The sequence below is a fragment of the Corynebacterium sp. 239_CJEI genome, assembly GCF_001055995.1.
Taxonomy (GTDB): Bacteria; Actinomycetota; Actinomycetes; order Mycobacteriales; family Mycobacteriaceae; genus Corynebacterium; species Corynebacterium jeikeium_D.
In genome coordinates, this window is sequence record NZ_JVOW01000033.1 from 1 (window position 1) to 90,375 (window position 90,375).

The 90,375-nt window shown below is 58.5% G+C and carries 82 protein-coding genes, 1 pseudogene and 1 riboswitch; of the genes and pseudogenes, 47 read left to right on the top strand and 36 right to left on the bottom strand.

Going from position 1 to position 90,375, the window contains the following annotated elements; genetic code table 11:
* Nucleotides 1-152 precede the first annotated feature (152 nt).
* Nucleotides 153-1,337: an IS256-like element IS3503 family transposase gene (locus ADB08_RS09180; RefSeq protein WP_015382061.1), complete on the top strand. Its 1,185-nt coding sequence runs from the start codon at nucleotides 153-155 to the stop codon at nucleotides 1,335-1,337.
* A 171-nt stretch (nucleotides 1,338-1,508) separates the two neighbouring features.
* Here the strand turns inward: ADB08_RS09180 and rpsT are convergent, their stop codons facing one another.
* Nucleotides 1,509-1,775: a 30S ribosomal protein S20 gene (rpsT, locus tag ADB08_RS09185; protein WP_016422323.1), complete on the bottom strand. Its 267-nt coding sequence runs from the start codon at nucleotides 1,773-1,775 to the stop codon at nucleotides 1,509-1,511.
* 255 nt (nucleotides 1,776-2,030) lie between these two features.
* On the bottom strand, nucleotides 2,031-2,645 hold the full coding sequence (locus ADB08_RS09190) for a type II toxin-antitoxin system PemK/MazF family toxin (protein WP_049172622.1): 615 nt from the start codon (nucleotides 2,643-2,645) through the stop codon (nucleotides 2,031-2,033).
* A gap of 162 nt (nucleotides 2,646-2,807) precedes the next feature.
* On the opposite strand from ADB08_RS09190, the gene lepA reads away from it, so the two are divergent.
* From lepA to ADB08_RS09210, 4 genes are all read left to right on the top strand, one after another.
* The gene (gene lepA / locus ADB08_RS09195) at nucleotides 2,808-4,655 is read left to right on the top strand and encodes a translation elongation factor 4 (protein WP_049172624.1); all 1,848 of its coding nucleotides are present in this window, start codon (nucleotides 2,808-2,810) and stop codon (nucleotides 4,653-4,655) included.
* Between the two features lie 12 nt (nucleotides 4,656-4,667).
* Nucleotides 4,668-5,684 carry an ankyrin repeat domain-containing protein gene (locus ADB08_RS09200; protein ID WP_049172626.1) on the top strand — a complete coding sequence of 339 codons (1,017 nt, stop codon included), beginning with the start codon at nucleotides 4,668-4,670 and terminating at the stop codon, nucleotides 5,682-5,684.
* Between the two features lie 76 nt (nucleotides 5,685-5,760).
* Nucleotides 5,761-7,344, top strand: a complete 1,584-nt coding sequence (locus ADB08_RS09205) for a cation:proton antiporter family protein (RefSeq protein WP_049172629.1) — start codon at nucleotides 5,761-5,763, stop codon at nucleotides 7,342-7,344.
* 77 nt (nucleotides 7,345-7,421) lie between these two features.
* Complete coding sequence (locus ADB08_RS09210; protein ID WP_049172631.1) at nucleotides 7,422-7,994, top strand: histidine phosphatase family protein; 573 nt, start codon at nucleotides 7,422-7,424, stop codon at nucleotides 7,992-7,994.
* Nucleotides 7,995-8,273: 279 nt separating this feature from the next.
* Here ADB08_RS09210 and ADB08_RS09215 read toward each other — a convergent pair whose 3' ends face one another.
* A complete protein-coding gene (locus ADB08_RS09215; RefSeq protein WP_049172633.1) occupies nucleotides 8,274-9,359 on the bottom strand; it encodes a lipoate--protein ligase family protein in 1,086 nt (361 codons plus the stop codon).
* Between the two features lie 32 nt (nucleotides 9,360-9,391).
* On the opposite strand from ADB08_RS09215, the gene ADB08_RS09220 reads away from it, so the two are divergent.
* Nucleotides 9,392-10,012 carry a cation transporter gene (locus ADB08_RS09220; RefSeq protein ID WP_049172738.1) on the top strand — a complete coding sequence of 207 codons (621 nt, stop codon included), beginning with the start codon at nucleotides 9,392-9,394 and terminating at the stop codon, nucleotides 10,010-10,012.
* Between the two features lie 58 nt (nucleotides 10,013-10,070).
* Here ADB08_RS09220 and nagB read toward each other — a convergent pair whose 3' ends face one another.
* The 4 genes from nagB to ADB08_RS09240 form a co-directional block, all read right to left on the bottom strand.
* Complete coding sequence (gene nagB, locus ADB08_RS09225; protein ID WP_049172635.1) at nucleotides 10,071-10,856, bottom strand: glucosamine-6-phosphate deaminase; 786 nt, start codon at nucleotides 10,854-10,856, stop codon at nucleotides 10,071-10,073.
* Between the two features lie 161 nt (nucleotides 10,857-11,017).
* The gene (locus ADB08_RS09230; protein ID WP_049172637.1) at nucleotides 11,018-11,329 is read right to left on the bottom strand and encodes a hypothetical protein; all 312 of its coding nucleotides are present in this window, start codon (nucleotides 11,327-11,329) and stop codon (nucleotides 11,018-11,020) included.
* Nucleotides 11,330-11,394: 65 nt separating this feature from the next.
* Nucleotides 11,395-12,183: a MerR family transcriptional regulator gene (locus ADB08_RS09235; protein WP_049172640.1), complete on the bottom strand. Its 789-nt coding sequence runs from the start codon at nucleotides 12,181-12,183 to the stop codon at nucleotides 11,395-11,397.
* Between the two features lie 115 nt (nucleotides 12,184-12,298).
* A complete protein-coding gene (locus ADB08_RS09240; RefSeq protein WP_049172642.1) occupies nucleotides 12,299-14,038 on the bottom strand; it encodes an ABC-ATPase domain-containing protein in 1,740 nt (579 codons plus the stop codon).
* A gap of 142 nt (nucleotides 14,039-14,180) precedes the next feature.
* On the opposite strand from ADB08_RS09240, the gene ADB08_RS09245 reads away from it, so the two are divergent.
* Nucleotides 14,181-15,500, top strand: a complete 1,320-nt coding sequence (locus ADB08_RS09245) for an MFS transporter (RefSeq protein ID WP_224784251.1) — start codon at nucleotides 14,181-14,183, stop codon at nucleotides 15,498-15,500.
* 4 nt (nucleotides 15,501-15,504) lie between these two features.
* Here the strand turns inward: ADB08_RS09245 and ADB08_RS09250 are convergent, their stop codons facing one another.
* Nucleotides 15,505-16,539 (bottom strand): NADP-dependent oxidoreductase, encoded by a 1,035-nt coding sequence (locus ADB08_RS09250; RefSeq protein ID WP_187400067.1) that lies wholly within the window; start codon nucleotides 16,537-16,539, stop codon nucleotides 15,505-15,507.
* 59 nt (nucleotides 16,540-16,598) lie between these two features.
* Nucleotides 16,599-17,195 carry an HD domain-containing protein gene (locus ADB08_RS09255; RefSeq protein ID WP_049172644.1) on the bottom strand — a complete coding sequence of 199 codons (597 nt, stop codon included), beginning with the start codon at nucleotides 17,193-17,195 and terminating at the stop codon, nucleotides 16,599-16,601.
* Nucleotides 17,196-17,252: 57 nt separating this feature from the next.
* Here ADB08_RS09255 and ADB08_RS09260 point away from each other — a divergent pair, with 57 nt between their 5' ends.
* The 3 genes from ADB08_RS09260 to ADB08_RS09270 all read left to right on the top strand — a co-directional run bounded on the left by ADB08_RS09260 (nucleotide 17,253) and on the right by ADB08_RS09270 (nucleotide 20,407).
* Nucleotides 17,253-18,347, top strand: coding sequence for a trimeric intracellular cation channel family protein (locus ADB08_RS09260; protein ID WP_016422340.1), 1,095 nt, complete (start codon nucleotides 17,253-17,255; stop codon nucleotides 18,345-18,347).
* Between the two features lie 15 nt (nucleotides 18,348-18,362).
* Nucleotides 18,363-19,658 carry an alpha/beta fold hydrolase gene (locus ADB08_RS09265; RefSeq protein ID WP_049172646.1) on the top strand — a complete coding sequence of 432 codons (1,296 nt, stop codon included), beginning with the start codon at nucleotides 18,363-18,365 and terminating at the stop codon, nucleotides 19,656-19,658.
* A gap of 104 nt (nucleotides 19,659-19,762) precedes the next feature.
* Complete coding sequence (locus ADB08_RS09270; protein ID WP_049172649.1) at nucleotides 19,763-20,407, top strand: class I SAM-dependent methyltransferase; 645 nt, start codon at nucleotides 19,763-19,765, stop codon at nucleotides 20,405-20,407.
* Between the two features lie 7 nt (nucleotides 20,408-20,414).
* Here the strand turns inward: ADB08_RS09270 and ADB08_RS09275 are convergent, their stop codons facing one another.
* From ADB08_RS09275 to arsC, 8 genes are all read right to left on the bottom strand, one after another.
* Nucleotides 20,415-22,241 carry an amino acid ABC transporter ATP-binding/permease protein gene (locus tag ADB08_RS09275; RefSeq protein WP_049172651.1) on the bottom strand — a complete coding sequence of 609 codons (1,827 nt, stop codon included), beginning with the start codon at nucleotides 22,239-22,241 and terminating at the stop codon, nucleotides 20,415-20,417.
* Between the two features lies 1 nt (nucleotide 22,242).
* Complete coding sequence (locus ADB08_RS09280) at nucleotides 22,243-23,961, bottom strand: ABC transporter ATP-binding protein (protein ID WP_239660054.1); 1,719 nt, start codon at nucleotides 23,959-23,961, stop codon at nucleotides 22,243-22,245.
* A gap of 117 nt (nucleotides 23,962-24,078) precedes the next feature.
* A complete protein-coding gene (locus ADB08_RS09285) occupies nucleotides 24,079-25,104 on the bottom strand; it encodes an ABC transporter substrate-binding protein (protein WP_049172654.1) in 1,026 nt (341 codons plus the stop codon).
* A 69-nt stretch (nucleotides 25,105-25,173) separates the two neighbouring features.
* A complete protein-coding gene (locus ADB08_RS09290; RefSeq protein WP_049172655.1) occupies nucleotides 25,174-26,034 on the bottom strand; it encodes an ABC transporter ATP-binding protein in 861 nt (286 codons plus the stop codon).
* Complete coding sequence (locus tag ADB08_RS09295; protein ID WP_231367182.1) at nucleotides 26,031-27,020, bottom strand: FecCD family ABC transporter permease; 990 nt, start codon at nucleotides 27,018-27,020, stop codon at nucleotides 26,031-26,033. Before ADB08_RS09295 ends, ADB08_RS09290 begins: the two co-directional genes overlap by 4 nt.
* 250 nt (nucleotides 27,021-27,270) lie before the next feature.
* On the bottom strand, nucleotides 27,271-27,438 hold the full coding sequence (locus tag ADB08_RS11415) for an antitoxin (RefSeq protein WP_016422348.1): 168 nt from the start codon (nucleotides 27,436-27,438) through the stop codon (nucleotides 27,271-27,273).
* A 153-nt stretch (nucleotides 27,439-27,591) separates the two neighbouring features.
* Nucleotides 27,592-28,989, bottom strand: coding sequence for an MFS transporter (locus ADB08_RS09300; protein ID WP_049172657.1), 1,398 nt, complete (start codon nucleotides 28,987-28,989; stop codon nucleotides 27,592-27,594).
* A 197-nt stretch (nucleotides 28,990-29,186) separates the two neighbouring features.
* Entirely contained in the window at nucleotides 29,187-29,531 is a 345-nt protein-coding gene (gene arsC, locus ADB08_RS09305) for an arsenate reductase (glutaredoxin) (protein WP_049172659.1), read from the bottom strand.
* A 275-nt stretch (nucleotides 29,532-29,806) separates the two neighbouring features.
* On the opposite strand from arsC, the gene ADB08_RS09310 reads away from it, so the two are divergent.
* From ADB08_RS09310 to ADB08_RS09340, 7 genes are read left to right on the top strand one after another with little or no spacing between them, the layout of a single operon-like run.
* Nucleotides 29,807-30,937, top strand: coding sequence for a metal ABC transporter substrate-binding protein (locus tag ADB08_RS09310; RefSeq protein ID WP_049172662.1), 1,131 nt, complete (start codon nucleotides 29,807-29,809; stop codon nucleotides 30,935-30,937).
* Between the two features lie 23 nt (nucleotides 30,938-30,960).
* A complete protein-coding gene (locus tag ADB08_RS09315; RefSeq protein ID WP_049172744.1) occupies nucleotides 30,961-31,629 on the top strand; it encodes a metal ABC transporter ATP-binding protein in 669 nt (222 codons plus the stop codon).
* Nucleotides 31,619-32,449 carry a metal ABC transporter permease gene (locus ADB08_RS09320; protein WP_049172664.1) on the top strand — a complete coding sequence of 277 codons (831 nt, stop codon included), beginning with the start codon at nucleotides 31,619-31,621 and terminating at the stop codon, nucleotides 32,447-32,449. Before ADB08_RS09315 ends, ADB08_RS09320 begins: the two co-directional genes overlap by 11 nt.
* Nucleotides 32,442-33,260: a metal ABC transporter permease gene (locus tag ADB08_RS09325; RefSeq protein WP_049172667.1), complete on the top strand. Its 819-nt coding sequence runs from the start codon at nucleotides 32,442-32,444 to the stop codon at nucleotides 33,258-33,260. Before ADB08_RS09320 ends, ADB08_RS09325 begins: the two co-directional genes overlap by 8 nt.
* Before the next feature lie 3 nt (nucleotides 33,261-33,263).
* Nucleotides 33,264-33,956 (top strand): metal-dependent transcriptional regulator, encoded by a 693-nt coding sequence (locus ADB08_RS09330; RefSeq protein WP_049172669.1) that lies wholly within the window; start codon nucleotides 33,264-33,266, stop codon nucleotides 33,954-33,956.
* Nucleotides 33,957-34,015: 59 nt separating this feature from the next.
* Entirely contained in the window at nucleotides 34,016-34,366 is a 351-nt protein-coding gene (locus tag ADB08_RS09335; protein WP_152682217.1) for a hypothetical protein, read from the top strand.
* Nucleotides 34,363-34,884, top strand: a complete 522-nt coding sequence (locus tag ADB08_RS09340) for a hypothetical protein (RefSeq protein ID WP_049172672.1) — start codon at nucleotides 34,363-34,365, stop codon at nucleotides 34,882-34,884. Before ADB08_RS09335 ends, ADB08_RS09340 begins: the two co-directional genes overlap by 4 nt.
* Before the next feature lie 13 nt (nucleotides 34,885-34,897).
* Here the strand turns inward: ADB08_RS09340 and ADB08_RS09345 are convergent, their stop codons facing one another.
* On the bottom strand, nucleotides 34,898-35,863 hold the full coding sequence (locus ADB08_RS09345; RefSeq protein ID WP_239660055.1) for a quinone oxidoreductase family protein: 966 nt from the start codon (nucleotides 35,861-35,863) through the stop codon (nucleotides 34,898-34,900).
* Between the two features lie 30 nt (nucleotides 35,864-35,893).
* Nucleotides 35,894-36,580 carry a GntR family transcriptional regulator gene (locus tag ADB08_RS09350; RefSeq protein WP_049172746.1) on the bottom strand — a complete coding sequence of 229 codons (687 nt, stop codon included), beginning with the start codon at nucleotides 36,578-36,580 and terminating at the stop codon, nucleotides 35,894-35,896.
* A 148-nt stretch (nucleotides 36,581-36,728) separates the two neighbouring features.
* Here ADB08_RS09350 and ADB08_RS09355 point away from each other — a divergent pair, with 148 nt between their 5' ends.
* The 5 genes from ADB08_RS09355 (at nucleotide 36,729) to ADB08_RS09375 (ending at nucleotide 40,989) form a co-directional block, all read left to right on the top strand.
* Complete coding sequence (locus ADB08_RS09355; protein ID WP_049172676.1) at nucleotides 36,729-37,940, top strand: NRAMP family divalent metal transporter; 1,212 nt, start codon at nucleotides 36,729-36,731, stop codon at nucleotides 37,938-37,940.
* A 92-nt stretch (nucleotides 37,941-38,032) separates the two neighbouring features.
* Nucleotides 38,033-38,806, top strand: a complete 774-nt coding sequence (locus ADB08_RS09360) for a LamB/YcsF family protein (protein WP_049172677.1) — start codon at nucleotides 38,033-38,035, stop codon at nucleotides 38,804-38,806.
* Nucleotides 38,807-38,877: 71 nt separating this feature from the next.
* Nucleotides 38,878-39,531 (top strand): 5-oxoprolinase subunit B family protein, encoded by a 654-nt coding sequence (locus ADB08_RS09365; RefSeq protein WP_049172678.1) that lies wholly within the window; start codon nucleotides 38,878-38,880, stop codon nucleotides 39,529-39,531.
* A gap of 18 nt (nucleotides 39,532-39,549) precedes the next feature.
* On the top strand, nucleotides 39,550-40,434 hold the full coding sequence (locus ADB08_RS09370) for a biotin-dependent carboxyltransferase family protein (protein ID WP_049172680.1): 885 nt from the start codon (nucleotides 39,550-39,552) through the stop codon (nucleotides 40,432-40,434).
* Nucleotides 40,435-40,521: 87 nt separating this feature from the next.
* Nucleotides 40,522-40,989 carry a GNAT family N-acetyltransferase gene (locus ADB08_RS09375; protein WP_049172747.1) on the top strand — a complete coding sequence of 156 codons (468 nt, stop codon included), beginning with the start codon at nucleotides 40,522-40,524 and terminating at the stop codon, nucleotides 40,987-40,989.
* A 49-nt stretch (nucleotides 40,990-41,038) separates the two neighbouring features.
* On the opposite strand, the gene ADB08_RS11525 is transcribed toward ADB08_RS09375, so the two are convergent.
* Nucleotides 41,039-42,514: an NAD(P)(+) transhydrogenase (Re/Si-specific) subunit beta gene (locus ADB08_RS11525; protein WP_049172682.1), complete on the bottom strand. Its 1,476-nt coding sequence runs from the start codon at nucleotides 42,512-42,514 to the stop codon at nucleotides 41,039-41,041.
* Between the two features lie 6 nt (nucleotides 42,515-42,520).
* Nucleotides 42,521-44,110: a Re/Si-specific NAD(P)(+) transhydrogenase subunit alpha gene (locus tag ADB08_RS11530; protein ID WP_049172684.1), complete on the bottom strand. Its 1,590-nt coding sequence runs from the start codon at nucleotides 44,108-44,110 to the stop codon at nucleotides 42,521-42,523.
* 387 nt (nucleotides 44,111-44,497) lie between these two features.
* On the opposite strand from ADB08_RS11530, the gene ADB08_RS09390 reads away from it, so the two are divergent.
* Entirely contained in the window at nucleotides 44,498-45,700 is a 1,203-nt protein-coding gene (locus ADB08_RS09390) for an alpha/beta hydrolase (protein ID WP_049172686.1), read from the top strand.
* Nucleotides 45,701-45,706: 6 nt separating this feature from the next.
* On the opposite strand, the gene ADB08_RS09395 is transcribed toward ADB08_RS09390, so the two are convergent.
* The 4 genes from ADB08_RS09395 to ADB08_RS09410 form a co-directional block, all read right to left on the bottom strand.
* Entirely contained in the window at nucleotides 45,707-46,252 is a 546-nt protein-coding gene (locus ADB08_RS09395) for a TetR/AcrR family transcriptional regulator (RefSeq protein WP_049172688.1), read from the bottom strand.
* Nucleotides 46,239-47,735 (bottom strand): MFS transporter, encoded by a 1,497-nt coding sequence (locus tag ADB08_RS09400; protein WP_049172690.1) that lies wholly within the window; start codon nucleotides 47,733-47,735, stop codon nucleotides 46,239-46,241. The genes ADB08_RS09395 and ADB08_RS09400 overlap by 14 nt, the downstream gene beginning before the upstream one ends.
* Nucleotides 47,736-47,959: 224 nt before the next feature.
* Nucleotides 47,960-49,807, bottom strand: coding sequence for a hypothetical protein (locus tag ADB08_RS09405; protein ID WP_049172692.1), 1,848 nt, complete (start codon nucleotides 49,805-49,807; stop codon nucleotides 47,960-47,962).
* A complete protein-coding gene (locus ADB08_RS09410) occupies nucleotides 49,804-50,457 on the bottom strand; it encodes a hypothetical protein (protein ID WP_049172695.1) in 654 nt (217 codons plus the stop codon). The genes ADB08_RS09405 and ADB08_RS09410 overlap by 4 nt, the downstream gene beginning before the upstream one ends.
* A gap of 260 nt (nucleotides 50,458-50,717) precedes the next feature.
* Nucleotides 50,718-50,839: riboswitch (TPP riboswitch) on the top strand.
* Between ADB08_RS09410 and thiC the strand changes: the two genes are divergently transcribed.
* From thiC to ADB08_RS09425, 3 genes are all read left to right on the top strand, one after another.
* On the top strand, nucleotides 50,838-52,544 hold the full coding sequence (thiC, locus tag ADB08_RS09415; protein ID WP_049172697.1) for a phosphomethylpyrimidine synthase ThiC: 1,707 nt from the start codon (nucleotides 50,838-50,840) through the stop codon (nucleotides 52,542-52,544). Its footprint overlaps the riboswitch before it by 2 nt.
* A 181-nt stretch (nucleotides 52,545-52,725) precedes the next feature.
* Nucleotides 52,726-53,919 (top strand): HtaA protein, encoded by a 1,194-nt coding sequence (locus ADB08_RS09420; protein ID WP_239660056.1) that lies wholly within the window; start codon nucleotides 52,726-52,728, stop codon nucleotides 53,917-53,919.
* Between the two features lie 313 nt (nucleotides 53,920-54,232).
* Nucleotides 54,233-55,576 carry a glycosyltransferase family 87 protein gene (locus tag ADB08_RS09425; RefSeq protein ID WP_224784043.1) on the top strand — a complete coding sequence of 448 codons (1,344 nt, stop codon included), beginning with the start codon at nucleotides 54,233-54,235 and terminating at the stop codon, nucleotides 55,574-55,576.
* Between the two features lie 2 nt (nucleotides 55,577-55,578).
* Here the strand turns inward: ADB08_RS09425 and ADB08_RS09430 are convergent, their stop codons facing one another.
* Nucleotides 55,579-55,776: a hypothetical protein gene (locus tag ADB08_RS09430; protein ID WP_048732933.1), complete on the bottom strand. Its 198-nt coding sequence runs from the start codon at nucleotides 55,774-55,776 to the stop codon at nucleotides 55,579-55,581.
* Between the two features lie 264 nt (nucleotides 55,777-56,040).
* On the opposite strand from ADB08_RS09430, the gene ADB08_RS09435 reads away from it, so the two are divergent.
* From ADB08_RS09435 to ADB08_RS09445, 3 genes are all read left to right on the top strand, one after another.
* A complete protein-coding gene (locus ADB08_RS09435; protein ID WP_049172704.1) occupies nucleotides 56,041-57,423 on the top strand; it encodes a M18 family aminopeptidase in 1,383 nt (460 codons plus the stop codon).
* Between the two features lie 135 nt (nucleotides 57,424-57,558).
* Nucleotides 57,559-58,971, top strand: coding sequence for a M20 metallopeptidase family protein (locus tag ADB08_RS09440; protein WP_048732929.1), 1,413 nt, complete (start codon nucleotides 57,559-57,561; stop codon nucleotides 58,969-58,971).
* A gap of 4 nt (nucleotides 58,972-58,975) precedes the next feature.
* On the top strand, nucleotides 58,976-60,316 hold the full coding sequence (locus tag ADB08_RS09445; RefSeq protein WP_049172705.1) for an alpha-amylase family protein: 1,341 nt from the start codon (nucleotides 58,976-58,978) through the stop codon (nucleotides 60,314-60,316).
* A gap of 155 nt (nucleotides 60,317-60,471) precedes the next feature.
* Here ADB08_RS09445 and ADB08_RS09450 read toward each other — a convergent pair whose 3' ends face one another.
* Together ADB08_RS09450 and ADB08_RS09455 are read right to left on the bottom strand one after the other, a co-directional pair.
* Nucleotides 60,472-60,669: a hypothetical protein gene (locus ADB08_RS09450; protein WP_049172707.1), complete on the bottom strand. Its 198-nt coding sequence runs from the start codon at nucleotides 60,667-60,669 to the stop codon at nucleotides 60,472-60,474.
* Between the two features lie 89 nt (nucleotides 60,670-60,758).
* The gene (locus ADB08_RS09455) at nucleotides 60,759-62,810 is read right to left on the bottom strand and encodes a hypothetical protein (RefSeq protein WP_049172709.1); all 2,052 of its coding nucleotides are present in this window, start codon (nucleotides 62,808-62,810) and stop codon (nucleotides 60,759-60,761) included.
* A 157-nt stretch (nucleotides 62,811-62,967) separates the two neighbouring features.
* On the opposite strand from ADB08_RS09455, the gene ADB08_RS09460 reads away from it, so the two are divergent.
* The 6 genes from ADB08_RS09460 to ADB08_RS09485 all read left to right on the top strand — a co-directional run bounded on the left by ADB08_RS09460 (nucleotide 62,968) and on the right by ADB08_RS09485 (nucleotide 68,688).
* A complete protein-coding gene (locus ADB08_RS09460; RefSeq protein ID WP_048732921.1) occupies nucleotides 62,968-63,576 on the top strand; it encodes an ECF transporter S component in 609 nt (202 codons plus the stop codon).
* 8 nt (nucleotides 63,577-63,584) lie between these two features.
* Nucleotides 63,585-65,201, top strand: coding sequence for an ABC transporter ATP-binding protein (locus tag ADB08_RS09465; RefSeq protein ID WP_049172711.1), 1,617 nt, complete (start codon nucleotides 63,585-63,587; stop codon nucleotides 65,199-65,201).
* A gap of 44 nt (nucleotides 65,202-65,245) precedes the next feature.
* Nucleotides 65,246-66,016 (top strand): energy-coupling factor transporter transmembrane component T family protein, encoded by a 771-nt coding sequence (locus ADB08_RS09470; protein ID WP_049172749.1) that lies wholly within the window; start codon nucleotides 65,246-65,248, stop codon nucleotides 66,014-66,016.
* A 19-nt stretch (nucleotides 66,017-66,035) separates the two neighbouring features.
* Nucleotides 66,036-66,551: a hypothetical protein gene (locus tag ADB08_RS09475; RefSeq protein WP_016422381.1), complete on the top strand. Its 516-nt coding sequence runs from the start codon at nucleotides 66,036-66,038 to the stop codon at nucleotides 66,549-66,551.
* On the top strand, nucleotides 66,551-67,396 hold the full coding sequence (locus ADB08_RS09480) for a YdcF family protein (RefSeq protein WP_049172713.1): 846 nt from the start codon (nucleotides 66,551-66,553) through the stop codon (nucleotides 67,394-67,396). The genes ADB08_RS09475 and ADB08_RS09480 overlap by 1 nt, the downstream gene beginning before the upstream one ends.
* A 107-nt stretch (nucleotides 67,397-67,503) precedes the next feature.
* Nucleotides 67,504-68,688: an acyl-CoA dehydrogenase family protein gene (locus ADB08_RS09485; protein ID WP_016422383.1), complete on the top strand. Its 1,185-nt coding sequence runs from the start codon at nucleotides 67,504-67,506 to the stop codon at nucleotides 68,686-68,688.
* Nucleotides 68,689-69,093: 405 nt separating this feature from the next.
* Here ADB08_RS09485 and ADB08_RS09490 read toward each other — a convergent pair.
* The 5 genes and pseudogenes from ADB08_RS09490 to ADB08_RS09510 all read right to left on the bottom strand — a co-directional run bounded on the left by ADB08_RS09490 (nucleotide 69,094) and on the right by ADB08_RS09510 (nucleotide 73,087).
* Nucleotides 69,094-70,325 (bottom strand): annotated as a pseudogene (locus tag ADB08_RS09490) (amidohydrolase).
* Between the two features lie 82 nt (nucleotides 70,326-70,407).
* The gene (locus ADB08_RS09495) at nucleotides 70,408-70,905 is read right to left on the bottom strand and encodes a hypothetical protein (protein ID WP_049172715.1); all 498 of its coding nucleotides are present in this window, start codon (nucleotides 70,903-70,905) and stop codon (nucleotides 70,408-70,410) included.
* A gap of 107 nt (nucleotides 70,906-71,012) precedes the next feature.
* Nucleotides 71,013-71,624 carry a suppressor of fused domain protein gene (locus ADB08_RS09500; protein ID WP_049172717.1) on the bottom strand — a complete coding sequence of 204 codons (612 nt, stop codon included), beginning with the start codon at nucleotides 71,622-71,624 and terminating at the stop codon, nucleotides 71,013-71,015.
* A gap of 29 nt (nucleotides 71,625-71,653) precedes the next feature.
* Entirely contained in the window at nucleotides 71,654-72,298 is a 645-nt protein-coding gene (locus ADB08_RS09505) for a DUF402 domain-containing protein (RefSeq protein WP_049172719.1), read from the bottom strand.
* A 96-nt stretch (nucleotides 72,299-72,394) separates the two neighbouring features.
* Nucleotides 72,395-73,087 carry a hypothetical protein gene (locus ADB08_RS09510; RefSeq protein WP_016422388.1) on the bottom strand — a complete coding sequence of 231 codons (693 nt, stop codon included), beginning with the start codon at nucleotides 73,085-73,087 and terminating at the stop codon, nucleotides 72,395-72,397.
* A gap of 635 nt (nucleotides 73,088-73,722) precedes the next feature.
* Here ADB08_RS09510 and typA point away from each other — a divergent pair.
* The 7 genes from typA (at nucleotide 73,723) to ADB08_RS09545 (ending at nucleotide 82,116) form a co-directional block, all read left to right on the top strand.
* Nucleotides 73,723-75,636 carry a translational GTPase TypA gene (gene typA, locus ADB08_RS09515; RefSeq protein WP_016422389.1) on the top strand — a complete coding sequence of 638 codons (1,914 nt, stop codon included), beginning with the start codon at nucleotides 73,723-73,725 and terminating at the stop codon, nucleotides 75,634-75,636.
* An 82-nt stretch (nucleotides 75,637-75,718) separates the two neighbouring features.
* Nucleotides 75,719-77,869, top strand: a complete 2,151-nt coding sequence (locus ADB08_RS09520; RefSeq protein ID WP_049172722.1) for an ABC transporter family substrate-binding protein — start codon at nucleotides 75,719-75,721, stop codon at nucleotides 77,867-77,869.
* 8 nt (nucleotides 77,870-77,877) lie between these two features.
* Nucleotides 77,878-78,831 (top strand): N-acetyl-1-D-myo-inositol-2-amino-2-deoxy-alpha-D-glucopyranoside deacetylase, encoded by a 954-nt coding sequence (mshB, locus tag ADB08_RS09525; protein WP_049172724.1) that lies wholly within the window; start codon nucleotides 77,878-77,880, stop codon nucleotides 78,829-78,831.
* Entirely contained in the window at nucleotides 78,824-79,345 is a 522-nt protein-coding gene (locus ADB08_RS09530; protein ID WP_049172726.1) for a hypothetical protein, read from the top strand. The genes mshB and ADB08_RS09530 overlap by 8 nt, the downstream gene beginning before the upstream one ends.
* A gap of 232 nt (nucleotides 79,346-79,577) precedes the next feature.
* Complete coding sequence (gene fdxA / locus ADB08_RS09535) at nucleotides 79,578-79,901, top strand: ferredoxin (RefSeq protein WP_005509435.1); 324 nt, start codon at nucleotides 79,578-79,580, stop codon at nucleotides 79,899-79,901.
* A gap of 54 nt (nucleotides 79,902-79,955) precedes the next feature.
* Nucleotides 79,956-81,083, top strand: coding sequence for a succinyldiaminopimelate transaminase (gene dapC / locus ADB08_RS09540; RefSeq protein WP_049172728.1), 1,128 nt, complete (start codon nucleotides 79,956-79,958; stop codon nucleotides 81,081-81,083).
* A gap of 88 nt (nucleotides 81,084-81,171) precedes the next feature.
* A complete protein-coding gene (locus ADB08_RS09545) occupies nucleotides 81,172-82,116 on the top strand; it encodes a pseudouridine synthase (protein WP_049172730.1) in 945 nt (314 codons plus the stop codon).
* On the opposite strand, the gene dapD is transcribed toward ADB08_RS09545, so the two are convergent.
* From dapD to ADB08_RS09560, 3 genes are all read right to left on the bottom strand, one after another.
* Complete coding sequence (gene dapD, locus ADB08_RS09550; protein ID WP_016422395.1) at nucleotides 82,109-83,080, bottom strand: 2,3,4,5-tetrahydropyridine-2,6-dicarboxylate N-succinyltransferase; 972 nt, start codon at nucleotides 83,078-83,080, stop codon at nucleotides 82,109-82,111. The genes ADB08_RS09545 and dapD overlap by 8 nt on opposite strands.
* Nucleotides 83,081-83,196: 116 nt before the next feature.
* Complete coding sequence (locus ADB08_RS09555) at nucleotides 83,197-84,600, bottom strand: amino acid permease (protein ID WP_172620259.1); 1,404 nt, start codon at nucleotides 84,598-84,600, stop codon at nucleotides 83,197-83,199.
* A gap of 124 nt (nucleotides 84,601-84,724) precedes the next feature.
* Nucleotides 84,725-85,717, bottom strand: a complete 993-nt coding sequence (locus tag ADB08_RS09560; RefSeq protein WP_016422397.1) for a hypothetical protein — start codon at nucleotides 85,715-85,717, stop codon at nucleotides 84,725-84,727.
* A gap of 83 nt (nucleotides 85,718-85,800) precedes the next feature.
* Between ADB08_RS09560 and ADB08_RS09565 the strand changes: the two genes are divergently transcribed.
* The 5 genes from ADB08_RS09565 to ADB08_RS11225 all read left to right on the top strand — a co-directional run bounded on the left by ADB08_RS09565 (nucleotide 85,801) and on the right by ADB08_RS11225 (nucleotide 89,979).
* The gene (locus tag ADB08_RS09565) at nucleotides 85,801-86,691 is read left to right on the top strand and encodes a hypothetical protein (protein ID WP_239660057.1); all 891 of its coding nucleotides are present in this window, start codon (nucleotides 85,801-85,803) and stop codon (nucleotides 86,689-86,691) included.
* Nucleotides 86,692-86,696: 5 nt separating this feature from the next.
* The gene (gene dapE / locus ADB08_RS09570; protein WP_049172735.1) at nucleotides 86,697-87,833 is read left to right on the top strand and encodes a succinyl-diaminopimelate desuccinylase; all 1,137 of its coding nucleotides are present in this window, start codon (nucleotides 86,697-86,699) and stop codon (nucleotides 87,831-87,833) included.
* Nucleotides 87,834-87,902: 69 nt separating this feature from the next.
* Nucleotides 87,903-88,730 (top strand): TIGR00730 family Rossman fold protein, encoded by an 828-nt coding sequence (locus ADB08_RS09575; protein WP_049172737.1) that lies wholly within the window; start codon nucleotides 87,903-87,905, stop codon nucleotides 88,728-88,730.
* Between the two features lie 45 nt (nucleotides 88,731-88,775).
* Nucleotides 88,776-89,588, top strand: coding sequence for a dihydropteroate synthase (gene folP, locus ADB08_RS09580; RefSeq protein WP_048732864.1), 813 nt, complete (start codon nucleotides 88,776-88,778; stop codon nucleotides 89,586-89,588).
* A gap of 223 nt (nucleotides 89,589-89,811) precedes the next feature.
* A complete protein-coding gene (locus ADB08_RS11225; protein WP_005509573.1) occupies nucleotides 89,812-89,979 on the top strand; it encodes a DUF3117 domain-containing protein in 168 nt (55 codons plus the stop codon).
* Nucleotides 89,980-90,375 lie beyond the last annotated feature (396 nt).

Consider the following 90,375-nt stretch of genomic DNA (forward strand, 5'->3'; position numbering starts at 1 on the left):
GGGTTAAGTAAAGAAAAGTGTGTCCGCATGCCACCATAACCCCAGACCACACACCACAAATCACCAAAGAATAGCTCCCCGAAAGCTATTACCCACACCATCCCACACCTCCGGCCACATTTGTGCTAACCGCACACCGGTTGGATTAAAGGATGACCACCAACCGCCCCAGCTGCCCACTATGCGGCAACAACACAAAGAAAAACGGCACCACCAGCAAATCAACCACCCGTTGGCGCTGCACCCACTGCGGACACTCCTTTACCCGCAACACCCAAACCCACAACAAAAACACCGCCACCATGGCTTTGTTCATCCAATGGGCCACCGGCACCCAATCTCTAACCACCTTCGCCGCACACCATGGCGTAACCAGGCAAACCATGCACCACCGATTCCGATGGTGCTGGTGGATCATCCCCACACCCACCATCGACTCATTCCGCATCCATGACCAAATCTTCCTCGACGCGACCTATCTAAAGTCCGGATGCCTCCTGATCGCAGCCAGTAAAACCCACGTCATCAACTGGACCTGGGCCAGACACGAAACCACCGCCGCCTACACCGAACTCCTACGCCCCATTGCCGCACCACTAATCGCAGTCACAGACGGCGGACAAGGTGCCCAATCAGCCATCCACCACTGCTGGCCAACAACACGCATCCAACGCTGCCTCGTCCACGCCCAACGAACAGTCCGCCGCCACACCACCAGCAACCCCCGCACCGATGCCGGCAAAACCCTCTACCGCCTAGCCCTGAAACTCACTCGCATCACCGACCTTGACCAAGCATCCACATGGGTCGCCCACCTGCACGAATTCGACCACACCTACCGGGAATGGATGAACGAGAAAACCACCATCAAAGACCCCGTTACCGGCGCCTACACCAAGGTCTACACCCACCAACGCGTCCGAGCGGCCTATCAATCATTGCTATCTCTGCACCGCAGAGACCTGCTGTTTACCTACCTGCAACCCCCACCAACAACCATCGACCCCGACAACCTTGCAGCAACAACAAACAGCCTCGAAGGTGGCATCAACGCCCCCATAAAAGAACTAGCCCGCAGACACCGCGGACTATCACTACCGCATCAACGCACAGTGATGGATTGGTGGCTGTATCTACATACAGAAGTCCCTGACGATCCGGTCAAGATCGCCAGGGACCAACGATGGGGTCAAGACGCACTTTCCACAGCAACAGACCTGATCACCCACAACACCACAGCCACTACCAATGACATCGGTGCACCAGCAGAATACGACACCGCCATCGACACCAGCTACCAACACAACCTCGGCATCCAAAAAGGCTGGATCAAATAACCGCAACACGCCCGGAAAAGACACACTTTTCTTTACTTAACCCGTAACTCGCATTGGGGTTAAATAATAAAAACCGCCTCCCGCCACATCCGAAATGAAATCGGAAAATAGCAGAAAGCGGTTAATTTCACGGCACAAGCGCCACAAGAACGGCACAGCGCCAAAAGGGAATTAGCCCTCCAGCTTGTTGAAAGCCTTAGCCATACCGGACTTCTTGTTAGCCGCAGTATTGCGGTGGAAGACGCCCTTGGTGACAGCCTTGTCCAGCTTGCGGGAAGCAACGCGCAGCTGAGCCTCAGCAGCAGCCTTGTCGCCAGCCTCAACAGCAGCCTGGAACTTGCGGATCTCAGTGCGGACTGCGGAGCGGATAGCCTGGTTACGCAGGCGAGCCTTCTCGTTGGTCTTGTTGCGCTTAATCTGGGACTTGATGTTTGCCATCGTGAATACCTCTTGTATCCGTAGTAGTTGGAATTGTTACCGCCCGCCACCAAGAAAAGTCCTGATCACAGTGCAAATTTCGGGTCGAACCTCTGCTGGTCAAACTAATTAACCAGCGAGTTAAAACCGCCCACTGCGCTTATACGACGATGAAAACGCGAACCCAAGGTCCTGCCCGCGCTCGCCGCAAAGGAACGCAACGGTAAACAACTTGCAGAATTCTAGCAAACAGCGCTGCCTAATACCAGCCGCTGCCTAATTCCAGCCGTAATCTCCGCGAAGTCGGGCGGCGATGAGCTCAAAGCGCCTACGGGGCATCATCGCACCTGCGCGGCGAATACCCGATTCTGGGATGAGCAAGATACGGTCCATGCGAACCCACGATGGCTTGGGGTCTTCATTCCAGAACCCGCTGCCGATAAACAGCCACTCCGGGTGCTCACTGTGCTCGCTGCGGGTGGAAATCAGCATGCCCAATAGGTACTGGTCATGGCGCCCAACCACGACCACAGCGCGCTCGCGCAGGGCAGCATTTTCACCTTCGAGCTGCAGCGGAATCCATACCACTTCGCCGGGGTCGGCCTGACCATCCATGTCGGGGCTGTAGACGATTGTGCGGGCCAACTCCGAGGTTGGGCGCGCGATGGTCACCGAATCTCGCAGTCGAAGTAGGGCCTCCTTGGACTCGTCGGAAAGCGAGGTGTCCTGGGCGAGGCCTAGCTGCATGTTGAGCTTAGACAGCGCCTCGTCGAGTGTGTCGGGGCCGCGGAACCACTCGGTACCGGCGAAAAGGCGCGCGCTGATGCGATTACGCAGGCGGCGCGGCCAGCTTTCGCGTTCATTTTGATCGGTGGACGAAGTGGAGCTCATAGAAACTAAGTCTAGAGGTTTAGTGCGGAGGGAATCGATAGGTAAGATTGTGCGTGATTGTATTTAAGCCCGGCTGGTCGGTTTTCGAGGCCGGCGCATATGGGTCGGCCAACGCCGCGCCCCAATGCCCATAACGTCTTTATTTTTCGGAGTAGACCCAACGTGACCAAGAATTTTGCGGAGCAGACTTTTACGGACCCCTCACGGATTCGAAATTTCTGCATTATTGCGCACATTGACCACGGTAAGTCCACCCTGGCGGACCGAATTCTGCAGCTCTCGGGCGTTGTTGAAGCACGCGATATGCGCGATCAGTACCTCGACAACATGGATATTGAGCGCGAGCGCGGCATCACCATTAAGGCTCAGAACGTGCGCCTGCCGTGGGTTCCGCGCACCGGCGAGCACGCGGGCGAAGAGATTGTCCTGCATCTGATTGATACGCCTGGTCACGTCGACTTCACCTACGAAGTCTCGCGTGCGCTAGAGGCGTGTGAAGGCGCGATTCTGCTTGTCGACGCTGCTCAGGGCATCGAAGCGCAGACGCTGGCCAACCTGTACCTGGCCATGGAAAACGACCTGGAGATCATTCCGGTTCTGAACAAGATTGACCTGCCGGCCGCGGATCCGGATAAGTACGCGGAGGAAATCGCGCACATCATCGGCTGTGAGCCGGAGGATGTCATGCGTGTGTCGGGCAAGACCGGTGAGGGCGTTGCGGAAATGCTCGACCGAGTCTGTGAGCTCGTCCCGGCACCGGTCGGCGATCCGGAGGCACCTGCTCGTGCGCTGATTTTTGACTCGGTCTACGACACCTACCGTGGTGTGGTCACGTACATCCGTGTTGTTGATGGGCAGCTCAAGCCGCGTGAAGTCATTCAGATGATGTCCACCGGAACTAAGCACGAGCTGTTGGAAATCGGCATCGTCTCGCCGCAGCCGAAGAAGTGTAAGGGCCTCGGCGTCGGCGAGGTCGGTTACCTCATCACCGGTGTGAAGGACGTCCGTCAGTCCAAGGTCGGTGACACCGTCACGCTGAACGCCACGCCGGCGGAGGAGCCGCTGGAAGGCTACGAAGAGCCGAAGCCGATGGTCTACTCCGGTCTGTTCCCAATCTCTCAGCAGGACTATCCTGACCTGCGTGATGCGTTGGAAAAGCTCCAGCTTAACGACGCTTCGTTGACATTTGAACCTGAGACTTCGGTGGCCCTCGGATTCGGTTTCCGCGGGGGCTTCCTGGGCTTGCTGCACATGGAGATCACCCGCGCCCGACTGGAGCGCGAGTTCGACCTGGACCTGATTTCGACGGCTCCAAACGTTGTCTACCGCGTTGTCACTGAGGACGGCACCGAGGTCACGGTTCACAATCCGAGTGACTGGCCTGAGGGTAAGCTCCGCGAGATTTACGAGCCGATGGTCAAGTGCACCATCGTCGTGCCAAGCGAGTTCGTTGGTCCTACCATGGAACTGTGCCAGCAGAAGCGCGGTGAGATGGGTGGCATGGACTACCTGTCGGAGGACCGCGTGGAGTTGCGCTACAAGATGCCACTGGGTGAGATCATCTTCGACTTCTTCGACATGCTGAAGTCCCGCACCAGGGGTTATGCTTCGCTGAACTACGAAGACGCCGGTGAGCAGATTGCGGATCTGGTCAAGGTGGACATCCTCTTGCAGGGCGAGGCCGTCGATGCGTTCTCCGCTATCGTCCACCGCGACAACGCGCAGTGGTACGGCAACAAGATGACCAAGAAGCTGCGCGAGCTGATTCCTCGCCAGCAGTTCGAGGTCCCAGTTCAGGCTGCAATCGGTTCGAAGATTATCGCCCGCGAGAACATCCGTGCACTGCGCAAGGACGTCCTTGCTAAGTGCTACGGCGGTGACATCTCCCGTAAGCGCAAGTTGCTGGAGAAGCAGAAGGCCGGTAAGAAGCGCATGAAGAACATCGGTTCGGTCTCGGTGCCGCAGGAGGCATTCGTGGCTGCGCTGTCCACTGACGAGGGCGGTAAGTAAAAGGGAAACTGCATGCCACGGAAGCGGAAGAAACTGGTCGAAGATTTCGAAGAGCTGCTTGAAGCCGGTGACATGGATGCGCTGAAGGCCGTCTATGACACTTGCGCTCTCAACGCGGTTTTCGGATACAGCAAGGACACTGCACTAGCGCTCCGTGGCACCCCGCCAGAGCTCATGCGCTGGCTGATCGAACAGGGTCTCGACGTCAACACCGAGAACCGGTTCGGTAAGACCGCGCTGGCAGAGCATGCCAACCGGGGCGACATCGACAGGATGAAGATTCTGCTCGAATGCGGTGCGGACACTGAAGCCGGTAAGTATCCTCCGCTTTTTATGGCAGCGAAGAGCCATCAGCCCAAGGCGATTGCGTTGCTGTTGGAAAATGGCGCTGACCTCCATAGAGAGAACCGCCTCGGCCACGGTCGTACAGCATTCAAAGAGGCAATCGCTACCGCCGATACCGATGCAGTCCGGCGAGTCCTAGAGAGTATCGAGGTTCTCCTGGACGCCGGTTCGGTCATCGACGACGAAGTCCGCGAAGAGTTCACTAAGTTTGGCCGCCGCTACAACCGCATGTCAGACAAGGCGCGCGACGAGTACCAGCCGGTCATGGATCGTCTCTACGAACGCATCGGTGCGGAACGTCCGGACGTGATTACGCCTCACGACGGCCACAGCGACATCATTGTCCCCGAAGACAAGTCGACCAATGGCCAGTTTAAATACCTCTGGAATTACCTTGTACCTGGTGGCGGTACAGCCGCGACTGTGCAGGGCGAAGTTATTCGCATCGTCGGTCGGCTCGGGTACGAGGCCCTGGAGATGGGCTACGTCAACTGGGACGAAGACTTTGTCCAGATGACCGACTTCTGGTTGGAGACGGTTGGGGCTGCCGAGGAAGCGATGACCGTCGTGAAGCAGCGCAAAGCCGGGGAGGCGGACATTGATGCGTTGACTGAAGCGGCAGTCGCGTGGGTTGCAGACCACCCGCAGCCGATTACGTTGGGCGAGGTCCCGTATCGGCGCTAGCCCCCAATTGGGTGACTAAAAAACTGTTAATGGCAAGCCCTACATAAATCGGCGGTGCCAGCCGTATCTTTGATGGGTGGAATCTGTCTACCTAACAGCAATACTGTTTTCGATTATCGGCGGACTCGGTGCTTCGTTGCTTCGGCTGCCGCCGCTGATTGGTTTCCTTGGGGCCGGTTTTGCCGTTCATGCAATGGGGCTTGAGGAAATCCCGTTTATTGATTCGCTGGCCGAGCTTGGTGTTACCACCTTGCTGTTCACTATTGGTCTGAAGCTGAATCCGAAGGATATCGTGGCGCCGCGAGTGGTCTTTTCGGGGCTGGGGCACGCGCTTTTGAACACGGTAGTTTTTGCCGTGCTGTTCGGTGTCGCGAGTTTCCTGCCGCTGCGTGAGCTCACGGGGCTGTCGGTGACCTCACTGATTTACATCGGCATCGCAACCTCGTTTTCCTCGACAGTGTTTGTGATGAGCCACCTGGAGGAGCAGAACCGAGGCGCTTCGGCTATCGGCCGCATCGCGATCGGTGTGCTGATTCTGCAGGACATCATTGCGGTCGGTGTGCTGGTGGTTTCGTCGGGTAAGACCCCGGAGCTGTGGGCGCTGGCGCTGCCGCTGTTGTTCTTTATTCGCCCACTGGCGGCGCGTCTTCCCAACCGCATGTTCCGCACTGAGCTGCTGGTTCTCACCGGTATTGGTATTGCCGTGGCCTCGTACTCGGCCTTCGAGCTGGCAGGGCTGTCCGGCTCGCTGGGGTCCCTGGTCGCCGGTATTCTGCTGTCCTCGCACCCAATTTCTGACCGTCTGTCGGAAGCTCTGATTAGTATCCGCGAGCTGCTGCTGGTCGCGTTCTTTATCCAAATTGGCCTCGGTGGTCTGCCAAGTGCTGGCGGCTACGTTATCGCCGCGATTATGGTCCTGTTCCTGGTGTTCAAGGTCACTATCTTCATCGGGATCCTCAAGCGCACCGGACTGTCCCTGCGCACTAGCGCGTTGGCGGGCCTGACGCTGAGTAACTACTCGGAGTTCGGTCTCATTGTCATGGCTGCGGCGACGCAACAGGACATTCTGCCCGATGAGTGGACCTCGATCATGGCGGTCGCCGTGGCGGGTAGCTTCATTGCCAGCTCGCTGATGGTCCCGCATGAGGACAAGCTGGTCAGCTTCCTGCAGAAGTTCGTCCCAGAAACCCCAGAGGACCGCCTGGTCCCAGAAGAGGCAACGGTCATTATTGATAACGCTGATGCCCTCATCATGGGTATGGGGCGCGTCGGCGTCGGTGTCTACGGCAGGTTGGTTAATGAGTACGGCATGAACGTCTTCGGCGTTGACTTCGATGAGGATCGCATCGAAGAGCTGCGTGAGCAGGGCTACCAGGTTATCTCGGGTGATGTGACAGACCCAGAGCTGTGGCACCACATCGAGTTGGAGAAGAAACCAGCGCTGTACGTGTTGGCGCTGTCTGAGCACGCTGAGACCTACGCGATGATTCAGAACATCCGTAAGCAGGACACCGAAGCCGTGGTTGCTACCACCACTAAGGTGCAGAGGTTTAAGGATCAGCTTCTCAACGTTGGTGCCGACATGGCCGTCTACCTTTATGACGGTGCTGGCGAGGAGCTTGCCGACCGCGCAGTGGAAACACTTAAGCAGCGTTCGTAGCCGGATCCGTGACCCCGTGATGGGCTAGCAGGGCTGCCGCGGCTAACCGCACTTTCAGATAAGCCTAAGCTGGAACTATGACTGATTTATATCTCGTGCGGCACGGCGAAACTGAGTGGTCGCGCACTGGACAGCACACATCGGTAACTGATCTTCCTCTGACTGACAACGGTCGGGAAGAAGCCGAGGCCCTGAACGGCTGGCTGGATCCGAAGGACTTTGGGCTAGTGCTGGCATCACCCCGCCAGCGTGCCCAAGAGACCGCTCGATTGGCAGGATTCCACGACTTCGAAGTCGAAGAGGATCTCGCGGAATGGTTCTACGGCGACTACGAGGGGATTACCTCGAAGGAAGTGCAGAAGACTGTTCCCGACTGGCAGATTTGGACTCACGGTGTGCCCAATGGCGAAACCGCGGAAGAAGTCCGCAAGCGCGTTGAACGTGTAGTCAAAAGGGTTCGTGAATCGGGTGAAGACAAGGCGATTCTATTCGCCCACGGTCACTCGCTGCGTGCGCTCACTACGGCCTGGTTGGAACTGCCCATTGAACTTGGCCAGTCCTTCCCATTGAATACTGCGTCCCTGTCAGTGCTTGGTCGCTACCATGACCGGCCTGCGGTTCTGCGCTGGAACCTCTCGCGGGGGCTGTAGCGGCGTTGTGGCCAGTGTCTCGGTGAATTCGCCGACACCGTTCAAGCTCTGTAGTGGGCGCCCGTGAATCACAATTCCGGTGCCTTCGATATCGGGGAGACCACCACGGCGGTGTTGTTACGGCGCGCGCCGAACCCTTCACCAGGTTTTGGTGCATATTCGCAGGATAGGACCCAATTGCACGCTCGCCGCTCACGTCGACTCTCCTTTGTTTACTTGTCTCCTTTAGTTAACTCCTTTTCCCGACCAGCTGTCGTATACAAGTAAGCAGTGCGACGTTTAGGGGACTCGGTGAGTCCAGCCCTCCGTGCCGTATTTGGTGTCAATAAGATGCTGCGCCGCAGCGAAGTCCTCGTCGGAAAGCGATGCCTCGGTGGCGCCGTAGCGGTTGATGAATGTCTGCTTCATCGTGTCAATGACTTCCGCGCGGCTGGCACCGGTCTGGCGACGGAGCGGATCGACGCGCTTCTTCGCGCTGCGCAGGCCCTTATCGGCAATCTTGGCCTTGCCAATGCGCAGGACTTCCATCATTTTGTCGGCATCGATGTCATAACTCATGGTGACGTGGTGGAGCACTGTCGAACCACGGCGCTTCTGTGCGGCACCACCAATCTTGCCGCCATCGGAGGTGATGTCATTGATGGGGACGTACCACGCATTGACGCCGAGCTGTGCGAGTGCGGCGATGACCCAGCGGTCGAGGAACTCATAGGATTCGACGTAGCTGAGGCCGGCGACCAGCTTCTCCGGAACATAGATCGAGTAGGTGACGCAGTTGCCACCCTCCATGAACATCGCGCCACCGCCGGAGAGACGACGCACCACTTGCACATCGTGCTTCTCTACGCCCTCGGGTTCGAGTTCATTGACATAGGACTGGTAGGAACCGATGACGGTGGCACGATCATCCCAATCCCAGAAGCGCAGAGTTGGTCCGCGCTGTCCGGAATTGACTTGGTCAAGGAGGAGTTCGTCGAGGGCAACATTCATCACCGTCGGCAGGACTCCCGGCTGCAAAACCTCCCACTCCAAATCAGTGAAGTCGACAGCCTGTGTCAGTGCACGTCGAACGACCTGCGCAATGATGTGGGTATCAAAACCGTGCAGTCGCACCTCGCGACCAGACTGCTCCTCAAAATCCTTCAGCGCCGCATCGAGGCGAGCCTGTAGGCGTTCCGTATTGTCCCCGGCAGGCGCACCGAGGAGAGCGTCATTAATAATGTCGTAGGCTTCATCGGGTTCGAGGAAAAAATCGCCCGAAATGCTTATCGACGAAATAGTGTCACCGGTGGTCTCGCAGTCGGCAACAACCAATTTGCCGCCGGGAACCTTCATTTCTGAGTGGAATTTCTGCGGGTGCGTCATAGGATTCGATGGTACTCGCGCCGGGCGTTACGATGTCCTCCGTGTTTACCTCATCAACTTTGGATCACCGCGCCCGCAAAATTGTTGCGTGGGTAGCAGGCCTGAATCTTCTCGGATTCTTCATTGAATTAATTGTTGCCTCAATTATTGGTTCCGCAGCGCTGTTCGCCGACGCTGCAGACTTTCTTGAAGACTTTCTGATCAACCTGCTGGTTCTCACCGCATTGGGGTGGTCGCTGGCGAGCCGTCGTAAAGCGAGCTTCGGCCTTGCCGGGCTGATTCTGATTCCGGCGATTGCGGCGTTCGGCACCGCCATTTGGAAGATGATTAGCGGTGAGCCGCCAGAGCCACTAACGCTGTCGGTGACGGCAATTATCGCGATGGTCATCAACCTGGTCTGTGCGATTTTGCTGATGAACCTGCGCAAGGCCGACAGTGCGCTCATGCGCGGCGCGTGGTTGGCGGCGCGTAACGACGTCCTGGCGAACCTGCTCATTCTCGCCGCCGGAGTGGTCACCATTTTCTGGTTCAGCGCATGGCCGGACATCGTCGTGGGACTTGTCATCGGCGTCATTAATCTCACGGCAGCGAAGGAAGTTTACGAGCAGGCGCGTGCCGAAGACCCCGAGCTGGAGATGGATGATGACGACTAGCGCTGACTAGTCCGGGGGTGGGAGCGAAGGTTGGGAAGGGGCCGGGGAGGGCCGGGGCCTACTTCCACATATCCTTCTGCCACTGCGGCTTATGGGCGTAGGTGAACTCGTAGTATTCCTTGTTCTTCAGCTCACTGGCTGCGGCCTGGTCAATGACAACCGTGGCCCGTGGGTGCAGCTGCAATACGGACGCAGGCATCGACGCGCTCAGTGGGCCCTCGATGGATGCGGCAATAGCGTGCGCCTTTGCGGTGCCGGTGGCCAGCAGCAGGAGGTGCCCCGCACGTGAAATGGTGCCAAGCCCCTGGGTGACCACGTGGTACGGCACATCGTCCGCGGAGTCGAAGAAGCGGGCGTTATCCAGCACGGTCTGCGGGTGCAGCGTCTTAATGCGAGTCAGAGAGCCAAAAGAGCTGGCGGGCTCGTTAAAACCAACATGCCCATTGGTGCCGATGCCCAGCAACTGAATGTCAATGCCGCCGGCCTCGATAATCTTTCGCTCGTAATCCTCGCAGGCCGCGCCGATATCGTCCGCGAGGCCATCGGGAATATGGACCCTCGCCGGGTCAACATCCACGTGATCGGAAAACTCATTGTGAATCACGTGGTAGTAGCTCTGCTCATGCTCGATGGGCAGTCCCACGTATTCGTCGAGTGCGAAGAAACTGCAGTCCTTAAAAGTGACTTCACCAGCCCGATGGCGACGAATCAGTTCCCGATACGTCGCAAGCGGAGTCGATCCTGTCGCTACACCGAGGTTTCCACCTTTGTTGGCGTAGTGAGCGAGGTAGTCCGAAGCGATGCTCGCGACTTCGGCCTCAGAATCGACGATGATGATTTCCATGGTGGAACACTCCTGAAAACGAGGGCTCGTGGCAGAAATTGCAAAAGGTGCGAGACAGAGTACCAGTGACTCCACAACGCTAAGCGCTATAGCCCTATTCAGATGAGGTTAATCTGCCACGGGGTGAGACCTGTAATTGAGCCCTGTTTTTCCTGCGTAGGCTACTTCACCCAGAAGTTGCCGTCTTCATCCTTGTAGATGATGTCGCCAGCGTGAGCGACCTGGGTGTCGTTAACCTGAAGCTCAACCAAATCCAGCGTTTCGACGATTGGTTCAATGTAGACGCCACCGTTAAACCAAACCTTGAAAGCATCTGCTGAAGTCGAAGAACCGGAGAAACGGTGTTCTTCATACTTGTGCACTGGTGCAAAGGGGCAACCAATAGCCTGTGCGACAGCTGGAGAGGCAGCAACAGCGCCCAGCACAGTAGCGGCACCGATGGCGACAGCGGCGATAGAGCGAGAGAATTTCATGAGGCAATTCTATGCCGATTCAGTCCCGGATGGGAAGGCCGGGCTGAACGGCTGCTTCCCTGTATTTACCGCCACTCGGCAGTTGCCGGGTCAATGCCTTCCTTACGGGCCTGAGCTTCAATCAGCTCCAGCAGGTAGCCAGCATTGCCGCGGTAGTACCGATCAAACCGGGAATCAGCGACGTACATGCGAGCCAACAGAATCTGCTTTTCTCGACCAGCCTCGTAGAAGCGAGTAATAGAGGCCAAGTGACGGTCAACTAGCTCGGCCGCCTCAGCGGAACCGGGCTCGACGTGGCGCTCGGCGGCGTCGGCAAGCGCATCGGCAAAATCCTTAGCCTCTGCTTCAAGCTCGGCCCAGTCGCTGTCCTTCATCTTTTCCTGAGCCTGCTGAGACTGCTCCCACTCAGTGGTGTCGCCCCAGCGCTCCTCAGCTTCGGCTTCTAGATTCTGCCAGTCGCGGCCCAAGAGCTCCGCTTTCGTCTTTGCTTTCATGGTATTTCCTTCCTCAATCAGTTTGTCCAAGGACTGCACCATGTGGTGCAGGTCAGCGATCTTCTCGGTGAGAACAGTTCGCTGTGCGAGTAAACGATCTTTCCGACTTCTCGGGGAGGAATCGCCGTGGATGAACTCCTCGATAGTCTTCAACGGCACACCGGCGGCGCGGTAGACCAGAATCTCCAGCGCGGTGTCGATGTCCTCATCGGTGTAGAGGCGGTAATCGGACCACGTGCGATACTGCGGGCTGAGTAGTCCGATGGCATCCCAATGCCTCAGCGTGCGCGTGGTAACGCCCAGGAGCTCGGCTGCCTCGCCGATGGTGTACTCGTTGTCGTTGTTGCTCACGGGAATCATCTTTCTGTTTGACGCCGCGTCAAGGTCAAGACCTGACGCCGAAATCCGTCGAGGAAGTTAGCTGGGGCAGCCGCAGGGGAGGGAGCGGGGCCGGGGTCCGCCAATCTTCGAGGCTCTACCGCAAGAGCCGAAGCCGATTGATTGCCGCTGCGACCTCCTGGACGCGAGGCTCGGCCAGATGACCAGAGTTGGTGAACTCAGCTGTCACATCGAAGAGTGAATGACAAAAGTTGTCGTACTCGCGCTGGATTAGGTCGGTGAGGTCAGTACGCCCATCGAGCTGCTTTACGACGGCGCCCAGAATCCGGGCAATTGCTTCTGTTTGGGAGGAGTCCATCAATTGGCTGACAGCGCGCAAATCAAGATTGTCCTTGCCCACCTGAATCAGCTCTAGACCACGAGCACGCGGTGGCTTAGGTGGTTTCGCACCGCCACCGCGCCCACCGCGACCGCCGCCGCGGCCGCCATGCCCACCACGGCCACCACCGGTAGGGAAGTCAGCCTGCAGAAAACGCTCACCGATCTGCGCAAAAGCAGGCGAAGGCTCAGCCGGAGTAGCCGATTCGCGAAGTTCACGGGCGCGCTCGGTGACGTCGTAAGGCGTGTACGCATCCATAGCAATCACGGTGTCCGCGACATCGATGAATGCGCCGGACCCACCAGCGACGATGACCGTGGAGATTCCGTGGTTTTCCCAGAGCTCGCGGACCCGTGCGACCAGTGGAGTAATCGGCTCGCGGTCATCGGGGATGAGGCGGCGCATGCGCTCATCGCGAATCATGAAGTTGGTTGCGGAAGTGTCCTCGTCGATGAGCAGCACGCGCGCACCGGAACCTAGCGCCTCCATCAGGCCCGCAGCTTGGGACGTCGACCCCGATGCATTCGCGGTGGAAAATCGAGTCGTGTCATCACCGGAGGGAAGGCCGTTGATAAACGGCGAGATATCCACACCAGTGATGGCTCGGCCGTCCTCGGCACGCAGCGCAACCGCAGTCTCGTCGGCGACTACAAACTCGCGGCCATCGCCAGCGACATGGTTATAAACACCCGTGACCAGGGAGGACAACAACGTGGACTTGCCGTGATAACCGCCACCGACAATCAACGTCACGCCCCGCGGAATACCCATGCCATGCACGGTTTTTCCCGATGGCAGTTGAAAAGTGTGCTGCAGCGATTCCGGCGAGGTAAACGCAGTCGCGCCGGGCTTCGGCAGCTGGCTATTGCCCGCCTGACGAGGCAACACCGACCCGTCTGCCACAAACCCAATCAGGTCCGCGCCCGCCACTGCACGGCGCAAAAACAGCTGGTCATACTCCAATTCCGCGGCTGCGTCGAGCGCATCGATGGGTGCGTTCACGATGGCGTCGTCAAGCGCGTCCAACAGATCCTCACAGATCAAGCGCGCCGCCTCACGCCCGAGAATGCGTCGGCCGCGGGCGGGCAGTTGGATTTCTAGGCTGATCTGGAGGGCATCGTCATGCTTATCGACGTCGTGCGCATCCGCACAGAGCTCAGCGACAGCTGCTCGGCGCAAGACCTGCTGACCTGGAGAATCAATGAATAGTCCGCGACCATACTTCTTCAAAGCGCGCACGAGGCGGCGGTTCAACAAATCGAGCTCCGCCGTGCTGAACCTACCGGGCTGTGACCGGGAGGCGCCGCGATAGTCCAGTACGGACAGCGGAATGTGGACGCGTGCCCGCGATGCCGGGGCGTAGGGGTCGGATTGAACCTTGTCGATAAATAGCGTCGCGTCCAGGTCTGGCAGCTCGTGGGAGCCACGAAGAGATTTGTATGCACCGTAGCTCTTGCCATCGAGGTTGGAGAGACGTCGATAAAGGTCAGCGGGCATATTTCTACTTTCGTTGAAGATGTTAGATGTTCTTCCCGCGAGTGTAATGGCAGAAGGGGCAAGCGCGTTTCGTGCTTCGACTGGCCTGAGCAGACAGTCGCGTGCGTCAGCGCCGTTGCTGCGGACAGGTAGCGTGAAAGGTATGACGGATAGCTCGGTAGCTGACAAACCTGTAGGGGACAACCCAGAGTCGGTGCAAAAACACGCCAGCACCAACGCCAAGCGCTATGTTTGGGCGCACGGCCTGCAGAATATTGGCGATCAAATCGTCGCGGCAAAGACGTTGTTGCCATGGTTGCTGCATTCGGCTGGCGCGCCGGGCTTCTTCATCGCCATGCTTGTGCCAGTGCGTGAGTCCGGCTCTATGCTGCCGCAGGCTGCGCTGACACCGTGGGTGAAATCTCGCCCGCGCCGCACGACCGTCTGGATTGCCGGGGCGTTGGGGCAAGCGGTCGCTGCAGCGCTGATTGGTCTGGCGGCGTTGTTCCTGGAAGGTACCGCGCTCGGTGTTGCTGTAATCCTCGCACTTGCAGGCTTTGCGACGGCCCGAGCACTGTGCTCGATGGCCTCCAAGGATGTTCAAGGACGCACGATTCCGAAGGGGCAGCGCGGGCAGATCAGCGGCCGAGCTGCGATGTTGGGCGGTGTCGCCGCAATTATTGTTGGTGCGGTGTTGTGGATCATCCGCGATAACGTCACCAAACCGATCGTGGCGGGGCTCATCTTTGCTGCAGCTCTGTCATGGGTGGCAGCGGTTTTGATTTTCCGCGGAATTGTCGAGCCCACCAATGAAGATGACAAGGAAGAGCCGAATAAAACCTGGTGGCAGGACACCTGGCGGCTATTTGCGGAGGATAAGAACTTCCGTGACTTCGTGATTGTCCGTAGCTTGTTGCTGGTCACAGCACTATCTACGTCGTTCATCGTGACCTTGAGTGCGCAGGTGGGTGCTGATCTGGAAGCTTCAGACGGTAGCGGCGGGGGAGTGAACGCAAACGTCGGCATCTTCATGCTCGCTGCGGGTTTCGCTTCTCTGATTGGTGGAAAAGTCGCCGGAATCTGGTCGGATAAATCCTCAAAGAAGGTCCTGACCTACTCTTCGCTCGTCGGCTCGATCGTGCTTTTCCTGCTGGTCGCAAGTGCGCACTGGCTTTCCACCAGCGCCAATGCCTGGATTTTCCCACTCGGTTTCTTCGCAATGTCCGTCGTTCACGCCGGTGTTCGTGTGGCTCGTTCGACCTATGTTGTTGACATGGCAGAAGGCGACAAGCGCACCGAGTACGTCGGAGCGGCCAACACCATCATGGGTGTTGTCCTGCTCATCGTCGGTGCGCTGTCGGGTGTTATCGCTAGCTTCGGCCCTGCGGCGGCTCTAATCTTCCTGGCGCTGATGGGACTGGTTGGTGTCGCTATGTCCAGCAGGCTGAAGGAAGTCTCGGCTCCGCGCAGGGCAGTTCTTTAGTTCGTTAGAACTCTACGACCATCTTGCCGGTGTTGCCTCCGCTAAACAGCTCGAGGAATGCAGCTGGCATGTTCTCGATACCGTGGCGAGTGGTGACATCGTAAGCGACCTTACCGCTGACGACCAGCGGAGCCATTCGCTCCTGGAATTCACCTGCCAGGTGCAGGTACTTGCCCAATACGAAGCCGCGCAACGTAATGCACTTGCCAATGGCCAGAGCTAGGTTGCGTGGTCCGGTCGGAGCTCCGGTGTTGTTGTACTGGGAGATTGCGCCACACATAGCGACACGGCCAAAGGTGCGCATCGCGCCGATGGCTGCCTCCAGGTGGTCTCCACCAACGTTGTCGAAGTAGAAGTCAATGCCCTCTGGTGCCGCCTTTGCTAGCTGCTCTGCAACCGGGCCGTCGTTGTAGTTAAAAGCGGCATCAAAGCCGAGTTCGAGCAGGCGCTTAACCTTCTCGTCCGAGCCGGCGGAGCCAATGACGCGGGAAGCGCCCATCTGCTTGGCGAACTGACCAGCAGCCGAGCCAACTGCGCCAGCAGCGCCAGAGATAAAGACGACGTCGCCTTCCTTCATCTCTCCGACGGCACTCAGACCAACGTAAGCAGTAAGGCCAGTAAGACCAAGGATGCCCAGGTAGGCAGCAGCTGGAGCAACGTTGAGGTCAACCGGAGTTGCTTCGGAATCGGCAATAACAGCGTTGGTCTGCCAGCCGTAAGAGTGGCGGACAGCGTCGCCAACCTGGAACTTATCCGACTTGGACGCAAGGACGGTGCCTACAGCACCGCCAGTCATTGGCTGGTCGAGCTGGAATGGTGGGATGTACGACTTGGTGTCGTTCATGCGGCCGCGCATATAGGGATCAACGGTAGCGACCGAGTTGGCTACCAAAATGTCGCCGTCGTTAAGCTCAGGCAAATCGACGGTCTCGAGGCGGAAATTCTCGTCAGTTGGCAGGCCGGACGGACGAGACGCTAAAACCCATTGCTGAGTGGTGGTGGGCAGTTCGGCTGTGGACGAAGCATTAACCGAAGTCACTATTATTCTCCTGTCGTGTATTCCTGGATTAATTGTCGGTTTAATTGTTGACTCGCAGGTTACGCCTCTTGTACCCAGGAATCGAGGCGCTCAATAAGAACGCCCAGGTCCGCTAGCAAAGGCAAGTCGGGCAGTCGTTCGGCAATCACGTTGCGGACGCTTGTGTACCACCACAGTTGCTGGCTCGGAGTTGAACGAAAGCGTTCCCACAGAGCGTGGCCATCGCGGTCTAAATCCTCCAGAGTCTGGCTGAGATTGTGGAACTTATCCGCAGCGGCCACGATGACAGATTCCTCGCTGCCATGAGAAAGCTGCTCCAGGTAGGCATCGGCACGCTCCTGCCACGAGGGCAGGGAAGAGTCTTTGGTGACGCCCTCGACGATCTCAACCACGCGAGGCCCGAACTCATCTTCCATCTCGGCACGTGAGTAGTTTTCCGGCACGTCTTCCAAAATGTCGTGGAAGAGGGCTGCCAACAGCACGTCTTCGTCGTTAGTCACGCTCGCCGCAATCAACATCACCGACATCGGATGGCTGATATAGGGAACGCCCGAGCCCTTTCGGTAGTGCCCATCGTGCGCGCGAGAGGCGATAGCGATGCCGCGCATGAGCCTGTCGCTAGGGCGTGCCGAAGCAAAGGTGTCAGCGTTTTCCATGGGTATCCCGACCTTTCGTTGATGCTTGAAAAATAGCAGCGTCTAAGCTTGAACATCATGAACGTCGCAGAAGTAGATCCGCTCATCGAGTCGATGTACCGGTGGTCCGATGTCAGTGGTGTCCTGCTCATGGGCATCATCGGTGGCACCATCGCCCGGCAACGAGGCTACGACATCATCGGGTTCTTCTTTATTGCGCTGTTCTCCGCACTGGGGGGCGGCATGATTCGCGATGTTCTGATTAACCAGGGCACCGTCGCCGCAATGAGCCAGCCGGAGTACCTAATCCTGGCGTTTACTGGTGCGCTCATTGCGCGATTTTTCTATTTCAAAGGAAAGACCTGGGAATACGTTCAGGTCCACGGTGACGCTGTGGTCTCGGGACTCTGGGCAGCTACGGGAACGGTCAAAGGCGTCACGTATGGTCTGCCCATTCTGCCGTGCATCATGATGGGCGTTTTCACCGCCACTGGTGGTTCCATGATCCGCGACATTGTGACCGGGCGAGTACCCGCTGTTTTCGGCGGCAACCAGCCCACGGTCATCCCGGCCGTGGCTTGCGCGGTCATTGTCATCGGAGGCCACCATTTGGGATTTATGGCCGTGTCCATGGTCATTGGTCCTATCGTCAGCATCCTGCTTTCGCTGCTGGGGTACTGGGGTAATTGGCGAGTGTCGGCACACTCGGAGTGGGCGCCACTGAACGACACCGCGGCGCAGATTGCGGTCCTCGCACGTCGAGCAGAGGGCAAGAGCCGCGAGGTTGGTCGACGTTTCGAGCCCGCACGCCTCCGCAGCTGGCGTCACCGACAGATGGAAAAAGCGCTGCAGCGTCGCATTCAGGCTGAGGTTGATAGGGGAGTGTCGCGTTCCGACGCCGAGGCCAACGCGGAGGAATTCCTGGAGGAGTTCAATGCGGACTTCCCAGCGGATCTGCACATGCCGACGGCGCAGCAGGAGACAGTGCAGGATGACAGCGACGAATCCGATTTCGGTGTGGACCTATCCGGTGATTCCTATGATGACTACGGAGAAGATACGGCACTGCGGCAGCGGGAATACCGGGAGATGTTGGATCAAATTCTTGCGGACGATGAGGCGACCGATTTACTCGTCGCAAAGCTGATGAAGAAATACGAGCAGCGGGATTAGAGGAGCGGCAGAGACATGGCATCGACGAGTACTGCAAGCAGGCATTTTGGGTACATTATTAAGGAACACACCGTTGAGGTGCCCTGGGATCCTTTTACCGAAGCTGCGAATGCCGCGACATTTGAGCTTTTCGCCAGGGAAATCTATGCGCCAGGAAATGAGGATGCGCCGGCAATTGTCTATTTGCAGGGCGGCCCGGGATTTCCGGCACCGCGTCCGGTAGGTGCCAGCGGAGTAATCGGTGAGGCGCTGAAGGAATTCCGCGTCATCCTGCTGGATCAGCGCGGCACTGGGCGCTCGCATCGAATTGATGCGGCCAATATTGCAGATGTTCCGGCCGAGCGGCTTGCCCAATTGCGTCAGGAATACATCGTCGAAGACGCGGAAGCATTGCGAAAGCATTTGGGCATTGCCAAATGGTCACTGTATGGCCAGTCCTTTGGCGGGTTTTGTATTACTTCGTATCTCAGCCGCTATCCGGAATCCGTGGAGCACGCTTATCTCACAGGCGGTTTACCTGTTCTGGACCGTGGTGCTGACGACCTTTATCGCACGACGTATGCGAAGCTGCGCACCCGTCACGAGCGTTTTTATCGCGAGTATCCGTGGGCCGAAAACCGAATTCGAGAAATCTGCGCGCACCTCGAGCAATCTGCAGAAACTCTCCCCACCGGTGAGCGACTGAGTTCTCGCCGATTCCGCACCATCGGAATTGAATTAGGCCGCGGAGATGGATTCCACAATCTGGCGTATTTGTTGGAAGAGCCATTCCACATTCGCAATGGCGAAAAGCAATTGCGCACCGATTTTCTGGCCGATGTAGGGACCCGCGTGAGTTTCGCCGACGGTCCGCTATACGCCGCGATTCATGAATCCATTTATGGTGGCGTCGGGAACCAGCCCACAACTAATTGGGCAGCTCACCGTATTCGCGAGGAAATCCCAGGTTTTGAAGAAAAAGCCAATCCTGCAGGAGACAAGCCGTTTTATCTCACCGGTGAGCACGTTTTCCCCTGGCAATTCGACGAGGACCCCGCGCTCGTTCCTTTCAAGGAAAAGGCGGAAGCATTTGCGCAGCACACCTGGGAAAGCTCGCCGTATGATTCCGCACGCTTGCTTGCCGACGCCCCGACCTCGGCAGCCGCGGTTTACCTCGACGATGTTTTCGTGCCGTTCGAGTACTCCATGGAGACAGCCAACTGCTACCGGGACCTGCGGCCACATGTGACCAATGCATTCCAGCATGACGGCATTCGCCACGATGGTGCGGCAATCTTTGCCCGGCTCCGCGAGCTCGTCGAGGATCACTAGGATGCCAGTTTGCCGGTGGAGATTCTCTCCCCGTAGAACTTCAAACCTCCGCAGAACCTCATGTAGTCCAGCATTGCCTCTCGGTGCCGTCTATCCTGGTGAGCATGTCGACAGCAGAGTTCTGGGATGGGAAATTCACCGTAGATCGCGAGGCCGCAAGTGACGGTTCGCGCTCTTTCTTTGGCGGCGAACCGAATCCGACAATCGCGCAGCATGTTGAGGTAATCTGGAAAGGTTTCTCCGACCCCTCACGTGCGCTCGACCTAGGCTGTGGCCGTGGCCGTCACACGGTGTGGTTAGCCAGCCAGGGCTGGGATGTCACCGGCATGGATTTCTCCAGCGTCGGGCTCGAACATACTGGAGCCGCGTTGGCAGCTGAAGGGCTCTCTGCGAACCTGGTCCAGCAAGACTTAACAGACTGGCAGCCGGAAGCAGGAAGCTTTGAGCTGGTAGTCGCCGCATTTATTCACCTGCCGCGCAGGGACAGGGAGAACCTCTGGCGAGCCGTCGCTGAGGCTCTCACTCCGGGTGGCTACTTTGTCTCAGTCTCACACCATCCGGACAACGAAGTCCACGGCCCGGGAGACCCCGAGCTGCTCTACAGCGCGGATGAGGTCACTGATTTCTTTGCGCACGAGCCGCAGAGTCTCGAAGCGGTGGTGGCGCAGCGTGACGTCGTCAAGCAAATCGATGGCAAGAACGTTGTCGACACCGTGGTGGTGCTGCGGAAGACCTGCGCGGAGAGCTAGAAGGAGCCTAGACCTCGGCGCGCGCAAGTCGAGCAAATGCGCCGTCTGCGTTGAGGAGGTTGTCATACGTGCCGCGTTCGATGAGCTGGCCGTTTTCGATGACCAGGATGTCATCGGCCTCGGCCAGTGTCTGAAGTCGGTGCGCAATAAAGATGCAGGTCGCTCCACATGCGCGGGCATTGTCTACGATACGAGCCTGCGTCAGTGGATCCTGGTGGCTGGTGGCTTCGTCGAAAATAATAATCTTTCCGGCGAGGTGTGCAGCGAGGTCATTGGGCTTAGTGCCGTCGGCTAGTACCGCGCGTAAGTAGGTGCGGGCCAGCGCCAGACGTTGACGCTGACCACCGCTGAGCCGCTGCGCGCGGCGGCCAATGGGCCTGTCCAGCGGCATCTCAGCAGGGTTGATGGCGGCGAGTTCGAGCGCCCAGTGCATCAGTGATTCGGGAACCTCGCAGCCATCAGGCGCGCCGAGACATAGATTCTCAGCGATGGTGGCCTCCATGAGAAAGGGATTCTGATCTGCGACAACAACCGTTCGGCAGACATTGGTTGAGCCGAGGTCACGGGCATTGTGGCCATTGATGATGACCTCGCCGACATCCGGATCGACATGCCGCTGGATTAGCCGGGAGAGTGTGGACTTGCCCGAACCAGTTGGGCCGACCACACCGATGAACTGGCCTGAGGCAATGCGCAGATTGATCTTGGTCAGTGCAGGGTTATCGGCGCCAGGGTAGCGGTAGCTGACATCGCTCAGTTCGAGGGCAGGGACTGAGTCGCCGGAGTTGGCCCTCGCGGTCTGCGCGTGGTGCAGGTCCAGCGACTCCGGCTGCTTCGGCTCTTCCACAGTCGGCGGCTGCGCGGCCAGCTCCCTGATCCGAGTGACTGCATTGAGTCCCGCTGGCAGAGAAGATGCCAGGCGCTCGATCGAATCCATTGATGAAGCAGTTCCCGCCACCAGGGACGTCGTCACCAAAACAGCAGGGAGCATACGGTAGTCGGCTGAAAGCGCCGGGATACCAGCACAAAAGACGGCAATGCTGCCACCCCAAATCCGAAGTCCGGTCGCGCCAGAGCGCAGTCCAGCCCGCTTGCCGCCTGCACGCATTTTCTGAGCAAGCTGTTCATCGAGCTCACGCAATCCCCGCAGCCGCTGCTCGGCTGCGCCGTAGATGAGGATTTCCTCCCGAAGGCGCAGCGTATCGGCAATGTACTGCGCAATGTCCGTGCGTGTGGAGTTCGTTGCGGAAGCCTCCGTCGTCGCCTTCTTAGAGCCTGCGAGCGCAATCACAAAGCCAACCGCGAAGGTCAGCGTCAGAGCAATCGCAGGCAGGGCTCCGGCAGTCGATGCCGCTGTCACGACCGCCATCAGCGGAATCAGTACGGCCGTCACCGCGGGCGCAATTGTGTGCGCGAAGAAGACTTCCACTCGGTCAACATCACGAATCGCAATTGTGTGAATCCTGGCAGTACCCAGCCCATCGGTTACCGCGGGCGCCTGCGGGATAAGACGCTCGACGATCCACAGCCGCAGCTCGCCGAGCAGCCGAAACGCAGCCAGATGCCCGAGGTACTGCTCGACATACCGCAGAATCGCTTTCAACAGCGCCAGCCCTGCAACCACGCCAATGACCGCCCACGTCCACTGCATGCTCAAGCTTTGCGACGAGTCGGTTGCGTCCCACTTCGACAGCGCAATTGTGGCAATTGCCCAGGCGGGCACAGCCAGCATCAATGCACCCAGAATGTGCCCAGCCACGCGTGCGAGGATAGATGCACTGAGCGCTCCGCGAGCCTGTGCGGAAAAGCGCAGCAACCAGATGATGTTGTTCATGTCAGCTCTCCTCGGTCAGCGCTCGTGCGTAATACTCATTGCTTGTGCTCAGTTGGTCGGGTTTGCCCGCAGCCACGATCCGGCCTTCGGCGACGACAATGACCAGATCAACGTCCGATAGCGCTTCCATGCGGTGAGCGACCATGATGCTCGTTCGTCCTTCAGCAAGGCGGGTCAAGGACTCCTTGATGAGACCTTCCGTCCGACGATCGATGTCCGCTGTCGGCTCGTCGAGAAGCACAATCGGAGCGGCGCCGAGCAGACCACGCGCAATGGCCAGGCGGCGTCGTTGCCCGCCTGAGAGCCAATTGCCCTGATCACCGACCTCCGAATCGAGACCACCAGGGCGCTGCTCGATTTCAGCGAGTAAGTGCACGTCGCGAAGTGCTTTTCGCATATCGACGGCCGTTGCGTCCGGGCATGCGATGCGAAGATTGTCCGCGACGGTGGTGCCGAAAATGGCTGGCTGCTGGGAGATGAGCAGCGAGTTGGCGAGCAACTCCGGGGTCGAAAGCGCGTCGCCGTCAAGGCAGACTTCCCCGGAATGCGGCTGTAGGCCTGCGAGTACACGCAGGAGTGTGCTCTTTCCGGAACCGCTGGGGCCAACGATGCCGACTCTGCTGCCGGCTGGAATTGTCAGGTTGATATCGGAGAGAATGCGCTTTTCGCCGATGTCAACGCTCACATCGCGGAGGGAAATCTCCGGTGCGTGCGGTGCGGAGGCTTTGGCGGAATGCGCTGTTCCGGTTGTGAACGCTTTAGCGGCAGGCTCACCGAATACCTCCACTATTCCGTTTCGATGCGTGCGCCCGCCGAGTCCGATGTAGAAAGTGCGGCCGACGCGATTGACGGGCTCGTAGAGCAGAACGGATAGGAAAACACCTGCGAGGGCCGTGCCCACGCTGATTGCATCTGCCTGCAAACGCAGCAAGACAAGACCGATTGCGGTCGTCGACATTGCAATACCAAAAACCGCGTCGTTGACAATAATCATCAGCTGATTGCGGGCGAGTAGGGCGGTGAGCTCAGACATCGCAGTGCGAGTTTGGCTGGCAAAACGTGCCATGACTCGATCAATTGCTCCAAGAACTTTGAATGTTCCCAGCCCTTCGAGCATCTCCAAGTAGGCATGCGTGGCCTTCGCTTGCTTTCGGCGATACGTCGCATTGGATTTCCGCAGAATTTTTCCAGCACCAATAATGATCAACGGCGTAGAAATGAAAAATAGTGCCAGCCACAAGGCGGTTTTCGTATCCACCCACAAAGCCCAGACCGCCAAAATGATCAGTGGAGCACTAAACGAGGCCAACGTGGGAGCGAGAAACGTCGCTCGGTAATTCGCGGTCTGTTCGACGCTTGTGGTCGCGGCATCGAAGAGTAGGCCCTCGCCAGTGTTGGCGGCGCTTCGGTGTGCGTGACCAGCTTTCCCTGCGCCGTGCCCTCTTCCATGCGCGTGCTTTGGGGCTTGTTCAGGAGCGGAAAACTCCGGCTTCAGCACACTGCCAACTACATGCGAGCGCCACAGCTTTTCCTGCTCACCAGCTAGCCGTGGTGGTAGTGCCTCGGTGACATAAGCACAGAGGCTTCCCAGAATGACCGCCACAATCGCAGCGGCCAGGGATTCATGAAGTCCCCACTGCCCAAACCAGTTGCCGCCACTGGTGTCTGTGACACCGCCGTGCAAACTGCTGAGAGCATCGAGCGTGTATCCAAGAGACACGGCGCTGAGAGCGAAGAAAAAGCTGCGCCCCCAGCTGGATAACAAAACCCAGTGCATTCCGCGGGGTGGGGAAGTCAGTGCTTCATGAATCCACATAGCGACGTGAAAACCTATTTTCTATTTAGCCAGTGCGTCAGCGATCTCACGCAGTCCATCGGGCATGTGCATTCCGGCGGTGCCAGAGGTCGTCTTCGCATCAATTAGTTGCACTCGATCATTCTTGACCGCAGCGACGTCGGCAAGCGCCGGGTTATCCAGCAACTCCTGGAATGGAGCCTTGCCCTGGCCGTGGAAATCCTGAATCAGAATGACATCCGGATTCAGCTGCACAATTGTCTCCGGATCAGCGGGAACGGCACCCGGACGCTTGCCCTTTGGTGAGATCGGCTCGCCACCGGCCAGCTCAACGAGATTCGTCGTCGCCGACTGCATGCCCATAATCATCTTCTGACCACCGCGGGCAAACAGGACCAGCGTCTTTGGCTTAGTTGTGGAATCAATTTCCGAGAGAATCTCTTCGGTTTCCGATTCAATCTTGGCAACCATTTCAGCCGCCTTATCTTCGGCTCCGAGCAACTTGCCAAGCTTGGTCACCGACTCCGCCAGCGCCTTCGGCGAGGCGAAATCACTGCTGGCAAACGCCGCGGTCGGAACATCGCTGGCACCCAGCAGCTCACTTGCCGACTGCTCCTGATCATGGCGGCTGGTCATCAACACCATGTCCGGCTCATAGGACAGAATCTGCTCCGGATCCGGCTTCGTGGAGTTGGCAATCGCGTTGGGCACCTGACGCGCCAGCTCAACCTGATTACCCGAGCTCTCATCGAGCGCATTCTTCGTCACGGCTACGACACGCTCTGGCCCAACCAGTTCCAACGCCAGATCCGCAACCTCAGTCGACAGTGCAACGATGCGCTTCGGCTGACTCTGCACCGTAACGTCGTGGTCGCCGACGGTAACAGTACGCGGCCACTGCGCCTGCTGGCTCGTCGCAGTTTCGCTTGACGACGGCTGCTGCGCCGTCTCCTCCGAGGAAGAACAAGCGACCACCGCAGCGAGGGGGAGAGCTGCAATCAACGGCAGAGTGACGGCCTTTTTAGAGTTTCGCTTCAAGGCAGAGATAGGAGAAGTTGGTGAAAACACGAAAGTACTTCCTTGAGTGTTGAGTTGTGATTGTTGGGGAATTTTCGGTTGCGTTGGTGCTAGCTGGAATCAGACAGCGGGGCGAGCCCGAGCCAACGCCGTCACTCGCACCGAACCGGTATGTGGATCGGTATCGACAGCGCTGGAGATGCGATAAATCGCATCTATTCGGGGAGGCGTCAGCACTTCTTCGGCGGAACCAGTGACTTCCAATCCGCCGTTGTGAATCACACTGAGCCGGTGGCAGCTGCGGGCCGCGAGGTTGAGGTCATGAAGGACGACTCCGATACCGTGGCCCTCGTCGGCAAGCTCGCCGAGCAGCTCGAGGATTTCCAGCTGAAACCCGATGTCCAAGGCCGCAGTGGGTTCGTCGAAAAGCATGACCTTGGCCTGTTGTGCCAATAGTTTTGCGATGAACACCAATTGCCGCTGCCCGCCGGACAGAGCCGTGATGGGATGGTCGGCGAGTGCGGTGACACCAACGCGGTCGAGGGCGTAAGCGACGATATCGTGATCCGTGGAGTTTAGTGGGCTGCGGAAACGGTCACGCCGACGGTGGTGCGCGTACCTGCCGAGTGCCACGACAGTTCGAACGTCAATAGCGGCATCGGCCGGTGTGTGCTGCGGCAGGTACGCCAACCGGGTGGCGCGTTCGTGGGCACGAAGCTTCGTCAGCGGCGCACCGAGGAGCTCAACCTGCCCCGAACTCGGTGTCACAATGCCCGCCATAGCACGGAGCAAGGAGGATTTTCCGGTGCCATTGGAACCGATGATGCCGTGGACCTCGCCAGGTCGAATAGCGAGGTTCACGCCACTTACGACGGTCCGATTGCGGTAACCGACACTGAGGTCGGTAGCCCGCAGCAGCGCGGTGCTATCGGCGTCTGGCTTAGTGACGTGGTCGCTGAGGTTTTGTGTCTGCTGACTCATGACTGGCGGCCACCTTGCCGAAGAATCAACGCGAGTAGCGCCGGTGCGCCAAGGAACGCGGTGACTGTGCCAGTTTGCAGAGCAACTGGGGAAAAGAGACTGCGGGCGACGAGGTCGGCGAGAATGAGAAACACTGCGCCGAGGCACATAGAAATGGGCAGCAGGCTGCGGTGATCGGGGCCGATGGCAAGGCGAATCAGGTGCGGGACGACCAATCCGACAAAGGAAATAACGCCAGTGACAGCGACGCCCGCTGCCGTGACTAACGCAGCCAGGGCGAGCAGCAGTTGCCGGATCCACACTGTGCGCATACCAGTGGCAGCGGCCTGTTCTTCGCCGAGGAGGAACAGGTTGAGTTCGGGAATGAGCATCATCAAGATAACCGTGCCGACGGTAATGGGGCCGACTGCCAGTGCAATGTCCTGCCAATTCGAAGCAGTTAAATCGCCGTTGAGCCAGAACATGGCCTGTTGAGCGTCATCGCTGTGTGGCGCGTTCGCGATGGTGGCGGAGATGACTGCGCCGAGGAACGCGTTGAGTGCAATACCGACGAGCAACAGGGTTGCTCCACTGCCGCCATTGAGACCGGCGACGATTTGGACAAATATGACAGCCAGCAACGCGCCTATGAATGCGCCAGCCGAAAGAACCCACGGTGCTTTCGCGGCCACGCCAGTGACGATGAGAATGACGGCTACCACTGCTGCACCGGAGGAGACACCGGTAACACCGGGTTCGGCCAGCGGATTGCGAAAAACTGCCTGCATGGTTGCACCTGCGACAGCGAGCGAGGCACCGACCAGTCCAGCAAGGAGGACACGGGGCAGCCGGATGCTCCAGACAAGTGATTGCGTGGCAGGGGATATCTCTGGCAGAAGGTGGTTGAGAGCCGGGAGGTCGTCGGAAAGCGTCTTGATGAGCGGGGTGAGCAGCGCGACGATGCCGTTGCTGAAACCTGTTCCCGCGGGGCCTATGGAGATCGCCAAGAGGATTGTGGCGGGGACGGCCAGGAAAAGTAGAAAGCCGAAGAGCCGGGCTCGAAGTTTTTGTTTTCGAGTGCGCGGAAGAGAAGCTCTATCGACAATAGTTTTCACTTGGTTAATGATGGACAATTTGAAAATAATTGTCAATAAAGGCGTGTCGGTGGGGCTGTGGGGTCCCCTAAGAACAGCAAAACCCCGCACCAGCTCCCTTGTGAAAACAGGGTGCTAATGCGGGGTGAAGAAGCTCTGTAGCTTACTTCTTGTCGCCCAGGCGCTCGTCTGCCATGTCGCGAACCTTCTTGATCTGGTCGGCCTTGTCCTCGCCGAGCTTGTCCTTGCCCAGCTGCTCAGCCTTGTCCAGAACCTTGTCGGTGTTCTCTTCGTTGCTCAGTGCTTCCTTGGCCTTGTCCATAAGTCCCATGGTGAAGACTCCTTCCATTTTTAATGTCTATTCGCGTTTTTTCGTTTGCGGCATAGAGTGTACCGATGAATTGGCGACGTTGCGACCGTTTTGGACTCACGGAGCGAATCCGGGATTCGACTGGCAACACCGTGACTGACGGCTATTGAGTGGCTATTGAGCTGTCTTGGTGCGGGCTTCATCTGCCTTGTGCATGACTTCGCGCTCGTACTTGCCGACGAAGATCATGAGGACAAACGCAATAGCGACAACTCCAATGAGGGTTGCGAATGTGACATTCCAGCCTGCGAAGTCGATCAAGAGACCGACACCAGTGGAGGCGAGTGTTGCGCCGAGAAGGTATCCGAACAATCCAGTGAAACCAGCTGCGGTTCCCGCAACATACTTAGGCGAGAGGTCGATGGCCTGCAGTCCGATGAGCATGATTGGGCCGTAAATGAGTGCGCCGATCAGGGAGATGAGCACATAGAACATCCACAATGGTGCCGTAGCGGGTAGCTGCCAGTATGCGAAAATGGTGATGCCGGTGCCGATCAGGAAGAGCATGCCGGCGCCTGAGCGCCAACCCTTGAAGACCTTGTCGGAGACCCATCCGCACAGCAGGGTGCCCACAATTGCTGCGCCCTCGTAGAGCATGAATCCGATGATTCCGCCCGTGACGTTGGTCTTGTGCAATTCGTTTGTCAGGTAAATCGGAATCCAGTTGAGAACGCCGTAACGAAGTGCGTAGACGAACACATTGGCCAGCGCCAACATGACGATAACCGGATTGGTAAGAACATGGTTCTTGACGATTGCGAACCAGGGTTCTTGTGCCTCGTCATTAGTTCCTTCGACCTTGTCTGGGTCGTTACGGTATTCCTCTACCGGAGGCAGTCCCATGGATTGCGGGTTGTCTCGAATCAGCAGGAATGCGATGGCAGCAATCACGAGCGCGACAATCGCCGGTAGCCAGAATGCGGGAGTCCAGTCGGCATCGGAAGTGGCGAACGAATGCAAGCCCCAGGCTGCCAGAGCACCACCGACGGCGGCACCGACATTGTGGGCAGTGTTCCAGATCGACATCAAAGTGCCGCGCTCGGATGTCGAGAACCAGTGGACGACAACGCGTCCAGAAGGAGGCCAGCCCATGCCTTGGAACCAGCCATTGATGAACATGACTGTCGCGAAAATCGCAACAGAGGCACTGATCGCTGGGACGAACGCAACAAAGAGGTTTACGACCGCGGACAGTGCTAGGCCAAGCGGGAGGAAGTACCTGGCATTGGCCCTGTCGGAGAGCATGGCCATGAAGAACTTGGATAGGCCGTAGGAGAAGAGAACCGCATTGGCTACGATGCCAATTCCGGCTGCACCCAGTAGGTCGTGCTTTTCCAGCACAGCGGACACCAGGGGGATGTTATTTCTGATGAGGTAGAAGCCCGCGTAGCCGATGAAGATGCCCATGAAGACGTTGAACCGCCAGGTCCGGTAGGTCGGGGCAATCTTTTCCTCGGGAAGGGGAGCTGCTGGGCCGGGGGCGCTGAGCCAGCCGAGCCTCTGACTGCTCATAATGAGAGTCCTTTCGCTGAAGGCCGCCGTTGCCTCTAGCGCAACCTGTGCGGGTGGCTAGGGCGACAGGCGGAGAGCTTTATCGTTTCAGCGGTGAGTTTACAGTGACTTCAGCCCCTGTTAATGGGTTGTTAACCTCCCGGTCGTGGGGGTCTTTGGAGGGGGTTGATGTAAAGGCGATTAACGCATGTCATTGGTTAGAGAATGTCGTTAATAGCCTCGGTGGGGCGCGCCATCCTTACCCCCTTATTGGTGGCGACAAACGGGCGCTCGATCAGGCGTGGGTGCGCGACCATTGCGTCCAGAAGTTCCTCGTCGCTGGAGTTCTTGGAGAGTCCCAGCTCCTTGAACTCCGCTTCCTTGGTGCGCACGGCATCGATGACGTTCAGGCCTGCCGCCTCGATTAGCGAGCGCAGCTCGGCCTTGGTTGGAGGAGTGTCTAGGTACTTGATGATTTCCGGCTCGATTCCGGCTTCGCGTAATACGGCGAGAGCCTGGCGGGACTTTGAGCAGCGGGGGTTGTGATAAATCTTCGCTTCCATGTCTCCATCATGGCTGATGTTGTGGCGTGAAGGTTGGCGCTGTGGCGTGACGGCCTGCGGATAGGGTTTGTTCAATGTTTATCCTTAAAAAATGTCATACCGAAAACACTTAAGTTCACTAGGTTGAAAATCACTGTCGTTAGGTTTACTCTCACACGTGATAGATGAACGGCGAAGTGCGCCCCAACCGCCCCTAAGGTGACCCGATTTACTGAAGCGGCCGGTCAGCGTAGCCGTCGTAAAGCAGGAACAAACAATCAAGAGCGGACACCAACATGACAGTTTCCGGAAAACTTTCGCGATCAGCCAAGTCCATGTGTGCGGGTCTTTCGATTTTGCTAGCGGGCGCTGGCCTTGCAGCGTGTGGCGATAGCAGTGAGGGAGCCAGCGGCGAGAACCCAATCAACGTCGTGGCTTCCACGACGCAGATTTGTGATTACGTGAAGCAGCTGGACATCGATGAAGTTGATTTGACCTGCCTGTTGGCGCCGAATGCAACGGCTCATGAGTTGGAAATGACCCATGAGCAGCTGAGCAAGACTGGTAACGCGGATCTCTTGTTCGTCAACGGAGTCGATCTGGAGCACTTCCTGGACCAGGCGATTGAGTCCTCGGGCTTTTCCGGAACGATGGCAGTGACCAGTGGCGTTCTCACTGCAGGTGACGTAGATGCCATGAAGGCGGCCAAGGATATGGACAAAACCAAGCCACTGCCGCCAGAGAAGGCGAAGAATGGTAACTACACCATTGACCGAGGTGTGGAAAAGATTGATGTCTCCCCATGGCCATTCCCGCCGGAAGAGCCCGGTGAGGAGGCGGAATTTCGCTTCGATCCGCATGTATGGACCTCGCCTAAGAACGCCAAGATTCAGGTTGCCAACATCGGCTACGCCCTGGAAAAGGTCGCCGAGGAACGTGGTGACAATGAGCTGAAGTCCACCATCGCCGACCACGTTGCGGTCTACCAGGAGAAGCTGGATCAGCTGGATGAGTGGGCAAATAAGTCCATCGCCACTGTGTCGGACCCCGTGCTGTTTACCAGCCACGATGCCTTTGGATACTTCTCCCACGAGTTCAATATCAACTTCATCGGCGCAGCGCTGTCTGATTTCAACGAGCAGCAGGATGCCACGGCCGCGCATATCGCCGAGGCGGCAAAGACCGTGAAGGACTCGGGTGCAACCGCGCTGTTTGCGGAAAACTCGAACAACTCGAAGTCAATTGAGGCGATTGCCAAGGCCGCGGGTGTCAAGGCCATCGTTGGTGAGGACGCACTCTACGGCGACTCGCTCGGTCCGGCCGGAAGTGACGGCGAGACCTACATTGGTTCAATCATCCACAACGTCACTCAGGTCGTGACGGCATGGGACGGAACCGTCGCACCCCTGCCAGAGGGCATCAAGTGAGCCTCAACCACTTAGCCAACCCCATGTCTGCCGATCCCATAGTCACGCTCCGCGATGCCTCATTCGGCTACACGGCGGTACCCATCGTCAGCCACATCACCGCCAGCGTCGCGCCGGGCACCGGGCTTGCACTCATCGGCGCCAATGGCTCTGGAAAAACGACCGTGCTGCGCGGAATCTTGGGCGGGACTCGTCTCCTCGCTGGTGAGATGCACAATAACGCGAAGATCGTGTCCTACGTCCCGCAGTCGGCAGACCTCGATCGCACTTTTCCGGTCACGGCTTTCGATGTCGTCGCCATGGGAGTTCTGCGCGAACTGCGCCCCTTCCAACCGCTTGGACACCGTAAAGAACGCATCCACGCAGCGCTAGCCAAAGTCGGACTTGCCGACCGCACCATTGATCGTTTCGGCAACCTCTCCGGTGGTCAGCAGCAACGCGTCCTGTTGGCGCGCGCCATCGTCGCACGTCCGCAACTCGTGCTTCTCGACGAGCCGTTCAACGGCCTCGACACTGAAAATCGGGCGATGCTGCTGAATCTCCTCAACGAACTGAAGGAAAATGGCACGGCAATTATCGCGGCCACCCATGATCTCGTGCTTGCTGAGGACACCTGCGAAAACACATTAATCGTGGCAGAGCAGCCAGCTTTTGGTGCGACCTCGAAGTTGGTGCCAGCCTATGTGGACTGAGCTTGCGAATGAGCTTGGGGTAGCGCCTTTCATGTTCAGGCCACTAGTGCTGCTGATTGCCCTCGGGGCGGTCTCTGGCCTGGTCGGTGTCATCGTGAACCTGCGTGGCCTCGAGTTCAATGCCGAGGCCATGGTGCATTCGATTTTTCCCGGAATTGTGGCCGGTGCCGTATTCGGCGGCATCGACATGATTATCCCGGTGGCCGCGGCATTTGCGGTGGTAGTGGCAGTAGCACTGACCTTGGTATCGCGCTCGCACATGTCGGAAGCCGGAGTGGCAGTCGTACTGACCAGCTTCTTTTCCATTGGCGTGATCCTCTCGCTGAAGAAAGGTGATCAGTCAGGACAGCTGGAAGCGCTCATGTTCGGGCGACTGCTGGAAGTCACCGACTCCCGTCTCACCAGCGCCCTGATTGTCTGTGCCATCGCCTTGGTTCTTATCGCAGTGACCTGGCGCCAGCAGGTGTTTGTTGCCTTTGATCGCTTCGGTGCCAAAGCCGCAGGCGTCAATGTGTGGGCCATCGACCTCACCATTAACGCGGCGATTGCTGCGGTGGTGGTGTCGTCGGCAAGCGCAGTGGGAGTGTTGCTGGTAGTCGGATATCTGGTCGTGCCGGGAGCGGCGGCGAGATTGCTGACTCGCCGAGTGCATGTGATGGTGCCGATTGCGATTGCAGTGGGCTGCCTCAGCGGAATCGTTGGTTTGGCATTGGTGCCCTTGGGGCCGGTGTCGCCTCAGGCAGTCGTCGCGCTGACCTCGGTGGGACTGTATTTCGTGGCACTGGGACTGCGCGCCGTGATGGGAGGCGACCGTGTCTAGCATCCTGATTTTGCCAATTATCGAACTGATACTGGTAGGAGCCCTGGCTGGAGTAGTGGGGGTACTCGCGGTGCTGGGCAAACAAGTGTTCTTCGCAGAAGCGATTACACATGCGACTTTTCCCGGTGCGGTGGTGGGCGTTGTTATCGCGGCAGCGCTCGGCCTGAGCCACTCGTGGATTTCGGTGTTCCTCTTTATCGGGGCATTTCTGATGTGCATTCCGATTGGGGCCCTGTTCGGTCTGTCGAAGGTGGGGACGACGTCCTCGGCGGCGGGAATTGTGCTGACATTCGGGTTCGCGCTGGGCTACTTCCTGAACAAGTGGTTCGCCCCGTTGCCGGTGAAGGTTGAGAGTTTCCTGGTCGGCAGCGTACTCAACGTGAACAAGATTGATATTGCGCTGTCGGGTGGGCTCCTGCTGCTGGTGGCGTTGGTGCTGTTGGCTCGGTGGCGCCAGCTGATTTACTTCACGTTCGACCCGGAGTCTTTCGGGGTCGCGCATTCGAGGAGAAGAGCACAGTTGGTCATCAGCGGGCTGATTGTGTTGACTCTGGTGGCGCTGATTCCGGCTGTCGGCACGATTTTATCCATCGCGCTGTTGGCTGCCCCGGCAGCTGCGCTGGTTGGGGTAGTGAACGATACCCGTTTGCTATTCGTGTTAGCACCATTGATGGGTATCGCGATTGGCCTGGTGGGGCTATTCATTGCGGTGGCGGCGAACTTGTCAGTTGGTGGCTGTATTGGCGTGTGCGCCGGTTGTTTCTATGTCCCCCTCAAGATTGCGGCAACACGCAATAACGCTAGAGTTTAAAGAATGCACGTGGAGGATTTACCAGCGAAGACCCAGGACTACCTCAAGGTCATTTGGGATTTGCACGAGCGCACCGGTGAAAAAGTGGCACTTGGCGACGTCGCTGAGCGGATGGGCGAAAAGAAGCCCACCGCCAGCGAGGCTGTGAAGAAGCTAGCTGCACGTGGCCTTGTCAACCACGAGCCGTACCGGGGCATTAGCCTGTCGGACCGTGGGCGAGACATTGCGCTGATTATGGTGCGTCGCCACCGGCTTATTGAAAGCTTCTTGGTCTCGACTCTGGGATACACCTGGGATGAGGTTCACGAGGAAGCTGAAAAGCTTGAGCATGCGGTCTCGGATGATTTCATTAGTCGCATTGATGCAATGCTGGGATTCCCTGAGCGCGATCCGCATGGCGATCCAATTCCCAGCGCCAGCGGTACCATCGCCAGCGCAGTGCGCACCGACCTGACGGATATCGAAGCTGGCGCGATGGTGGTAGTCGATCGTATTAACGACTCCGATCCTGAATTGCTGCGCTATTTGGCTACATCAGGGGTAGGCCCGGGGACCGTGCTCCGAGCCGAAGCCGCACCATATGCAGGTATGCATGTCTTCGCCATCATCGATGAGGTGGGCGATAACGAGCCAAAGAAAATTCATGTGGCAGACTCGGCACTATGGGCAATCAAGGCGACTCCAACAACCAACTGACGAGAGCCGCAGCGCGCTCTTACTATAAGGTGTCGCGGAATCTCACTGGGCCGACGAAAGTGCCACCCGCACCGTCAGTGTCGTTCGACGGCGTGAAGAGTGCTCGTCGGCAGGCATATGCCAGTGTTGAGAGTGTTGATGTGCCGTTGAATGCCATCGCTATCTCACGCGCCGAGCAGCAGGAACACATGGTTGACCTCGAACGTCGCTTGAATGCCTCGACCAAAGACATGCGGACCCTGGTTGACTACGAAGAGCAGCGCATTGCGGTCACTAGCACCGTCAAAGAGGCAATCGTCTATACGCTGCTGGCAATACTCCTTCTGGCAGCAGCCATCGGACTTGGCTACGCCAGCCACCTGGGGGCCGATGCGATCTTGAATGCTGCGGCGGAGGTGACACCGCGGTGAGTAAACGTTCAGGCTCCGACAACGGGTGCGTGACGGTCATTGTCGTATTTTTCTTCTTCGGCCTGATTATTCAGCTCTTCGGTGTCACGCTGTGGATTCTGCAATATGCATTGCCAGTGGCGGGTTTGGTGCTTGCGATCCTCATCGCATACCAGGCTTGGGCCGGTGTGCGCCGCAGTGCTGAGGCGCACGAGCTCGCCGAGCGTAATCACGCGGAGCTGCAGCAGATTGCCATGGACACCGAGTACCAGCTCACCGCAATCCTTACTGCCTGGGACAATGTGAACACCACAATGGGTGTCGGCACCATCTACAAGGATGTATTTGCCTCCGGTGAGGCTACGCCGGAGCTCATCGAGCTACGCGGTGAGCTCTCTCGTGCCCGGAAGCTAAACAACCGACTGCGCGAGCAGCGCGAAACTATGACCAACCGGGAGCTGGTGGAAGCCATCTCTGATGCCGACGAGCTGTGGTGCTCGCTGACGAAGACGTATCAAAACGCTCGTCGCGAGCTGTAGTAACGCACCTGGTTTACTCGACGGTCATCACAATCTTGCCGTCAGCGTGCCCGTCTTCCAATACTCGGTGGACCTCCGCGACCTCGGTGAGATTCTTAGTCAGGCCGATAGGAAGTGAAATCTCACCGGCAACCACGCGGTCGGCCAGGTCGGCGTAAATAGTCGTGTCATTCGAAATAGCCGGAATGTGCGCCTCAATGCCACGTTCCTTCGCCGGTGCCAGATCGGCCAGTGAAGGTAGCGCCACAATCCGACCATCCGATGCCAACACATCCAGCGAGGGTAGGAAAGTGTCGAAGTACACGCCATCGAGCACAACATCTACGCCCTCGGGGAACCGCCGGCGCACAGCCTCGAATACATCTTCCGCTGTGTAATCAATATGCTGCGCGCCAAAGCCCACTAGTTTTTCATGATGGCGTGACGACGCACTCGCCAACACAGTTGCGCCACGGGCAACCGCCAGCTGCGTCATCAGCTGGCCCACGCCACCACCGGCACCATGAATGAGTACAGTGTCACCGCCTTTCACCTTTGCTAGCTGATCGACAGCCACGGTCGCCGTGATTCCCACTAGGGCAAGGCCCGCAGCGGTTACGTCGTCAAGCGAATCGGGTGTTCGAACCACACCGTCGGCGGGGAAGACGTTGTGTGTTGCGTAGGTGCCGCGGAAGTCATCGAAGCCGCGCATGCCGAAGACTCGGTCGCCGGGGTGGAAGTTGTCCACACCTTCGCCGACGGCAACGACTTCGCCCGCGGCTTCGCGTCCGAGGACGGCCGGAGGGGTGAACTTTGCGCACAGACCGGAAGAGCCATCGCGCATCTTGTAATCCAGCGGATTCGCGCCGATGGCTGTGGTTTTGACCAGGATTTCGCCGGGACCGGGCTCCGCAGGGGTGCGGGAAACCTGCGTGAACTCATCGGGGTCGCCAAAGCGATTGATGATCATTGCGTATGCGTTGCCTGAATTTGCTGCCATGTCCATCACTGTAGTCCTAGCAGCTAATTATCAACGGTCGGCAAGCGGGAGGGCAGCGGTGACGGCACTGAACGACTCATTGAGGTAGGCGCTGAGGAGGTCGGCGGCGTGGTTTGGGGTGTCCTCGATGAGAACTTTGGCGATACTGATGTGGCGATCGGCGTATCGGGCATGGAGTTCGATGCTTTGGGGGTAGGAGAGGAAGCAAAGACGGAGTTGGGCCTGAATTGATTCGGCGGTGGCTAACAGGTCGGGGGACCCGGAAGCTCTGACGATGGCGAGGTGAAAGGCATTATTCCGTTCGGGAAGGTTCAATGATGACTGTGAACCACAAATAGAAAGAATCTCTTCGCCGAGGAGCTTTGCCTGGCTCTTGCTTAGCGATCGCAGTGTTCCGCATTCGACGACATGGCGAAAGGCATACAGTTCGCGGATGCGTTGTTTGTCGAAGGAAGCGATAAACACGCCGTGATGAGGGATGTGAGTAAGTAGCCCCTCAGATTCCAGCTTGCGGTAGACCTGTCGGATGGTGTTGCGACTGACCTGCAGTCGCGCAGCAAGTTGGGTTTCACGGAGCTGCTCGCCACTGTAGTGCTTTCCGGCGAGAATCTCTCGGCGCAGGACAGTTGCGGTGACATCCGCTACTGAAACGTCTTGTTGTTTTTCCCCAGAGGACGTGTGGGTCTGATCGTCGAGGATGCTTCCGGGGGTAGTCATGTAATACAGACTACTAAAGCACTTTTGTGTGGCGGCCATCACCAATTAACATACGAGACATTGTTCAACAATCTCTGTGCAGGCGATCTTCAACGTAGGAATCCTTCAACGTGGGAATCGTCAGACTTGTAGGGAAAGGCCTTACGCTATGGACGCTTCAACATCTGCCCATAAGGCGCGGCGAACGGCACTCCTCGGCGCCGTATTCCTGATGGCGACCAGTGCTATCGGGCCGGGCTTCCTCACCCAGACCGCAACCTTTACGGCCAAGCTTGGCGCGGCTTTCGCCTTTGCCATTGTGATCTCGGTGCTTCTTGATATCGCGATTCAGCTCAACGTGTGGCGAGTGATTGCTGTCTCTGGACGCCGCGCGCAGGAGCTCGGCAACGCCGTGCTTCCGGGGCTGGGCTGGTTAATGTCAATTCTCATTGTCATCGGTGGTGTGGTCTTCAATATTGGCAACGTCGGCGGTGCTGGACTTGGTGCGAACGCGATGTTGGGCGTGGACGCAAAGATTGGCGGCATTGTTACTGCAATCCTCGCCATTGGCTTCTTCCTCTCCCGGCGGGCGGGTATGGCGCTGGACAAGGCACTCGTTGTGCTCGGTGTCGTGATGATTCTGGTCACTGGAATTGTGGCGTTCAGTTCTAACCCGCCAGTAGGGGAAGCACTGAAGAACACGGTCATGCCCGACACGATTGACTTGTTGGCAATCATCACGCTCGTCGGTGGCACTGTTGGCGGGTACATTACTTACGCTGGCGCTCACCGCATGCTTGATGCTGGCGCCGGCGGTGTAGAGAACCTCGCACAGACCACTCGCTCATCTGTTACGAGCATCATCGTCACAGCCATCATGCGTTTCCTCCTTTTCCTAGCTGTCTTGGGAGTGGTTGCGGGTGGCGTGGTCCTCAATACGGATGGAAACCCCGCTGCAGAGGCATTCCAAGCTGCGGCAGGAGATTGGGGTATGCGCTTCTTTGGCGTTGTCCTGTGGGCTGCGGGAATCTCGTCGATTGTGGGTGCCAGCTACACCTCAGCAACATTTCTGACTCGTTCCTCGGGTGCTGGAGCCAAGACTCAAAACACGATCACCATTGTCCTAATTGCAATCTCCACGCTGCTCTTCGGTCTCATCGGTACGGCTCCAGCGACGCTGTTGGTTTTCGCCGGAGCCTTCAATGGTTTGGTTCTTCCAATTGGCGTTACTGTGCTGATTTACATCGCGCTGTTCCGTGCGGATCTCATGAATGGTTACAAGTACCCGAAGTGGTTGGCGGCTATCGGAATCTTGGGTGTCGCAGTCGCCTGGTTCTTGGCGTGGCGCTCATTCGGCGGTGTGTTTGAAATGCTCGGCTAATCCCCCCCCGGTTTCTCGCACAGCTCAGATGAGAACCAACATAACAACGGTACAAAGACCAGCATTATTACTTGGAAGGAGCGGTGACGTTTATGGGCGCCACTATCGATCTCAACTCTGACCTTGGGGAAGCGTTCGGCTCGTGGAAGATGGGTGATGATATCGCTCTGCTGAACATTGTGACCAGTGCCAATATTGCCTGCGGGTATCACGCGGGTGACGCTAGCGTCATGATGGAGACCTGTGAGGCAGCTGCTGCGCGCGGAATTCGCATCGGCGCGCACGTCGCCTACCGCGATCTCCCCGGGTTTGGACGACGTCGCATGGATTACGCACATCGAGAATTGCGAGCCGAAACCGTCTACCAGATTGGTGCACTTTCGGCATGTGCACGGGCGGTGGGTACCGAAGTTTCCTACGTCAAGCCCCATGGTGCCCTCTACAACCGCATCGCAGTGGATGAAAATCAGGCCGCTGCAGTGGTGGAGGCGCTCCTGCTCGCTCGCTCCACCTGCGGAGATGAGCTTGCCATTATGGCGCAGCCGGGGTCGGTCATCGAACGGCTCAGCCTCGACGCGGACCTCCCTGTGATTAGGGAAGCTTTTGCAGATCGCGCTTACAACTCCGATGGAACTCTGGTGTCCCGAGTACTCGAGGGGTCGGTCATTGTAGAACCCGATGCCGTCGTCAAACGCGTCATTGCAATGGCTAGCGGGGAACCAATCGTCGCCTACGACGGTTCACCGTTGACCGTGCAGGCTGACTCTATTTGTTTGCACGGAGACACCCCTGGTGCGGTCGAACTCTCCCGTATGATTCGCCAAGGGCTCGTCGACGCCGGAGTCACCGTCGCTGCCCACGTATAGCGCGGACTCGCACACCGGTCTTATCAACCGCAGTTTTTCAACCCCGCAAGAAAGAAAGGATCAGCACCGCCATGGCCGAGATTCGCCCTATGGGAACAAATGCGCTGCTTATCGACTATTCATCATCGGCCAATCCGTTGGCGAAGGTACTTCGTGCACACTCTGCTGCGGCTGAGATTGAGGGACTCGTTGACAGGGTACCTGCAGCCCAAACGCTCCTTCTTCGCTTTCGCGGACCGGCTCGTCGTTACCTCGGCGCAGTAGAAACCGCGCTGCGGGGCAACAATGCGCAGAGGCAGACCGTCGACAAGCGAAAAACAATGACGATTCCCGTTCACTATGACGGCGCGGACCTTGAGTCCTTGGCACAAAGCCTTGGGATGAGCCCTCAAGCGTTAATCGATTGGCACTGCGAACGCCCTTGGACGGCCGCGTTCGGTGGATTCGCGCCGGGCTTTTATTACATGGTGCGCGGGAGCGGTCAGGGGTGGCCAGAGCCGCTTGATATTCCCCGCCTTACGACGCCGCGCACTCGAGTTCCCAAGGGCTCCGTCGGACTTGCGGGCCAATTCGCAGGTGTATATCCCATCGATTCGCCCGGTGGCTGGCAGCTCTTGGGACATACAGATGTGGAGATGTGGGACTTGAATCGGCCTAATCCGGCGCTGCTTGAGCCCGGGGTTGAGGTGCAATTTGAAGCGACTTCTACGGTGAGTGCGGCGTAGAAAAAGGGGGCGGAAGAGATGAAGAATTCTATCGAGATTATTCGACCCGGCATATTGACGACGATTCAGGATTTGGGCCGTGCAGGGCAAGGCAGCCTGGGCGTGAGTACTTCCGGTGCGTTCGACCACGAGTCCGCGGCAGCTGCTAACCGGATGGTTGTCAACGAAGAAAGCCTGGCGGTGCTTGAGTGCGTCGTCGGCGGGTTGGAGTTCCAAGTAGCGGAGGGAGCAATCATATCCTTCGCAGGAGCCCACGGTGAGGTGACTGTCGAGCAGGATGGCAAGGTCATCAAGACCTCGATGAATAGTCGAATTGTGGTCGGGGCGAAGGCAATTGTGCGGCTTGGTACCTTCGATGCAGGTCTTCGCGGGTACGTCGCGATTCGAGGGGGCATCGATGTCGCGGAAGTGCTGGGCTCGAGGTCATACGATACGCTCGGCAAGCTCGGCCCAGCGCCTTTGCAGGCCGGTCAGGTCTTGCAGGTCGGCGACCCGGAGTATTCGACGGGGTCGTCAATCGCAATTTATCCCGCGCCTCATTGGTCGAGCGAGGCTGCGCGCTTAGATGTTGTTCCTGGCCCTCGGGCGGACTGGTTTACGCGGGAAAGCGTCAGTGATTTCTTTCACGAGACATGGACCGTGACGCAAGAGGCCAACCGCGTCGGACTTCGGCTGAATGGGACTACTCTTGAGCGCCAGGTCACCCATGAGTTGGCAAGCGAGGGAATGGTCCCCGGTGCGATACAAGTGCCCGCATCGGGGCAGCCGATTATTTTCGGTCCTGATCATCCGGCGACGGGTGGATATCCGGTCATTGGTGTGTTGACGGAGCCGTCATTGTCGAGGGCCGGGCAATTGGTGCCCGGCGCGAAGGTACAATTCCGCCGGGTGCGGGCGGTATAGGTCTGCGGCTTCATTCTGCGCGATGGTGCGCCACTACGTTTGCCAGCTATGAGCGTCACACCGTTCTTCGCAGTAAAATCAGCCACCATGATTGAACACGCCTCCTTTTCTCAACTCAGCGCGACGGATGTTTATGCCATCTCGGCGTTGCGTACCGACGTGTTTTATCTTGAGCAGTCCTGTACAGAGCCGGAAATGGACTGGCGCGACCTGGAAGATACCGCAGAGCACTATTTCATCCGCGACGACAATGACGCCCGCAAGATTATTGCGTACTTGCGTGTGATTGACACGCTCGATGAGTTCTCGACGAACTACCCGCGCACCATCGGACGCGTTGTCGTCGATGCCGCGAGCCGGGGTAGGGGGTTGTCCTCGAAACTGCTGCAGCAGGTCATCGCTGACCACCCGGATACGGGGCTGATTCTGCATGCCCAGACGCAGGCGAAGGCCGTGTACGCAAAAGCCGGCTTCCATGAGATCGGGGAGACCTTCATGGAAGCCGGCATTGAGCACATCACGATGGTTCGTGATGCAGCCCGTGGCGAAGCCTAGGAATTAATCGCCTAGGCTCCGATTTGTACGGCGTTGCTTGCCTGAAGTTTTAAGCGTTGACCTTCGAACTCGCCAGGATGCGGTTCAGAGAGTCGACGCTGGCCTTCGCATCGCCGATAAGCATGTCGGTGTTTTCGTTGAAGAACAACGGGTTCTGCACGCCCGAGTAACCCGAACCCATCGAACGCTTGAGAACAATCACGCGCTCAGATTCCCACACCTTCAGCACCGGCATACCCGCAATCGGGGAGCCCGGCTGCTCTGCCATCGGGTTGACGGTGTCATTTGCACCGATGACCAGGGTGACATCCACATCAGCGAAGTCATCGTTGACCTCGTCCAGCTCCAGCACGATGTCGTAGGGAACCTTGGCCTCAGCCAGCAGCACGTTCATGTGACCCGGCAGGCGGCCAGCGACTGGGTGGATACCGAAGACCACTTCCTTGCCGGCCTCACGCAGGTTACGGACTAGGTCAGCAACAGCGTACTGAGCCTGTGCCACAGCCATACCGTAACCCGGAGCGATGAGGATCTTGTCTGCATCACGCAGAATCTCGGAGGTGTCCTCGTGGCTGACCTCGGTGTGGGAGCCTTCCACAGCGCTTCCCGACGAAGCCTCGGAGCCAAAGCCGCCCAGAATAACGTTGGCAAAGGAGCGGTTCATGGCCTCACACATGATGTACGACAGGTAGGCTCCGGAGGAACCAACTAGCGCACCAGTGATGATGAGCAGCGGGTTGCCAAGCATGAGACCGGTGAAAGCAGCGGCCCAACCGGAGTACGAGTTCATGATGGACACGACAACCGGCATGTCGCCGCCACCGATGGCGATGACCAGGTGCCAGCCCAAAAACAGGCCCAAAGCAGTCACAGCAACCATGCATGCCCATGCGATGGCGCCGCCCTCGGTGCCGGTTGCGATGAAGACAGCCAGGAGAACCAGAGTGACCACCAGAATGGCAATGTTCAGAGCGTTGCGGCCCGGCAGCAGTAGTGGCGAGCCCTTGATCTTCTCAGACAGCTTCAGGCCTGCGACGATGGAGCCAGTGAAGGTCACAGCGCCGATGAAGACGCCAATGTAGACCTCGCCGAAGTGGAACTTCAGGGCATCGGGGGCTACATCTTCGGCGAAAATGTAGGAGTTGAAGCCGATGAAGATAGCGCCGAGTCCGACCAGACCATTGAACAGTGCAATCAGCTGCGGCATGCCAGTCATGGCAACGCGGCGTGCGCGACTGATACCGATGACACCACCGATGCCGATAGCGACAGCGATGAGAATCAGGGTAATCAGCGGCGAGAAGTGAGTATCCGGCTTGGTGTCTGCGGTCACGAGTGCCTGGAAGATGGCAATGACGACGGCTACAGCCATACCGGCGATACCGAAGGAGTTACCGCGGCGAGCGGTCTCCGGCTTGGACAGGCCCGAGAGGGCAGCGAGGAACAGGACGGCGGCGACAATGTAGCCGACGTTGGACAGGCGGTAGGTCCAGTCCAGAAGCGAAGCAGTATCAATGCTAGCCATTAGACTTTATGCCTCCTCTTTCACAAACATGCCAAGCATGCGGTCGGTGACGGCGAAACCGCCGAAGATATTGATGGAGCTAACCACGATGGCCGCGAACGCGAGACCTGAAACCAGCAGGTTGGAGCTTCCCACCTGGAGAATCGCACCCACCAGAACAATGCCGGAAATCGCGTTGGTCTCAGACATCAGCGGTGTGTGTAGGCGCGGCGTGACCGCGGAGATTACGTAGAAGCCAAGCACGATAGCCAAGGTGAGAACCATGAAGTTGGCGCTCACGCTGTGCGGTGCGCTGAGCATAACCACAATTGCCAGCAGTGCCATCAGGCCCAGAGCAATCTTCGAGCCCAGGCCCGATCCCATGAAGGAAACCTTCTCCGGTGCATTCTCTTCTAATGCAGCCTGGTGGGCCTGCTGCTCCTGCAGTGGGGCAGCAGGGGTGACAGCGACCTTGATTGGTGGTGGTGGCCAGAGAATCTCAGCTCCGGTAGCGCCGGCGCCATTCTGTGGGCGAGCCTTTGTTACCGTGATGCCACGGATAATCTCATCCTCGAGATTGAGAACCGGAGAGCCATCCTTTTCCGGCGTAATCAGCTTGAACAGGTTGAAAATGTTCTGTCCGTACAGCGACGATGCCTGCGCGGGCAGACGTCCTGCAAGGTCGGTGTAACCGATGATGGTCACACCGTTGTCAGTGACAATGGTCTTGCCTGGAACGGTCATCTCGCAGTTGCCGCCACCGGCGGCAGCCATGTCGACGATGACGCTGCCTGGTTTCATAGCTGCAACATCGGCAGCAGTCAGCAGCAGTGGAGAGCGACGGCCAGGGATATTCGCGGTGGTAATGACAATGTCAGCCTGCGCGGACTGCTCGGAGTAGAGCTTCGCGGCAGCGGCAGCCTGATCATTGGTCATTTCCTTGGCGTAGCCATCCTCGGACTTCTCGGCGGCGGCCGGAATCGGGATGAACTCTGCACCCATCGATTCGACCTGCTCACCGGCTTCAGGGCGCAGGTCTGTTGCCTTGACAATCGCGCCCATCGAGTTGGCCGTACCGATCGCCGCAAGTCCGCCGACACCAGCGCCGATGACGTAAACGGTAGCTGGTGGCATCTTGCCTGCAGCAGTCACCTGACCAGTGAAGAGGCGACCATATGCAGAAGCCGCTTCGACTACTGCGCGGTAGCCGCCGATGTTTGCCATCGACGACAGCACGTCCATCGACTGTGCCCTGGAAATGCGGGGAACTGCATCCATAGCAAGGGCAGTGATGTTGCGTTGCGCGAGCTCTTCGACCAGTTCTTCGTTTCGGCCTGGCGCAAGTCGGCTGATCAGCATGGCACCGTCGTTAAGCAGTGCACGGAACTGCTCCGGCGGAGTGTCGAGCGTTACGACGATATCGCTGTGCCAGACAGACTCGTCGACAATGGTGGCACCGGCGGATTCGTAGTCCGCGTCGGTGAACTTAGCAGCCAGGCCGGCGTCAGCCTGCACGGCGACCTCGTAGCCAAGCTTGACGAGTTTGCCGACGGTCTCCGGGGTCGCAGCCACAATTGTTTGCTGGGGATCGGGTTCTAAAGGGATGCCGATTCTCATTGTGGGAGTTCTTTTCTGTTCGGGGGTTTTATTAAGGGCCATGCGCACTCGGTTGTCGGTTAACAGTGAGTGTGGGCGTGGCCACTTTCTCCTTGGTGTCAATAAGGTATGCGCTGGTGGGGAGGCAGCGGAGGCGTTTGTGGAAAAAGGTAATAAAAATATGTGGGTAACGGTGGTGAGGTGGGTTTTCTGAATCTGTGCACTCGTGGAAAGGGGGTAGGAAATGGGGGTGGTGGTGTTAATTTTGGGCGAGAGTGAACATTTTCAGCGCCCTGAATGATTGTTTGAGGGGTGAAAGGTGGGGGAGGCTATTCCTGTCTTTACGTATGTATTTACGTATTAGGTAAATTCGTATTCCTAGGTTCTTGGCAAGAGTTAAGGAAAACGATGATTGGTTCACTAAGTGTCGCCGGAAAGACCGTGTCGGTATCCCGTCAAGGGCAGGGGCGTGCGTTCTCGAAGGTGGTTGCTCTCTCGCTCGCAGCTGGTGTGGTTCTCGGCGGACAGGCGCCAGCGCAGGCGGCACCGCGCATTGGTCAGCTGCCGGACATCACTGCACGTGAAAGCACTGTTGACTACCAGAACTCGGAAACCGTGGACAAAATTGGCGGTGGTCTGGTGGATGTTATGGGTGGCGTGAACCGCGCCATCTCCGGTGGTGAAAGTGGCCATATCACCGAGCCGTTCGCCCCAGAGGCGGGGTACCTGCGCAAGGAGTTCGGAGCGATGGGCTCCCACCCAGTTGCCGCAACCCGTGAAGCAATGCCATGTGATGGTGTCGTCTACACCATCTACAACCGCGTACTGCGGGACCTCCACGGTCTCCACGGCACCACCGGCTGCTATGACGTGTTGCCGGAATCGGCTAACGCCTCCCCAGTTGGCGCGCAGCTCATTTACCCGGCGGATATCGACTCCATGGAGTCCGCGCCGCTGATGGTTCTGAGCCCTGGCATTGGTACTGAGCCAGGTATGTACGACGCGCAAGCGCGACTCTATGCAAGCCACGGATATGTCGTGGCTCTTGGCTACAACTTCACCAACTGGTTCGCGCCGCAGATGGTGCTGGCAGCTTCCGTGGCCGCAGCGGCCAATGAGGACGAGTCGACGCCACTTGCAGGCAAGATCGATTTCTCCCGGACGATGCTGGTCGGGCACTCTGCAGGTGGTGGCTCCGCAATCTTCCTGAACAACAGGATGGATAAGGCCTTCCAGGCTGCGGGCATCGATATGGTCACCCGTGGTCTGGTTGCTATCAACCCAGGGCCTTCCGACGCTGGGCTGATCTCCACCCCGCCGGAGATTCCAAGCCTGGTGGCCATTGCTGAGCACGAGGACATCGTTCCTTTTGATGCCGATCGACGTGGTTACCGCGATGCTGCAGGGCCCGCCTGGGAAGCGGTAGTCACCGGTTCCTACCACGGCACCTACCTGGATGATCCGTCCAAGAATGTGCTCGGCTCGATGGTGCTGTCCTTTAGCGAGTATGTGCTCGCCGGAACGAGTCGAGCAAAGGCTGTCTATGAGGGTGACAACTATGGCCTGGCCACTGACTCCGAGCTCAAGGACGTTCAGCGCAAGGGCGTCTAGAGCTGGCTACTCCATCGACTCTGGAATTAGCTTTGCCGCGGCCTCGGCGATTGCCTTGCGCTGCGCTTTCGTGAGCTGATTGCCGTTGAGGTAGTCGTTAGCCCAGAGGCCATCGGAAATCATTTGGACAACGTAGGCCATGCAGGCCTCCTCATCGGTGGCAATCTTCTCCGCCGGCGGATTCCACCGGCGCAAAAGGCGCGTCCAAATCTCGCGCAGCTCCGGCTCGGCGGCAGAGTCGATGGACATGAGTAGCTCGGCCCTCGTTGCCGTATCCAGCGAGACCTGGAGGTTTGCGCGTAGGCGGTTGGCGGGGGATACCTCCTCCGCAGGTCCTCCTGCGGCTTCGATAAGCTCCTCCTCCCATAACTGCGCCATGTGCTCATGGACGCTGCGGATCATGTCTTCGCGGGAGGGGAAGTGGTAAATCAACCCTGATTTACTCATTCCGCATTGAGTTGCGACATTTTCGTAGGTGACCTCGGAAAAACCGCTTGTCTCGATAATCTCAACGATTGTGTCGAGGATGGCAGTGCGCTTACTCGTGCGCATATTCAGTCTCCTTCGGGTTGCCGCGGAATGTCACCGCAGTCGCAATCGCTGCAATGACAGCAACGACAGCCAGGATAATCAAAATGGCCAGGTAGGAACTGTCGAGGCCGGCGCGGGCGCCGTCGTTAAGCGCTGGCGTGTGAAGTGCATCGGTGAGTGAGATGCTGGCGTCGACAGGCGTAAACAGGGTGTAGAACATAGGCAGGAGACTGCCTGTGATTGCGACGGTAATCAGTGTGCCGAATTCGTAGGACACGGATTCCATTGCCGCCGCCATACCTGCCTTTGACCTCGGCGCTGAGCCGATTATCGCAGTCGACGACACCGACATCACAGAACCTGCGCCCGCGCCGAGCAGTATCAATCCCGCGATCATGAGCGAGAAACTGCCCGAGGAAACGCCGTAGTACATGCCTGCCAGTCCGACGGCGTTGAGGAGGAAGCCGCCGGTGATGAGTGTGCGGAAACCCACTCGATGGAGCACCATGCCGCCGATGACACCAACTGGCAAGGATGCCAGTGCCGCGGTGGCAACTAGCAAGCCCGCGTCGAGTGGTGTGTATCCGACGGAAATCTGGAAGCGCTGCGTCGTCATCAATTCGGCGCCTGCCAGGACAAACATGGCAAGCGCTGCTGCCAGCACGCCACCGGAAAACATCGGCGAACGGAAGACCGAAAAGTCGATGAGGGGTTCGGTAAGACGTGCCTGACGACGCTGAAACAGTGCCGCGCCCACTAGCCCACAGGCGATAGCTGCGACGATGACGGTGGAGGAGCGATGGCCGGCGAGTTCCTTGATGAGTGAAACCAGGCCCAGCATGGCCAGCATCGCGTAGAGGCTGGTGAGGAAGTCCCAGTGTTTGGCTGGGTTGGGCTGATTTGGTGGAGCGAAAATCAGCGTGCCAATGATTGCGAAAACTACGACAGGGATGTTGATAAGGAAGATTGAGCCCCACCAAAAGTGCTCCAACAGGAAACCGCCGACGACGGGGCCAGCAGCGGCACCCAGTGTTGCTGTGGCTGACCAAATGCCAATAGCCGTGGCAAGTTCACGAGGGTGGTGGAAGGTCTCACGTAGCAGTGCGAGGGTTGCTGGCATCATGGTCGCGGCGCCCAGTCCCAGGCAGCCTCGAGCGATGACCAGGGCCCAGGCGTGCGGCGCAAAGGCCGCGGTCAGGGAAGAGAAGCCAAAGATTGTCAGGCCCACAAGAAACATCTTGCGGTGACCGATGCGGTCGCCCAGAGTGCCTGTGCCGAGGAGGAGTGCGGAGATCACCAGTGGGTAGGCGTTGATGATCCACAGGCCCTCCAGCTCGGTTGTGTGGAGCTGCTCGCGCAGAACTGGCAGGGCAGTGTAGAGCACCGAGTTATCTATGCCGATGAGTAGTAGGCCGGCGCTGATGATAGCGAGGAAGACCCACCTGTGGGTGACTGGAGTGGACGGATTAGCCCTCGTGGAAGCGGCGTGGTCGGTACTTGTCATTCCAGTAACTGTAACGAACGTTCGGTTTAGTTACAACTTCTGGAGAGCGACGATTTAGGCCTAGAACTTCAACAAAAGTACGCCAATCCCTACCAAAGGGCCGGTGAAAAAGTGTCTAAGTTGAAGGCGTTGTTGAGGTACGAATTCACGGACGCCGTTCGATCCCCCGTGGCGCCCGAGCGGGTAAAGATCAGCTTGGACGCGCTGACTTTACGCTCGGAGCTTTACGCTCGGACGTTGTGGCCTATCACCGCCGGGATAGTGATTGGCGCATCCCCGAAAAGCTCCTTCTGGTATTCGTTCTGCTCGAAAGCGCCGGCATCGTTATCCCTGATGGTGGCCACATTTGTCAGTTTGCGTGCCGACGGTGCGGAGTTCTTTTGGAGTAGTCCGCCACGGTTGCCCGCAGTGGTGGCTGCGAAAGTCCCTGCACCACGGTTTCCAGCAGCGGTACCCGCGATTCCGCCAGCAGCACCCGTAGCTCCGGTAGTAGCACTGTTGCGCGCACTGATTAGGGAATTCATCAATCCACTTCCGCGCTGTGCAGGGCTATTCGAGGCGTTTGGCAAGGCAGACCCAGCGACCCCGGCACCCAAGCCGGTTCCCATCCCGCGACCCGCTGTTGGCGCTGGCATACGTCCAAGACTTGAAGTCGGAAGTCCCGAGGCCGGTGGACGGGGGCTTGCGTTTCCAGAAGACGGCAGTGCCGGGATATTGCCCGCTGGTGTGAGCCCCGCAGTGCGTCCTGCACCGAGGGAGCCAGCCGGTCGGTTACCGTGAACTCCGTAAGGTGAAGATGCTTGCGGTGAAGTGCGTTGAAGTGGTGCGCTCGCTCCCGAAGGAGCGACCATGGCTGGATTCGCCGCGTTTGGTTGAGCCATGGATGATGTACCGGTCGGGGAAGTTGGCGAGATCGTGGAGCTCGTTGGGCTGCTAGGTGATGCGGGGTGCACAGGGGTAGCAGACGGATTTGTTGGGCTCGACAAAGTCGAAGTGCTCGGTTGAACCTGCGAAGGAGCGGGAGCACTCGCGGCTGTGGATTGTGGTGTTGGAGAATCCGGAACAGTCGAGGTGGCGCCAACTGGTGCGCTGGCGGCCTGCATGCTTCCAGTCATCCCCGCAGGCGAAAGACCGAACTGACTAGTTCCAGAACGCCCGGCGACTGTGGCCCCAACGGAAACCTCGGCAGTCACACCACTTCCGGCATCGGCAGAAACCAGGTTAGGAATTCGAGGAATAGCGGTCTGTAGCTGTGCGGTATACGGACCAGAGAGAAAGGCAGCTACCTCGGCCTGTTCAAAAGCTTTTTGCGCGCCAGGGTTGGGGAGTGCCTTGGACTCGGCCTCAATCGCAGATAGTGCATTGACGGCCATTGCCTTAACGGACGGCAAAACGGCAAGGTGTCCGGCCATGACCTCAGATGCGGTGGCGATGCTGGTTGCGCGTGCGGCCAGACCTTTCATTGTTGAGTCAGCAGCAGAGAAGACAGCACCGCTGTTGCTCGACACCAAGCCGGATGAGATGGAGGTTAGATTGCTGGCCAACGTGGTCATAGTTTCGGCGAAGTTGTTCCAGTAGGCGATTGCCTCGGCTACGGCACCGTCGTTTGTCGAGGAAAACATGGATAGTAGAGACTTCGCATCGAGACCGAGTTCCGCAGAAAGTGTGACTGGCGCGAAAGTGAGACTTCCAGCTTCAAACATTGGCCGACGCTGGAATACACCGCTTGTTCGCGCTACTTCAGCAATGGAAGCACCGTCACCATTGAATGGGTTAATGCTTCGAAGGATTCGGTTCATGGTGGATTCGTGCTCAGTGATGACGCGACGGAAGTCAGCGAGATTCGTTTGCGCCCACGTGAGCTGCTTGCCCAGAGACAATCCGACGGCGGCAGAGCTTCCCGTACTGCCGGAAATTGCGAGACTGTGTTCTGTCGCCACCAGCTGGAGTGACGGAACCTGTGAGTAGCCGGCCAAGTTGGGCTGCATCGTCATAGACGAGCCGGGAAGCATGATTGCTCCAGTTAGTCCGCTAATTGCGTGATCAATTGTCGAAATATTTGCAGAAATCAAGACATTTCCCCCAGGTAATTGGTCATAAGTTCATTGGCGGGCTTGCAGAGGGTTTCATCGAAATCAGTGGATTCTTCCTCTGAGATGTGCGTTATAAAACCCAGTGCGCCTTTCGGGGTCTCTACGGATGCAATGCAGTACGAGAGACCAATCGGGTTGGTTTGTTTGAAAGTCACCCAATGAAGGCCTTCCGAGTGGTGTGTAGTGGGGTGAGCGTCATAGTTCTCGAGCCGGGAATGGGCCACCGATGTGTGCCAGAGGCCAAGTGGCAAAATGTGACTTGTTTGAAGTCCGCAACCTATTTGTTTGACACCTTTAATTCGCTCTGAAACCTCAGACTGCTCCCGGAACCCCAGCCTGTCTAAGCGCCCCATAATCTCAGGGTCGTCACACGGATTGGTCAGGACGAATTCGGGTGCGTCGTAGTTGTAGTGCCCATCGGGGCCAAGTGGAGCATCACCGGGCTCCGGCGGATTGTTGGGTGGAAGCACACCCGCAGGTAACGTCACGCCCGAGTCAGTAGTGATGGTTGTCGCATTGTCGCCGACAGGTTGAACGTCCTCGCCGGAAGCCTTGGTCGATGCGCAACTAGTCCCCGTTACTCCCCATAGAAGTGCTGACACTAGGGCGGCAGTAGTCGCCTTTTTCAATTTTCCCTCCCCAAAGAATTTGTGTGAGAAAGATATAACACCGCGTTCACAATTGCGCTTGCTGAGAAGCCGAAAAATAGACCGACTGTGGATAACTTTTTAGGGGTGTGGACAACGCGGTCGCCGCGAAAAACAGCGCCGCTGCACAGCCGCAACCTGCAGCTTTAGGGTGTGTTCTCCGTGCCGTCGTTAAGCGTTGGCGGCAAACGTGGGTGTAATGACCGAAGTAATCCGAACGATTGGTTAGACTATGAGGCGCATTACAAAACCACGGGAGTGCCAACCGAAATTCCGGCACTGAGAGGACGCTAGGGATCGAGCGTCGACCGGACGAACCTGAATCTGGGTAATACCAGCGTAGGAAAGGGATGTGTTGCTTCATGGCCGCACGTGTATCTGTATCCGCTCCGCCGAAAGAGGGCGAGGTTACAACTGGCCCGATTTACCGCAGCAACAAGCATTACGACGAGGTTGCGTTTAGCAACGATTTTGGTGAGGCGAACCTGCGCATTCCAGTTCGTCGAATCAATCTGACGGACGGTACTCACTTCGATGCGTACGACACCTCGGGTATCTACACCGAGGAAAACCCGGAGCTGAACCTGAAGGAGGGTTTGGCTAAGACTCGTGACTCGTGGCCGAAGGCTCCGGCGGTGCCAGCGGTTGCGGGTTCTGAGGAGGCTCCGAAGGTCAAGACCCAGCTGGCTTGGGCGCGCGCGGGAATTGTCACCCCGGAGATGGCTTTCATCGCCGCTCGTGAAGGTGTGGATCCGGAAGTTGTGCGCGAAGAGGTCGCTGCGGGTCGTGCCGTGATTCCGGCCAACCACAAGCACCCGGAGACTGAGCCGATGATTATCGGCAAGCGCTTTGCCACCAAGATCAACGCCAACATTGGTAACTCGGCTGTGACTTCGTCCATCTCTGAAGAAGTGGAGAAGATGGTGTGGGCAACCCGTTGGGGCGCGGACACCATCATGGACCTGTCCACTGGCAAGGACATTCACGAAACCCGCGAGTGGATTCTGCGTAACTCCCCGGTGCCGGTTGGTACGGTGCCGATTTACCAGGCGCTGGAGAAGGTCAAGGGTGACCCGGCCAAGCTGACCTGGGAAATCTACCGCGAAACCATCATTGAGCAGTGTGAACAGGGCGTGGACTACATGACCGTTCACGCGGGTGTGCTGCTGCGCTATGTGCCGCTTGCCGCCAACCGCGTGACAGGCATTGTTTCCCGCGGTGGCTCAATCATGGCCGCATGGTGCCTCGCGCATCACCAGGAGAGCTTCCTCTACACGCGCTTCGCTGAGCTGTGCGACATTCTGGCGCAGTACGATGTCACGTTCTCCCTCGGTGACGGCCTGCGTCCGGGGTCCATTGCCGACGCGAACGATGAAGCCCAGCTGGCTGAGCTGCGCACCCTCGGCGAGCTGACCAAGATCGCTAAGTCCCGTGGTTGCCAGGTCATGATCGAAGGTCCAGGCCACGTTCCGATGCACAAGATCGCCGACAACGTGAAGTGGGAAGAGGAGTGGTGTGAGGAAGCTCCGTTCTACACCCTCGGCCCGCTGGCAACCGATATCGCGCCGGGCTATGACCACATCACCTCGGCTATCGGTGCGGCAATCATTGCGCAGGCTGGCACCGCCATGCTTTGCTACGTCACGCCGAAGGAGCACCTGGGGCTGCCGAACCGCGACGACGTCAAAGTCGGCGTGATTACTTACAAGATTTCCGCTCACGCCGCCGACTTGGCGAAGGGGCTGCCGCGCGCTCAGGAGCGTGACGACGCGCTGTCGAAGGCTCGCTTCGAGTTCCGTTGGCATGACCAGTTTGCACTGGCACTGGATCCGGACACTGCGCTGGATTACCACGATGAGACCCTGCCTGCAGAACCGGCAAAGACCGCGCATTTCTGTTCCATGTGCGGTCCGAAGTTCTGCTCCATGCGTATTTCCAAGGATGTACAGGACTACGCGAAGGAACACGGTCTGGATTCCGTTGAAGCTATCGAGGCCGGCATGGCTGAGAAGTCTCAGGAGTTCGCTGATCAGGGCAGCCGCGTCTACCTGCCGATTACCGCGGAGTAGCTGGTTGTCTTAGAAGATGCTGAAGTAAGCCGTGGTCGAGCTCTATTGGGCTTGGCCGCGGTTTTCTTTTGCTTTCAGTTATTTCTGCCGGTCTCAGTGTTGAGCCTCAAACGGGGGAGGGTAAGGCGCACCTTCATAAAGGCGTTAGGTAAACCTAACTAGTGGGGTGTACATTGCTTGTATGCACAGCCTGAGATTCCTGACTTTCGATAGTTCCCACCGCCATCTCGCAGGTGCTCGCAACACTCGCAACACTCGCCGTTTATTCAGCTCTGAATCATCCACGGTTGGAGAAGGCGTGCGTCGACCGGTGGAGCGGAGTGCGCGCAGAGCTGCCACTGCGGTTTCGCTGTCCGGTGCCATGGTCCTTTCGGCGTTTGTGTCCCCGGCAATGGCTGAAACTGCGAAGCCAATCGTGCCGGACAATTTTCCCAATGTGATTAATCCAGCGGAGAACTTCCAGCCGCAGGATTCGCAGTATGTCGAATCCCCGGAAGTTACTGTCACTTTTGAAGACGGCACACCAGCTGAAGGTGCCACGGTTCATCGCGGCGATGTTCTTATTGTTCGCGGTAGTGGTTTCAATCCGTCGGCCAACCGTGGTGGTTACCCGCTTCCAATTCCTCCGGGTGTGCCCAATGGTGTTTACGTTCTCTACAGTGCATTCCCCGACTCGTGGAAGCCGAGTGAAGGTGCTCCGTCCTCGTCGCGGAAACATCCGCACGACAACATTGCCTGGGTCACGCCGGCTGGAACTCTCGAGGCGATACCGAACCAAGGCGTCGACATGCGACGTTCTATCGCTCGTCAGGCTACTCCGATGACAGATGACGGCAGTTTTGAAGCCCGCATTGTTGTTGACCCGCCAGAGGCTCCAGCTGGTGATAACTGGGGCATTTACGTCTACCCGGCAGCCGGCTCGATTAATGCGGCCGAGGAAATCTATATTCCGTTGAATTATTCGGATGCTCCGGGCAAGAATGCTCCGGCTCCCTCGAGTGAGGATTTAGTAATTTCTGTATCTGCGCTGGAGAAGGTATTCGGCGCACTGGGTGGTGGCGTCACTGCCAAGAACGGTGCCCTAGAGCCTGAGGCCGGAGTCGTTTCATTCACCCGCGACAATGACAGCAGCGATGCCAAAGGGGAGAGCTACCGCGGAGAAGTTCACTTCACCGCGAAGTTCAGTCTGGTTCATGTGGTCGTCCGTAATCCGCGCATTGAGGACGGCCCGACCGGAAAGATTATTACGGCAGAGGTCTCGCAGGGCTACGATGTCGGCCCGGACGAGATGGAGCGTATGCCCATTGCCGCCGTGGTCGACAGCGATGGAGATCAGCTGATCACGACCATCGGCACTATTTCGCAGTTCCGGTAGTCCCTCCGACCATCACAGCCGCCAACTGTCGTCTACCTGGCACTTCGTTCAAAGTAAGCCGTCATACCTTGCGGGTTCCTGCGGGTTGTAACCACTGCTGTAGTGGAATCACTACATTAGATAGAGGCGCTTACCAGCGATGAGGAGGAACGTGGGACGGCATAGTCGGGCAGAAGGACCGGTGTCACAGGATGGGGCATCGTCACAGGTTGCGGAGTCGCAACGTGCTGTTGCGGAGTCTCCGTCGCGGGCCTCGCGAAAAATATGGGTTCGCAAACCCAATCAGGCCCCTGCGCTGACGCAATCGCCTGTGATGAGCTGGCCTCTTATGCTGGTCTCGCTGCTCGGTGGTCTTGCCTCGCTGCTGGCCTGGAATGGCCGCACCCAGCCGGACGATTGGGCGTCGCTCTGGGTGGGCGGGCTACTGATGGACAGGGGACTTGAGTCCCATCTCTATGATGCCGATCCAATCGATTTCACCGCCATGAGCGGAGAGGTCTGGCCACGCCTGGCGCAGGAAGTGTCTGCGCCATTTACGCATCCCTTTGTGCAAAACCCTTTGTTTGCAAAGGCTCTGGGAGCGATATCCCACGTCATGAGCTTTGAAACCTCGGTTGCTTGGTTGCTGTTTCTTTCCGGAATGGCCGTCGTGGTCCTGGTCGCAGCTTCCTACCACCTGTGGTTTCGGTCGACCATGCCCTGGGGCATCGCAGCGCTGGTTACCGCATGCGTATTCGCCCTGCCGACCACTCTCAATTCGTTCTGGATTGGTCAGACGACACCGCTGATTGTCGCGGGCGTCGCCTATGGGCTTGCTGCCTCGCGCACTCGTCCTTGGCTCGCGGGCATCGTCCTCGGCATTGTCGCATCCATTAAATTGACTCCGTATGCGCTCATCGCCGTGATGCTCTTTTTCGCTTATCGACGGCGCGCAGCCCTCTGGTCGCTGGCCACCACGGCGGTACTGGCGGTCTGGATGTTTATCCGCATTGACATGCCGGTTATTTCGGACTGGATTGACCGAATCGACGACATTGGTGCGTCGGTCTTGGTCGGTGGTGCGAATCAGTCGTTGGCGTCGACTTTAGCCACAGACCTGGGCAATCCTGATTTATTAGTAACAGTGGTTCGTGATTATCCGAGTCACGTGAAAACGATTCCACTGTGTATTGCGCTCGGCGTGGTGTTGATGGTCACGGCAGTTGCGTGGTTGAACCCGGTCTACCGGTTTGAGTTTCTAATCACCGGCGCGTGGCTTATTGCAGCCACATTCTCATCGATTCTTTGGACCCACTACATGTTGATGCTGGTCACGCCTGTGTTCGGTTTGGCCGCCATGGCGCGGAACCGATTGACCAGACAGTGGCCGTATATCGGTATTGCGTTGCTAGTGGTCCTGCTGACGTTCCCTGTGACAAACCCGATTGCTGCTACGCCGTATACCGGCGGATTTGTGTACTCGGGGATTACTGCGATGCTCTTGACGCTGGCATTGATGCTAGTTGTTGGTGGCTGCCACGCGTTTGCGGTACATCGGTACGGCGATGGTGATGCAGGCGAGGTTGGAGCTGGTTTTGGCAGTGAATTAGCTGCCGCGGAGACATTAAAATTTCCTCAGCCAGAGCCAATGGTCTTATTCGACTTGAGGAAGCGCTAGATTTAGCGGCTCAGCATAGAGACGATGTCACGGGCAGACATGTCGCTGTAAATCTCGTTCCGGGCGCTCTTAACCTGGTGGCCGAAGTGGACTGCGTTAGCGTCACTGCTGGTGTCGCGGGTAAGAGCTTCGCGCAGCGGCTGAGAGAAGAAGGCGCGCTTGGTAGTGAAAGAACGGGGGAACAGGTTTTCAAGGCTCACGGTATAAACCCTTTCTGTGGTCGGAATCCGGTCAGGATTCCGGTTTGAGAGTTTCTGTATTCAAATGGTTTTCTTTGATGCGGTTGCCACTATATGTCTGAATATGCCCGATATCGAGTTAAAACGGGCAAAAGTGACTAAGTGGATACCGTTCCCAACATGAAAGCTGCATCACACTGTGGACCGGCTTAATGCTCGGTCACGGTCAGTTGTGGGCTCCAATACAATGAAATCCGGAATCAAATGTGAAGTAGGAGTTTGGTTATGGCTATTTCTTCGGCACCCACCCCTGAGTCCCCGGATTCAGCGGATACCTCGGACGCGGCATCGCGCAGCGTTCCGGCGGCAGCGCTCAGTCACGTTGAGGATTTAATAGATTTTGTGGCTGCGTCGCCAAGCTCATTTCATGCGGCACAACAGGTCGTTGACCGTCTGAGTGCAGCCGGTGCCACGGTCGTCGACGAGCACGAGCAGTGGCCAAGCGAGCCCGGTGCCTACGTCCTGCGTCGCGATGGCGCTGCCGTTGCTTGGGTCGTCCCGGAGACGCCGGCTGCCGATTTCACCGGTTTCCGTATTGTGGGTTCTCACACGGATTCGCCCGGTTTTCGTGTGAAGCCCAACGCGCGCACCTCCGCCGCAGGCTATGCGCAGGTCGCTGTAGAGGTCTATGGCGGCGCGTTGTTGGGAAGCTGGACCGACCGTGAAATCGAGTTCGCTGGTCGGGTAATTGATAAAAACGGCCATGAGCACCTTGCTCGCACTGGCCCGGTCGCGCGTATCCCGCAGTTGGCTATCCACCTCAATCGTGCGGTTAACGAAGAGGGGTTGAAGCTCCACAGGCAGAATCACACTGCACCAATCATCGGACTGGATACCTTCGGCACCGATGTGCACCAGATCATCGCTAATGCTGCGGGACTGTCTATCGACGACATCGTCGCCTGGGACCTCATTTCCTTCGACACTCAGCAGCCGCGCACCTTCGGTGCTCACGATGAGTTCCTGGCTTCTGGCCGACTCGACAACCTGCTCAGCGTCCACTCCTCCCTGGTCGCCTTCGAGACCTTGCTCCGTCAAAACTGGAGCACGTCAACCACCATCCCCGTCATGGTCGCTTTCGATCACGAGGAAGTTGGGTCCGCCTCCACCACGGGCGCTGCAGGGCCACTGCTTGCCGACGTTCTGTCCCGCATCGCAGCGGCCACGGGCGCTGACCTGGAACGCACTCAGCAGCTCTACCGCGGTTCCATCTGTCTCTCTGCTGACGGCGCACACGGTGTGCACCCGAACTATGCAGGCGAACACGAGCCGGGGCACCAGCCGGAACTCAATGCCGGCCCGGTGGTGAAGATCAATGCCAACCAGCGCTACGCCACCACGGCGGCCGGTCAGGCGGAGGTTGTCCGAATCGCAGCGGAAACCTCCAAGCGCATTGGCCAGGAAGTGCCGGTGCAGTATTTTGTCTCTGCGAACCACAAGCCATGCGGCTCCACTATCGGCCCGATCACTGCAACGCGACTGGGTATCGACACCATCGATATCGGAGCTGCGATGGTCTCCATGCACTCGGCGCGTGAGATGTGCGGCACGATTGACCCATGGTGGTTGGCCGAACTCACCGTGGATTTCTGGGGTGCCGGACACTAGCAGCTCGCTGGCAGCGCTGAAGTCGCCTCTAGCAGGGGAGATGTCGGGGCGCTGTGGCCGTCGTGAAGCGAAAATGGGTGAGGGAATTTCCGTAGCTGCTCGTCGTGGAGCCTATTTTCTGTCATGCTATGAACCATGACTGATGCTAACGACACCCTGCCGTCGCACCGCCTTGAAGTACCTATCGAAGAGGCGGTGGCATGGCGTCGCCAACTGCACCAGAATCCGGAGCTGAGCTTCCGGGAGTACAGGACCTCGGACATGATTGAGGATTTGCTCAATCAGTGGGACATCCCGACGTACCGGTTGACCCCGACGTCCGTAATTGGCGTCATCGAGGGAACAGCGGGCGACCCCAGCACTGGCCGTGTGATTGGCTACCGCGCGGATATTGACGCCCTGCCGATTCAGGAGGAAACGGGACTGCCGTATGCCTCGCGCACGCCAGGTGTGATGCACGCCTGTGGTCATGATGTTCACACGGCGATGCTGCTGGGCACGGCGAAGGTGCTCTCTGGAATGCGCGATCAGCTGCACGGCAAGGTGCTGTGCATCTTCCAGCACGCCGAAGAAATGCTGCCGGGCGGTGCTCGTGAGCTGGTCGACAAGGGTGCCGCCGATGACTTGGATGAGGTCTATGCCTTCCACGTCGCGCCGCATCCGGTGGGGCATGTGGGAATTTGCGCTGGGCGAGTGACAACCATGTCGGGCATTGTCTCCATCGCGATTCGTGGCCGTGGCGGTCACTCCTCGAACCCACAGCTGTCGATTGACCCGGTGCTCATCGCCAGTGAGGTGACTCTCATGCTGAACACGATTGTCTCCCGCGATGTGGATCCAAAGCACATGAATATCGTCAACGTCGGCTCACTGCATTCAGGTGAGGCCGGCAACGTGATTCCGGATACGGCCAACCTGGAAGTGTCCATCCGCTCGGTGGATGAGGCCGACTGGGAGATTGTCTGCCAGCGTATCGAGGCCGTCGTCAACGGCGTCTGCCAAGCTCACGGCGCACAGGCGACTTTCGACTGGCAGATTCCGTACCCGATGGTGGTCAACGCCGACATTGCAGTCAATCGTGCCTGGCATGCGGCGACGAAGGCAGTTGGCAACTCCAAGGTGTTCGCCGCCGATCCGTGGGCTCCTTCGGATGACTTCTCCTATTTTTCTCGTGAAGCGCCGGGCTGTTACATGTTCCTCGGCACCGGTGGCCCGGAAGCGGGTAATCCCTTCTTTCTCCACAATTCCAAGTTTAAAATTGTGGAGAGAGCCATGGTCAATGGCATGCGCACGGAAATCCAAATCGCGCTCGACGCACTGAACCCGTCGAAGAATCATCCGCCGGAGCGACCTGCCACATCTCCGACCATGCCCGCAGCAGGTTCCGTGCCTCCACGGCCGCGGAAGGCAGGCCTTGGCACGCCACAGTCGCATGCGGGCCAGGCGCGGGCGTCGTCAAGCGAATCGGCGGGGGAGACCTCACCGAGTCCTGAGGCGGCGGCATCAGATAATTCCAATCAGCCTCAGGCACCTAGAGAGGATGCATAGGACAATGTCCACGACCCCCAACGCCCCTAATAAGACGCTCGCTGCCGCACCTGAGTGGTCGAAGTGGGCGATTGGATGGCACGTCTATCCACTGGGGTTTGTGGGAGCGCCCATCCGTGAGAAGGATCGAGGCGCCGCGCCGGTCAATCGAATTCGCAAACTGATTGACTGGCTTCCGTACGTCCAGGAGCTCGGGCTCAACGTCCTGCAGCTGGCTCCAGTATTCGAGTCGACTAGCCACGGCTACGATACCGAGGACTACTACCGCATTGACTCGCGCCTGGGTACCGAAGAGGACATGAAGGCTGTCATCGAAGCTGCCCATGAGCGCGGCATCAAAGTGCTTTTCGACGGCGTCTTCAACCACATCGGGGCAGAGGCACCCGCGTTGAAGACCGCGAAGGAAAACCCTGACTCTGAAGAAGCACAGCTCTTTGCGTTTACTCACTCAGATGGCGACATGACCGCGCCGGTGTTTGAGGGCCATGAGAGTTTGGTCGAATTCGATCACACCAGTGACGCGACTGTTGATTTTGTCGTCAACGTGATGAATTACTGGCTGGCGCGGGGGATTGATGGCTGGCGACTGGATGCGGCCTACGCAGTGGACCCACAGCTTTGGCACAAGGTTTTGCCGCGAGTGCGTGCTGAGCACCCGCACGCCTTTATCTACGGCGAGGTCATCCACGGTGACTATGCGGAGATTGTGTCGGTGTCCGGCATGGACTCGGTGACGGAGTACGAGCTGTGGAAAGCGACCTGGTCTGCGCTGAAGGAGGAAAACTTCTTCGAGTTGGACTGGACTCTGAAGCGCCATAATACCTTCGCGGAGTCTTTTGTGCCGGTGACGTTTGTGGGCAACCACGATGTTTCACGCATTGCGACGCAGGTAGGGGCCGACAAGGCCGTGCTGGCGGCGACGGTGCTGTTTACCGTGGCCGGTGTGCCGCTGGTCTACTACGGCGACGAACAGGGTTACACCGGTCTCAAAGAGGAACGCATCGGCGGTGACGACCAGATTCGACCAGTGTTCCCGGATAGCCCGGAGGAACTCTCTGCGCTTGGTGAGGACCTCTACCGCGCTTACCAGCAGCTCGTTGCGGTGCGACGCCGGTTCCCATGGTTGCACTCCGCTCGCGTGGAGACTGATGAATTGCGCAATGGTTTTCTTCGCTACCGCGTGACCGCAACCGACGCGGCGCTCGTGGACGATGCTGCCGGAGCCTCGGGTGAGGCTGGAGCTTCCGGCGAGATGCCCTCGCTCGTTGTCGAGCTGAACCTGGAAAACGGCGCAACCAGCGCGGTGATCCGTGATGGTGACCACGTGGAATTTGAGTTTTCCTAGGCTCTCTAGGCGGCTCTAGGCTGCCCCGGAGAACCAAAACCGCCCGGACACAATGTCCAGGCGGTAATTCTTTCGTGCCCCATCGATGAGTGGGCACAAGGGGTAGTGACTGCGTTTATGTTTGCTGGCTACCCCTGTTTTCGCAGATGCAGTGATTACATCTCTGCGGTCTCAGCAGGGGTCATCTCGTCGGAGGATGCCGGAGTGGTGGCCTTCTGCTCGAAGGTCTCCGACGGGTTGGCCTGGTCGCCGACCTTCACGTCCGAGTCAACCTGATTCGGGGGAGAGCAAGCGACCAGGGCTGCTGCGGCAATGGCGGATGCGGCGATAGCGCCGGCGATGCGGTTACGCATGGATGTGGCTCCTCTGTCGGAAAAACAATAGCTACAAGGGGCTAATAAACTTTTCTCACATTATCTTAAAGCAATATCTTAGAGGATTCTTAACGGCTTGCGGGAACCAAGGGGCCAATCGCCCCCGCGCCGATGCATAGGGTTGCCCCCGGAGTCGCCTTTTCCACATCGACATGGAGAGTATTTCCGCCACCGTTGAGGTACACATAGCGCGGTCGCAGATCGTTGTTCATCTTCACGACTGTGGAACCACCGCGGGTTTGCTCTTCAGTCTCGAAAGGATTGGGGAGCGACAGGCGCACATCCATGTCCTCGGAGGCGGTGGCCGGGAACTCAAGCACCCAGTCACCGAGCTTGATGATGTTCTCCAACTTGATGTCCTCCGACGCGGTGCCGTCCTCGCCAACTGTGATGCGATGGCCACACTGCTCGACAGGGCCGTCAGTGACACGGGTGACCTCGGAGACCTTGGCGTCGATAAGCGAACCGTCTGTATTGAACATGCGCGGGTGACCGGTGACGCGCTCAAACGGCGGGCGATCGGAGACCGCATCAAACACCCGCGAGTACATGTTCATCGGAGCGGCGACGGGCACGAGAACTTCGAAGGGGACGGGCTGGTCGATGAGATTGTAGTCGATCGCCTTGTCGGGGCCAGCGGCATCGGCTTCCTCGCGCAGCGCGGACAGCGACGCCTTGGTGTTGCCGATCCACTCCATTGCGATGTCATCAGACCAGGCATTGCGGTAAGTGACCACGGAAATCGTGGAGGTGACAGCCAGCGCGATGCCCAGCGACCAAATCAGAATGTGCGTACGAGCCGGTAGCAGCGCTGGCGCCTCGTCCTTCGGTGGGAGTCCAGCCAGGGAGATCGCGACGCAGATTACGATCACGAGCGCGACATCAGAGTAGTAGTGCAAAGTGTGCGCCAGCACGCCAGAGGTGTTCTCTCCCGAGCGGAACAGGGTGATGGCGAACAAGGTGGTGAACATGTACGCCACCGATAGCGTCCACGGAGCCCAGCCACGGTAATCGCGGCCGATGAGGGTGGCGGACAGAATCAACAGGATAATGCCGCCGAGAGTAATCAGCTGAGACGAAGCGGAGGCAAACGGCTGTCCCGGAGCCCAGCGTTCCCAGCTTGTTGGTCCGCCGATGATGCCGGCAAAAATCTGGCCGAGGCCGTTGAAGAACAGTTCGGGCTGCAGCTTGTCGGAAATGAAGCCGGTGGTTTCGGCGGGGCCGAAGTAGTACCACAGTGCCCAGGCGCCGGTCAGCAGCATCGATGGGATCCAGATGACGAGGCCACGGCGGAGAACCTGCAGGATATTTCTGCGCTCCATGTAAGCCAAAGTGACGACAACCAGCATGGAGATCGGTGCGATAGCCAGGGACTTCTCAAAGAATCCCAGCGCCACTGCCAGCAGCACGAACAGGCCTACGGCTTCCCACGGGCGGGGGCCGAAGGAACGACGCATAGTGGTGCGAATGGCGACAATCATGAAAACCACGAATGCTAGGTGGAACGGCTGGGAATTGGCCGCGGCCGACCACCAGGTGTCGCCCGGAAGCATCAGCGGAGTCCAGGCGACGACCGTGATGAGGAAGAGCGATACCAGCGTGCGGCCGGTGAGAAGCTCAAAGAGTTTAGCTGTGGCGTATGTCAGCACTACCGACATCACGGCCATGGTGATAGCCGGTAGCCACCAGTTCCACGGCGCGATGAGGTGATAGAGGCCTTGCACCAAGAAGGCCAGTGGTGCAAGGTGCCCGTCGTGATCCTGAAGCAGGTAGTCCTTGCTCAGCAGTGGGGTGTCGTAAAGATGGCCAACAATGATGAAGTCATCCCAGTAAAAACCATGGCTAGTCAGCACCAGAATGCGAGCGACAAGCTGTATCGCAATAACAACTCCGATGAGTGGCCACCACTGCTTCGCAGACAGGTCAAGTCGCTCGCCCCACGTCAATGTGGGCATGTAGTATGGGCGAGAACTTTCCTGCTCAGCGGTGTTGTCAGCACCAGGGGCCTCGGCAGTGTTCACTGCGGAATCCGCGGCTGTCCCCTCATCGCCGACTGGCGGCGTATGAGGGGTTTGGGCAGTTGGGGTATCTCCTGTAGATGACCGCTCGGCTTTAGTCATGGTTCCTTATGTTATCTAGGCCATCTGCTGGGCGCGGTAGGGTAGGCAAAAGTTAGTGCTTAGGGCGTGTCGACACAGGCTTCATACGCCGCTAATGAATACATCAATAATGTTTGAGCAATACCGCTCGAGTTAAAGAAAAATAGGAGCAAGTGGGATGACGCAATCGGCGAGTGCAGCGCGCGCTAACTTCTCGTGGCGCAATATTGACATCATCATTGCAGCTGTTATCGGCGTGGCCGTTGGCCTGATTTTTGTTATCTGGAACATCATCGGCGGTGCGGGCTATGAAGCAGTCAACGCGCTTACTCCTGGTCTTGGCGGTTTGGTCGCTGGTATGTGGTTCCTCGGTGGTCCGCTCGGCGCGTACATCATTCGCAAGCCGGGTGCCGCTATCTTCGTCGAGGTAATCGCAGCGACGGTTTCAGCACTGATCGGTAACCAGTGGGGTATCTCCACCCTGTACTCAGGTTTGGCGCAGGGGCTCGGCGCGGAGCTGGTGTTCCTCATTTTGGCGTATAAGAGCTACAACCTGGTCACCGTGGTTATCTCGGGTCTCATGGCAGGTGTCGGCGCGTGGACTTTTGAGCTTTTCACCGGCAACCTGGCCAAGACTTTCGAATTCAACGTCATCTACCTGATCTCCACGGCGCTGTCGGGTGCCGTCCTCGCCGGTCTGCTGGCTTACTTCCTGGCTAAGGCACTGGCGGCAACTGGAGCGCTGGATCGTTTTGCCATCGGGCGAGAGCGGCACGACGACGTCTAGGAAAATCGATGACAGATGAGGCGTTGACGCGGGGGCCGTCGTCAAGCGGAAATGTCCCTGCGGTGAGCGCGCGGGGGTTCGGATATCGGCACGCGGGGCGCAAAGCTGCGGTACTGAACGACATCACGCTGGACATCGAGCGCGGTGAAAAGGTGCTGTTGCTCGGCGCGTCGGGGATGGGGAAGTCGACGCTGCTCGCCGCTATTGCTGGCGTGCTTGGCGACGACTCCGATGGCGAAGCCACCGGAAAGCTCCTGATTGAAGGTCGTACTCCTGCTTCCGCACGGGGTTCGGTGGGCTTGGTGCTGCAAGACCCTGACTCGCAGACGATTAGTGCTCGCGTTGGCGACGATGTTGCCTTTGGTGCGGAAAACCTGGGCGTTGCCCCAGCTGAGATTGGCAACCGAGTGCGCGCCAGCCTGGATTTGGTGGGGCTGGATTTGCCGCTGGATCATCCCACGCACAGACTTTCGGGTGGGCAGAAGCAGCGCCTCGCATTGGCAGGTGTGCTGGCAATGGGCGCACGGGTCATTTGTTTGGACGAGCCGACGGCCAACATCGACCCGGCCGGTGTGCCGGTACTACGCGATGCTGCGATTACCGCGGCGGAGAGGACCGGTGCGGCACTGATTGTGGTCGAGCATCGAGTGGATGCGTGGGTCGATGTGGTCGACCGCATCATCGTGCTGGGCCGCGGAGGTGTGATTGCCGATGGTGCACCGCATCGGGTCTTGGAAGACCACGGGCAAGCTCTGACGGATGCTGGGGTGTGGATTCCGGGAGCTCCGCCTGCGCTGCCGGACGCGCGTTCAGCTGCCCGCGACCAGGACGGGCACCCTAGCGGTGCCATCGCGATCGAAACCCGTGGGCTGGACATCGGCTATGGCGCGAAGAAGTCGTGGTTCCGCGGTGGCGAAAATGTTGATCCGATTGCTCGCGATGTATCCGTTTCTATTCCATCTGAAGCTTCCACCTGCATTGTTGGTCACAATGGCAGCGGGAAGTCCACGTTAGCGCTGACGCTCGGCGGCCTGCTTGAGCCGATGGCGGGCACGGTCCAAGTGGCCGGCAGCGGTAGTGCGCCGTGGAAATGGCCGTCGAAGAAGTTGGCTACTCGGATTGGCACGGTGTTCCAGGACCCCGAGCATCAATTTGTCACTGGCACAGTGCTGGAAGAGTTGCAGCTTGGCCCCAAGCTTGTCGGTGTCAACGCTGATCAGCGCATCGAGGAATTACTTGAGCGGCTGCGGCTAACGGCTCTGACCAAGGCGAATCCGTTCTCGCTGTCCGGCGGTGAGAAGCGACGTCTGTCGGTGGCGACAATGCTGGCGACAGCGCCGGATATTGTGCTTCTCGACGAACCGACGTTCGGCCAAGACCGCCGGACATTCACCGAGCTGCTCACTTTGCTTCGCCAGCTTGCTGACGACGGCCGAACTGTTATCTCGATTACCCACGATCCATTGGTGGTACAAGCGATGGGGGACTACGTCATCGACATGGATTCGTTTCATCCGGAGCGGTCAGGCCGTGCGGCGCCGGGACAGCGTGGTTCAGGGGAGCAGGCCGGTCCGAGCCGCACTAGCGGTGCGCGCGGCCAGGGCGAAGCAGGAGGGAAATCGTGACTGAAGTCGGTTCCGCCGGTACGGCTGAAGGTACGCAGAGCGCCATTTCGAGTAAGCAGCCTTTCCTCGCGACGGTCAACCCGGTGGCGAGAGTACTGGGCCTATTCTTGCTCACCACACCGCTGCTGATTTCCATCGACTGGGTCTCCGCAGTGGTTGCGCTTGTCTGCACGCTTTTCTTGGTGCCGCTGTCGGGTTTGGGTTTTCGTCGTTTTCTAGGACGCAGCCTGCCACTTCTTATCGCCGCGCCCATCTCGGGCATCTCGATGGCGCTCTACGGCAACCCGGAGGGCAAAGAGTATTTCTCCTTCCTGCTTGCGCATGTGACGGATAATTCCATTTCCCTGGCCATCGCGATCATGTTGCGTGTGCTGGCTATCGGTACTCCAGTTGTCGTGTTGACAGCCAATATCGACCCCACCGATCTGGGCAATGGGCTGGCGCAGATTCTCAAGCTGCCCAGCCGGTTTGTGCTGGCAACGGTGGCGAGTTTGCGGCTCGTCGGCCTATTCATCAGCGATTGGCAGGCGCTGACCCGAGCCCGTCGAGCACGCGGTTTGGGTGACCACGGCGCAATCCGCCGCACTATTTCTCAGGTGTTCGCTCTGCTGGTGTTCGCACTGCGCCGCGGCACCAAACTGGCTACAGCCATGGAAGCCCGCGGCTTTGGCGCACCGATTAAGCGTACGTGGTGGCACACCTCGACATTGGCCGCGCGTGACTATGTCACCATGGCCGCCTGCCTTGCCATCGCCGTCGCAGCAATCGGTATTTCCGTGTGGGCCGGGGAGTTCCGCTTCCTGGGTGTGGCGTAGCAAAGGCGTTTCGATCACGATGATTCTGCTTATCGATGGCCGTTCCGGCAGTGGCAAAACCACCTTTTCGGCAAAGTTGCACAGTATCCTCGGTTGGCCAGTTATCCACTTGGAGGATGTCTATCCGGGCTGGTCCGGCCTGCAGAAAGCATCGGCCGAAGTCGCGGAGACCATTTTGAACCCCGCTCTACCGGCCGACAAGCGCGGGTATCGCCGTTGGGACTGGTACGCCAGTGAATTCGCCGAGTGGGTCCCCACGCCACCGGACTCCTCGCTCATCGTTGAAGGCTGTGGCGCTGTCACTGAAGCTAACCTTGCCGCTGCCCGCGCCATCGGCGACGGCAACGCCTGGGGAGTCTGGGTAGAGCTGGACACGCAGACTCGATTTGCCCGTGCCATGGCTCGCGACGACCACTTCGAGGAACACTGGGACATGTGGGCCGAGCAGGAATCCCAGCATATGGCGAAGCACAATCCGCAACAGCTCGTCGACTGGACCATCAACGTCCCAGAACAGTTAACGTGGAAGCTCTGATGAGAAAAACACTCGCGTGCCTCGGTGCAGGCTTCGGTTCCATGCTCCTCGTCGGCGGACTACGCGTCGCCGCTAATTCGGAGCTACGCCCACCACGCCTGCCCAATCGCAGACCTCCGCGGTGGGTTCTTCCAACAGTAGGTGCCGCGTGGACACTGGCCAGCTGCCGCGCCTACTACGCTCGCGCATCGCATCGCTTGACGACGCCCCTGCTCGCCGGCCTCGCAGTACCAGGAGCCGCAGCGATCGTTTTCGAGGCCGTTCGTCTTCGATGTGCAGCCAAAAAACCAACTCTGCCGCCACACACCGTGGTTGTACTGGGATGCGGATTGAAGAACAATCGGCCCTCGGCCCTGCTGGCCAGAAGATTACAGCGAGCAGTCTCAGCGTGTGATGAGCGTACCGAGCGAATCATCTGCTCCGGTGGGGTCGGCAGTGAAGCGGTGACAGATGCCACCTGCTCCGAAGCGGACGCCATGGTGGAGTGGTTGGAGGCGAACGCTGGGGACGTCGTAAAGCGTGGCGACATCGAGTTGATCCCCGAGGACCAATCGACGAATACGTCGGAAAACATTGACTATGCGTGCGAATTGATGCGCGGCATGGACGGTGCGTTGAGCGCTGGAACGGTTGTTGTGACCAGTGATTTTCATGCGCCACGGGTAGCGAAGCTCATGCGCGAACGGGGGCTGGAACCCTGGTGTGTCGTCGGCGCCTATACGCCGTTGAGGTACTGGGCGACATCGCTGCTGCGGGAATTCCTCGCGCAGTTTATTCTGTGGGCGCCGAGCGGCAACGCGAGAATTTTACGAATTTCGCGGGTAGAGCGAAGCGTTAGCCACTAGTATCGAACGAAGATAAATACGTCGTGCGGTGATAGTGCTGCGTAGAAATGCGTAGAGCGCGATATCGAACACGACATCGGAATCATTAAATCGGGAGGAACACCCACATGGCTTTGACCCCAGGATTCGACCTGTTCCAGCTGCCAGAGGAGCACCAGGAGCTCCGCGCCGTTATCCGTGATCTGGCGGAGAAGCAGATTGCTCCGTACGCAGCGGACGTCGATGAGAACGAGCGTTTCCCGGAGGAGGCCCTGAAGGCTCTCAACGAGGCTGGATTCAACGCCGTCCACGTGCCGGAGCAGTTCGGTGGTCAGGGTGCGGACTCGGTTGCGGCCTGCATCGTCATTGAGGAAGTTGCTCGTGTCTGTGGCTCGGCTTCTCTTATCCCGGCTGTGAACAAGCTCGGCACCATGGGCTTGATCCTCAAGGGCTCCGACGAGCTGAAGAGCAAGGTCCTGCCGGACATCGCCAACGGTGAAATGGCTTCCTACGCACTGACTGAGCGTGAGGCCGGTTCGGATGCCGGTTCCATGAAGACCCGCGCGGTCCGTGAGGGCGATGAGTGGGTCCTCAACGGCTCCAAGTGCTTCATCACTAACGGTGGCCGCTCCACTTGGTACACCGTCATGGCTGTCACCGACCCGGAGAAGGGTGCTAACGGCATCTCTGCATTCATGGTCCACAAGGACGACGAGGGTTTCCGCGTCGGTGGCTTGGAGCACAAGCTGGGTATCAAGGGTTCCCCGACCGCGGAGCTGTACTTCGAAAACTGCCGCATCCCGGCTGACCGCATCATCGGCGAAGAGGGCACCGGTTTCAAGACTGCCCTGGAGACCCTGGACCACACTCGCCCGACTATTGGTGCACAGGCACTGGGCATCGCGCAGGGTGCGTACGACTACGCCGTTGGTTACGTGCAGGAGCGTCAGCAGTTCGGCAAGCCGATCGCTGCTTTCCAGAACACCCAGTTCATGCTGGCTGACATGCGTATGAAGATCGACGCCGCTCGTCTCATGGTCTACACCGCAGCCGCTAACGCTGAGCGTGGCACTGCTGAGGGCGGCGCTCGCCTGGGTCTGATGGCCGCAAACGCCAAGACTTTCGCCTCTGACGTTGCTATGCAGGTCACCACTGATGCCGTGCAGCTGCTCGGCGGTTACGGCTTCACCCGTGACTTCCCGGTTGAGCGCATGATGCGTGACGCCAAGATCACCCAGATCTACGAGGGCACTAACCAGATTTGTCGCATGGTCGCAGGTCGCCAGATTCTCGCAGACGCACAGAAGCGCTAATCACCAGCGCAAACGCTAAGCCCTCGCTACCAAGGCGGGGGCTTTTTCATGCTGCCACATCACTCAGAATTTGTCTCTTAACCCCAACGCGCGCTAGTGACTGCGTTTATGGTCGGCGGCGGTGGGGCGATGCGAGTTACTGACTGCGTTTATGACAGAAATGGCCCGAAAAACGGCTTCAAAGTGTCATAAACTCATACAGTTTCACATTTGCAGCCCGTAAGTTTTTGGGTTAAGTAGCAAGAAGCATGTCCGGTCGGCGTGCGCCGGGGCCTACTTGTTCGCTTAACCCCCGGTTTTTTCGGCCGTCCCGCACGAGTCCCGCACGAGCCCCGCACGAGTCCGGCACTACACCATCCACCAGCTCGCCAGCAGCCGCACGCATCAGCCTCGCTGATCACACCCTCATTTCGCCAACCAAGCACAGGCCGCTACAACGATTGCCTCTGCTCCCCGGTCAAGAGTGGGTTGGAGGTCAGGGGCGAAAGCTGGGTTGTGGTTGCCAACAGCGCTGCTCTCATCCGCGAAACCGCCGAGCCCCAGTACGTATATGGCACGCCAAGCGCATCGGGGATGATTGAGAAATCTTCAGAGGCGGGCACTGCGTCCAAGTCGGAGACTTCTTCACCGAAGTACGCGTCGAATGCCTCACGCACAGTATTCGTGGCATCCCCGTCATTATTCGTGAGGGGATAGCGGTCGTAGTAAGTGAACTGCGGGTCTTGAGGGCTGCGGGCAGCAACGCACTCTGCTCGTACAATGCGCTCGATTGCCTCTTTGAGGTGTTCGGTCACGGCGCTGTTGTAGGCACGAGTGTTGATGAGCAGCTCTGCGGAGTCAGGAATGATGTTGGACTTAGTTCCCGCTTGAATCGCACCAACGGTCACCACTGCGGTCTCGGTGGCCGCTACCTCACGCGAGACAATGGTCTGAAGGCGCATCACAATGGTGGATGCCAAGACAACGGGATCGACACTGAGCTCCGGCATGGATCCATGGGAGCCATTACCGTGCACAGTGACTTTGACCGAGAATGCAGAGGAGAGAACTGGCCCGCGGCGAGTTCCCACATAACCGCCGGGCAAGCTAGCTAGTACGTGTTGACCGAGATAAACGTCGGGACGCGGAATAGCCCTCTCCAGATCTGCCGCCAGCATTGCGCGTGCACCTTCGGCGGTTTCTTCAGCGGGTTGGAAAATACCGATGAATGTGCCAGACCACTGATCAAGGTTTTCGTTGAAAGCCTGCAGCGCTGTGAGCAAAGACATCAGGTGGAAGTCGTGCCCACAAGCGTGGGCGACGGGGACCTCTGTGCCGGTCTTTTCATCAATCTGCGTTGCCGTGGAGGCGTAGTCTTTGCCGGAAGTCTCCTTCACCGGTAGCGCATCAATGTCTGCGCGCATAGCTACAATCGGCCCGGCACCGTTCTCAATAATGGCAACGATGCCGGTGTCTCCGACGCGATTTGTGGAAATACCTGAAGATTCGAGCTCCTGAATAATCCGGTCTGCAGTGCTGTGCTCCTGCATGGAAAGCTCAGGGTGCCGGTGGAAATATTTGTACAGTTCCTCGCGCTGGGATTGGGTGGACGCGAGACCATTCAGAATCTTTCTGGCGCTCTCAGTATTAGTGGGCATACCTAAAATGTACGCCGACCTAAAGCGAACGGTGGAGGCCCTGGAAGGCATCCCCGTCCCGCCCCAAACCTCTAAGAGCTGCCTACGTCGTCACAAAGAACTTCTGGTTACGCTCGCCGCGGTAGGACTGGGCGGTTGCAGTTGCGGCGATGATAGAGGCAACAATCAGCAGGCCAGCTGTAATCAAACCGAGGGCCGACGAGTCTCCGGAGCGTACCTGGGAAATCGTTCCGACCAGCGTCATTGATGCATTAATGACAAAAACTGCCGCCGCCACGGACAGCACCGTGCGCGCTGCAGTCGATCCTTCAAGGAGTTTGCCAGCAAGCCACCAGCACGCAATCGCCGTTGCCGTCTGCGCGAGAATCGCAAACGCGAAGCTCACGGCCAAGCTGGTCTGTGCAGCAGAAACCTCGATGTTGTTGGCTTTTGTCGCTTCCGTAACAGTCGCATCCCATTTCAATAGGGAACTGACCACGGTGAGGATTAGCGCTGGGACGTAAACATATACCGCCAGCCGCCACCACCGAAAGGACTGCGCCGCATGGAAAGGAACGTCTTTAGCCGAATTGACTGTCATAACTCCACACTCTAAACCACGCTATCGCGGCGCGAAACGTCACTGCTAGGTTGCACTTATCGCTTGCCGACGAGCAGATAACCGGCAACCATCACAAAAGCTAACTTTTATACAGCGCTGGTGCGGTGCGGGTCGGTGAAGTCGACACCTTGGGTTTCCCACACGCGACGCAGTTCGTCAACGCCCTTAGCGCGAGCAAGGGCAAATTCGTTGGTCGTGGCCGGGACAGGTTGGAAGATTGTGACTTCGATTTCCTCCACCGCGACCGGCGGGATTTCTGCCTTGAACAGCACAAAACCGGTGAAGCGCGACTGATCCCACAGTGGCTGGCCGAAGTCGATTAGTGCCCCCTCGGTGAGGATGAGGCCTTCGATGCTTGGGGAAGCGGCAAGAATACCCAGCGGGCGGATGACTTCGTCCAGTCCACCACGAATAGGCAAGACGAGTTCGGCACGCGGGCCAGAGTTGGTGTCCACCACCATTGCGGACGGATCTTGCATCGCTTCGGCACTGCAACCGAGTGTTGCGTAGGTGACAATCCGGTCTGTGTCAGGGCCGAAGCGCAGCATCTTCAGTGGCGAAGAACCAAGGAAGGTCAGCTGGGCTTCGCCGGGGTCGGACTCTTCAAAGTAGGAGGAAAATGCTGCTCGGACTGCTTTGATGATCGCATTGCTATCAGGGCCGGCGGGAGGAATGGGGCCGGTTAAGTTATCGAACACGGGCGGTACTCCTTGTTGAGGTGGTCATTTTAGGCTGCGGGCGAAAGCTCGACAGCATCAGCCCACGTCGCATCGAGGTTCAAAGTCTGCATCCACGTATCAATGTTGTCACCGTGTGCAGCGATTGCGGCGCGCGCAGTCAGCGTGGTCTCGATAGCGAATTCGGTGAGTTCATCGCTAATCAGCCCTTGGGTGTGGGCCGCGACGAGCTCGTCGACATCTTCAACGCGAATCTGTGTGGTCGCATCGACAGGTAGGGGAGCTATGGCCTCAGGATCGGTCGGTGCCTGCAGGATGTCGAGATACAAATCGGTCATACGCCAGCACTGCGGATCAGTCCGGTCGATGCTGACAATATCGACGTAACGTTGGTGTTCCACCTTCACGCCCGGGCGGAAGTGATAAATGCTGATGCGCAACCCCTCGTCGGCAAGCAGGAATGACTCTAGATATCCAAACTTTGGATGATCCATCCCACGGCGCATATAAAGGCGGCTGGGTGTGAGAGTTCGGAACTCGTCGACATTGCGCTGAAAGCCCTTGGGGTCGGTGTTGACCATTTCACGTAGGTCAAAGGTCTCGACTTTCGGAGGATGTGTGTCCTGACTCGAGCGAATTGGGGAGAGCGCAGGAGCTGCCGCGGTCGAAGCCGAAGTGGCCGGTGAAGTGGACATGCGAATACCTTAACGTGTAGGGGTTGCCTTTTTGGGCATAGAAAAGCCCTTTCTGCATACGTGATGCAAAAAGGGCTAGGGGAGAACTAGAAAAACTTAGTTCAGGCCGACCGGGAAGACACCGGCGGTCGGGGTGTAGCTGCAGTTGGTCGGACCAGGCTCTTCCTGAGTGGTGATACCGCCCTGCATGACAGCGATGACCACGCCCTTGCCCGTGTCAGCGGTGCCGTTGACAGCACCCGGGCCCTCCTCGGCGTTGATGCCGTTGTTCTCCAGGGTGGTCTTGCCGTACTTGCCGTTAGCAACGTTGACCCAGTAGACATTCATCTCTGTGTCCTGCTGCTTAGCCAGCTGCTTGGTGCCCAGGCCAGTGAAAATGAAGCCAAGCTGGTTTTCTGGAACACCTGGCAGAGGCAGGTCTGCCGGGCCCGGAACGGTAGTGGCCAGGCCGAAGGAACGACCTTCGCCGCCGATGCACTTGTCGGCAACAGTAGGCAGCAGGAACTGGTTGGTCTTCGGGGCACCTTCCGGAACCTTGAAGCCCGGCTCGCCCTCGCCCTCACCAGTCAGGAAGTCAATTCCCTTGTTCAGTGCGCTGGAAATTTCCTCAGGAACGCCTGGGGAGTTAATGATGTCGCGCGCGTTGCCGTAGAGATTCGGCGAAGCGATGTTCAGGGAGTCCAGCGACGGGGAAGCAGAAGCGGCGGGAGTCATGCCCGCAGTGAGAATTGCAGCTGCACCCAAGGTCGCTGCGGCACGGCGCAGGAAGGAGCGTCCAGTCGAAACCACGGTGAAGAACCTCTCATTCGTGGGCTATTGGAGTCGGAATCAAAATTTCGGAATCGTTGCTCATCTTAGAACGACTCCAACGGGAATTGGAAAGATTTGAAAAAGAAATGTTCAGAATCTTCTCAGGAGATTAACGCACGGATTCCCGCGTGTCGCAAGTTAATTAGAGTGATTTTTGGTGTAGAACGAGATGATTGTGAAAATTGTGACGTCATGTATGCCTGTGGTGTTAATGGTGTTTCGCAGCGCGTAAGCGGGTGAAGTCAAGTCTCATCCCGTGGGGTTACAACTATGGCATTTGGTCACATGTGTCACATGGCGGGCTGAGAGATTGCCGTCGTGAAGCGTTGTGGCGCTGGCGGATATGCCGTTATGGCTGTCGGTAAAGCGGGGGTGCAGTAAGGGGGTAATTTATCCCTAAGGGTGGCGCGGCAGTGCCACTTTGCATGACGGATAGGTGCTCGGGGTTGCGAGAATCTCTGCCAGATGTGCAGGGGCATTAAGAAGGAGTACACTGTAGAACGCTTTATTACGCGTTGATGCGGGGCGTTAAAGGCAGTCGTAAAGACAGTCCTTTAGAGCAAGGCCGTATCTTTTTCTTTTAGTCCTCTTAGCTTGTTAGGAGCTATCCGCCTGTGAGCGATACCGAGTTCCGTAATGTCGCCATTGTCGCACACGTCGACCATGGCAAGACCACTCTCGTGAACGCCATGCTGGAGCAGTCCGGCGTTTTCAGCGACCACGAAGAAGTTGCAGACCGAGTGATGGACTCTGGTGACCTTGAAAAGGAAAAGGGCATCACCATCTTGGCGAAGAACACCGCTATTCGCCGAAAAGGTGAGGGCAAGAACGGCGAAGACCTCATCATCAACGTCATTGACACCCCTGGTCACGCCGACTTTGGTGGCGAGGTGGAGCGCGCACTGTCCATGGTTGACGGTGTCGTGCTGCTGATCGACTCCTCTGAAGGTCCGCTGCCGCAGACCCGCTTCGTCCTGGGCAAGGCGCTTGCTGCCTGCATGCCGGTGATTATCGTGGTCAATAAGACTGACCGCCCAGATGCACGTATCGACGAGGTTGTCGAGGAAGCACAGGATCTGCTGCTCGAGCTAGCCTCCACCCTGGAAGACCCGGAAGCTGCTGAGGTCGCTGAGCGCAACCTTGAGCTGCCGGTTCTCTATGCCTCTGGTCGTGCCGGTAAGGCTTCTACCGAGAACCCGGGTAACGGCAACTTGCCGGAGTCTGAGAACCTGCAGCCGCTGTTCGACGTCATCACCGAGGTGCTCCCGGAGCCGTCCGCTGAGATTGATGCCCCGCTGCAGGCGCAGGTTACCAACCTGGACTCCAGCTCCTTCCTCGGTCGAATTGGTCTGATTCGTATCCATAAGGGCCGTATCCGCAAGGGACAGCAGATTTCGTGGATTCATTACGACTCCGAGGGCAATGAGCATGTCAAGAATGCGAAGGTCGCGGAGCTGCTGCGTACCGTCGGCGTGACCCGCGTACCTGCTGAAGAGGCCATTGCTGGTGACATCGCCGCTATCTCCGGTATCGACGAGGTCATGATCGGTGACTCTCTCTGTGATGCCGAGCATCCGGACCCGCTGCCGCGCATCCTGGTCGATGAGCCGGCTATTTCTATGACGATCGGCGTGAACACCTCGCCACTGGCAGGCCAGGGTGGTGGCGATAAGCTGACCGCTCGTATGGTCAAGGCCCGCCTGGACCAGGAGTTGATTGGTAACGTCTCGCTGCGCGTGCTGCCGACCGAGCGCCCGGATGCCTGGGAGGTGCAGGGCCGTGGTGAAATGGCGCTGTCCGTTCTGGTTGAAACTATGCGTCGTGAGGGCTTTGAGCTGACCGTCGGTAAGCCGCAGGTTGTTACCAAGACCGTCGACGGCAAGGTTCAGGAGCCGTACGAGCACCTGACCATTGATGTTCCTGAAGAGCACCTGGGTGCTGTCACTCAGCTGATGGCGGCTCGTAAGGGGCGCATGGAGCAGATGGGTAACCAGGGCACCGGTTGGGTGCGCATGGAGTTCCTCATTCCGTCCCGCGGTCTGATTGGCTTCCGCACTACTTTCATGACGGAGACCAAGGGCACCGGTATCGCCAATCACTACTCGGCCGGCTACGGCGAGTGGGCTGGTGAGATTAAGGACCGTCCGACAGGATCGTTGGTGGCTGACCGTACCGGCCAGATCACCGCTTACGCACTGATTCAGCTTTCTGACCGCGGCACCTTCTTCGTCGAGCCGGGTGACCAGGCTTACGAGGGCATGGTCGTTGGCCAGAATCCGCGTGATGAGGACATGGACATCAACATCACCAAGGAAAAGAAGCTGACCAATATGCGCGCAGCCTCGGCTGATGCGACCGTGACTCTGGAGAAGGCGCACAAGCTTTCCCTCGATGAGGCTATGGAGTTCTGTGGTGCTGACGAGTGCGTTGAGGTCACCCCGGAGGGCATTCGCGTACGCAAGCAGATCCTCAGCGCCACCGATCGCGCTCGCGCTCGTTCCCGCGCGAAGGCCATGAATAAGAAGTAATTCGGGTTGGTAGGGGACTGGGCCACCTGAAAACCAGTCTCGGGGTAACTGACTCGGTCAGGTGTCGAGTAATCTCGTGGATATGTTTATTCGCAGCCGTCGTCACGCAGCTTCTCGTCGATTTTTCGTAGCATCGACACTCTGCGTGACGGCGGCTTTGGCGTCTTCGTGCATGGCTCGCCCCTCGGACGCTCCGACTGTGCCCGGGCAGCAGGAAGCGCCGGTGCAGCAGGAAGACACCGCTGACCAGGCCAAAAAGATGCGTGAAGTCACGGTCGGTGTCGACGAGTTTGTCGAAGGCTTCAATCCGCATTTGCTTGCCGACGTCTCCCCGGTGACCAGCCTGGTAGCGCGACTGACACTGCCTAGTGTTTTCACCCCTGCGCCGGTAGAGGGCGAGGCTGGTGACGCTAGTGCCGCCGCGCAAGCTCCCGGAGTGGTGGATAACGCTGCCAATGCTCGCTCGGCAGGAGCTCCCCAATGGCTTCTCAACTCCGACTTGCTGGATTCCGTGCAGGTCATCGAGAGTGATGACAGCAAAGACGGTGACGCCAGAAACGGAGCTGGAAACGGGAAAGCGGCCGATGTTGACATCACGGATCCGACGGTAGCGGCAGAGCATGTCCGCTACCGCATTCGAAAAGGGGCGCAGTGGAGCGATGGCACGCCAATCAGTGGCGAGGACTTCCGCTACCTATTTTCCCAAGTCACGTCCACGCCAGGATCGCTGGATACGGCGACTTATGAGCTGATTAAATCCATTGATGTCTCCGACGGTGGCCGTCAGATTGATGTGACGTTCACTCAGCCGATTACGCATTGGCAGCGCCTGTTTGCACATCTCTTGCCAGCGCATTTGATGCGGTCGAACACTGATGGTTTTTCCGAAGGGCTGGCCAGCCGTTTGCCGGCCTCCGGTGGGCAGTACACCGTCGAGTCGATGGATGTCGGCCGCAACATCATTCGACTGGTTCGAAATGACCGCTACTGGGGTGAGCAGCCAGCAGCCTCGGAGGTTATTACGCTGCGTGCCATGCGTAGTGCCATCGATGGTGCGGAGCAACTGCGTTCGAAGCAGATCCAGGCCGTGCAGGTCCGTCCGACGGAGACGTCTGAGCTGACGTACGGTCTGATCCCCGGTGTTGCTGAGTTCTTCCATGAGCCCAACCGGGAACTGGTTTTCAGTACCAACCTCGCGTCGAGCAGGCTTGCCGACGAATCCGTCCGCCGGGCCATTCTGAACACCATCAACGTTGCACAGGTCTCAGAGGTGGCCACCGGGCGCCGAATCGCAGGTGGCTCTGGTGACGGTCGTGACCAGGAGAAAACCGAGGCGCCACAGGCCGGTTTTACTGAGGACAATCCGCTACGAATCGGCATCATTAGCGACGGTATAGCGGCACGCGCTGCGGCTTTTGCGGTCGCTGACCAGTTGACTGCAGCTGGTATCCCCGCCACCGTTGTTTCGTATTCACCGGCGGACATGCTGCGTTCTTCGTTGCCCTACGGAACCGTCGATGCCGTGGTGGCGTGGGCAGAGCAGCCCAATTCCGTCCAGGCGGCCCGGGAACGCTATGCGTGTACGGAAGGCTCGATCAGTTCGCTACCGCCGAAGGACTTGGATGAAGCAGGCGCAGAGTCGGCTACCGAGTCTGAGTCAGAATCCGAGTCTGAGTCTGAGGGCGTTGACAGTTCGACAAAACCTGCACCAAGTGAAGACCGGGGAAAGAGCGCTGAAGAGCAGAGCTCGCTGGACGGGACAACATCGTCTGAGCAGTCCACATCTTCTACCTCAGCAGAGCCGGCTGACCTCAGCGGAGTATCTGTCGCTCCGAAATCGGCTGCTCGGAGCGAGAATCTTTCCGGCCTTTGTGACCCGCAGGTTGATGAGCTGCTCGCTCCCGACAGTTCTGCGTTGCCCGCTGAACTCGCCGATATCATTGCTGGCCACAGTATCGAGCTGACCTTGGTGAAAGACGGCTTGCTGACGGTCGTCAGCCCGGAAATTACAATTACTGGGCGGAAGGACTCTTCGCAGTGGACCGATGACCCAGTGTTGGGCCGCCTCGGTGTTCTGGGTGAGATTCGCCGAGTCGCGACGCAAAGCGGGACTCGAGAATCGTCTGAGAATTCTCAACCGGGAGATAGTCCGCGCGAAGATACTGAGCAGGACGGTTCGGGTCAGAACCAAGAAGTCCGCGATAACGCCGACCAGGAGAACAAGGGGAAGTAAGAAAGCCCGTGAAGTTACTTTTTGTTCACGCACATCCAGATGACGAGTCCATTTGGACAGGTGGTTTGATTGCGGCTGCCGCGCGCTCCGGAGCGTCGGTAAGCGTAGTGACCTGCACGATGGGCGAGCTGGGAGAGGTCATCGGCGCGCCGTACCAGGGGCTAGTTGCTGATGAAGCTGACCAGTTGGGCGGTTTCCGCGTCGCCGAGTTGCGCTCGGCGCTGCGTGCGCTGGGGGCCAATAGCCCAGACAATGCGCCACGTTTCCTCGGTGGTGCCGGGCGTTGGCGTGATTCCGGTATGGCAGGGGACAAGGGTAATGAGCATCCCCGTGCGTTCATGAACTCAGGTGATGAGGCGGTAGCCCAGCTTCGCACCATCCTCGATGAGCTGCAGCCAGACCTGGTCATTACCTACGATGCCGATGGTGGCTATGGGCACCCGGACCACATTCGCGCACACGATATCACTGTCGCGGCGTGCGGAAATCGCTTTCCGACGCTGTGGGCGGTCACCGATCGTGAGGCAATGGTGGCGGGACTGGATGCCATTACCGTGGTGCCGGAGACCTGGCAGGCGTGCGATGTCGACGACTTCGCTACCGTGACCGGCCATTTCGAGGTTCAGCTGGATGATGCCGCTGTGGCGGCCAAGGTTGAGGCCATGCGCGCGCATGCGACACAAGTGTGGTTCGCCGATGGTTCCGTCAGCGAGGTCAATCCTGATGCTGTCTATGGGCAGACCGACGGCTCTGGTCGTGCGCGAGCCGTCTGGGCGTTTTCCAATTTGCTGTGTCAGCCGGTGACACCGACTGAGGCATACCGTTTTGGTACGGCGACCGCTGCGTCCCTGGAAGAGCTGGGGGAGCTGGTGAATATCCAATTACTGCCAGAGCCGGTAGCGAGCGTCGATTCTGTACCGAGTGTGGATTTGGAAGCGGAGGGGAGTGCGGACGATGAGTAACCCTCAGCCTCACGAAAGCGAAGACTTGATTAACGCTGCTGGCGGAAAGTTGAAGAACGAGCGCTTGAGTATTGAAAAGCGCACATTCGGGGATGAGCGCTATTGGGGGAATCCGGAACGTTCGCAGCCGCGCGAGAATTTCCATCAGGGCGAGGTCACGGTAGCGCTGGTCTGGCTGTCGCTGGCTGCGTTGGCAGCGTTGGTGATTGAAGTAGTTTTCCTCGGAGCGTGGATTACCATCGGCTCGGTTGCTATTCCGTTGCCGTGGACCATTCCGCTGGCCTATATTGCCAATCTGATCATTACCAACACAGCGTTGCTGTGGACTCGTGATCGCTCCAAAGCTGCAATTCCGACTGTCATCTGGGTGCTGGGTTTTGCAGGCATTCTGCTGTGGGCAGTGCTGCCCTTCGGTGGTGATTTGGCAATGGGGCAGTGGTTGCGAACAGTGCTGCTGCTTGTTTGCGGTGTGCTGGGCGGTGCCTGGCCACTGCGCCATCTGCGGGCACTCTAGCGAAAACTGCAGCGGATACTGCAGGAGACGGTGAGGAATTGATGCAGGGCAGGCCCGCATCAATGTGGCCCTTTCTGGAGCCAGTTGATAACAACACCCACGTTGGGTGTAGACTCCAATCTGAATATACCGCTCTGTCTATTTTGCTCTGTTTCTCGTCGGAACGGCATAATCGACAGATAGCGAAAGCCTCATCCCATATCTTGTGAGAAAGGTTCTTAAACCTAAAACCATGACTTACATCATTGCCCAGCCATGTGTTGACGTCCTCGACCGTGCCTGTGTTGAAGAGTGCCCGGTTGACTGTATTTACGAGGGCAAGCGCATGCTCTACATTCATCCTGATGAGTGCGTGGACTGCGGCGCTTGTGAACCGGTCTGCCCAGTCGAGGCCATCTTCTACGAGGACGATGTTCCGGATGAGTGGGTTGAATTCATCGATGCCAATGTCGACTGGTTCGATGAGCTGGGTTCCCCGGGCGGTGCCGCCAAGCTCGGCCCCCAGGACTTCGATGTGCCATTCGTGGCAGCTCTGCCGCCGCAGGCAGAAGACTAAAACCACAGAGGACTAAACCTATTTCTTTTCCCGGGAAGGATTTCATCACCGCCCATGTCAGCTGCCCGTAAGCGCGTAACTCCCGGTTCTCTTTTGCCTCAGTTTCCGTGGGATTCTCTCACGCAGGCGAAAGCCACTGCGGCTGCGCATGAAGAGGGCATGGTCAATCTCTCGGTCGGCACACCAGTCGATGAAGTCGCTCCGATAATCCGGAAGGGCCTTACCGAAGGTGCTGCCGCACCGGGTTACCCTCAGACCGTCGGCACGCCTGAGCTACGCGCTGCGATTGTTGCAGCGATGGCGCGGCGCTACGGCGTGACGGGACTGGAGTCAGCGGTCAACGGCGGCAATGTGCTTCCGGTCATCGGCACCAAGGAAGCGATTGGCTGGCTTCCCTTCCTCCTCGGCGTAGGCGCGGGGCATACCGTCGTCATCCCCGAGCTGGCATATCCCACCTACGAGGTCGGCGTTCGCATCGCAGGCGCTGAGCTGCTGCGTGCGGACTCGCTGACGCAAATCGGTCCCGCCTCGCCGACGCTGATGTTCATCAATTCCCCGGGCAACCCCAACGGCAAGGTCCTCGGTATTGAACACCTGCGCAAGGTGGTTGAGTGGGCTCGTGCTCGGGACGTCATCGTCGCTTCTGACGAGTGCTACCTGGGGCTCGGCTGGACTGAACAGCCAGTCAGTATTCTCGACCCGCGAGTGTGCGACGGTGATTTCACCAACCTGCTGGCTATCCACTCGCTGTCCAAGACGTCGAACATGGCGTCGTACCGCACCGGCTGGTTCGCCGGCGATGCGGACCTCATTGCCGAGCTGGTTTCCGTGCGCCGTCACATGGGGCTGATGATGCCGGGACCCATCCAGCACGCCACGATCGCCGCGCTTAACGACGACTCCCACGAGGCTGAACAAAAGCAGCGCTACAGTGACCGCCGTGAGATTCTGCATGATGCACTGGTAGCCGCAGGTTTTCGTATCGATGACTCCGAGGGCGGGCTCTATCTGTGGGCTACTCGCGGGGAAGACTGCTGGCAGACGGTTGATTGGCTGGCCGAACGCGGCATCCTGGTTGCGCCGGGCAGCTTCTACGGCCCCAAGGGTGTGCAGCACGTACGGGTGGGGCTCACAGCGACGCTCAACGACATCGAAGTGGCCGCGGCGCGTATTCGCGGCTAGCCGGGCCAGATGTGCTGGCCCGAGTAGGCCGAATGCTGCAAACGGTGCCGACATCGGCATAGACCAAATCATAAAAAGGGAGTGTGCCGTGGGACGTGCCGCAGGCAATCGAGATGCTTGGTGGGGCCTTGAGAAGAACCGTCAGGCAGCACAAGTCGATGCCGCCGCTCACGAGTGTGAGGAGTACATCCCCTTTGAGCCGGCAATTGTGGCCGACACCGATGAGTTTCTGGTCGTAGACAAGCCGCCTTTTCTGCCGGCGACCCCCAATGGCCGCATTGTGGCCAACACCGTGCAGGAGCGCCTGCGACGTAGTCTCGGGGAACCGGAGATAGTGGCCGTTCACCGCCTGGATCTTCTGACCAGTGGGCTGCTGTTGCTTTCCCGGAATCCGGCTACCCGTGCGCGCTACCAGCAGCTTTTCCAAAACCAGGAAATCACCAAAGAATACGAATGCCTCACCGTGATGCCCGATGATTGGCATGTGGGGGAAACCAGGGATGTCACGCTTCTGCTCGATCCCAACCCTGCGGGGCGCGGAGTAAAAGTCGTGGAGACCGACGATTTCGCTCGCGCTGCCACGAAGAATCCCAAGTTCAAGCTCGCACGCACAACCGTGACCTTCCTCGGCCGAGTAGCCGCGGACATCGGCGATGTGCTGGCGAACAGCCATGGCGGTGGTGCGACCAGCACCAGCATTCCGCTGCACGCAGTCGGCTGTGGTTGTGGGCATTGCGGCAGCCGCATGCAGGTGGGGCACTGGCGGCTACAGCCCCATACGGGCCGCACGCATCAGCTGCGGGCGACGATGGACTGGCTAGGCTATCCCATCCTCGGTGAGGATACCTATGGCCGGGAAGCGGGGGCGCAGGGGCCGTCGGCAAGCGCGGGCAGCGCGCCAAAGTACACGCCGCAGCTGCGATTGACGGCAACCGCGCTGGCCTTTGTCGACCCCGTCACTGGTGAGCGACGTGTCTACCGGAGCGCGCGGAATATCGCGGCCCCGGCAGACGCGCCGAGCACCCTTAGTTAGCGTGCAGCTCCGCGCTGAGCTTCACCTTTTCGGCAGCCCACGGCACAACCTCGACTGCACCAGAGAGCGAGTTGCGGCGGAAGAGCATATTCGATCCGCCCGAGAGCTCGCGGGCCTTGAGCGTCTTCTTCACGCCGTCCAGGGCAACGTGGCACTTGGTGCCGGCAGTGATGTAGAGCCCGGCTTCGAGTACGCAGTCATCGCCGAGCGAGATTCCGAGTCCAGCGTTCGCACCGAGTAGGCATCGCTTGCCGACGGACACAACTTCCTTACCTCCACCGGATAGTGTGCCCATGATGGACGCACCACCGCCGATATCGGAGCCGTCGTCGACGACGACCCCCTGAGAGATACGGCCTTCCACCATGGAGTGTCCAAGCGTGCCTGCGTTGAAGTTGACGAAGCCCTCGTGCATGACTGTGGTGCCCTCTGCGAGATGGGCTCCAAGGCGCACGCGGTCAGCGTCACCGATGCGAACTCCGGTGGGAGTGACGTAGTCGACCATGCGGGGGAATTTATCGATGGAGTAGACGGTGACAGGCCCGCGGCGTGACAGCTTGGCTCGGGTTACCTCGAAGCCTTCGACAGCACAGGGGCCAAAATTCGTCCACACCACATTGTTGAGCTTGCCGAAGATGCCGTCCAGGTTGATGCTGTTGGGGGTGGCCAGGCGGTGGGACAGCAGATGGAGGCGCAGGTAGGCATCGATGGTGTCGACTGGTGCGTCATCGAGTGAAGCGATGGTAGCTGTGACCAGACGGCGGGTGGTGCCGCGGTCCGCATCGGCTACGGCCAGATCTGCGAGGTAGGTGAAATCTTCGGGCAGTGCGTCGGCGTCGATGGTTCCGGTCGTGGTGGAGGTTGCTGTGCCCTCCTCGATGAGCTTGGGGGCGGGGAACCAGACGTCGAGAACAGTATCGTTGTTAAAAGTGGCAATGCCGGTAGCTTGTGCTCCAAATTTCATGGAAAACAGGCTACCGGCATATCCCTATCTATGAAAAGTGTTCCGCAAATGTGTAGCAAGGAAATGTTCGGATAGGGGTAGCAGGGTGGTTAGGCCCTGCAGTCAGTTGCTAACGGCTAGTTGCTATCGCTGGACTCGAGAGCCTCGCGGGCCGCGGTGCGGCTCTTCTTAGTCAGTGCAGCGAGCACCGCGAGGAACGCAGTGACACACACAACGGCGATAACCTGCTGGCGAGCACCAGAATCGGTGAGCATGCCAACAGCGAGGCCCAGGATCAGGATGACCGCTACCCAGGACAGTGCCGGGTAGGCCCACATGCGAACGGAAAGCTCGTTGTTCGCCTCCATCTGCGGGCGCAGCTTAATCTCGGACAGGGCGATGACCAGCCAGATCACCAGCAAGCAGCCGCCGACAGCGTTCAGCAGGAAGACCAGGACACTCGAGCCGTCGAAGACAACCTGCAGGCCAACGGAGACGAAGGCGAAGACCATCGACATGATGACCGCACGGTTCGGAACTGCGCCCTCATTGGTGTGGGCGAAGAAGCGCGGTGCCTCACCGCGGGTGGACATCGAGTAGACCAGGCGAGAGGTTGCGTAAATCTGAGCGTTGAACGCGGACAGCAGCGCCAGAACGATAATGGCCTCCATGAAGCCAACGGCACCCGGAATGTTTGCCTGCTTCAGAACCTGGGTGAACGGCGACTCAGCTGCGGAGTCAGCGCCGTCAATCTGGGAGTACGGCAACAGCAGGATGATGACGGTCACGCAGCCCAGGTAGAACACAGAGATGCGGAAGATCACCGAGCGGACAGCAGCAGCGATGGAGCGTTGCGGATCTTCAGCCTCAGCAGCGGCGATTGTGACAATCTCGATACCGCCGAAGGCGAAGGCCACAGCCAACAGACCAGCGGCAATGCCGGACACTCCATTCGGGAGGAATCCGGACTCGGCAATATGCGTCGTACCGACGAAGCTGGTGCCTGGCAGCAGACCGAAGAAAAGAAGAACGCCAATGACCAGGAACGCGATAATCACCGCGACCTTGATGAACGCGAACCAGAACTCGAACTCGCCGAAACCGCGCACATTCGCCAAATTCACTACAGCGAAGAAGACAACACAGATCAGGCCTGGAATCCAGCCCGGAATACCGAACCACGCACCCATGATGGCACCGGCGCCGGTGATCTCAGCACCGAGCACCATGATGAGCATGAACCAGTAGAGCCAGCCGAGGACAAAGCCAGCCGAGGAACCAAAGGCCATCTCGGCATAGGTGGAGAAGCTACCCGGTGTCGGGCGGGCAGCGGCCATCTCGCCGAGCATCTGCATGACGAGGACGACAATGAAGCCAGCGATGACATAGGAAACTAGAACACCCGGGCCAGCTGCCTTAATGCCGACGCCCGTACCAAGGAAAAGACCGGCACCGATTGCGGAGCCAAGACCCATCATGGTCAGGTGTCGAACCTGCAGCCCCTTGCCCAGCTGAGCTGTCTCGCCGGAGGTGGAGGTAATTTGCGATTCGGTCATGTCGCAAACATTACCTCGCTGATAACAGGGGCAATAACCGTATTACGGGTTTACCCCCATTCACCGTTTCGGGGCCAATTAATGTGTCTTCAAGAGCACCGAAAGTAGGTTATCCGGCCAGCTCATCCGGCACGTCGGCAAGCTGAGTGAAAGCAGCGGCACCTTCGTCATTGCCCGGGCGTTCCGTGCGGCGGACGCACACCGCCGAGTGGTCCGGGTGATGGTAGAAGTGCATGTTGTCGCGGCCCGAAATTTCCCATGCCTGAATACGGCGGTTCTCCGCGGGGACATCGATGGGCGTATCGGGGGCAATGAGGATGCTTCGGTCAATAATGCAGTCATTACCGAGGCTGACGCCGACGGTGCCGGCCGCGATATCGATGTGGCAGCGCTCGCCAACCGTGAGCGGCTTACGCTGACCGGAATCGTCATGAGCGGCAATGATGGAGGCCGACAGTCCCACCTTCGTGTGCGCGCCAATGACGACACCGGAGGATAGACGTCCCTCAATCTTGCATGGGCCCAGAGTGCCCGAGTTCAGCGAGACAAATCCCTCGCGCAGTACGGACGTACCCGGTGCCAAGTAAGCGCCCAACCGCACGCGCTCGGCCTCTGCAATGCGCACACCGGCGGGCAGCACATAATCGACCATGCGCGGCATGCGGTCGATGGCGTAGACGTGAATCAGACCGCGGACGCGCAAGTGGGTGCGCAGTTGCTCGAAGTTGTCCGGCAGACATGGCCCCTTGTTGGTCCACGCCACCACATGGAGTAGCTCGTAGAGCCCCTTGGTGTTTAGCTGGTGCGGCTTGACCAGGCGGTGGGAGAGCAAATGCAGGCGCAGGTAGGCATCGTGCGGGTCGACAGCAGGCTTGGACAAATCCTCAATGGACGTGCGCACTGCCACCTGCTCCACGCGGCGATCCTCGTCCAAAATCACCTGACGAAGCAACTGTGGGGTCAGATCAGCGGCGCCGAGCCGGTGAGTGCTCGATTCTACGACCTCATCGCTTAACTGAGGTGCGGGAAACCAAGTATCGAGAACTGTACCGTCCATTGCGATATTGGCGATTCCCGTAGCGACAGCACCAGATGTAATCATGATTCTTAATATTAGTATCTCTTTAAGGAATCTTCGCGGAAGGATGAACTATGCCCCTAGCTGGCCTTGAAAGCACACAGAAAATGAAGCAGTGGTTCTTAGTGAGCCTCATCATTGCTGTTAGTGTGCTCGGACTCGGCTTCGTCCTGTCCCTGCCGGTGGTCTTCTATGTCGGATTCGCACTGCTGAGTGCTTGGATTCTCGCCGTAGCCAGCTTCTTTGGTTTCGTTTTGCCGCCGCGAGCAATGCCAATTGGCGCAGTCGGTGTGGCTATCGCCGCAGTGGTTGCGCTCATTGCGCCGAACCGTCTTGTGCTGGTTATCGCAGTTGCCATCGCGGTGGGGCTCGGCGGTGGCATGATTGCCCGCCTTTTGCTGGAGCGCAAGAACCGCGATCAGCAGGCACGCATCGATGCCCTGCCGATGTGGGAGCGCGATGAGCTGGGCGATGTCGCCGAAACGCTTCGTCCTGCTTATCGACGAGACATCGATCCCACCCCAGTGCAGCTGCCACATGCAACGGCCAAGATTGTCGCGGCCGTCTGTAAGCCGCTGGCCGGTTCTACGGTGATTGTCAGCACGAATGAGCTGCGTCCGGTAATTGCGGTCTATGGCTCCCGTGTAGCTGTGGTCTATGGTCCCGGCGCGGGCGTTGTCGAGGAGGATGGCGGAAACGGAGAGGCGACCGATTCTGCAGGGGAGGAGCGGGCGCTGGGGTCGTCGGCAAGCGAAACTCCGGAGGCAATCATTGCCCAAACTCTCCCGGAAGGAGCGAAAACCCTGGTCTTTGAGGTGGCTGATGGGCTTAAGCGCTCGGCGGAGGGGAGAATTGGTGTGACCTCCGCCGAACCGCATGAGCTGGCGTTGTTCCTCGGTGGTGGCGCGCCCGCCAATGGGGATGCGATCAATGGTCGTGCGGCGCATATTCATCACAAAATTCTGGTTTCGCTGGCGCACAATGGTTTGTACGCTTAATTGATGTGAAATCGAAGTTAAATCTGCTCCAAGATCCTGTAGACCTCACGGCGGCACTGGTGGACATCGAATCGGTGTCCCACAATGAGACCGCGATAGCGGATGCCGTCGAGGCGGCATTACGTGAGGTCGCGCAGGCAGATGAGTCGATTGAGGTCCTGCGCATTGACAACAACGTGATTGCGCGGACCCATCGGGGGTTACCGCAGCGCGTGATTTTGGCAGGGCACCTGGATACGGTGCCAACTGCGGACAATGTGCCCTCGACGCGTGGGGTAGACGCGCAGGGACGAGACGCACTCTTTGGGTGCGGAACTGTGGATATGAAAAGCGGTGACGCGGTCTACCTGCATGCTTTTGCGACGCTGGCGGCAAGCCAGGAGTTGCAGCGCGACCTGACACTCATCATGTACGAATGCGAAGAAGTCGCCGCGGAGTTCAACGGGTTGCGGCACTTGAGTGAGTCGCATCCGGAGCTCCTGACTGGCGATGTCGCTCTGCTGGGCGAGCCCAGCGGCAATGTCATCGAAGCCGGCTGCCAGGGCTCTATTCGCCTGCGTCTGACCGCTCACGGCACACGTGCACACTCGGCTCGGGCGTGGCTCGGCGACAACGCCGTGCACAAGTTAGCACCGGTGCTGTCACGCATTGCCGCCTATGAACCGCAGACCGTGGATATCGACGGCTTGGCCTACCGCGAAGGGCTCAACGTCGTCTGGCTGGAGGCCGGGGTTGCCACCAATACGCTTCCCGACGAGGCGGTGCTGCGAGTCAACTTCCGATTCGCGCCCAACCGCAGCGCCGATGAGGCCATGGCACACTTCCGCGAGGTGCTGGGACTCGACGAGTTTGCGGCCGAGGATCTCACCGTCGATGTCGAGGATGCGAGCCCTGGGGCACTGCCGGGACTGCATGCGGCTGCTGCGAAGGAGTTGGTTGCAGTCGCAGGCGACGTCGTAAAGCCCAAGTTTGGGTGGACCGATGTGGCGCGTTTTTCGGCGCTCGGCATTCCTGCGGTGAACTTTGGCCCGGGTGACCCGGCGTACTGCCACAAGAAGGACGAGCAGATTCCGGTCGAGTGCATTACGGCGCTGTGGGAGGACCTGCGGCGGTACTTGACTACCGCGCCGGTGGCTGAGTGAGCCTAGAGTCACACCCTGCCCTCGCTGAGCGGGTGCGCGTATGTCATTGCTGGCATACATTGTGAGGTTATGAAACCTGTACGTACTCCGTCCCCAGCTAAGCGCCGTGCACTCCGCGGCCCAATCGCGATTCGACAGGCGGGCGAACCGCAGGCGTCTACGACCGACCGCAGGCTGTTGTCACACAACCCGAACACGGACTGGCTGCACAACGACACCTGGCGTGTGCTGCGCATTCAGTCGGAGTTCGTTGACGGCTTTGGTGCGTTGGCGGAGATTCCGCCGGCGGTGACGGTGTATGGTTCGGCACGTTTGCCAGAGGACAGCCCGTACTACCAGTGGGGCTTCGACCTGGGCAAGGCGCTGGCGGAGGCGGGTTACGCGACCATCACTGGCGGCGGCCCGGGCATCATGGAAGCCGCCAACCGCGGCTGCTACGACGCCGACGGCCTGTCCATTGGGCTGGGCATTGAGCTGCCGCACGAGCAGCACTTGAATGACTGGGTCGACCTGGGCATGAACTTCCGCTACTTCTTCGTGCGCAAGACCATGTTCCTGAAGTACTCGCAGGCGTTTATTTGTCTGCCGGGTGGATTCGGCACGCTCGATGAACTCTTTGAGTCACTGGTGATGGTGCAGACCGAGAAGGTGGAAAATTACCCAATCGTGCTGCTGGGCACTGAGTTCTGGTCGGGGCTGGTTGATTGGATGCGTGAGAAACTGGTGGCCATGGAGCTGATTTCTCCGACAGATATGAACCTTTTTCTGGTCACCGACTCCATTGAAGAAGCAGTCGAGTACATCGAGGCCGCGCACGAAAAATTGATGGAAGAGTGTGAGCCAACCTCTGACGTTCCCGAAAAGCTCCGCCGAGTCCGTCGCTTCAGCGAGAGGTAAGACGCTGTGCAGAGTTTTTATCAGGGCTCCGCGGTGCCGACGGTGATGGCCATCGTCAATCGCACCCCGGATTCCTTCTATGACCGTGGCGCAACGGCTGCGGAGGAGGCCGCGCTCGCTCGCGTCGACGAAGTTGTTGCGGCAGGCGCGGGCATTGTTGACATCGGCGGCGTCAAGGCCGGTATCGGTGCGGAAGTAACTGTTGCTGAGGAAATTGAGCGCGTGGTGCCGACCATCGCGAAGGTCCGCGAACGCTATCCTGACCTGCACATAAGCGTCGACACCTGGCGCGCCGAAGTCGGGGAAGCCGCCATCAAAGCTGGCGCCAACCTCATCAACGACACTTGGGCAGGCCATGACCCGGAGCTGCTGGAAGTCGCTGGCGCCCACGGGATGGGTTACGTCTGCTCGCACACCGGTGGAGCACTGCCACGCACCAATCCGGTTCGCGTGCGTTACGACGACGTCGTGGACGATGTCATCTCAGAAACCGGCAAGCTCGCCCAGAGGGCAGTGGACGCTGGCGTGCCGGAGGACCGCATCCTTATTGATCCCACCCACGACTTTGGCAAGAACACCTACCACGGCCTCGAGCTTCTGCGGCGCTGCAATGAGCTCGTGGCTACAGGCTGGCCGGTGCTCATGGCGCTGTCGAATAAGGACTTCGTCGGTGAGACTTTGGACCGCCCTGTCGAGCAGCGTGTGCCCGGCACCTTGGCTGCGACCGCCCATGCGGCAGCTGCCGGTGTTGCGGTGTTCCGTTCGCATCAGGTGTCCGAAACTCTTGATGTTTGCCGTATGACTCTGGCTATTTCCGGTGATTTTGCGCCACTGCATCCGGTGCGTGGGCTGGTGTAAGGGGCGTAGTTTGAGGCGCTTCACCCATGCCGCTGCGTGAAACAAAGGACTATGATGAAGAGAAGTAGTCGAAAATGCCGACAGGGATTCTAAACCGGGATCTTGAGCCGGGGTCTTAGACCGAGGTCTTGAACCGGGATTGTCAATCTCCTGGCTACCACAGCCGAGCTGGGGTGGCTGGTCGTCTCCTGCATCGACATTGTCTTAGAACGAAGGAGTTCACATGGCAGCAATGAAGCCGCGTACCGGTGATGGTCCGCTGGAGGCAGTTAAAGAGGGCAAGAAGATTGTAATGCGCGTCCCCGCAGATGGTGGTGGGCGCCTGGTGGTGGAACTGTCCCCGGAGGAAGCCAAGGAGCTCGGTGCAGAGCTCGTGGCAGTAGTGGAGTAGCAGAGTAGTAGGGTATCGGGTAGAGGCCGGGTAGTGGCCGGGCCTGTCCGGTTTTGACCCAGCGGCGACCTACACAGGTGGTGTAGGTCGCCTTTTCTTCTTCAGGTGATAACGGCTCGAATGAGGGGTTATGAACAAAAAGTACGGGCTGCAAATGTGAAACTGTGCGAGTTTATGACACTTTCAAGCCAGTTTTCGGGGGTAGGTTCAGGCGGTGAATGCATCACCACTTTCGACCAGGAGAAGTAGTGAAGCAAACCCGCCGAACGAAATACAGTGCCATCAAACCGATTGCGCTTCAACACATTGCCAACGGGGCATCAGCAAGCGCGGTTGGGCGCGATTTAGCGATTCCCTCACCAACTGTCAGGCGGTGGGCGCGACAAGCCGGAATTG

Bases quoted from the DNA above. Each gene is read 5' to 3' on its own strand.
- ADB08_RS09180 (WP_015382061.1), top strand. From the start codon at position 153: ATGACCACCAACCGCCCCAGCTGCCCACTATGCGGCAACAACACAAAG.
- rpsT (WP_016422323.1), bottom strand. From the start codon at position 1,775: ATGGCAAACATCAAGTCCCAGATTAAGCGCAACAAGACCAACGAGAAG.
- ADB08_RS09190 (WP_049172622.1), bottom strand. From the start codon at position 2,645: ATGAGCTCCACTTCGTCCACCGATCAAAATGAACGCGAAAGCTGGCCG.
- ADB08_RS09200 (WP_049172626.1), top strand. From the start codon at position 4,668: ATGCCACGGAAGCGGAAGAAACTGGTCGAAGATTTCGAAGAGCTGCTT.
- ADB08_RS09210 (WP_049172631.1), top strand. From the start codon at position 7,422: ATGACTGATTTATATCTCGTGCGGCACGGCGAAACTGAGTGGTCGCGC.
- ADB08_RS09215 (WP_049172633.1), bottom strand. From the start codon at position 9,359: ATGACGCACCCGCAGAAATTCCACTCAGAAATGAAGGTTCCCGGCGGC.
- ADB08_RS09220 (WP_049172738.1), top strand. From the start codon at position 9,392: ATGTCCTCCGTGTTTACCTCATCAACTTTGGATCACCGCGCCCGCAAA.
- nagB (WP_049172635.1), bottom strand. From the start codon at position 10,856: ATGGAAATCATCATCGTCGATTCTGAGGCCGAAGTCGCGAGCATCGCT.
- ADB08_RS09230 (WP_049172637.1), bottom strand. From the start codon at position 11,329: ATGAAATTCTCTCGCTCTATCGCCGCTGTCGCCATCGGTGCCGCTACT.
- ADB08_RS09235 (WP_049172640.1), bottom strand. From the start codon at position 12,183: ATGATTCCCGTGAGCAACAACGACAACGAGTACACCATCGGCGAGGCA.
- ADB08_RS09240 (WP_049172642.1), bottom strand. From the start codon at position 14,038: ATGCCCGCTGACCTTTATCGACGTCTCTCCAACCTCGATGGCAAGAGC.
- ADB08_RS09245 (WP_224784251.1), top strand. From the start codon at position 14,181: ATGACGGATAGCTCGGTAGCTGACAAACCTGTAGGGGACAACCCAGAG.
- ADB08_RS09255 (WP_049172644.1), bottom strand. From the start codon at position 17,195: ATGGAAAACGCTGACACCTTTGCTTCGGCACGCCCTAGCGACAGGCTC.
- ADB08_RS09260 (WP_016422340.1), top strand. From the start codon at position 17,253: ATGAACGTCGCAGAAGTAGATCCGCTCATCGAGTCGATGTACCGGTGG.
- ADB08_RS09265 (WP_049172646.1), top strand. From the start codon at position 18,363: ATGGCATCGACGAGTACTGCAAGCAGGCATTTTGGGTACATTATTAAG.
- ADB08_RS09270 (WP_049172649.1), top strand. From the start codon at position 19,763: ATGTCGACAGCAGAGTTCTGGGATGGGAAATTCACCGTAGATCGCGAG.
- ADB08_RS09275 (WP_049172651.1), bottom strand. From the start codon at position 22,241: ATGAACAACATCATCTGGTTGCTGCGCTTTTCCGCACAGGCTCGCGGA.
- ADB08_RS09290 (WP_049172655.1), bottom strand. From the start codon at position 26,034: ATGAGTCAGCAGACACAAAACCTCAGCGACCACGTCACTAAGCCAGAC.
- ADB08_RS11415 (WP_016422348.1), bottom strand. From the start codon at position 27,438: ATGGGACTTATGGACAAGGCCAAGGAAGCACTGAGCAACGAAGAGAAC.
- ADB08_RS09300 (WP_049172657.1), bottom strand. From the start codon at position 28,989: ATGAGCAGTCAGAGGCTCGGCTGGCTCAGCGCCCCCGGCCCAGCAGCT.
- arsC (WP_049172659.1), bottom strand. From the start codon at position 29,531: ATGGAAGCGAAGATTTATCACAACCCCCGCTGCTCAAAGTCCCGCCAG.
- ADB08_RS09310 (WP_049172662.1), top strand. From the start codon at position 29,807: ATGACAGTTTCCGGAAAACTTTCGCGATCAGCCAAGTCCATGTGTGCG.
- ADB08_RS09315 (WP_049172744.1), top strand. From the start codon at position 30,961: ATGTCTGCCGATCCCATAGTCACGCTCCGCGATGCCTCATTCGGCTAC.
- ADB08_RS09320 (WP_049172664.1), top strand. From the start codon at position 31,619: ATGTGGACTGAGCTTGCGAATGAGCTTGGGGTAGCGCCTTTCATGTTC.
- ADB08_RS09330 (WP_049172669.1), top strand. From the start codon at position 33,264: ATGCACGTGGAGGATTTACCAGCGAAGACCCAGGACTACCTCAAGGTC.
- ADB08_RS09345 (WP_239660055.1), bottom strand. From the start codon at position 35,863: ATGGCAGCAAATTCAGGCAACGCATACGCAATGATCATCAATCGCTTT.
- ADB08_RS09350 (WP_049172746.1), bottom strand. From the start codon at position 36,580: ATGACTACCCCCGGAAGCATCCTCGACGATCAGACCCACACGTCCTCT.
- ADB08_RS09355 (WP_049172676.1), top strand. From the start codon at position 36,729: ATGGACGCTTCAACATCTGCCCATAAGGCGCGGCGAACGGCACTCCTC.
- ADB08_RS09360 (WP_049172677.1), top strand. From the start codon at position 38,033: ATGGGCGCCACTATCGATCTCAACTCTGACCTTGGGGAAGCGTTCGGC.
- ADB08_RS09365 (WP_049172678.1), top strand. From the start codon at position 38,878: ATGGCCGAGATTCGCCCTATGGGAACAAATGCGCTGCTTATCGACTAT.
- ADB08_RS09370 (WP_049172680.1), top strand. From the start codon at position 39,550: ATGAAGAATTCTATCGAGATTATTCGACCCGGCATATTGACGACGATT.
- ADB08_RS09375 (WP_049172747.1), top strand. From the start codon at position 40,522: ATGATTGAACACGCCTCCTTTTCTCAACTCAGCGCGACGGATGTTTAT.
- ADB08_RS11525 (WP_049172682.1), bottom strand. From the start codon at position 42,514: ATGGCTAGCATTGATACTGCTTCGCTTCTGGACTGGACCTACCGCCTG.
- ADB08_RS11530 (WP_049172684.1), bottom strand. From the start codon at position 44,110: ATGAGAATCGGCATCCCTTTAGAACCCGATCCCCAGCAAACAATTGTG.
- ADB08_RS09390 (WP_049172686.1), top strand. From the start codon at position 44,498: ATGATTGGTTCACTAAGTGTCGCCGGAAAGACCGTGTCGGTATCCCGT.
- ADB08_RS09395 (WP_049172688.1), bottom strand. From the start codon at position 46,252: ATGCGCACGAGTAAGCGCACTGCCATCCTCGACACAATCGTTGAGATT.
- ADB08_RS09400 (WP_049172690.1), bottom strand. From the start codon at position 47,735: ATGACAAGTACCGACCACGCCGCTTCCACGAGGGCTAATCCGTCCACT.
- thiC (WP_049172697.1), top strand. From the start codon at position 50,838: ATGGCCGCACGTGTATCTGTATCCGCTCCGCCGAAAGAGGGCGAGGTT.
- ADB08_RS09420 (WP_239660056.1), top strand. From the start codon at position 52,726: ATGCACAGCCTGAGATTCCTGACTTTCGATAGTTCCCACCGCCATCTC.
- ADB08_RS09425 (WP_224784043.1), top strand. From the start codon at position 54,233: ATGAGCTGGCCTCTTATGCTGGTCTCGCTGCTCGGTGGTCTTGCCTCG.
- ADB08_RS09435 (WP_049172704.1), top strand. From the start codon at position 56,041: ATGGCTATTTCTTCGGCACCCACCCCTGAGTCCCCGGATTCAGCGGAT.
- ADB08_RS09440 (WP_048732929.1), top strand. From the start codon at position 57,559: ATGACTGATGCTAACGACACCCTGCCGTCGCACCGCCTTGAAGTACCT.
- ADB08_RS09445 (WP_049172705.1), top strand. From the start codon at position 58,976: ATGTCCACGACCCCCAACGCCCCTAATAAGACGCTCGCTGCCGCACCT.
- ADB08_RS09450 (WP_049172707.1), bottom strand. From the start codon at position 60,669: ATGCGTAACCGCATCGCCGGCGCTATCGCCGCATCCGCCATTGCCGCA.
- ADB08_RS09455 (WP_049172709.1), bottom strand. From the start codon at position 62,810: ATGACTAAAGCCGAGCGGTCATCTACAGGAGATACCCCAACTGCCCAA.
- ADB08_RS09460 (WP_048732921.1), top strand. From the start codon at position 62,968: ATGACGCAATCGGCGAGTGCAGCGCGCGCTAACTTCTCGTGGCGCAAT.
- ADB08_RS09465 (WP_049172711.1), top strand. From the start codon at position 63,585: ATGACAGATGAGGCGTTGACGCGGGGGCCGTCGTCAAGCGGAAATGTC.
- ADB08_RS09475 (WP_016422381.1), top strand. From the start codon at position 66,036: ATGATTCTGCTTATCGATGGCCGTTCCGGCAGTGGCAAAACCACCTTT.
- ADB08_RS09480 (WP_049172713.1), top strand. From the start codon at position 66,551: ATGAGAAAAACACTCGCGTGCCTCGGTGCAGGCTTCGGTTCCATGCTC.
- ADB08_RS09485 (WP_016422383.1), top strand. From the start codon at position 67,504: ATGGCTTTGACCCCAGGATTCGACCTGTTCCAGCTGCCAGAGGAGCAC.
- ADB08_RS09495 (WP_049172715.1), bottom strand. From the start codon at position 70,905: ATGACAGTCAATTCGGCTAAAGACGTTCCTTTCCATGCGGCGCAGTCC.
- ADB08_RS09505 (WP_049172719.1), bottom strand. From the start codon at position 72,298: ATGTCCACTTCACCGGCCACTTCGGCTTCGACCGCGGCAGCTCCTGCG.
- ADB08_RS09520 (WP_049172722.1), top strand. From the start codon at position 75,719: ATGTTTATTCGCAGCCGTCGTCACGCAGCTTCTCGTCGATTTTTCGTA.
- ADB08_RS09530 (WP_049172726.1), top strand. From the start codon at position 78,824: ATGAGTAACCCTCAGCCTCACGAAAGCGAAGACTTGATTAACGCTGCT.
- fdxA (WP_005509435.1), top strand. From the start codon at position 79,578: ATGACTTACATCATTGCCCAGCCATGTGTTGACGTCCTCGACCGTGCC.
- dapC (WP_049172728.1), top strand. From the start codon at position 79,956: ATGTCAGCTGCCCGTAAGCGCGTAACTCCCGGTTCTCTTTTGCCTCAG.
- dapD (WP_016422395.1), bottom strand. From the start codon at position 83,080: ATGAAATTTGGAGCACAAGCTACCGGCATTGCCACTTTTAACAACGAT.
- ADB08_RS09560 (WP_016422397.1), bottom strand. From the start codon at position 85,717: ATGATTACATCTGGTGCTGTCGCTACGGGAATCGCCAATATCGCAATG.
- ADB08_RS09565 (WP_239660057.1), top strand. From the start codon at position 85,801: ATGAAGCAGTGGTTCTTAGTGAGCCTCATCATTGCTGTTAGTGTGCTC.
- ADB08_RS09575 (WP_049172737.1), top strand. From the start codon at position 87,903: ATGAAACCTGTACGTACTCCGTCCCCAGCTAAGCGCCGTGCACTCCGC.
- folP (WP_048732864.1), top strand. From the start codon at position 88,776: ATGGCCATCGTCAATCGCACCCCGGATTCCTTCTATGACCGTGGCGCA.
- ADB08_RS11225 (WP_005509573.1), top strand. From the start codon at position 89,812: ATGGCAGCAATGAAGCCGCGTACCGGTGATGGTCCGCTGGAGGCAGTT.